At 60.5% G+C, this 112,770-nt stretch carries 104 protein-coding genes and 1 other RNA gene (1 of these 105 cut by a window edge); 61 read left to right on the forward strand and 44 right to left on the reverse strand.

Annotated features, from left to right (window positions below; all coding sequences use genetic code 11):
• Positions 1–52: 52 nt before the first annotated feature.
• Complete coding sequence (locus ACX3YD_RS00290) at positions 53–1,030, reverse strand: NADPH:quinone oxidoreductase family protein (protein WP_458959032.1); 978 nt, start codon at positions 1,028–1,030, stop codon at positions 53–55.
• A 150-nt stretch (positions 1,031–1,180) separates the two neighbouring features.
• Here ACX3YD_RS00290 and ACX3YD_RS00295 point away from each other — a divergent pair, with 150 nt between their 5' ends.
• A complete protein-coding gene (locus tag ACX3YD_RS00295) occupies positions 1,181–1,588 on the forward strand; it encodes a flagellar basal body-associated protein FliL (RefSeq protein ID WP_047534823.1) in 408 nt (135 codons plus the stop codon).
• 88 nt (positions 1,589–1,676) lie between these two features.
• Here the strand turns inward: ACX3YD_RS00295 and ACX3YD_RS00300 are convergent, their stop codons facing one another.
• From ACX3YD_RS00300 to ACX3YD_RS00315, 4 genes are all read right to left on the reverse strand, one after another.
• On the reverse strand, positions 1,677–2,795 hold the full coding sequence (locus ACX3YD_RS00300; RefSeq protein WP_103402891.1) for an ABC transporter permease: 1,119 nt from the start codon (positions 2,793–2,795) through the stop codon (positions 1,677–1,679).
• Positions 2,795–5,518: a ribosome-associated ATPase/putative transporter RbbA gene (gene rbbA / locus ACX3YD_RS00305; protein WP_103402890.1), complete on the reverse strand. Its 2,724-nt coding sequence runs from the start codon at positions 5,516–5,518 to the stop codon at positions 2,795–2,797. The genes ACX3YD_RS00300 and rbbA overlap by 1 nt, the downstream gene beginning before the upstream one ends.
• The gene (locus ACX3YD_RS00310) at positions 5,515–6,480 is read right to left on the reverse strand and encodes an HlyD family secretion protein (protein ID WP_103402889.1); all 966 of its coding nucleotides are present in this window, start codon (positions 6,478–6,480) and stop codon (positions 5,515–5,517) included. Before ACX3YD_RS00310 ends, rbbA begins: the two co-directional genes overlap by 4 nt.
• A gap of 132 nt (positions 6,481–6,612) precedes the next feature.
• Positions 6,613–7,062 carry an EVE domain-containing protein gene (locus ACX3YD_RS00315; RefSeq protein ID WP_458959033.1) on the reverse strand — a complete coding sequence of 150 codons (450 nt, stop codon included), beginning with the start codon at positions 7,060–7,062 and terminating at the stop codon, positions 6,613–6,615.
• A 196-nt stretch (positions 7,063–7,258) separates the two neighbouring features.
• Between ACX3YD_RS00315 and ACX3YD_RS00320 the strand changes: the two genes are divergently transcribed.
• Entirely contained in the window at positions 7,259–7,414 is a 156-nt protein-coding gene (locus tag ACX3YD_RS00320) for a hypothetical protein (protein WP_090466451.1), read from the forward strand.
• Positions 7,415–7,448: 34 nt separating this feature from the next.
• On the opposite strand, the gene ACX3YD_RS00325 is transcribed toward ACX3YD_RS00320, so the two are convergent.
• From ACX3YD_RS00325 to ACX3YD_RS00340, 4 genes are all read right to left on the reverse strand, one after another.
• On the reverse strand, positions 7,449–8,054 hold the full coding sequence (locus tag ACX3YD_RS00325; RefSeq protein ID WP_047539134.1) for a 5-formyltetrahydrofolate cyclo-ligase: 606 nt from the start codon (positions 8,052–8,054) through the stop codon (positions 7,449–7,451).
• Positions 8,055–8,140: 86 nt separating this feature from the next.
• A non-coding RNA gene (gene ssrS / locus ACX3YD_RS00330) (6S RNA) lies at positions 8,141–8,319 on the reverse strand.
• A 30-nt stretch (positions 8,320–8,349) separates the two neighbouring features.
• Positions 8,350–8,667, reverse strand: a complete 318-nt coding sequence (locus ACX3YD_RS00335; RefSeq protein ID WP_007899404.1) for a cell division protein ZapA — start codon at positions 8,665–8,667, stop codon at positions 8,350–8,352.
• Positions 8,664–8,873, reverse strand: a complete 210-nt coding sequence (locus ACX3YD_RS00340) for a TIGR02449 family protein (protein WP_007982902.1) — start codon at positions 8,871–8,873, stop codon at positions 8,664–8,666. Before ACX3YD_RS00340 ends, ACX3YD_RS00335 begins: the two co-directional genes overlap by 4 nt.
• Positions 8,874–9,066: 193 nt before the next feature.
• Here ACX3YD_RS00340 and ACX3YD_RS00345 point away from each other — a divergent pair, with 193 nt between their 5' ends.
• The 9 genes from ACX3YD_RS00345 (at position 9,067) to gcvH (ending at position 18,431) form a co-directional block, all read left to right on the forward strand.
• The gene (locus ACX3YD_RS00345) at positions 9,067–9,627 is read left to right on the forward strand and encodes a YecA/YgfB family protein (RefSeq protein WP_103402887.1); all 561 of its coding nucleotides are present in this window, start codon (positions 9,067–9,069) and stop codon (positions 9,625–9,627) included.
• A 26-nt stretch (positions 9,628–9,653) separates the two neighbouring features.
• Positions 9,654–10,988: a Xaa-Pro aminopeptidase gene (pepP, locus tag ACX3YD_RS00350; protein WP_458959034.1), complete on the forward strand. Its 1,335-nt coding sequence runs from the start codon at positions 9,654–9,656 to the stop codon at positions 10,986–10,988.
• Positions 10,985–12,172, forward strand: a complete 1,188-nt coding sequence (gene ubiH / locus ACX3YD_RS00355; RefSeq protein ID WP_458959035.1) for a 2-octaprenyl-6-methoxyphenyl hydroxylase — start codon at positions 10,985–10,987, stop codon at positions 12,170–12,172. Before pepP ends, ubiH begins: the two co-directional genes overlap by 4 nt.
• Positions 12,165–12,650, forward strand: coding sequence for a DUF4442 domain-containing protein (locus ACX3YD_RS00360; protein WP_458959036.1), 486 nt, complete (start codon positions 12,165–12,167; stop codon positions 12,648–12,650). The genes ubiH and ACX3YD_RS00360 overlap by 8 nt, the downstream gene beginning before the upstream one ends.
• 9 nt (positions 12,651–12,659) lie before the next feature.
• Positions 12,660–13,877 (forward strand): 2-octaprenyl-3-methyl-6-methoxy-1,4-benzoquinol hydroxylase, encoded by a 1,218-nt coding sequence (locus tag ACX3YD_RS00365; protein WP_458960380.1) that lies wholly within the window; start codon positions 12,660–12,662, stop codon positions 13,875–13,877.
• A gap of 178 nt (positions 13,878–14,055) precedes the next feature.
• Positions 14,056–15,060 (forward strand): extracellular solute-binding protein, encoded by a 1,005-nt coding sequence (locus ACX3YD_RS00370; RefSeq protein ID WP_047534780.1) that lies wholly within the window; start codon positions 14,056–14,058, stop codon positions 15,058–15,060.
• An 84-nt stretch (positions 15,061–15,144) separates the two neighbouring features.
• Positions 15,145–16,761, forward strand: a complete 1,617-nt coding sequence (locus ACX3YD_RS00375; RefSeq protein ID WP_103402883.1) for an ABC transporter permease — start codon at positions 15,145–15,147, stop codon at positions 16,759–16,761.
• A 156-nt stretch (positions 16,762–16,917) separates the two neighbouring features.
• On the forward strand, positions 16,918–18,000 hold the full coding sequence (gcvT, locus tag ACX3YD_RS00380; protein ID WP_103402882.1) for a glycine cleavage system aminomethyltransferase GcvT: 1,083 nt from the start codon (positions 16,918–16,920) through the stop codon (positions 17,998–18,000).
• A 47-nt stretch (positions 18,001–18,047) separates the two neighbouring features.
• Positions 18,048–18,431 (forward strand): glycine cleavage system protein GcvH, encoded by a 384-nt coding sequence (gene gcvH, locus ACX3YD_RS00385; RefSeq protein ID WP_103402881.1) that lies wholly within the window; start codon positions 18,048–18,050, stop codon positions 18,429–18,431.
• Positions 18,432–18,477: 46 nt separating this feature from the next.
• Here gcvH and ACX3YD_RS00390 read toward each other — a convergent pair whose 3' ends face one another.
• On the reverse strand, positions 18,478–19,617 hold the full coding sequence (locus ACX3YD_RS00390) for a DegT/DnrJ/EryC1/StrS family aminotransferase (RefSeq protein WP_458959037.1): 1,140 nt from the start codon (positions 19,615–19,617) through the stop codon (positions 18,478–18,480).
• A gap of 154 nt (positions 19,618–19,771) precedes the next feature.
• Between ACX3YD_RS00390 and gcvP the strand changes: the two genes are divergently transcribed.
• Positions 19,772–22,645 (forward strand): aminomethyl-transferring glycine dehydrogenase, encoded by a 2,874-nt coding sequence (gene gcvP, locus ACX3YD_RS00395; RefSeq protein WP_458959038.1) that lies wholly within the window; start codon positions 19,772–19,774, stop codon positions 22,643–22,645.
• Between the two features lie 89 nt (positions 22,646–22,734).
• Here the strand turns inward: gcvP and ACX3YD_RS00400 are convergent, their stop codons facing one another.
• From ACX3YD_RS00400 to ACX3YD_RS00410, 3 genes are all read right to left on the reverse strand, one after another.
• Positions 22,735–23,052, reverse strand: coding sequence for a DUF2388 domain-containing protein (locus tag ACX3YD_RS00400; protein ID WP_047534773.1), 318 nt, complete (start codon positions 23,050–23,052; stop codon positions 22,735–22,737).
• A gap of 71 nt (positions 23,053–23,123) precedes the next feature.
• A complete protein-coding gene (locus ACX3YD_RS00405) occupies positions 23,124–24,908 on the reverse strand; it encodes a GspE/PulE family protein (protein ID WP_458959039.1) in 1,785 nt (594 codons plus the stop codon).
• A 90-nt stretch (positions 24,909–24,998) separates the two neighbouring features.
• Complete coding sequence (locus ACX3YD_RS00410; RefSeq protein WP_458959040.1) at positions 24,999–25,337, reverse strand: hypothetical protein; 339 nt, start codon at positions 25,335–25,337, stop codon at positions 24,999–25,001.
• A gap of 125 nt (positions 25,338–25,462) precedes the next feature.
• Here ACX3YD_RS00410 and ACX3YD_RS00415 point away from each other — a divergent pair, with 125 nt between their 5' ends.
• On the forward strand, positions 25,463–25,927 hold the full coding sequence (locus ACX3YD_RS00415; protein WP_047534765.1) for an Lrp/AsnC family transcriptional regulator: 465 nt from the start codon (positions 25,463–25,465) through the stop codon (positions 25,925–25,927).
• A gap of 124 nt (positions 25,928–26,051) precedes the next feature.
• Here the strand turns inward: ACX3YD_RS00415 and ACX3YD_RS00420 are convergent, their stop codons facing one another.
• Positions 26,052–27,419, reverse strand: a complete 1,368-nt coding sequence (locus ACX3YD_RS00420) for a CYTH domain-containing protein (protein ID WP_090466467.1) — start codon at positions 27,417–27,419, stop codon at positions 26,052–26,054.
• Positions 27,420–27,575: 156 nt separating this feature from the next.
• Between ACX3YD_RS00420 and argE the strand changes: the two genes are divergently transcribed.
• Positions 27,576–28,736, forward strand: coding sequence for an acetylornithine deacetylase (argE, locus tag ACX3YD_RS00425; RefSeq protein WP_458959041.1), 1,161 nt, complete (start codon positions 27,576–27,578; stop codon positions 28,734–28,736).
• A gap of 245 nt (positions 28,737–28,981) precedes the next feature.
• Entirely contained in the window at positions 28,982–30,280 is a 1,299-nt protein-coding gene (gene argA / locus ACX3YD_RS00430) for an amino-acid N-acetyltransferase (protein ID WP_047534756.1), read from the forward strand.
• 109 nt (positions 30,281–30,389) lie between these two features.
• On the opposite strand, the gene tauA is transcribed toward argA, so the two are convergent.
• Positions 30,390–31,379 (reverse strand): taurine ABC transporter substrate-binding protein, encoded by a 990-nt coding sequence (gene tauA, locus ACX3YD_RS00435; protein ID WP_458959042.1) that lies wholly within the window; start codon positions 31,377–31,379, stop codon positions 30,390–30,392.
• A gap of 364 nt (positions 31,380–31,743) precedes the next feature.
• Between tauA and ACX3YD_RS00440 the strand changes: the two genes are divergently transcribed.
• On the forward strand, positions 31,744–33,105 hold the full coding sequence (locus ACX3YD_RS00440) for an OprD family outer membrane porin (RefSeq protein ID WP_458959043.1): 1,362 nt from the start codon (positions 31,744–31,746) through the stop codon (positions 33,103–33,105).
• A gap of 44 nt (positions 33,106–33,149) precedes the next feature.
• Here the strand turns inward: ACX3YD_RS00440 and ACX3YD_RS00445 are convergent, their stop codons facing one another.
• The gene (locus ACX3YD_RS00445) at positions 33,150–34,481 is read right to left on the reverse strand and encodes an IS4 family transposase (RefSeq protein ID WP_458959044.1); all 1,332 of its coding nucleotides are present in this window, start codon (positions 34,479–34,481) and stop codon (positions 33,150–33,152) included.
• Positions 34,482–34,950: 469 nt separating this feature from the next.
• Between ACX3YD_RS00445 and ACX3YD_RS00450 the strand changes: the two genes are divergently transcribed.
• From ACX3YD_RS00450 to ACX3YD_RS00485, 8 genes are all read left to right on the forward strand, one after another.
• Positions 34,951–36,318: an OprD family porin gene (locus ACX3YD_RS00450; RefSeq protein WP_458959045.1), complete on the forward strand. Its 1,368-nt coding sequence runs from the start codon at positions 34,951–34,953 to the stop codon at positions 36,316–36,318.
• Between the two features lie 366 nt (positions 36,319–36,684).
• Positions 36,685–37,323: a peroxiredoxin gene (locus tag ACX3YD_RS00455; RefSeq protein WP_103402871.1), complete on the forward strand. Its 639-nt coding sequence runs from the start codon at positions 36,685–36,687 to the stop codon at positions 37,321–37,323.
• Between the two features lie 291 nt (positions 37,324–37,614).
• A complete protein-coding gene (ssuE, locus tag ACX3YD_RS00460) occupies positions 37,615–38,208 on the forward strand; it encodes an NADPH-dependent FMN reductase (RefSeq protein ID WP_090466473.1) in 594 nt (197 codons plus the stop codon).
• Positions 38,209–38,297: 89 nt separating this feature from the next.
• Positions 38,298–39,263: a sulfonate ABC transporter substrate-binding protein gene (locus ACX3YD_RS00465; RefSeq protein WP_047534739.1), complete on the forward strand. Its 966-nt coding sequence runs from the start codon at positions 38,298–38,300 to the stop codon at positions 39,261–39,263.
• Positions 39,264–39,288: 25 nt separating this feature from the next.
• On the forward strand, positions 39,289–40,437 hold the full coding sequence (gene ssuD, locus ACX3YD_RS00470; RefSeq protein ID WP_458959046.1) for an FMNH2-dependent alkanesulfonate monooxygenase: 1,149 nt from the start codon (positions 39,289–39,291) through the stop codon (positions 40,435–40,437).
• An 8-nt stretch (positions 40,438–40,445) separates the two neighbouring features.
• On the forward strand, positions 40,446–41,228 hold the full coding sequence (gene ssuC / locus ACX3YD_RS00475; protein WP_047534732.1) for an aliphatic sulfonate ABC transporter permease SsuC: 783 nt from the start codon (positions 40,446–40,448) through the stop codon (positions 41,226–41,228).
• Positions 41,225–42,031, forward strand: coding sequence for an aliphatic sulfonates ABC transporter ATP-binding protein (gene ssuB / locus ACX3YD_RS00480; protein ID WP_103402869.1), 807 nt, complete (start codon positions 41,225–41,227; stop codon positions 42,029–42,031). Before ssuC ends, ssuB begins: the two co-directional genes overlap by 4 nt.
• Before the next feature lie 107 nt (positions 42,032–42,138).
• Positions 42,139–42,354 (forward strand): TOBE domain-containing protein, encoded by a 216-nt coding sequence (locus ACX3YD_RS00485; RefSeq protein ID WP_007967989.1) that lies wholly within the window; start codon positions 42,139–42,141, stop codon positions 42,352–42,354.
• Positions 42,355–42,451: 97 nt separating this feature from the next.
• Here ACX3YD_RS00485 and ACX3YD_RS00490 read toward each other — a convergent pair whose 3' ends face one another.
• Together ACX3YD_RS00490 and ACX3YD_RS00495 are read right to left on the reverse strand one after the other, a co-directional pair.
• The gene (locus tag ACX3YD_RS00490) at positions 42,452–43,090 is read right to left on the reverse strand and encodes a TetR/AcrR family transcriptional regulator (RefSeq protein ID WP_103402868.1); all 639 of its coding nucleotides are present in this window, start codon (positions 43,088–43,090) and stop codon (positions 42,452–42,454) included.
• A 229-nt stretch (positions 43,091–43,319) separates the two neighbouring features.
• On the reverse strand, positions 43,320–44,696 hold the full coding sequence (locus tag ACX3YD_RS00495) for a glutamine synthetase family protein (RefSeq protein WP_090466477.1): 1,377 nt from the start codon (positions 44,694–44,696) through the stop codon (positions 43,320–43,322).
• 278 nt (positions 44,697–44,974) lie between these two features.
• On the opposite strand from ACX3YD_RS00495, the gene ACX3YD_RS00500 reads away from it, so the two are divergent.
• From ACX3YD_RS00500 to ACX3YD_RS00535, 8 genes are all read left to right on the forward strand, one after another.
• A complete protein-coding gene (locus tag ACX3YD_RS00500; protein ID WP_458959047.1) occupies positions 44,975–45,304 on the forward strand; it encodes a gamma-glutamyl-gamma-aminobutyrate hydrolase family protein in 330 nt (109 codons plus the stop codon).
• A 77-nt stretch (positions 45,305–45,381) separates the two neighbouring features.
• A complete protein-coding gene (locus ACX3YD_RS00505; protein WP_103402867.1) occupies positions 45,382–46,740 on the forward strand; it encodes a glutamine synthetase family protein in 1,359 nt (452 codons plus the stop codon).
• A 61-nt stretch (positions 46,741–46,801) separates the two neighbouring features.
• A complete protein-coding gene (locus ACX3YD_RS00510; protein ID WP_458959048.1) occupies positions 46,802–48,166 on the forward strand; it encodes an aspartate aminotransferase family protein in 1,365 nt (454 codons plus the stop codon).
• A gap of 168 nt (positions 48,167–48,334) precedes the next feature.
• On the forward strand, positions 48,335–49,447 hold the full coding sequence (locus ACX3YD_RS00515; protein WP_458959049.1) for a polyamine ABC transporter substrate-binding protein: 1,113 nt from the start codon (positions 48,335–48,337) through the stop codon (positions 49,445–49,447).
• Between the two features lie 164 nt (positions 49,448–49,611).
• Positions 49,612–50,709: a polyamine ABC transporter substrate-binding protein gene (locus ACX3YD_RS00520; protein ID WP_103402865.1), complete on the forward strand. Its 1,098-nt coding sequence runs from the start codon at positions 49,612–49,614 to the stop codon at positions 50,707–50,709.
• 71 nt (positions 50,710–50,780) lie between these two features.
• The gene (locus ACX3YD_RS00525; protein ID WP_047534703.1) at positions 50,781–51,923 is read left to right on the forward strand and encodes an ABC transporter ATP-binding protein; all 1,143 of its coding nucleotides are present in this window, start codon (positions 50,781–50,783) and stop codon (positions 51,921–51,923) included.
• Positions 51,920–52,840 (forward strand): ABC transporter permease subunit, encoded by a 921-nt coding sequence (locus ACX3YD_RS00530; protein ID WP_047534701.1) that lies wholly within the window; start codon positions 51,920–51,922, stop codon positions 52,838–52,840. The genes ACX3YD_RS00525 and ACX3YD_RS00530 overlap by 4 nt, the downstream gene beginning before the upstream one ends.
• Positions 52,837–53,727: an ABC transporter permease subunit gene (locus tag ACX3YD_RS00535; protein ID WP_103402863.1), complete on the forward strand. Its 891-nt coding sequence runs from the start codon at positions 52,837–52,839 to the stop codon at positions 53,725–53,727. The genes ACX3YD_RS00530 and ACX3YD_RS00535 overlap by 4 nt, the downstream gene beginning before the upstream one ends.
• A gap of 143 nt (positions 53,728–53,870) precedes the next feature.
• On the opposite strand, the gene ACX3YD_RS00540 is transcribed toward ACX3YD_RS00535, so the two are convergent.
• On the reverse strand, positions 53,871–54,512 hold the full coding sequence (locus tag ACX3YD_RS00540) for an HD domain-containing protein (protein WP_458959050.1): 642 nt from the start codon (positions 54,510–54,512) through the stop codon (positions 53,871–53,873).
• Positions 54,513–54,817: 305 nt separating this feature from the next.
• Here ACX3YD_RS00540 and ACX3YD_RS00545 point away from each other — a divergent pair, with 305 nt between their 5' ends.
• The gene (locus tag ACX3YD_RS00545; protein WP_458959051.1) at positions 54,818–55,783 is read left to right on the forward strand and encodes a GlxA family transcriptional regulator; all 966 of its coding nucleotides are present in this window, start codon (positions 54,818–54,820) and stop codon (positions 55,781–55,783) included.
• Between the two features lie 126 nt (positions 55,784–55,909).
• Here the strand turns inward: ACX3YD_RS00545 and ACX3YD_RS00550 are convergent, their stop codons facing one another.
• Complete coding sequence (locus ACX3YD_RS00550; RefSeq protein ID WP_458959052.1) at positions 55,910–58,321, reverse strand: penicillin acylase family protein; 2,412 nt, start codon at positions 58,319–58,321, stop codon at positions 55,910–55,912.
• 112 nt (positions 58,322–58,433) lie between these two features.
• Entirely contained in the window at positions 58,434–59,015 is a 582-nt protein-coding gene (locus tag ACX3YD_RS00555; protein WP_103402859.1) for a DUF6436 domain-containing protein, read from the reverse strand.
• 96 nt (positions 59,016–59,111) lie between these two features.
• On the opposite strand from ACX3YD_RS00555, the gene bipL reads away from it, so the two are divergent.
• Positions 59,112–60,062 (forward strand): phospholipase BipL, encoded by a 951-nt coding sequence (bipL, locus tag ACX3YD_RS00560; RefSeq protein WP_458959053.1) that lies wholly within the window; start codon positions 59,112–59,114, stop codon positions 60,060–60,062.
• Between the two features lie 117 nt (positions 60,063–60,179).
• On the opposite strand, the gene ACX3YD_RS00565 is transcribed toward bipL, so the two are convergent.
• Entirely contained in the window at positions 60,180–60,932 is a 753-nt protein-coding gene (locus tag ACX3YD_RS00565; RefSeq protein ID WP_047534682.1) for a DUF2059 domain-containing protein, read from the reverse strand.
• Between the two features lie 108 nt (positions 60,933–61,040).
• Here ACX3YD_RS00565 and ACX3YD_RS00570 point away from each other — a divergent pair, with 108 nt between their 5' ends.
• A complete protein-coding gene (locus ACX3YD_RS00570) occupies positions 61,041–61,673 on the forward strand; it encodes a 2OG-Fe(II) oxygenase (protein ID WP_103402857.1) in 633 nt (210 codons plus the stop codon).
• Between the two features lie 2 nt (positions 61,674–61,675).
• Complete coding sequence (locus tag ACX3YD_RS00575) at positions 61,676–62,170, forward strand: 2-thiouracil desulfurase family protein (RefSeq protein ID WP_103402856.1); 495 nt, start codon at positions 61,676–61,678, stop codon at positions 62,168–62,170.
• 113 nt (positions 62,171–62,283) lie between these two features.
• Here ACX3YD_RS00575 and ACX3YD_RS00580 read toward each other — a convergent pair whose 3' ends face one another.
• Positions 62,284–62,868 carry a transporter substrate-binding domain-containing protein gene (locus ACX3YD_RS00580; protein ID WP_458959054.1) on the reverse strand — a complete coding sequence of 195 codons (585 nt, stop codon included), beginning with the start codon at positions 62,866–62,868 and terminating at the stop codon, positions 62,284–62,286.
• Positions 62,869–63,003: 135 nt separating this feature from the next.
• On the opposite strand from ACX3YD_RS00580, the gene ACX3YD_RS00585 reads away from it, so the two are divergent.
• A complete protein-coding gene (locus tag ACX3YD_RS00585; protein WP_047534675.1) occupies positions 63,004–63,429 on the forward strand; it encodes a DUF4399 domain-containing protein in 426 nt (141 codons plus the stop codon).
• 123 nt (positions 63,430–63,552) lie between these two features.
• On the opposite strand, the gene serA is transcribed toward ACX3YD_RS00585, so the two are convergent.
• Positions 63,553–64,782, reverse strand: coding sequence for a phosphoglycerate dehydrogenase (gene serA / locus ACX3YD_RS00590; protein ID WP_047534672.1), 1,230 nt, complete (start codon positions 64,780–64,782; stop codon positions 63,553–63,555).
• Positions 64,783–64,986: 204 nt separating this feature from the next.
• Here serA and ACX3YD_RS00595 point away from each other — a divergent pair, with 204 nt between their 5' ends.
• From ACX3YD_RS00595 to ACX3YD_RS00610, 4 genes are all read left to right on the forward strand, one after another.
• Positions 64,987–66,381 (forward strand): FAD-binding oxidoreductase, encoded by a 1,395-nt coding sequence (locus tag ACX3YD_RS00595; protein WP_103402854.1) that lies wholly within the window; start codon positions 64,987–64,989, stop codon positions 66,379–66,381.
• 37 nt (positions 66,382–66,418) lie between these two features.
• Entirely contained in the window at positions 66,419–67,084 is a 666-nt protein-coding gene (locus ACX3YD_RS00600) for a fumarylacetoacetate hydrolase family protein (protein WP_458959055.1), read from the forward strand.
• A gap of 168 nt (positions 67,085–67,252) precedes the next feature.
• Positions 67,253–68,179: an SdiA-regulated domain-containing protein gene (locus ACX3YD_RS00605; protein WP_458959056.1), complete on the forward strand. Its 927-nt coding sequence runs from the start codon at positions 67,253–67,255 to the stop codon at positions 68,177–68,179.
• A gap of 103 nt (positions 68,180–68,282) precedes the next feature.
• The gene (locus tag ACX3YD_RS00610) at positions 68,283–69,200 is read left to right on the forward strand and encodes an SdiA-regulated domain-containing protein (RefSeq protein WP_103402852.1); all 918 of its coding nucleotides are present in this window, start codon (positions 68,283–68,285) and stop codon (positions 69,198–69,200) included.
• Positions 69,201–69,323: 123 nt separating this feature from the next.
• Here ACX3YD_RS00610 and rpiA read toward each other — a convergent pair whose 3' ends face one another.
• The gene (rpiA, locus tag ACX3YD_RS00615) at positions 69,324–69,998 is read right to left on the reverse strand and encodes a ribose-5-phosphate isomerase RpiA (protein WP_103402850.1); all 675 of its coding nucleotides are present in this window, start codon (positions 69,996–69,998) and stop codon (positions 69,324–69,326) included.
• 316 nt (positions 69,999–70,314) lie between these two features.
• On the opposite strand from rpiA, the gene ilvA reads away from it, so the two are divergent.
• Together ilvA and ACX3YD_RS00625 are read left to right on the forward strand one after the other, a co-directional pair.
• Entirely contained in the window at positions 70,315–71,829 is a 1,515-nt protein-coding gene (gene ilvA, locus ACX3YD_RS00620) for a threonine ammonia-lyase, biosynthetic (RefSeq protein ID WP_090466510.1), read from the forward strand.
• 39 nt (positions 71,830–71,868) lie between these two features.
• Complete coding sequence (locus ACX3YD_RS00625) at positions 71,869–72,294, forward strand: DUF2269 domain-containing protein (RefSeq protein ID WP_458959057.1); 426 nt, start codon at positions 71,869–71,871, stop codon at positions 72,292–72,294.
• Between the two features lie 94 nt (positions 72,295–72,388).
• On the opposite strand, the gene ACX3YD_RS00630 is transcribed toward ACX3YD_RS00625, so the two are convergent.
• Positions 72,389–73,045 carry a histidinol-phosphatase gene (locus tag ACX3YD_RS00630; RefSeq protein WP_458959058.1) on the reverse strand — a complete coding sequence of 219 codons (657 nt, stop codon included), beginning with the start codon at positions 73,043–73,045 and terminating at the stop codon, positions 72,389–72,391.
• Between the two features lie 143 nt (positions 73,046–73,188).
• Between ACX3YD_RS00630 and ACX3YD_RS00635 the strand changes: the two genes are divergently transcribed.
• Complete coding sequence (locus ACX3YD_RS00635) at positions 73,189–73,668, forward strand: RNA pyrophosphohydrolase (protein WP_007897732.1); 480 nt, start codon at positions 73,189–73,191, stop codon at positions 73,666–73,668.
• A 22-nt stretch (positions 73,669–73,690) separates the two neighbouring features.
• On the forward strand, positions 73,691–75,970 hold the full coding sequence (ptsP, locus tag ACX3YD_RS00640) for a phosphoenolpyruvate--protein phosphotransferase (RefSeq protein ID WP_103402847.1): 2,280 nt from the start codon (positions 73,691–73,693) through the stop codon (positions 75,968–75,970).
• Between the two features lie 114 nt (positions 75,971–76,084).
• On the opposite strand, the gene ACX3YD_RS00645 is transcribed toward ptsP, so the two are convergent.
• Positions 76,085–76,831, reverse strand: coding sequence for an NRDE family protein (locus ACX3YD_RS00645; RefSeq protein ID WP_458959059.1), 747 nt, complete (start codon positions 76,829–76,831; stop codon positions 76,085–76,087).
• A gap of 132 nt (positions 76,832–76,963) precedes the next feature.
• On the opposite strand from ACX3YD_RS00645, the gene ACX3YD_RS00650 reads away from it, so the two are divergent.
• The 3 genes from ACX3YD_RS00650 (at position 76,964) to ACX3YD_RS00660 (ending at position 79,679) form a co-directional block, all read left to right on the forward strand.
• Complete coding sequence (locus ACX3YD_RS00650; protein ID WP_103402845.1) at positions 76,964–77,746, forward strand: sulfite exporter TauE/SafE family protein; 783 nt, start codon at positions 76,964–76,966, stop codon at positions 77,744–77,746.
• Positions 77,747–77,829: 83 nt separating this feature from the next.
• Positions 77,830–78,645, forward strand: coding sequence for a prolipoprotein diacylglyceryl transferase (lgt, locus tag ACX3YD_RS00655; RefSeq protein WP_458959060.1), 816 nt, complete (start codon positions 77,830–77,832; stop codon positions 78,643–78,645).
• 62 nt (positions 78,646–78,707) lie between these two features.
• Complete coding sequence (locus tag ACX3YD_RS00660) at positions 78,708–79,679, forward strand: thymidylate synthase (protein WP_458959061.1); 972 nt, start codon at positions 78,708–78,710, stop codon at positions 79,677–79,679.
• Positions 79,680–79,812: 133 nt separating this feature from the next.
• Here ACX3YD_RS00660 and cadR read toward each other — a convergent pair whose 3' ends face one another.
• A complete protein-coding gene (gene cadR / locus ACX3YD_RS00665) occupies positions 79,813–80,262 on the reverse strand; it encodes a Cd(II)/Pb(II)-responsive transcriptional regulator (RefSeq protein ID WP_458959062.1) in 450 nt (149 codons plus the stop codon).
• Between the two features lie 85 nt (positions 80,263–80,347).
• On the opposite strand from cadR, the gene ACX3YD_RS00670 reads away from it, so the two are divergent.
• The 7 genes from ACX3YD_RS00670 (at position 80,348) to ACX3YD_RS00700 (ending at position 89,477) form a co-directional block, all read left to right on the forward strand.
• On the forward strand, positions 80,348–82,675 hold the full coding sequence (locus ACX3YD_RS00670) for a heavy metal translocating P-type ATPase (protein WP_458959063.1): 2,328 nt from the start codon (positions 80,348–80,350) through the stop codon (positions 82,673–82,675).
• A 16-nt stretch (positions 82,676–82,691) separates the two neighbouring features.
• Complete coding sequence (locus tag ACX3YD_RS00675; RefSeq protein WP_458959064.1) at positions 82,692–83,555, forward strand: LysR family transcriptional regulator; 864 nt, start codon at positions 82,692–82,694, stop codon at positions 83,553–83,555.
• 255 nt (positions 83,556–83,810) lie between these two features.
• Complete coding sequence (locus ACX3YD_RS00680) at positions 83,811–84,887, forward strand: putative 2-aminoethylphosphonate ABC transporter ATP-binding protein (protein WP_458959065.1); 1,077 nt, start codon at positions 83,811–83,813, stop codon at positions 84,885–84,887.
• Positions 84,887–86,611, forward strand: coding sequence for a putative 2-aminoethylphosphonate ABC transporter permease subunit (locus ACX3YD_RS00685; protein WP_458959066.1), 1,725 nt, complete (start codon positions 84,887–84,889; stop codon positions 86,609–86,611). Before ACX3YD_RS00680 ends, ACX3YD_RS00685 begins: the two co-directional genes overlap by 1 nt.
• Before the next feature lie 39 nt (positions 86,612–86,650).
• Positions 86,651–87,676: a putative 2-aminoethylphosphonate ABC transporter substrate-binding protein gene (locus ACX3YD_RS00690; protein WP_458959067.1), complete on the forward strand. Its 1,026-nt coding sequence runs from the start codon at positions 86,651–86,653 to the stop codon at positions 87,674–87,676.
• A gap of 110 nt (positions 87,677–87,786) precedes the next feature.
• Entirely contained in the window at positions 87,787–88,920 is a 1,134-nt protein-coding gene (locus tag ACX3YD_RS00695) for a TIGR03364 family FAD-dependent oxidoreductase (RefSeq protein ID WP_458959068.1), read from the forward strand.
• The gene (locus ACX3YD_RS00700; protein ID WP_458959069.1) at positions 88,920–89,477 is read left to right on the forward strand and encodes a phosphonate degradation HD-domain oxygenase; all 558 of its coding nucleotides are present in this window, start codon (positions 88,920–88,922) and stop codon (positions 89,475–89,477) included. The genes ACX3YD_RS00695 and ACX3YD_RS00700 overlap by 1 nt, the downstream gene beginning before the upstream one ends.
• Before the next feature lie 42 nt (positions 89,478–89,519).
• Here ACX3YD_RS00700 and ACX3YD_RS00705 read toward each other — a convergent pair whose 3' ends face one another.
• Together ACX3YD_RS00705 and ACX3YD_RS00710 are read right to left on the reverse strand one after the other, a co-directional pair.
• On the reverse strand, positions 89,520–90,884 hold the full coding sequence (locus ACX3YD_RS00705) for a GTPase/DUF3482 domain-containing protein (protein WP_458959070.1): 1,365 nt from the start codon (positions 90,882–90,884) through the stop codon (positions 89,520–89,522).
• Complete coding sequence (locus ACX3YD_RS00710) at positions 90,877–92,247, reverse strand: DUF2868 domain-containing protein (protein WP_458959071.1); 1,371 nt, start codon at positions 92,245–92,247, stop codon at positions 90,877–90,879. Before ACX3YD_RS00710 ends, ACX3YD_RS00705 begins: the two co-directional genes overlap by 8 nt.
• 101 nt (positions 92,248–92,348) lie before the next feature.
• Between ACX3YD_RS00710 and ACX3YD_RS00715 the strand changes: the two genes are divergently transcribed.
• Positions 92,349–92,861 carry a dihydrofolate reductase gene (locus ACX3YD_RS00715; RefSeq protein WP_103402833.1) on the forward strand — a complete coding sequence of 171 codons (513 nt, stop codon included), beginning with the start codon at positions 92,349–92,351 and terminating at the stop codon, positions 92,859–92,861.
• A gap of 115 nt (positions 92,862–92,976) precedes the next feature.
• Here ACX3YD_RS00715 and ACX3YD_RS00720 read toward each other — a convergent pair whose 3' ends face one another.
• The gene (locus tag ACX3YD_RS00720) at positions 92,977–94,368 is read right to left on the reverse strand and encodes an L-cystine transporter (RefSeq protein WP_458959072.1); all 1,392 of its coding nucleotides are present in this window, start codon (positions 94,366–94,368) and stop codon (positions 92,977–92,979) included.
• Positions 94,369–94,608: 240 nt separating this feature from the next.
• On the opposite strand from ACX3YD_RS00720, the gene ACX3YD_RS00725 reads away from it, so the two are divergent.
• The gene (locus ACX3YD_RS00725) at positions 94,609–95,664 is read left to right on the forward strand and encodes an HAD family hydrolase (RefSeq protein WP_103402831.1); all 1,056 of its coding nucleotides are present in this window, start codon (positions 94,609–94,611) and stop codon (positions 95,662–95,664) included.
• Between the two features lie 190 nt (positions 95,665–95,854).
• Here ACX3YD_RS00725 and ilvD read toward each other — a convergent pair whose 3' ends face one another.
• From ilvD to ACX3YD_RS00745, 4 genes are all read right to left on the reverse strand, one after another.
• Entirely contained in the window at positions 95,855–97,696 is a 1,842-nt protein-coding gene (gene ilvD / locus ACX3YD_RS00730; protein ID WP_047534601.1) for a dihydroxy-acid dehydratase, read from the reverse strand.
• Between the two features lie 259 nt (positions 97,697–97,955).
• A complete protein-coding gene (locus ACX3YD_RS00735) occupies positions 97,956–99,158 on the reverse strand; it encodes an MFS transporter (protein WP_458959073.1) in 1,203 nt (400 codons plus the stop codon).
• A gap of 206 nt (positions 99,159–99,364) precedes the next feature.
• Positions 99,365–99,823: an REP-associated tyrosine transposase gene (locus tag ACX3YD_RS00740; protein ID WP_458959074.1), complete on the reverse strand. Its 459-nt coding sequence runs from the start codon at positions 99,821–99,823 to the stop codon at positions 99,365–99,367.
• Between the two features lie 202 nt (positions 99,824–100,025).
• Entirely contained in the window at positions 100,026–101,222 is a 1,197-nt protein-coding gene (locus ACX3YD_RS00745; RefSeq protein ID WP_458959075.1) for a class I SAM-dependent rRNA methyltransferase, read from the reverse strand.
• Between the two features lie 228 nt (positions 101,223–101,450).
• Between ACX3YD_RS00745 and ACX3YD_RS00750 the strand changes: the two genes are divergently transcribed.
• Complete coding sequence (locus tag ACX3YD_RS00750) at positions 101,451–102,266, forward strand: HDOD domain-containing protein (protein ID WP_189340380.1); 816 nt, start codon at positions 101,451–101,453, stop codon at positions 102,264–102,266.
• Between the two features lie 43 nt (positions 102,267–102,309).
• On the forward strand, positions 102,310–103,122 hold the full coding sequence (gene mutM / locus ACX3YD_RS00755; RefSeq protein ID WP_047534590.1) for a bifunctional DNA-formamidopyrimidine glycosylase/DNA-(apurinic or apyrimidinic site) lyase: 813 nt from the start codon (positions 102,310–102,312) through the stop codon (positions 103,120–103,122).
• Positions 103,123–103,207: 85 nt separating this feature from the next.
• Here mutM and ACX3YD_RS00760 read toward each other — a convergent pair whose 3' ends face one another.
• The 5 genes from ACX3YD_RS00760 to ACX3YD_RS00780 form a co-directional block, all read right to left on the reverse strand.
• The gene (locus ACX3YD_RS00760) at positions 103,208–103,459 is read right to left on the reverse strand and encodes a YfhL family 4Fe-4S dicluster ferredoxin (protein WP_003176712.1); all 252 of its coding nucleotides are present in this window, start codon (positions 103,457–103,459) and stop codon (positions 103,208–103,210) included.
• 220 nt (positions 103,460–103,679) lie between these two features.
• Entirely contained in the window at positions 103,680–104,159 is a 480-nt protein-coding gene (coaD, locus tag ACX3YD_RS00765) for a pantetheine-phosphate adenylyltransferase (RefSeq protein WP_007939322.1), read from the reverse strand.
• 115 nt (positions 104,160–104,274) lie between these two features.
• On the reverse strand, positions 104,275–105,870 hold the full coding sequence (locus ACX3YD_RS00770; protein WP_458959076.1) for a GMC family oxidoreductase: 1,596 nt from the start codon (positions 105,868–105,870) through the stop codon (positions 104,275–104,277).
• 69 nt (positions 105,871–105,939) lie between these two features.
• On the reverse strand, positions 105,940–106,485 hold the full coding sequence (locus ACX3YD_RS00775; RefSeq protein WP_103402825.1) for a twin-arginine translocation pathway signal protein: 546 nt from the start codon (positions 106,483–106,485) through the stop codon (positions 105,940–105,942).
• A gap of 28 nt (positions 106,486–106,513) precedes the next feature.
• Positions 106,514–107,944, reverse strand: a complete 1,431-nt coding sequence (locus tag ACX3YD_RS00780) for a coniferyl aldehyde dehydrogenase (protein ID WP_103402824.1) — start codon at positions 107,942–107,944, stop codon at positions 106,514–106,516.
• A 146-nt stretch (positions 107,945–108,090) separates the two neighbouring features.
• On the opposite strand from ACX3YD_RS00780, the gene ACX3YD_RS00785 reads away from it, so the two are divergent.
• Positions 108,091–108,759: a TetR/AcrR family transcriptional regulator gene (locus ACX3YD_RS00785; RefSeq protein ID WP_047534581.1), complete on the forward strand. Its 669-nt coding sequence runs from the start codon at positions 108,091–108,093 to the stop codon at positions 108,757–108,759.
• A 50-nt stretch (positions 108,760–108,809) separates the two neighbouring features.
• A complete protein-coding gene (locus ACX3YD_RS00790) occupies positions 108,810–109,664 on the forward strand; it encodes a sulfurtransferase (protein ID WP_458959077.1) in 855 nt (284 codons plus the stop codon).
• A 61-nt stretch (positions 109,665–109,725) separates the two neighbouring features.
• Here the strand turns inward: ACX3YD_RS00790 and ACX3YD_RS00795 are convergent, their stop codons facing one another.
• The 4 genes from ACX3YD_RS00795 to ACX3YD_RS00810 form a co-directional block, all read right to left on the reverse strand.
• Entirely contained in the window at positions 109,726–110,556 is an 831-nt protein-coding gene (locus ACX3YD_RS00795) for an AraC family transcriptional regulator (RefSeq protein WP_458959078.1), read from the reverse strand.
• Positions 110,557–110,559: 3 nt separating this feature from the next.
• Complete coding sequence (locus tag ACX3YD_RS00800) at positions 110,560–111,558, reverse strand: hydrolase (protein ID WP_458959079.1); 999 nt, start codon at positions 111,556–111,558, stop codon at positions 110,560–110,562.
• Between the two features lie 63 nt (positions 111,559–111,621).
• Positions 111,622–112,236 (reverse strand): 16S rRNA (guanine(966)-N(2))-methyltransferase RsmD, encoded by a 615-nt coding sequence (rsmD, locus tag ACX3YD_RS00805; RefSeq protein WP_458959080.1) that lies wholly within the window; start codon positions 112,234–112,236, stop codon positions 111,622–111,624.
• Positions 112,236–112,770: the final stretch of a M16 family metallopeptidase gene (locus ACX3YD_RS00810; protein ID WP_103402819.1), read on the reverse strand. 956 nt of this gene lie beyond the right edge of the window; only the last 535 of its 1,491 coding nucleotides appear in the window; the start codon falls outside the window, past its right edge; the stop codon is at positions 112,236–112,238. The genes rsmD and ACX3YD_RS00810 overlap by 1 nt, the downstream gene beginning before the upstream one ends.

Below are 112,770 nucleotides of genomic sequence, written 5' to 3' on the forward strand. Positions count from 1 at the left end.
GGCCAGAACAACCTCGTCAGTTGTTCTGGCCTTTTTTGTGTCCGGTGAAGGCTCAGCGAACCTGCACCACCACTTTCCCGACCGCCTTGCGCTGGCCGAGGTCATTGATGGCCTGTGCGGCGTTGCTCAGCGGGTAGATCTGCGATACCAGTGGCTTCAACTTGCCTTCGGCGAACCAGCCGAACAATTGCTGAAAGTTCGCCGCGTTGTCCTGTGGCTGACGCTGGGCAAATGAGCCCCAGAACACGCCGACCACGGCGGCACCTTTAAGCAGGGCGAGGTTTACCGGCAGTTCGGGGATGCGTCCGCTGGCGAAGCCCACCACCAGCAGGCGACCATTCCAGGCGATAGCGCGGATGGCCTGGTCGAACAGGTCGCCGCCCACCGGATCGTAGATCACGTCGGCGCCCTGGCCATCGGTCAGGCGTTTGATTTCGTCCTTGAGGCTGGTTTCGCTGTAGTTGATCAGTTCATCGGCGCCGGCGGCCTTGGCCACGGCGAGTTTTTCGGCGCTGCTGGCGGCGGCGATGACCCGGGCGCCCATGGCTTTGCCGATTTCCACGGCGGCCAGACCGACACCGCCGGAGGCGCCGAGTACCAGCAGGGTTTCACCCGGTTGCAGGTTGCCCCGTTGCTTGAGCGCATGCATCGAAGTGCCGTAGGTCATGCTGAAGGCGGCGGCAGTGTTGAAGTCCATGGAAGGCGGGATGGGCAGTACGTTGTAGCCCGGTACCGCGACCTGTTCGGCGAAGCTGCCCCAACCGGTCAGGGCCATGACCCGGTCACCGACCTTCAGGTGGCTGATCTTTTCGCCCACCGCGCTCACCACGCCAGCGGCCTCGCCCCCGGGGGAAAACGGGAAGGGCGGTTTGAACTGGTATTTGCCCTCGATGATCAGCGTGTCCGGGAAATTCACCCCGGCGGCGTGCACGTCCAGCAGGATTTCGTTCTTCTTCGCGACAGGACTGGCGACGTCTTCCAGCACCAGCGATTCGGCAGGGCCGAAGGCTTTGCACAGCACGGCTTTCATCAGGGCTATTCCTTTGGGAGTGATGGCCGATAAGTGTAGGTGTGTGAGTCGAGGGGTCAACGAGCATGCCCGGCCCTGATAGTCAGCCATAAGCTTGTGCTTGAGCGGCGGGTCGTTATGCTAGGCCGCAAACCGGATAAGGAGTGAATTGTGAAAGCGTGGATCGTGTTGATGCTGGCCCTGTCTCTGCCTGTGGCAGCGGTGGCCGAAGAGGCAAAAGAAGGTGAGGCTCCGAAGGTCAACTACATCACCCTCAGCCCGCCATTCGTGGGCAACTATGGGTTGGACGGTACGCCGAAGCTCAAGGTCTACAAGGCCGACGTGGCATTGCGCGTGACCGGTGACGAGGCCACCAAAGCGGTGAAAGCCAATGAACCGCTGATCCGCAATCAACTGGTGGCGCTGTTCGCCCAGCAGACCACCGAGACGATGAATAACGTCGAAGCCAAGGAAAAATTGCGTCAGGAAGCCCTGAAGCAAACCCAGCAGGTCATGACTGACGAAACCGGCAAACCGGTGGTCGAGGATCTGTTGTTCAACAACCTGATCATCCAGTAACGCCGGATCTACAGGCGCTGGGTTACTGGTGATCGCGCCTTCGGGCGCGCGATCACCAGCCAGCCATGGGGCTGGCAGGAGCATCGTTTCAGGACGCCAGGCTCTTTCGAAACCGCATCAGCGCGATCGCAAAGAACAGCAGGCCGATGGCGGTCAGCGCGAGCAAGTCCGGCCACACCACGCTCAGCCCCGCATCGCGAAACAGGATCGCGGCGCTAAGGCTGACGAAGTGTGTCGACGGTGAACCTTGCATCACCCACTGCAACCACTGCGGCATGCTGTCGAGCGGCGTACTGCCGCCGGACAGCAGCAGCATGGGAATGATGACCGGAATGGCCAGCAGACCGAACTGCGGTGTCGAGCGGGCCAGGGTCGCGAGAAAAATCCCCAGTGCCGTACTGGCGAACAGATAAACGGCCGTCACCATCAAAAACAGGCTCATGGAACCGGCCAGCGGTACGCCGAGCGCGCCTTTGACGATCACTTCCAGTGAAATCCAGGTGCACACCACGACGACGAGCATGTTGCTCCAGATTTTTGCCAGCATGATCTCCAGCGCCGTCAGCGGCAGCACCAGTAAATGGTCGAGGGTGCCGTGTTCGCGCTCACGCAGCAGAGCCGTGCCGGTGAGGACGATGGCGAGGATGGTGATGTTGTTGACGATCTGAATCACGGCCAGGAACCAGCCACCTTCCAGATTCGTATTGAACAGCGAACGGGTGGTCAGCAGGATGGGGGTCTGGCTGGCGGGATCGCTCTGACCACTGTAGGTCACCAATTCACGCTGGAATATCCGCCCGATGTAGCCGGCCCCCATGAACGCCTGGCTCATGGCCGTGGCATCGACATTCACTTGCACCGCAGGCTGGCGACCGGCCAGCAAATCCGTCTGAAAATTCGCCGGCACGTTGATCACAAAGGTGTACCGGCCACTGTCCAGGACTTGATCGAGTTGCCCATAAGGCAGCGCTACAGGGTGTTGAAACTCGGGTGGTTGCAGGGCCTGGGCCAGTTGTCGTGACAGCATACTGTGATCTTCGTCCACCATCGCTACGCTGGCGTTGTGCACGCCAATCACCGAGCCGGCCGCCGGCATGTAGATCGCCACGGTGAAGGCGTAGAACAGAAAGACCAGCAACACGCTGTCGTGCCGCAGGCTGGTCAGCTCCTTGATGCCCAGACGCAAGATGTGAGCGAGCTTGTGCATCAGGCCTCCTGCTTTTTCAGCATGATCAGGCTCAGCCCGGTGAACCCGAGAAAGAACCCGAACAGCGCCAGGCATTGCGGCCACAGCTGCCGCAGGTCCAGCGCTTTGGTAAACGTGCCGACGGTGATATCGAGGAAATAACCGGCCGGAAACAATATCCCCATCACCGCCGCCGCACCCTCAAGGGAGGAGCGCGGCACGATCAGCCCGGAGAACTGGATGGTCGGCAGACTGGTGATGATCATGGTGCCGAGGATCGCGGCGATCTGGGTGCGGGTGAATGCCGAGATCAACAGGCCCATGCTGGTCGTCGCCAGTACGTACAGCAGTCCGCCGAAGGCCAGGGTGAGCCCGCTGCCCTTGAAGGGGACGCCGAACAGCCAGCGGTTCATCGCCGTCAGCACGGCCAGATTGATCAGGCTGATCGCCAGATACGGCGCCTGTTTGCCCAACAGGAACTCCAGTCGGGTCAGTGGCGTGGCATAGAAATTGGTGATCGATCCCAGCTCTTTCTCCCGCACGATCCCCAGGGCCGTCAGCATGGCCGGGATGAACGCGAGGATCAGCGCCATCACCCCGGGGCCGATGGCGTTGACGCTGACCACGTCCTGGTTGTAGCGGAATCGGGTTTCCAGTTTGGCCGCTGCGGGCGCATTCCGTGCGCGACTGCTCTGTTCGGCCAGTCGTTCCAGGACTGACTGGTGCACCGCTTCCACGTAGTTACGGCTGGTCTCGGCACGAAACGGCATGCCCCCATCCAGCCAGGCGGCTACGGCGGGCTGGCGTCCGGCGTACAGGTCGCGACCAAACCCCGGCGGGATCTCCAGCGCGAGTTTGATTTCCGAGCGTTGAAGGCGTCGGTGCAGTTCTTTCGTGTCGTGGATGGGGGATTGTTCGGCAAAGTAGCGAGAGCTGCGAAACGCCTCCAGATAGGTGCGACTTTGCGGCGTCTGGTCTTGATCGAATACGGCGAACGCGAGTTTTTCCACGTCCAGCGAAATGCCATAGCCGAAGATCACCATCATGAAAATGGCCCCGAGCATGGCAAAGGCCATTCGCACTTTGTCGCGCAGCAACTCCTTGCCTTCGCGGGTGGCCACGGCCACCAGGCGCCCGACACTGAAACGGCGCTCCTTCATCGGCTTGGCCGGTGTGACAGGTGCAGGGTCCGGGGTGGGCGCAGCTGGTGTTTCGGTTGCTCCCTGAGCCTGTTCCAGGCAGGTGACAAACGCTGCTTCCAGCGTTTCGCCGTTGAACTGTTGTTGCAGCGCCGCCGGGGTGTCGCAGGCCAGCACCTTGCCAGCGTGCATCAGCGAGATACGGTCGCAGCGCTGGGCCTCGTTCATGAAGTGGGTAGAGAGGAAAATCGTCACGCCTTGCTCGCGGGACAGTTCGATCAGCAGTCGCCAAAAGTCGTCTCGCGCGGCCGGGTCGACACCGGAAGTGGGTTCGTCGAGGATCAGGACTTCCGGACGATGCAGCACCGCGACGGCCAGCGACAGCCGCTGGCGCAAGCCCAAGGGCAAAGCGCCGGATTGTTGGTCGGCCACGCCGCCCAGGTTGAAGCGCTGGATCAGTTCGTCGATGCGCTGGACGCTATCGGCCTTGGGCAAATCGAACAGGCGGGCGTGCAAGTCGAGGTTTTGTCGCACGCTGAGCTCGCCATACAACGAGAAGCTCTGGGACATGAAGCCGACCCGTTTTCGCGTGGCCAGGTCCTTGGCGTTCACCGGATTGCCCAGCAACGTGGCGCTGCCTTCGCTGGCCGGCATCAGTCCGGTGAGGACTTTCATGGTGGTGGTTTTGCCGCAGCCGTTGGAGCCGAGGAAACCGAAAATTTCGCCGCGACCGATGGCGAAGCTGACTTTGTCCACGGCAGTAAAATCGCCGAAGCGCAGGGTCAGGTCGTGAGCCTCGATGGCAATGTCGGTGGTGGAGCCGGGCCGGGGGGGAATCACCAGTGGCTGGTTATCGTGGCCACTGTCGCCCTGGAAATGGGTGAACGCCTCGTCGAGTTTGCCGCCGGGCGTGACGGCCGCCAATTCGCTGCTCAGGCCCGTGGCGATCAAACGACCGCCGTCGAGCATCAGGCAATGTTCGAATTGCTCGGCCTCTTCCATGTACGCGGTAGCCACCAGCAGCGTCAGTTGCGGGCGTTGACGCCGTACATCGTCCACCAGTTCCCAGAAGCGCCGCCGGGACAAGGGATCGACGCCTGTGGTCGGTTCGTCGAGGATCAGCAGGTCCGGCTCGTGGATCAGCGCGCAGCAGAGGCCAAGCTTCTGCTTCATGCCGCCAGACAGTTTGCCGGCCGGGCGATCGGCGAAGCGCAACAGATCGGTGGCCAACAGCAAGCTGCGCCTGCGCTGGTCGCATTCGGCTTTTGACAGGCCGAACAGTGTGGCGAAAAATTGAATGTTCTCGCTGATCGACAGCTCGGGGTACAGGTTGCCGCCCAGGCCTTGAGGCATGAAGGCGATACGCGGGTAGAGGCTATTGCGATGGCGACGGTCCTGGATCGAGCCGCCGAGCACCTCCAATTGCCCTTGTTGCAGGGTTTTAACGCCCGCGATCAAACCCAGCAAACTCGACTTGCCTGCACCGTCCGGTCCGATCAGGCCGCAGCGTGTGCCGGTCGGCAGACTGAAGCTGATGTCGGTCAGGGCCTGCTGTTTGCCATACAGGTGGTTGATGCCGGTGGCCTGCAGCGCCAGGCCGTTCATTGCAGTTTGGCCGGCCAATCAATCGGTGCGGTGCGCACATAACCGGCACCGGGCATGCCCGGCTTGGCCTGGGGCAGGGCGCCTGGATCGGTCAGGCGCAGTTTGACGCGGAACACCAGTTTTTGCCGTTCGTCACGGGTTTCGACTTCCTTGGGAGTGAATTGCGACTTGGCGGCGACGAAATTGATTTTGGCCGGCAGCGGGCGGTCGGGCAGGGCATCGAGCAGGATTCGCGCATCATCGCCAACCGCCAGGCGCCCGGTAACGGAGGCAGGAAGGTAGAGGTTCATGTACTGGTCGCTGGGGTCTATCAGCAACAGCACGCGCCCGCCGGCACCCAGCACCTCGCCGGGTTCGGCCATGCGCAACTGGACGACCCCGTCAATGGGTGCGCGCAGGCTGGCGTCATCAATTTCGCTGGTCAACATCGCCACTTGAGCCTGGGCCGCACCAATTGTCGCACCGACCGCCGAGACCTGGGCTTTGGACGCGGCGACTGCAGCGACGCCGGTGTCCAGGCGCGCCTGTTGTTGATCGACGATCTGGCCACTCACGAAACCGTGTTTGATCAATTCCTGAGAGCGCTTGAGCTCCTGTTGAGCCAGCAGTTGTTCGCTCTGGCGCAGTTGCACGTTGGCCTGGGCGGCGGAAAGGTTTTCCCGGGCACGCAACACCTCGGCTTCAGCCTGGTTGCGCTGTGCTTCGAGGGTGCGGGTATCCATGCGGGCCAACAGTTGGCCCTTGGTGACCTTGTCGCCTTCATCGACGAGCACCTCTGCCAGTCGCCCGGGTGTTTTGCTGGCGATCTGTACTTCAGTGGCTTCGAGGCGGCCATTGCCGACGTACAAGCCTTCAGGCAAGCGGTCATGCATTGACTTCCAGTAACCGAAGCCTCCGGCGGCCATCAGCAAAACCATCAACGAGCTGGCGAAGAAAATCGAAGAGCGACTGTGTGTTGACATGCGGGCATCCTGCGACTGTTGCGTCCTAGTCTGACTGATCGAGCACCGAGGCGATTTGATACCCGTCAACTGAGGGACAAGACTAATCTGATTGGCCAGGCAAATGGGGGCTATCGGCGCTTTCTGCTTTATTTAACGTAAATCGAGCACTGCCGCCCATTGCTCGGCAGTCACCGGCATCACGGATAACCGACTGCCTTTCTGCACGAGTGGCAGTTGCGCCAATGCGGTTTGCTGTTTCAGGTAATCGAGTTTCAACACCCTGGAGAACGTCTCGACATGGGCGACATCGATTGCGCTCCAGGCGTTTTTCTCCGCGGTTGCCTTTGGATCGTAATAATGACTTTCAGGCTCTAGTGCCGTGGGGTCCGGATACGCCGCTTCGACAATCTGGCCAATCCCGGCAATCCCCGGCTCGGGGCAGCTGGAGTGGTAGAAGAAGAACTCGTCCCCTACCGCCATGGCCCGCAGGAAATTACGCGCCTGATAGTTGCGAACCCCGTCCCAGCGCGCTTTGCCGAGCTTCTCCAGACCTTTGATCGAGAGTTCGTCGGGCTCGGATTTCATCAGCCAATAGGCCATGTTTTTTGCTCCTTGCGAGGTGAGTGGACAGGTGGTCCGGCCATTTTATGACAAACCGACAGTCGGTTGACGTCAGCGTTTGCGTGCCGGTTCACGTTGTCGCAAAATGCCGGCCTTTAAAGCTTGACGCTGCTGCACGGCCAACAAACGGAAACCGCTGCTGTCATCGTGTTGATGTGCCTTTGGGGGGCAATCGATGAAACGCAAACCGGATTTACTATGGATTTTGGTTATTTTGTTCGGCCTTGGGGTCGTGACCACCGGTTATGCCCAAAGCCTTTGGACCAACAAGACCGATGCACCGGTCGAGGTCGCACCGTTGCAACAACAGTCGACCGCTTTCAAACGCTGAACCTGTCTTTCGACGCCGCTGATCCCGGTGGCGTCTAGCCTGCGTAATACCAGGCCTTGTCCGTCACCGTGCCCTGCAACGGCACATCCCAGCTTGCCTGAGCCAGGCGCTCGACCTTCTGACATTCGTGGGCCAGTCCCAGTAGCGTCGGCTTGCGCCAGTCATGACGGCGGGCCAGATAAGCCAGGCTGCGATCATAGAAGCCGCCGCCCATGCCCAGGCGTCCGCCAACATCGTCAAACCCCACCAACGGCAGCAGCACCAGGTCCAGCGCCCAGACTTTGCGTTGTCGGGCGAGGTTATGCCTGGGTTCGAGAATCCGGAAGCGATTGGGTTTGAGTTTTTCGCCGGGGCGAATGCGCTGGAACACCATTTTGGTTCGCGGCCAGGCGCTGAGCACCGGCAGATAGGTGGCCTTGCCCCGACGCTGGGCGGCACGCAGCAGCAGGCGCGGATCGATTTCACCGTCGGTGGGCAGGTATAGAGAGATGTGTCTGGCGCGGCGAAACAGCGGTTGCTGGGCCAATTGCTTGTACAGCCCGCGAGCGGCCTGGCGCTGCTGACTGGCTGTCAGTGCGCGGCGGGCCTTGCGCAGCATGCGTCGAAGTTGCGGGCGGGGAAGCAGCGCAGGTTCGGTCATGGATTCGGGCTTCAGCAGATCGGATACGTGAAGCGTACCCGTAAAAACGCCGATGCCGGTATTAAAACCGGCATCGGACTGCAATCAGGCTCCCCGGGTGAACCGCTGTCGACTTAGCCCTTGAACCCGAAAGTTCAAGGTGGAAGATGCAGTAGGCTTTAAGGCTTTCCGTCTAGCGGACATGCACACCAGCCCAACGTGCAACCTCCAGGGTATAGCAAATCGGCTCAGGGACATCGCCAACTGGCAAGCACCCCAGGGAGTGTTGGGAGTATAACGCAAGCGTTGGCGCGAATCAGCCTTTGGTGACGTCCGGATCGGTCGACAGCACCAAATCGACACGATCGAGCAGGTCTCGCACCTGTTCGCGGGTCGAGCCGCTGGCCTGAACATCCGGGCGTTCTTCCTTGTGCAGCAGGTCGTGTGTGATGTTCAACGCGGCCATGACGGCAATGCGATCGGCGCCGATGACTTTGCCGCTGCTGCGGATTTCACGCATCTTGCCGTCCAGGTAGCGAGCGGCGCTCACCAGGTTGCTGCGTTCTTCCTGGGGGCAGATGATCGAATATTCTTTGTCGAGGATCTGCACGGTGACGCTATTGCTTGAACTCATGAGTCTTGCTCCAGGGCCTTGAGGCGCGAAATCATCGATTCGACCTTACGCCGGGCGATTTCGTTTTTTTCAATGAGGTGAGCGCGTTCCTCGCGCCAGGTCTTTTCCTGAGCTAGTAAGAGTCCGTTTTGGCTCTTTAGTTGCTCGACGCGGGTAATCAGCAGTTCGAGTCTGGCCATCAGCGCTTGCAGGTCGGTGTCTTCCATTGTCTTCACTGTCTGATGGGGGGCGAACTGTAGGAGCGAGCCTGCACGCGATGGTCGCCAGCGTTACCACCGGGGCCCTGACACCCTATGGCGTTCTCGGGTTCATCGCGAGCAAGCTCGCTCCTACAGAGGAGTCGATGTAGGATACAAGGCCTTCATTCTAGACATAGCGCCGTCTGGCGCCTAGCTACCCATGCCCATTCAGAATTCCCCGTACCAAGCTTTCGCCACCCTGCTGACATCCAGCGGTCATAACGTCTCGCCTGCCGAATTGCACGGCTTGCTGCTCGGCCGCAGTTGCGCCGGTGCCGGTTTTGATGTCGAAGGCTGGCTGATCGATGCCGCCGAGCTGCTGGAAACCGAGCCACAGGACAACGTCCGCAATGCCTTGATCGGCCTGCAAGAGATGGTCAAGGGCGAACTCACCGGCGACGACGTGACCGTCGTTCTGCTGCTGCCAACCGATGAGACCCCGCTCACCGAACGTGCCGCGGCGCTGGGTCAGTGGTGTCAGGGTTTCCTCAGCGGTTTCGGCCTGAACTGCCGCGACAGCAGCATGCTGAGCACTGAGGCGACCGAGGTGCTGCAGGATCTGGCGGCGATTTCCCAAGTGCAGGATGCTCTGGAAGAATCCGACGACGGTGAAAACGACTACATGGAAGTCATGGAGTACCTGCGCGTCGCGCCGCTGCTGCTGTTTTCCGAAACCAGGAAGCCGGACGCGCCTGCTGCCGCCAAACCGTCGCTGCACTGATCAACGCCAGGGAACGCCATCTGCCCATGATCCATATCCCGAAATCGGAATACAGCCGTCGCCGCAAGGCCTTGATGGCGCAGATGGAACCCAACAGCATCGCCATCCTGCCCGCCGCCGCAGTGGCCATTCGCAACCGCGATGTCGAGCACGTTTACCGCCAGGACAGCGATTTCCAGTACCTCAGCGGTTTTCCAGAGCCTCAGGCCGTGCTGGTATTGATGCCGGGGCGATTGCACGGTGAGTACATCCTGTTCTGCCGCGAACGCAACGCCGAACGCGAGTTGTGGGACGGCCTGCGTGCCGGGCAGGAAGGCGCGATTCGCGACTTCGGCGCCGACGATGCTTTTCCGATCACTGACATCGACGACATCCTGCCAGGCCTGATCGAGGGTCGTGACCGGGTGTATTCGGCCATGGGCAGCAACCCGGAATTCGACCGGCATCTGATGGAGTGGATCAACGTGATTCGCTCCAAAGCCAATCTTGGCGCCCAGCCGCCGAACGAATACGTTGCCCTGGATCATTTGCTTCACGACATGCGCCTGTATAAATCAGCGGCAGAAGTGAAAGTGATGCGCGAAGCTGCGCGGATTTCCGCCCAGGCCCACGTGCGTGCGATGCAGGCCAGCCGTGCCGGGTTGCACGAATTCAGCCTGGAAGCCGAGCTTGATTACGAATTCCGCAAGGGCGGGGCGAAGATGCCGGCCTACGGTTCGATCGTTGCGGCGGGGCGCAACAGTTGCATCCTGCATTACCAACAGAATGACGCGGTACTCAAGGACGGCGATCTGGTGTTGATCGACGCCGGGTGCGAAATCGACTGCTATGCCAGCGATATCACGCGCACCTGGCCGGTCAACGGCAAATATTCCGCGGAACAGAAGGCCATCTACGAATTGGTGCTGGCGGCGCAGGAAGCGGCGATTGCCGAGATCGCCCCGAACAAACACTGGAATCAGGCCCACGAGGCCACGGTCCGGGTGATTACTGCCGGTCTGGTCGAGTTGGGGCTGCTGCAGGGCGATGTCGACGAGCTGATCGCCAGCGAAGTCTACAAGGCGTTTTACATGCACCGTGCCGGGCACTGGCTGGGCATGGATGTGCATGACGTCGGCGAATACAAAGTCGGCGGCGAATGGCGCGTGCTGGAGGTCGGCATGGCGCTGACCGTGGAGCCGGGGATTTACATCGCCCCGGATAACCAGAGCGTGGCAAAGAAATGGCGGGGCATTGGCGTGCGCATCGAGGACGACGTGGTGGTGACCAGAAGCGGCTGTGAAATCCTGACCAAAGGCGTGCCGAAAACGGTCGCCGAGATCGAGGCCCTGATGGCCGAAGCACGGACACAAGCGGCATGAGTCGAGTCAATCTGGCGATTATCGGTGGTGGCCTGGTCGGTGCCAGCCTGGCGTTGGCCTTGCAGGCCGGGGCCAAGGCCCGTGGCTGGAAGATCCTGTTGATCGAGCCTTTCGCTCCCGGTCACACCTGGCAACCCAGCTACGACGCGCGCTCCACGGCGTTGTCCTTCGGCGCCCGGCAGATTTATCAGCGGTTGGGCGTGTGGCAGGAGATTTCCCGTCGCGCCGAGCCGATCAAGCAGATTCACGTCTCCGACCGTGGGCGCTTTTCCACGGCGCGGCTGTCGGCGATGGAAGAGGGCGTTCCCGCGCTGGGTTACGTGGTGGAAAACGCCTGGCTCGGGCAATGCCTGTGGCAAGGCCTGGACAAGGACGTGATCAGTTGGCGCTGCCCGGCGGAAGTCACGCGCATGGAGCCGCTGACCGATGGCTATCGCCTGACCCTCAATGACGAAACCACTCTGGAGTGCGACCTGGCTGTGCTCGCTGACGGCGGCCGTTCCGGGCTGCGCGAGCAGTTGGGCATCGGCGTCAAGAAACGCCCGTACAACCAGAGCGCGCTGATCGCCAACATTACGCCGAGCGAAGCCCATAACGGCATGGCATTCGAGCGCTTCACCGACGATGGACCGATGGCGCTGCTGCCGCTGCAGGATAACCGTTGTGCGCTGGTGTGGACTCGCCAGGGCATGGACGCGCAAAGGCTGGCCGCCCTCGATGAACGCAGTTTTCTCAGTGAATTGCAGGGTGTGTTCGGCTATCGCCTCGGCACCCTGAAGCAGGTCGGCGCCCGGCATCTGTATCCGCTGTCGCTGGTGGAGGCCGAAGAGCAGGTGCGCCCGCATCTGGCGATTCTCGGCAACGCCGCTCACAGCCTGCATCCGATTGCCGGCCAGGGTTTCAACCTGTCTCTGCGCGATGCCCAGGCGTTGGCCGATGCGTTGCTCGCCAGCGAACAGGCGCTGGGGGATTTCGCGACCTTGCAGGCCTACCGCGAACGCCAGCGCCTGGATCAGAACCTCACCGTGGGCTTCTCCGATCAGGTCACGCGCTTGTTCGGCAGCACTCAGCCGTTGGTTTCCATGGGCCGTAACCTGGGCCTGCTGGGCCTCGATCTCTTGCCACCGGCCAAGCGCTGGTTCGCCCGGCAGGCCATGGGCCTGGGTACGCGTCCCGATGTTTAAGTGGCTGACCCAACAATTCGGCAAGGCGCGGCTGATGCGCTGGTTCATGGGCCTCTATCCGCCGTACCTCGGTGCCGGGGTTCGAGTGCGGCACATCAGCGATGACTTTCGCGACATCCAGGTGTCCATGGGATTGAACTGGTACAACCGCAATTACGTCGGCACCCAGTTCGGTGGCAGCCTGTATTCCATGGTTGACCCATTCTTCATGTTGATGCTCATGGAAAACCTCGGGCGCGACTACATCGTCTGGGACAAGGCCGCCGACATCGATTTCATCGCGCCGGGCAAAGGCACGGTGTATGCCCGTTTCAACATCGACGACACCTTGCTCGACGAGATCCGTCGGCAGACCGCGGGTGGCGAAAAGTACCTGCCGCAATTGCAGGTCGATATTCACGACGGTGCTGGCCATCTGGTAGCGCGCGTTGGAAAAACCCTTTACGTGCGGCTCAAGCCGCAAGCGAGACAGGCTTAAAGCATGGAAATGCGCGCAGATCTGCTGATTGTCGGAGCCGGAATGGTCGGCAGCGCCCTGGCGCTGGCGTTGCAGGACAGCGGGCTGGAAGTCCTGTTGCTGGACGGCAGCCCTCTGAGTGTCAAACCCTTTGACGTCCAGGCACCGTTCGAACCGCGAGTCAGCGCCTTGTCTGCCGCCAGTCAGCGGATTCTCGAGCGGCTGGGTGTGTGGGACGGCATCGTCAGCCGCCGCAGCAGTCCTTACAGCGACATGCAGGTCTGGGATGGCAGTGGCACCGGGCAAATCCACTTCTCGGCCGCCAGCGTGCATGCCGAGGTACTGGGCCATATCGTCGAGAACCGCGTGGTTCAGGACGCCTTGCTTGACCGTTTGCACGACTGCGACCTGGGCATGCTGGCCAACGCTCGTCTGGAACAAATGCGCCGCTCTGGCGACGACTGGCTGCTGACCCTGGCCGATGGCCGCACCCTGCGCGCGCCTTTGGTGATCGCAGCGGATGGCGCCAATTCGGCGGTGCGGCGCCTGACCGGTGTCGCGACGCGCGAGTGGGATTATATGCACCATGCGATCGTCACCAGTGTGCGCAGCTCAAAACCTCATCAAACGACCGCCTGGCAGCGCTTTACCGACAATGGCCCGTTGGCGTTCCTGCCGCTGGAACGGGACGGTCAGCAGGATTGGTGTTCGATCGTCTGGTCGACCACGCCGAGCGAAGCCGAACAGCTGATGGCGCTGGATGACGAAGGCTTTTGTCGCGCGCTGGAGCGGGCCTTTGAGGGCCGGCTCGGCACCGTGCTCAGTGCCGACCCGCGCCTGTGCGTCCCCCTGCGTCAGCGCCATGCCAAGCGATACGTCGCTGAGGGCCTGGCGTTGATCGGCGACGCGGCCCATACCATCCACCCGTTGGCCGGGCAGGGCGTGAACCTCGGGTTTCTCGATGCCGCCGTGCTGGCCGAAGTGCTGCTGCAAGCGTCGAGCCGGGGTGAGCGCCTGGCGGATGTGAAAGTGCTGAGTCGTTACGAGCGCCGGCGAATGCCTCACAACCTGGCGCTGATGGCGGCGATGGAAGGGTTTGAGCGCTTGTTCCAGGCCGATCCGTTGCCTGTGCGCTGGTTGCGTAATGCCGGGTTGAAAATGGTCGAGCAGATGCCTGAGGCCAAGGCGTTGTTCGTGCGCGAGGCCCTTGGGTTGACCGGGGACTTGCCGGCGCTGGCCAAGGCCTGAGATTTTTACCGAGGCTAATGGCCCCATCGCGAGCAAGCTGGCGATGGGGGGCCGGAACATCCACCGTGGATTTCCTGCGGTGCAACATCTGGTAACTCCTCCGCGAACTGTTCGATTGAGAAGCTAAATGTGAGTCCTTATCATTTGCCCTCACTTTTCCAATCGAGAGACTGCTCCCATGTTGGCACCAAAGCGTCTATTGACCGCACTGGCCCTGACCCTGATAGGCAGCACCGCCGCCCAGGCTGCCGACGAGGTGGTGGTCTACTCCTCGCGTATCGATGAGCTGATCAAACCGGTGTTCGATGCCTACACCGCGAAAACCGGGGTCAAGGTGAAGTTCATCACCGACAAGGAAGCACCGCTGATGCAGCGGATCAAGGCCGAGGGCGAGAACGCCACCGCCGACCTGCTGCTGACCGTCGACGCCGGCAACCTCTGGCAAGCCGAGCAGATGGGCATCCTCCAGCCGTTCACCTCGAAAACCATCGACGCAAACATCCCGCCTCAGTACCGCGCATCGTCACACGCCTGGACCGGCCTGAGCCTGCGGGCGCGGACCATCGCCTATTCCACCGAGCGGGTGAAGCCGGGTGAATTGACCACCTACGAAGCCCTGGCCGACAAGAACTGGGAAGGTCGCCTGTGCCTGCGCACGGCGAAGAAGGTCTACAACCAGTCCCTGACCGCCACCCTGATCGAAGTCCACGGCGCCGAGAAAACCGAGAAGATCCTCAAGGGCTGGGTCAACAACCTGTCCACCGACGTGTTCTCCGACGATGTCGCGGTGCTGGAGGCCATCAACGCCGGTCAGTGCGACGTCGGCATCGTCAACACCTACTACTACGGACGTCTGCACAAACAGAAACCTGATCTGCCGGTAAAACTGTTCTGGCCGAACCAGGCGGATCGAGGCGTGCACGTCAATCTGTCCGGCATCGGTCTGACCAGGCATGCCCCGCATCCGGAAGCCGCCAAGGCGCTGGTGGAGTGGATGACCACGCCTGAGGCGCAGAAAATCTTCGCCGACGTCAACCAGGAGTTTCCGGCAAACCCTGCCGTACAGCCATCGGCTGAAGTCGCTGCCTGGGGTCAGTTCGTGGCCGATACCTTGCCGGTGGAAGTCGCCGGCAAGCGTCAGGCCGAAGCGATTCGCATGATGGATCGCGCTGGCTGGAACTGAGTTGTGGCGAGGGGCCAGCTCCCTCGACACAGATTGACGCCACTGTCGACTGACGGTGGCTTCACACTATTCTAGAGATCTTCCTTGGCCCACCCCGCCCAACGCCGCTGGTACCCGCTGGTCTTCGCCATCGCTGCGCTGGTCCTGCTGCCCCTGAGCGTCTTGCTGCTTTCCTGGCAAACCATCGACCAGCAGATCTGGTCCCACCTGTGGGACACGCAGATGTCACGCTTGCTGGGCAACACGGTGACGCTGGTGCTTGGCGTCGGTATCGGCGTCACGTTGCTGGGCGTGAGCCTGGCCTGGCTCACCAGCCTCTGCGAATTCCCCGGCCGGCGTTGGCTGGACTGGGCGCTGATGCTGCCGTTTGCGATTCCGGCCTATGTGCTGGCGTTCGTTTTCGTCGGGCTGCTGGATTTCGCCGGCCCCGTGCAAACCCTGCTGCGCGAGTGGTTCGGAACGGGCATGCGCTTGCCTCGGGTGCGTTCCACGGGCGGGGTGATTCTGGTTTTGGTGCTGGTCTTTTATCCCTACGTTTATCTGCTGGCACGTACGGCGTTCCTGGCTCAGGGCAAGGGCTTGATGGAAGCGGCACGCGTCCTCGGGCAATCGCCCTGGCAGGCATTCTGGCGGGTGGCGTTGCCCATGGCGCGACCGGCCATCGGCGCGGGCGTGGCATTGGCACTGATGGAAACACTGGCGGATTTCGGCGCGGTGTCAGTGTTCAACTTCGACACCTTCACCACGGCGATCTACAAGACCTGGTACGGGTTTTTCAGCCTCTCCACCGCCACGCAACTGGCCAGCCTGTTGCTGTTGGTGGTCATGGTGGTGCTGTACGGCGAGCGTCGCGCGCGGGGCGCCAACCGGGCGAGCAATGAACGGCCACGGGTCAAGGCCTTGTATCACCTGCGAGGTTTCAAAGCGCTGCTGGCCATGAGCTGGTGTGGGCTGGTCTTTGCCTGTGCCTTCGTCATTCCGATGCTGCAATTGCTGGTGTGGTTCTGGCAGCGTGGGCGCTTCGATCTGGATGAGCGGTACGCCGGGCTGATCGTCCACACCTTGTACCTGGGCGCCATGGCAGCGCTGATCACCGTCAGTGTCGCTCTGGTGTTGGCATTCGCCCGGCGCCTGGCGCCCACCCAAGGGATCCGTGCCGGGGTCAGTCTGGCCAACCTGGGCTACGCCTTGCCCGGCTCGGTGCTGGCGGTGTCGATCATGCTGGCGTTCAGTTACCTGGACCGCGAGTTGGTGATTCCGCTGTCCGCATGGCTGGGTGGGGCTGGCAAGCCGCTGCTGCTGGGCAGTCTGTCGGCGTTGTTGCTGGCTTATCTGGTGCGCTTCATCGCCGTGGCCTATGGGCCGCTGGAAAACAGCCTGGCGCGTATACGGCCTTCTTTGCCCGAAGCGGCACGTAGCCTTGGCGTCAGTGGGCCACGACTGTTTTTCAAAGTGTATCTGCCGCTGTTGCTGCCCGGCTCATTGAGCGCGGCGCTGCTGGTATTCGTCGACGTGCTCAAGGAAATGCCCGCGACCCTGCTGATGCGCCCGTTTGGCTGGGATACGCTGGCGGTGCGGATCTTTGAAATGACCAGCGAGGGTGAGTGGGCGAGGGCATCTTTGCCGGCGTTGACCCTGGTATTGGTAGGGCTGCTACCGGTCATCGGATTGATTCGACGTTCGGCACATCGAAACAGCTAGGTGTCAGTCCTACACCTTGCAGCTACAATGCGCGGCATTCGGTGCGGTCCGTCTGACAGACAAGGTAGTGAAAATCGGCTGGAAGCCTTTTATTTCAAGGTTTTCACTCAAATAGACACTCAACCGCGCCTTCGCCACGCCCGGAAGGAGAAACCCATGGGACAGCGTACGCCTCTGTATGACCTTCATCTCGCTCTCGGCGCGAAGATGGTCGATTTTGGCGGTTGGGATATGCCTCTTCATTATGGATCGCAGGTCGAGGAACACCACCAGGTGCGCCGCGACTGCGGTGTGTTCGATGTATCCCACATGACCGTGATCGATGTCGGCGGCTCCCAGGCCAAGGCCTGGCTTCAGCATCTGCTGACCAATGACGTCGAACGTTTGCACAGCTCGGGCCGTGCCTTGTACAGCGCCATGCTCAACGAGCAAGGTGGCATCGTCGACGACATGATCGTGTATCGCCTCGACGACGGTTATCGCCTGGTGGTCAATGCCTCTACCCGCAATCAGGATCTGGCGTGGATGCAGGCCCATCTCGACGGCTTCGATGTAACGCTCAGCGAACGTTCCGAAATGGCGATGCTGGCCATTCAAGGTCCCCACGCCAGGCACAAAGTGGCCGAGCTGGTGACCCAGTCCCGTGGCAACCTCATCCAGCTACTCAAACCCTTCGAAGGGCACCCCGACGGTGACTGGTTCATCGCGCGCACCGGTTATACCGGTGAAGACGGCCTGGAGATCATCTTGCCAGCCAATCAGGCGCCAGGATTTTTCAATGATCTGGTCGGCGCGGGCATTTCCCCGATTGGCCTTGGCGCTCGGGATACCTTGCGGGTCGAGGCCGGGATGAATCTTTACGGGCAGGACATCGATCTGGCGGTTTCGCCGCTGACGTCCAACATGGCCTGGAGCATCGCCTGGGAACCGGTCAGTCGCCAATTCATCGGTCGCACGGCTTTGGAAGCCGAGCAGAGCGGCGGCATACAGCACAAACTGGTCGGTCTGGTGCTCGAGGAGCGCGGGGTTTTACGCGCTCATCAAGTCGTTCGTATCGCTGATGTTGGCGAAGGGGAGATCACCAGTGGTAGTTTCTCTCCTACGCTTAGCAAGTCGATTGCACTGGCGCGCGTGCCGATGGCAACTGCCGACCGCGCAGAAGTGGAAATCCGTGGCAAGTGGTACCCGGTCCGAGTGGTCAAACCGACCTTCGTACGCCATGGCAAAACCTTGATTTAACCTATTCTGGCGGCATCGACCGCTGACAATTCCTGAGGATACAGAACATGAGCGATATCCCTGCCGACCTGCGTTTTGCCGAAAGTCACGAATGGGCACGCCTGGAAGCCGATGGCACCGTCACCGTGGGCATCAGCGATCACGCGCAGGAAGCGCTGGGTGATGTGGTGTTCGTCGAGCTGACCGAAATCGGAAAAGTCTTTGCTGCCGGTGATCAATCCGGTGTGGTGGAATCGGTAAAAGCCGCGTCCGACATCTACTCCCCGGTTGCCGGTGAAGTGATCGCGATCAACGAAGAGCTGAGCGCCTCGCCAGAGCTGCTGAACTCCGACCCGTACGGCGCATGGATCTTCAAACTCAAGCCAGGCAACGCCGCTGACCTGGACAAGCTACTCGACGCAGCGGGCTACAAAGCCGCCATCGGCGAGTAAGGTACACCCCGCAGGAGCCGGCAACCCGGCTCCTGCGGGGGTGGACTCAAGGCTTGAGCACGGCTTTGACCGCTGCCACCGAGCGTTCGACGTCCGCTTTGGTCATTGCCGTAAACATCGGCAGCGAGACAATCAAGCGTCCCACCCGTTCGGCTGTCGGGAACATCCCCTCCTTGAAACCGCGCTCGCGGTAAAGACTCAGCAAGTGAATCGGCGGGTAGTGATAGCCGATACCGATACCCAATGCCTGCATCTGTTCCATGAAAGTGGCTCGGGCCGGTTTGCCATCCTGGCGTTCAGGCAATACCAGCTGGAACAAATGCCAGTTGCTGTTCTCGAAGTCCGCCGGAGGGAGTTGCGCCCCGTACTGCGCTTCGAAATCTTCGCCAAAACAACTGAAGTAGTGTTTGGCCAGTTCCCGTCGATGTGCGGTGATCGCTTCGAGATGGGCAAATTGCCCCAGGCCAATGGCCGCTGCGACATCGGTCATGTTGAACTTGCCGCCCAGCACATCGACATCCAGGCCATCAAAGCCGCTGCGCGTAACGCCCTGCAAACGGTACTTTTCCGCCAGCTTCACTTCTTCGGCATTGTTCAGCACCAGGCAGCCGCCCTCCGACGAGGTGACGTTCTTGTTTGCCTGAAAGCTGAAAGAAACGAAATCGCCGGTCGAGCCGATGCGCTGGCCGTTCCAGCTTGAGCCCAACGCTTGCGCCGCGTCTTCGATGATCCGCAGGCCATGCTTGTGTGCCAGGGCGTACAGGCGAGTCATGTCCACGGGCAAGCCGGCCAAATACACCGGGATGATGGCTTTGGTGCGTGGGGTGATCGCGGCTTCCACCTGATCCAGATCGATATTACGGGTCACCGGGTCGATATCGGCGAACACCGGTGTGGCGCCGACTTCCAGAATGACGTTGGCGGTGGCGACCCAGGAAATCGGGGTGGTGATCACTTCGTCACCCGCTCCGATGCCGGCGATGCGCAAGGCGATTTCCATGGTGCAGGTGCCGGAGTTGAACGTGCGCACCGGGCGTCCGCCAAAGTACTCCGACAGTTGCGCTTCAAAGGCCTGAACCTTGGGGCCGCTGGTAATCCAGCCCGAACGCAGGACTTCACCGACGGCCGCGATGGTGGCTTCGTCGATAGTGGGTTTGGAGAAGGGCAGGAAAGGCAGTTGGCTCATAAAAACAGGGACCTCATCAGCGGATATTGGGTACGCGACGAGCATGATGATCCGTAATGCCCGGCGGCGCCATGCTCTCCGTGTCGGCGCTGGCTGCTATGCTGGTTTGACCGTGTTGCATCGACGCTGAGCGCCAGTCCAGAGAGAGCCCGTCATGTCCCAGTTGCCGTCCCTGAGTCAGTTACGCGATCCCAATGCCTTCCTTCGCCGTCACCTCGGGCCGGATGCCGCCGAGCAACAGGCGATGCTCGACAGCCTCGGCCTCGGCAGCCGGGTCGAGCTGATCGAGCAAACGGTGCCGCCGGGTATTCGCCTGAACCGGATGCTGGACCTGCCGCCGGCCCTCGATGAAGAGGCCGCGCTGGCCAAGCTGCGGGGCTACGCTGAGCAGAACCAGGTCTGGACCAGCCTGATTGGAATGGGCTATCACGGCACGCTCACACCCACCGTCATTCTGCGCAACGTGCTGGAAAATCCCGGCTGGTACACCGCGTACACGCCTTATCAGCCGGAAATTGCCCAGGGACGTCTCGAAGCGTTGTTGAATTTCCAGCAACTGACCATCGACCTCACGAGCCTTGAGCTGGCCAATGCCTCGTTACTCGACGAAGCCACGGCGGCAGCGGAAGCCATGGCCTTGGCCAAACGGGTGGCCAAGTCCAAGAGCAATGTGTTCTTCGTCGACGAAAACTGTCATCCGCAGACCATTTCCGTGGTGCAGACCCGCGCCGAGGGTTTTGGATTCGAGCTGGTCATCGGCCCTGTGGATAACTTGAAACAGCACCAGGTGTTCGGTGCGCTGTTGCAATATCCCGATACTCACGGCGAGATTCGCGATCTGCGACCCTTGATTGATCACCTGCATGCCCAGCACGCATTGGCGTGTGTTGCTGCCGATCTGTTGAGTCTGTTGTTGCTGACCCCGCCGGGGGAGCTGGGCGCGGACGTGGTGTTCGGCTCGTCCCAGCGTTTCGGCGTGCCCATGGGCTACGGCGGGCCTCACGCCGCTTTTTTTGCCAGCCGCGACGAATACAAACGTGCGATACCCGGGCGGATCATCGGTGTGTCGAAGGACGCGCGTGGCAACGTGGCCCTGCGCATGGCGCTGCAGACCCGTGAGCAACATATCCGCCGGGAGAAGGCCAACTCGAACATCTGCACGGCCCAGGTGCTGCTGGCCAATATCGCCAGTTTCTACGCGGTCTATCATGGCCCTGAAGGGCTGAAGCGGATTGCCCAGCGCGTGCACCGCCTGACCTGCATCCTCGCCGCCGGCCTTGAGCGCAAGGGCCTGACCCGGGTCAATCAGCACTTCTTCGACACCCTGACCCTGGACGTCGGCGGGACCCAGACTGCAATCATCGAAAGCGCCCAGGCTGCGCAGATCAATTTGCGCATTCTGGGGCGCGGGCGATTGGGCCTAAGTCTGGACGAAACCTCTGACGAAGCCACGGTGGAGAAACTGTTCGATGTGTTCCTGGGCGTCGATCATGGGTTAAACGTCGAAGAACTGGACGCCGAAACCCTGAGCCCCGGCATTCCGGGGGCGCTGGCGCGCACCTCGCCTTATCTGCGCCATCCGGTATTCAACGCCCATCACAGCGAAACCGAGATGCTGCGCTACCTCAAGCAGCTGGAAAACAAAGACCTGGCGCTCAATCAATCGATGATCCCGTTGGGCTCCTGCACCATGAAACTCAATGCCACCAGCGAGATGATCCCGATTACCTGGCCGCAATTCGCCAATCTGCATCCGTTCGCACCGAAAGAGCAGGCAGCCGGTTATTCGCTGATGATCGAAGAACTGGAGCGTTGGCTGTGCGCGATCACCGGTTTCGATGCGATCTGCATGCAACCCAACTCCGGTGCACAGGGCGAGTACGCCGGGTTGCTGGCCATCCGCAAATACCACGAGAGCCGGCATCAGGGGGCTCGGGACATCTGCCTGATTCCGTCTTCCGCTCATGGCACTAACCCGGCTTCGGCGCAGATGGCCGGGATGCGTGTGGTCATTGTCGAGTGCGACGAGGCGGGCAACGTTGATCTGGATGACTTGAAAGACAAAGCGGCGCAGGCCGGGGACAAACTTGCCTGTCTGATGGCGACTTATCCTTCGACCCATGGTGTGTACGAGGAAGGCATCAGCGAGATCTGTGAAGTGATCCACAGCCATGGCGGCCAGGTCTACATGGACGGCGCCAACCTCAATGCCCAGGTCGGGCTGGCCCGTCCGGCGGACATTGGTGCGGATGTGTCACACATGAACTTGCACAAAACCTTCTGCATTCCCCACGGCGGCGGCGGGCCCGGCATGGGGCCGATTGGCGTGCGCGCGCATCTGGCACCCTTTGTGGCCAATCACCCGGTGGTGCCGATCGACGGGCCGCTGCCGCAGAACGGTGCCGTCAGTGCCGCACCCTGGGGCAGCGCGAGCATTCTGCCGATCAGTTGGATGTACATCGCCATGATGGGGCCGCAACTGGCGGACGCCAGTGAAGTGGCGATCCTCGCCGCGAATTACCTGGCGCAACACCTGTCCGGGGCGTTCCCGGTGCTCTACACCGGGCGCAACGAGCGGGTGGCCCACGAATGCATTCTTGACCTGCGCCCCCTCAAGGCGCTGACCGGTATCAGCGAAGAGGACGTGGCCAAGCGCCTGATGGACTATGGCTTCCATGCGCCGACCATGTCCTTCCCGGTGCCGGGGACCTTGATGGTCGAACCCACCGAAAGTGAATCGAAGGCAGAACTGGACCGCTTTATCGGAGCAATGCTGAGCATTCGCGCGGAAATTACCGAGGTGCAGAACGGCAACTGGCCGGCCGATGACAACCCGTTGAAACGTGCGCCGCATACCCTGGCCGACATCACCGGTGTCTGGGAGCGGCCTTACAGCATCGAACAGGCGGTTACACCGGACGCCCACACCAAGGCCCACAAGTATTGGCCGGTGGTGAATCGGGTGGACAATGTCTACGGCGACCGAAACCTGTTTTGTGCCTGTGTGCCGCTGGATGAGTACCGTTGAAATACCGGTCACTCCTGACCCCTCAGGGTTTTGCAATGAACAAAAAAATGCCGCTCCATTTGAGCGGCATTTTTGTTCAACCTGAGAGCTTATTCCGAAGCCACGGCATTCTTCGCCAGGATCGCATTCGCCAGTTCCATGTCTGTCGCCTGCAGGCCAGGGTTGTCGGCGCGGACTTTCTGCATGGCGGCTTCCAGGTACGGGCCGCGGATGCCGCCGTCGCTGGCGACGAAGCTGCCGGCATCGTCCTGGGCGGCGACGATCAGTTTGTGATCCTTGAACGTCAGGTAAGTCGAACCGGTGGTGGCACCGGAGGACAGGACGTTACGCCAAAAGCTATCGGCCATCGCCGAACCGACAGGCAGGGACAACAGGGCAATGGTAGCGACAGCAAGTTTGAGACGCATAAAAGTGACTCCACAGGGTTAACTCCGGTGTTTGATAGCGATTCCCCCAATCGAGTTCCATGGCGGCCAATCTACTTTTGCTCACTCTGCGGCGTCACTCGCAGCACCTCCTCAATCGTCGTCAAACCGGCCGCCACTTTCTGTGCGCCGGACAATCGCAGACTGCGCATGCCTTCCTTGAAGGCCTGACGCCGCACGGCGAGCAAGTCCGTGTCGGGGTTGATCAGCGCCTTGAGGCCATCGCTCAGTTGCATGATTTCGTAGACCCCGGCGCGGCCGTGGTAGCCGGTGTCGCGGCATTCCAGGCAGCCGATGGCGCGTTGGGCATGGGTGGGGAGCGGTGCTTGCCAGGGTCGGGTCAGGGTCTGCCAGTCTTCTTCGCCCAGGGCTTGCGGGGCTTTGCAGTGCGGGCACAAGGTGCGCACCAGTCGTTGGGCCATGACGCCCAGCAGCGTGGCCTTGATCAAGTAATGCGGTACGCCAAGTTCCAGCAGGCGACTGATGGCGCCGGGCGCGTCGTTGGTGTGCAGGGTCGACAGCACCAGGTGCCCGGTGAGCGCCGCCTGAATGGCCATTTCTGCGGTTTCGAGGTCGCGGATCTCGCCGATCATGATGATGTCCGGGTCTTGCCGCATCAGGGCGCGCACGCCGGCGGCGAAGGTCAGGTCGATGTTGTGCTGGACCTGCATCTGGTTGAACGCCGGCTCGACCATTTCGATCGGGTCTTCGATGGTGCAGAGGTTGACCTGCGGCGTCGCCAGCTTTTTCAGCGTGGTGTAGAGCGTGGTGGTCTTGCCGGACCCGGTCGGCCCGGTCACCAGAATGATGCCGTTGGGCTGGCGCGTCATGTCCTGCCAGCGCCGCAGGTCGTCGGCTGAAAAACCGAGCTGATCGAAGTCCTTGAGCAGCACCTCGGGGTCGAAGATCCGCATGACCATTTTTTCGCCGAAGGCGGTCGGCAGTGTCGACAGCCGCAACTCGACTTCGCCGCCTTCCGGAGTCTTGGTCTTCACCCGCCCGTCCTGGGGTTTGCGTTTCTCTGCAACATTCATTCGCCCCAGGCTTTTCAGGCGGCTGACGATGGCCATGGTGACCTGTGGCGGGAATTGGTAGACGTTGTGCAGCACGCCGTCGATGCGAAAACGCACGGTGCCCTGTTCGCGCCGGGGTTCGATGTGGATATCGCTGGCGCGTTGCTGGAACGCGTACTGGAACAGCCAGTCGACGATGTTGACGATGTGCGCGTCGTTGGCGTCCGGCTCCTGGTCGCTGGCGCCGAGGTTGAGCAACTGTTCGAAGTTGCCCAGGGTGTTGAATGGCTGATCGGCGTTATTCGCGCCGCTGACCGACTTGGCCAGGCGAAAGAACTCCACGCTGAAGCGCTGAATGTCCACCGGATTGGCCACCACCCGCTTGATGGGCAGCTTCAGCACATGGGTCAGGTCGGCCTCCCAGCCGGTGACGTAGGGTTGGGCGCTGGCCACAGTCACCGCATCGCGATCGATGGCTACCGCGAGAATCTTGTGGCGCTGGGCGAAGGCGTAGGACATCAGTGGCGTGACGGCCGCGACGTTGATTTTCAGCGGGTCGATACGCAGGTAAGGCTGGCCGGCCTGTTGGGATAGCCACAATGTGAGGCTTTCGAGGTCGAGGTGCTTGCCGGGCCGACTGAGGTCTTCCAGCTGTTGGCTGGCGATGAACTCCAGTGGGTGCATCTGGCCATTGGCGACGTGGCGGCAGCGGGCATTGAGCGCGTGTTCGGCCGAATCCTGGCTGATAAAGCCCTGGGCGACCAGTTCACGCAGCAAATCACTGAGATCCAGCCAGCGGTCCTGAAGGGCGAGTTGAACGGACATGCGGGCTCCTTGTGAACAACCGTTCGCAAAGGATAGTCGTGACCCCACCGACCGTTGGGCCACTACCCGACGAAGCCGTATCGACTTTTTTCAGCCGGCCGCCTGAGCCGTATCGCCCCAGGCAGCATCCGCCAATTGCAGCTCGACCGAGCAGACGCTGACCAGATTACGCAGTTTTTCTGCAATCACTTGGGCGCGGTGCCAGCTCAATCCGTCGATGACGACATCGATGTCCAGCAGCTCTTCCTGGCGCTGCACGTTGACCTGTTCCGGCGTAAGAAACTGCAGGGCGAACAGATTCAGTGCGCGGCAAAGCAGATCGGGCTCGGCTTCGGCCAGCAACTGATAGCGAACGCGGCAATGGGTGTTACTGATGTTCCAGACATCGGCGCGGGTGGGCGGGGTGTTCACGGCTTCCAGGTGTGGCATGGTCGATCTCCAAATCACTGGAGAAATTTTTACATTCGTGGCCGGGTATTTCTTATCTATGATGGGGCGTATTACGGTTGTATCGAATCGTTTAATTCAGAGTATCGGTAATCAAGGGTTTTTTTATGCACAGCGAGCTGGATGGCTACGACCGCAAGATTCTCGCGCTGCTGCAAGAGGACGCTTCGCTCTCCAGCGCGCAGATCGCGGAGCAGGTGGGACTGTCGCAGTCGCCGTGTTGGCGGCGAATTCAGCGGATGAAGGAGGAGGGGATCATTCGTGGCCAGGTGACGCTGCTCGACCGCAAGAAAATCGGCCTCAACACGCAGATATTCGCGCAGGTCAAACTCAACGCCCACGGACGTTCGAATTTCACCGAATTCACCGAGGCCATTCGCGGCTTTCCGGAAGTGCTGGAGTGTTATGTCTTGATGGGGGCGGTGGATTTCATGCTGCGGATCGTCGCGGCAGACATCGAGGCGTATGAGCGGTTCTTCTTCGAGAAGCTGTCGCTGGTGCCGGGGATTCAGGAGGTCAACTCGGTGGTGGCGTTGTCGGAAATCAAATCCACCACCAGTTTACCTGTCTGAAGTGTTGTGGTGACTGTGCTGGCCTAATCGCTGGCAAGCCAGCTCCCACAGGGATTAACAGTCGCACACAAATTTTGTGTTTGCCAACGGTCCTGTGGGAGCGGGCTTGCCCGCGATGGCGGTATTACAGACGCAGAAGCATCTTCCACGCACGATTCTGATAAACCGCAATCGCCTGCTGCTTGCGCGCATCCAGGGTTTCGTCGGTGATCGGCTCGTTGGCCAGTTGCGCCAGCTTGTTCAGCTCGCCATACAGGCGATCCATTTCCGGGATGTCCAGCACGTGGCGCGCGTGGTGCAGCCAGGCCTGGATACGCTCGATGCGCGGCAATTGTTCCGCGAGGTCTTCCGGTTGCTGCTGGTAACGCTGCAATTGCAGCGAGTTGGCTTCTTCGCCCAACAGGCGCGGCAACCAGCTGCCCAGTTGCGCGGCGCCCTGGCGATTGCCACGGGTGTTGCGGTCGGCGGTCCAGGTGCGAGCGAGCAACCAGCGCGAGGTGTTCAGGGAGAACAGGCCCCAGCGCGGGTCTTCGAGTTCTTCGAGGAACTGCTCCGGCGCGGCTTTGCGTACGTCCTCGTCATCCAGGCCAGCCTGGACCAGCGGACGCCAGTCTTCGAGCAGGGCATCGAGTGCGACGCGCAGGTCGTGGGTCGATTGACGCGGCGCGGCCTGGCCGAGGCTGCTGACCAGTGCGCGCAATTCGGCGAGGTTTTCCACCCAGTCCTGCAGCAGGCGCCAGTGGCCATTGAAACGATATTGCTCGGCCAGACGCTGGCTGCTGCCCAACAAGTGCCAGCTCAAAGCGGCGAAGGCGTCGTCCAGCGGCGTTTCGGCGCTGATCTGCGGTGCCGGCAGGCTCAGCGAATAGCTGTTGGCGTCGTACAGGCGATAGCCGCGTTCAGCCTTGCTGATGTCACAAGGCATCAGGGCCAGGGTCGCGGCCAGCTCGGCGGCCAGTTCCAGCAACGCGGCCGGTTCGCCTTCGCGCAGTTCCAGTTCCAGCTCGCAGATTTCTTCTTTCTGTTTGCCCACCACCACGTGGCCGAGGTCCAGCGCGGCTTCGATGACCACTTTGGTCTTGCCGCGGCCCCAGGCGATTTCGGCGCGTTCGCGGACAAAATCGGTGGTGAAGATCGGTTTCAGGGTTTTCTTGTCCAGTTCGGCCAGTGCTTCGGGCCAGCATTCGCCGTCGAGTTTCTTCACGTCGAGCTTGGCCTTGGGCAGGTGCCAGTCGTACTCGTTACGCTCGGACAGGCCGGCGACGCTCTGGCCGCGGGTCTTGAGCGTTTGAATGACTTCTTCGCCATCCTTGCGCAGGCGCAGGGCCACCTTGGCGCGGGCCAGGTCGCGCTCAGGCGTGTCGAAGTACTGGTTCATCAACTCACGGCGTTCCCAGCCACTTTTGTTGCGTTTTTTCAGTAGCGGGTGCTCGCGCAGGGCAGCGAGGGTTTCGCGGCTGACGCGGAGTTTGATTTCGGTTTCTTTCTGCATGGCCGGAAAATCCAGGATCGGGAGCGCAGCCGGGGGAATGTGTGGCTGCCAAGGTCGTGCAGTGTACAGGACTCGTCCTTGCTCCGCCCTGCGACGGTTTATTCCTGTCGCCGGATGGTTCTATGATGGACTTCAATTCGCGAGTCGGAGCCAGCGATGCCTTTGCCATCCATGAAAGATCAATTCGCTGCATTGATCGCTGCACCGTCGGTCAGTTGCACCCAAGCGAGCCTCGATCAATCCAATCGCCCGGTGATCGACCTGCTGGCCGCCTGGCTCGGCGATCTGGGTTTTGCCTGCGATATCCAGCAGGTCAGTCCCGGCAAATTCAACCTGTTGGCCAGTTTTGGCTCCGGTCCCGGCGGCCTGGTGCTGGCCGGCCACAGTGACACCGTGCCATTCGATGGCGCGCTGTGGCAGACCGACCCGCTGAAGCTGACTGAAGTCGACGGCCGCTGGGTCGGCCTGGGCAGTTGCGACATGAAGGGCTTTTTCGCCCTGGCCATCGAGGCGGTCAAGCCGCTGCTCGATCAGCCGTTCAAGCAACCGCTGCTGATCCTGGCCACCTGCGATGAAGAGAGTTCGATGTCTGGCGCCCGGGCCCTCGCGCAAGCCGGACGGCCATTGGGGCGAGCAGCTGTCATCGGCGAGCCGACCGGGCTCAAGCCGATCCGCATGCACAAAGGCGTCATGATGGAGCGCATCGACATCCTCGGGCAGAGCGGCCACTCCTCGGACCCGCGCCTGGGTCACAGCGCTCTGGAGGCCATGCACGATGCCATTGGCGAATTGCGTGGCCTGCGCCTGTTGTGGCAGCGTGAGTACCGTAATCCGCAGTTCAGCGTGCCGCAGCCGACGATGAATTTCGGCTGCATCCATGGCGGCGATAACCCCAACCGGATTTGCGGACAGTGTTCGCTGGAATTCGACCTGCGGCCGTTGCCGGGCATGGACCCCAAAGCCCTGCGCGCGGCGATTTTGCAGAAACTCAACCCGATTGCCGAACGGCATCAGGTCAAGATCGATTACGCGCCGCTGTTCCCCGCAGTGCCGCCGTTCGAGCAGGCCGAAGACGCGGAACTGGTACGGATCGCTGAAAAGCTCACCGGCCATGCTGCCGAAGCAGTGGCGTTCGGCACTGAAGCGCCTTATCTTCAGCAACTTGGCTGCGAAACACTGGTGCTCGGCCCTGGCGATATCGCCTGCGCCCACCAACCGGGGGAATACCTCGAAATGTCACGTTTGCAGCCTACGGTGCATCTATTACGTCAGTTGATTGAACATTACTGCCTGACACCGGCAAACAACCCCCTGTAGGCGCGAGCCTGCTCGCGATGGACGTAAACGATGACGAGGGCTGCCTGGAGGAACGCGGTAGCTCTACTACCATCGCGAGCAAGCTCGCGCCTTCTGGTGTTTGCGGTTAAATTGCCGGTACCCAAACCCGTATTCATGAGGAGAGTTCGCGTGTCGCCAAGCCTGTTCCGACGATAACCATCAGCCCGCTGTGCGTTTTCTGTTTCGCCCTTTCTTCGGCTGCTATTTATTACAGGCCCAGGTTCATGCCCGAATACGTCAATTGGCTTCGTCACGCTTCGCCTTACATCAACGCCCACCGCGATTGCACCTTTGTCGTCATGCTGCCCGGCGACGGCGTTGAACACCCCAACTTCGGCAATATCGTCCACGACCTGGTGCTGTTGCACAGCCTGGGCGTGCGGCTGGTGCTGGTTCACGGTTCGCGTCCGCAAATCGAAGCGCGCCTCGCTGCCCGTGGCCTGACCCCGCATTACCACCACGGCATGCGCATCACCGATGCCGCGACGCTTGAGTGCGTGATCGATGCCGTCGGCCAATTGCGCATCGCCATCGAAGCGCGGCTGTCGATGGACATGGCCTCGTCGCCCATGCAGGGCTCGCGCTTGCGCGTGGCCAGCGGCAACCTCGTGACAGCCCGGCCGATCGGCGTGCTCGAAGGCGTCGACTATCACCACACCGGCGAAGTCCGCCGGGTCGATCGCAAGGGTATCAATCGCCTGCTGGACGAGCGCTCCATCGTGCTGTTGTCGCCATTGGGTTACTCGCCGACCGGTGAAATTTTCAATCTCGCCTGCGAAGACGTCGCCACCCGTGCAGCCATTGATCTGGGCGCGGACAAACTGCTGTTGTTTGGCGCCGAGCTTGGCTTGATCGATGAACATGGCCGTCTGGTTCGTGAATTGCGTCCGCAACAGGTGCCCGCGCACTTGCAGCGTCTGGGCAGCAATTATCAGGCGGAACTGCTGGATGCCGCCGCTGAAGCCTGCCGTGGCGGCGTAGCGCGCAGTCATATCGTCAGCTATGCCGAAAACGGTGCTCTGCTGACCGAGCTGTTCACCCGCGACGGTGGCGGCACGCTGGTCGCCCAGGAACAATTCGAAGTGGTGCGTGAAGCGGCCATCGAAGACGTTGGTGGTCTGCTGGATTTGATCAGCCCGCTGGAAGAGCAGGGGATTCTGGTGCGGCGTTCCCGCGAGGTGCTGGAGCGTGAGATCGAGCAGTTCAGTGTGGTCGAGCGCGAAGGCATGATCATCGCCTGCGCGGCGCTGTATCAGATTGCCGATTCCGATGCCGGTGAGCTGGCCTGCCTGGCGGTGAACCCGGAATACCGTCATGGCGGTCGCGGGGATGAGCTGCTGGAGCGCATTGAAACCCGCGCCCGGGCGCAAGGGCTCAAGACGCTGTTCGTACTGACGACCCGCACTGCGCACTGGTTCCGCGAGCGTGGCTTCGAGCCGAGCAGCGTCGAACGCCTGCCGTCGGCGCGGGCGTCGTTGTACAACTATCAGCGTAATTCGAAGATCTTCGAAAAGACCCTTTGACCGTGGTGGTCCTATCGCGAGCAAGCTCGCTCCCACAAGTTCTGCGGACAACAGAGAACCCTGTGGGAGCGAGCTTGCTCGCGATGGGCTGAACAGCCCTGTTCAGCAGTTACTCGGTGACAAACTTCGCGCTCACATACGGCGAATAATCCGGCAGTACCGTTTCGACCTTCCCTTGCTCCTTCAAGAACTTCGCCGTTTCGCCAATCGCCTTGGCCGTGCCACCGTCCAGCAACGCGCTGGACTGTTGGGCCTTGGCATCCGGAAACGCGGACCCGGCCAGTAGCTCCGGTACATCAGCGGCGTTGGCACCGGTCAATTTGGCGATTTTCTGCACCGGTAACGAGTGCTCAGTCCAGCTGTCCTTATGCGCTGCATAGTCGGCAAAAGAGTCCAGCGTGACCTTGGCGAATTTGGCCACGACCTCCGGGTGTTTCTCGGCGTAATCCTTGCGCGCCACCCAGACTTCAAACGTCGGCGCACCCCATTGGCCGACTTGGGCGGCATCGGTCAAGGTCTTGCCCGTCTTGCGAATCTCACCCAGGGCCGGCGACCAGACGAACGCGCCGTCGATGTCCCCACGTTTCCACGCGGCGGCGATCTCCGCCGGTTGCAGGTTCACCACTTTGACTTTTGAAGCGTCCAGGCCCCAATGCTTCAGGGCGCCCAACAGACTGTAGTGAGACGTCGATACGAACGGCGTGGCGATGGTTTTTCCGATCAGATCTTCCGGTTTATCGATGCCGCTGCCATTGCGCACCACCAAGGCTTCGGCGGCATTGATTTGCGCGGACACAATGAACGCGACAATCGGCAGATTGCGCGAGGCGGCCGCAGCCAGAGGACTGGAGCCAAGATTGCCGATCTGTACGTCGCCGGACGCAATTGCGGTGACCACTTCCGGGCCGCTATTGAAGCGACGCCAGTCGATTTTTTCGCCGATGGTTTTGTCGTAAACGCCGTCCGCCTGGGGGACTTTGCTGGGGTCGATACCGGTCTGGTAGCCGACTGTGAGGTTCGTCGCATGGGCGGAAAAAGAAAGGGCGAGCGATACACAAACTGTAACAATTGGTCGGGATAGTGCGCGTTTGATCATCATGGCGTTGTTCCTTTCGACAGGTTTTGTTTCAGAATTGCTTCTAAACCTAATCGAACTAAAAAACGCAAAATAAATAACATTTATGAATTAGCTTATGAGCAACCCGCTCTATTCTGGGGGGGTGCGCGAAGGCGGGCTTAATTTCTAAATGGAATGAGAAAGGAGTCCAGTCATTCTTTTCAGGTTTGTGACAAGCACATGACCCTGAGTAAGCCAAAAAAAGTGGGATTAGACTATGGTCGTAGACACACAATGTTACGATTGACTTGTGAGTCACGCTACGGCGCTAATCGCGCATCTTAGGATTCCGAGCATTCGATTCGGGACCAGGAATACAAGAATTAGAAACGAGAGGAGCTAAACAATGAACAAGTCCACCTTGGCCCTGGCCGTGGCCGTAGGGGTTTTGGCGCAGCAGGCAGGCGCCGCCGGTTTCATCGAAGACAGCAAAGCTTCGGTTAGTTCGCGTACTTATTATTTCGACGCCGATAACCGTGAAAATGCTGCCGGCACCACTAACAGTACTCCTTCAAACAGACAGCGCGAGACCGCTGAAGGTCTGAAGTTCGATTATCAGTCGGGCTTCACTCAGGGGGTCGTAGGTTTCGGTATCGACGCCCAGGCGTTGGTCGGTATCCACCTGGACGGTGGCAAGGGCCATCACCCGGCAAGCAACTCCTTCAGCCCTAGCGACACCGATGGCTCGGCAGTGGACGAGTGGAGTCGTGCGGCGGCTAACGTCAAGGCACGTTTCTCGAAGACCGAGGCTCACGTCGGTGGCGCTCTGCAGCCAAACATGCCGATTTTGATTGCGAACGACAGCCGCGTGCTGCCGCAAACCTTTGAAGGTGGCACCATCACCTCGAAGGAAATCGACAATGTGACTTTCAACGTAGGTCAGTTGGAGCACGCGACTGGTCGCGCATCGAGCAACAGCACCGGCCTCGCCGTGAATGGTGGTACTCATGACAGCAACCAATTCCGCTACGCTGGTGCTGACTGGAAAGTCACCAAAGACCTGATGCTGCAGTACTACTACGCAAACCTGCAAGACTACTACAAGCAGAACTTCCTCGGTCTGGTGCACGTTTACCCGATCGCTCCGAACCAGTCGTTCAAGACTGATCTTCGTTATTTCGACAGCAGCTCTGACGGTAAGAACGGCAACGGCACGGCTGGCTACCAGTTCAACAACAACGGTGGTTTCGCCAAGAACAAGGGCGAGGTCGATAACAAGACCTGGAGCGCCACGTTCACCTACACCCTGGGTGGCAGTGCATTCCTGCTCGGGCATCAGCGCGTCAACGATGACGGCGGCTTTGTTTTCCTGAACCAGGGTAGCGTTGTTGATGGCAATGGTCACAATGAAGGTGCCGGCGGCGCCAGCTTCTACTCCTTCACCGATGCCACTGTTGGCAGCTTTATTCGGGCCGGTGAAAACACCACGTACGGTCAGTACTCCTATGACTTCGCCTCGTTGGGCGTACCTGGTCTTAAAGCTTCGATTGCTTACCTGAGTGGTAAGGACATCAAAGCCACCAGCGGTAGTGGTCCAGACCTGAGCGAGCATGAGACCGACGCACGTATCGATTACGTGATTCAAACTGGCGCGCTCAAAGGCTTTGGTACAACCCTGCGTCACGGTACTTACCGTGGCGACGGTACCGGCCTTGTTGATCAAGACCAAACCCGCCTGATCTTCAACTACACCTACAGCTTCATGTAATACGCGCTACCCCAAAAAAACCTCGCCCATTGGCGTAATGCTGTTCACTTAAGTGGAGCAGCCTTACGGTCTACTGGAAATCGGGTTTTTGAGATCTTCACCGTCCTTGGCCTCGAAGGCCTTGGACGGTGATCCAGAAACAATCCTCCAATACCTGCCCTTAACTCTGCCAAGCGTCTCCCTGTGGCTGAAATCGGGTTGGCCGCTGCCATCACAATCAATTGCACCGCGATGTACTGACAAGCCGGTTTGAAACGGATGTCCGAGGGCGCTCGGCCAAACGCCACCGCTGCCTGACTGGCTTCCCGACGAATTACGTTGTAAGCCAGCAAAAGTCCCCACACCTCCTGATAAATCAGCTCGACTTTTTTGCTGCGCAAGGTCATGGCGTTCTGTTGCATCGAACTCTTGATGTCTCTGAAGCCCAGCTCGATCTCCCAGCGTTCCTGATAAAGCTTGGCCACGGCTTTGGCGTTGTAGGTGTCAACCGGCAAGGACGTCATGACGGTCTTCACCTTGCCTTGAATTTCATAGCTGACTTCACGTACCTCCCAGTGCGATGGAAGGGCCGGATTTCGCTTTCTGGCCTGCGGCGAGACTTTCATGCGCACCAAACGATCATGCTGGCTGTAGCGGCTCACTTCTTCGCAGACCAGTCCTTTTTTTGCCGGGATCAACCAGTGACGGTTGCTACCCGCGCTGCTCAGACTCGACAGCAGCTCGGCGCCCCAGAATCCTTTGTCGAACAGCGTCACCGAGTGGTCGGGAATCTGCTGCAAAAACTCGTCGGCCAAGCGCATTTCACTGCGTCGGTAAGGGCTCAATTGCGCATCCAGGATCACATGCGAACGCACATTCATCAGCGCCACAAGGCGCAGCATGGGAAACGGTGTCTGGCGCTCACTCGGAGTATTTCCCGACCCGAAGTGGTCCCGAAGCTCGGGCGTATCCGGGGTGCGTAAAAGTGCACCGTCCACCGCGAATACCTGCAGGTCGTGCCAGGCATCATCGTCGTAGCGCTCTGCCCCCCATTGAGTACCGGTCTTGCGAAACAGCCACTCAACAGGATCGGCACCGAGCCGCTTTCGCGCCTCGGTCACACCGCTGCGGGCCAACAAGTGGTCAGAAGCCAGACCTTGGGCGCAGATATTCAGGCGTCTGGCCACTTCGTGAACGGGCTCATCTCGAAATAGCGCCATCCCCAAGACCAACCAAAGCACTTGATCAGCGGGCAGACGACGCCGGCGAATGGTCGCCTGACTCGACAAATCCAGTGCAGACGCTATCCATTCAAGGGGAATGTTTTGAGTAAAAGTGCTCAGGTCGCAGAAGTTGAAAAGGTCGCCGAGGTCGAGCAGGTCCTGTTGAACAGACATAAAAAATCCGATGCCAGAGGTCTGGCATCGGATTTTCGATGAAGCCCGGTTGGGACTCAAATGCTTAAGTGAACAGCATTACGCCCATTGGCGAGGTTTTTTTGCGTTGCTTTTTATATTCCATAAACAATGCACATGATGATTTTTTATTCTTTTTAGCTTTTTCCCTAAGCGCATAAAGTAGGCACATCCGACTCGCGCTGCGTCCCGGATTTGGCGATTTCACCCCTCGACAAACCAACCGTCAAGGAATTGGCCTGTCAGCCGATACCTCTGTTTCGTGCTGAGGATGTATATAGCCAAATGGCATTAAAAGGAATTAGATAATTCTTTTAAGGTTTGTGTCGAGGTATCCTGTAGCTATGAAAACCCCGATTTAGAGCGGTTGACGCGATTGGCGCGTCTGCGGATCCAGGGCGTACGACCCAGGACCAGCAACAGAAGAATTAGAACCAATAGGAGCGAAACAATGAACAAGTCCACCTTGGCCCTGGCTGTGGCCGTAGGGGTTTTGGCGCAGCAGGCAAGCGCCGCCGGTTTCATCGATGACAGCAAGGCCACCTTGGGCCTGCGTAACTTCTACATCAACACCGACAACCGCGATGGCCAGCCATCGGCGACGTCCAACACCCGTAGCAAGAACGCCGAATGGGGCCAGGGCTTCGATCTGCGCTTCATCTCCGGTTACACCCAGGGCACCGTCCAGTTCGGTGTTGATGCAATCGGCCTGTACGGCGTGCGTCTGGACTCCAGCCGTGCAGACCACGGTAATTACACCGGCACTGCTTCGGGCGGCACCGTTTTCCCAAGCGATGGCAACGAAGCTGTGAATGATTTCGCCAGCCTGGGCGTGACCGGCAAGGCCAAGATCTCCCAGACCGAGCTGAAAATTGGCACCCTGCAACCCAACAACCCGGTCATCAAATACAACGATGGTCGCCTGTTGCCACAAACCTTCCAGGGCGGCGCGATCACCTCGAACGAGATCAAGGACCTGACCCTGACCGCCGGGCAAATCGAGCACGCCAAAGGCCGTAACTCCAGCAACAATGAAGGCTTGTCCATCGCGGGTGCCAACGGCAGCTCGAACTATGACGCCGGTAAATTCGTCAACAAGTTCTACTACGGCGGTGCTGACTACAAAATCACCAAAGACCTGACTGCTTCGTACTACTACGGCAATCTGGAAGATTTCTACAAGCAACACTTCCTGGGTCTGGTGCACAACTGGGCGATCGGCCCGGGTGTGTTGAAGTCTGACTTGCGTTATTTCCACAGCTCCGACGACGGTGCCAACGGCAGCAATCCGCTTTACTACAGCTCTGGCAACTACAGCGGCGTGGCTAACGGTAAAGGCAAGGTCGACAACAACCTCTACAGTGGCCTGTTCCTGTACAGCGTTGCGGGTCACACTTTCGGTGGCGGTTACCAGGTCAGCAACGGCAGCAGTGACTTCCCGTGGCTGAACCAGGGCGACGGTTCGTCTAACTACACCATCACCGACTCGCAAATCCAGAAGTTCAGCCGTGCCGGCGAACGCACCTGGCAAGCACGTTACTCGTATGACTTCGCCACGGTCGGCGTGCCTGGCCTGACGGCGGGTGTGGTTTATCTGCATGGCGATAACATCGACACCGTTAACGCACGCGGTGGCGAAGCAGCTAGCGGCGCTACCGAGTGGGAGCGCGACCTGAGCCTTGGTTACGTGGTCCAGTCTGGCGCTCTGAAGAACCTGGGCGTGGCGTGGAAAAACGCCACATGGCGTACCGACTTGCCGAGCACCCGTTCGCAGGACGAGAACCGTCTGATCGTCAGCTACTCGATCCCGCTGTTGTAATAGCGTGGGAGCGAGCCTGCTCGCGAAGGCATCGTGTCAGCCCCAATGGTGCTGGATGACACAACGCTTTCGCGAGTAAGCCGTGATGAACCAAAAAAAAGCCCCGCCCGGCATCTCGCCGGGCGGGGCTTTTGCGTTTCAAAGGCGGGCTCACCCCCGCAAACCCGCCTTGAAACTCCCCTTTTTTGCAGCAACTCAAGGCCTTCTCGAACCTTGGTGGCGATGTTCGGCGGGATGCACAGGCGCGTCCAGTGAACAGATCTTTAATATTCCTTATGGATCTAAATAAATCGATATTTATTCTTTTTAATAGATAAAAAACACAGGCACAGTTGAGCTCATCAAGCACTCACAAGGAGCAGCACCATGAGCCTCAGACTCGGCGATATCGCCCCCGATTTCGAACAGGATTCCAGCGCCGGCACCATCCGGTTCCACCAATGGTTGGGCGAGAGCTGGGGCGTGCTGTTTTCCCATCCGGCGGACTTCACGCCGGTGTGCACCACCGAACTGGGCTTCACGGCCAAGCTCAAAGATGAATTCGACAAGCGTGGGGTCAAGGCCATTGCGCTGTCCGTCGACCCGGTGGATTCGCATCACAGATGGATCGAAGACATCAACGAAACCCAGAACACCGTTGTCACCTTTCCGATCCTTGACGATGCCGACCGCAAGGTTTCGGACCTGTACGACCTGATCCACCCCAACGCCAACGACACCCTCACGGTACGCTCACTGTTCGTGATTGACCCGAACAAAAAGGTCCGGCTGACCATCACCTACCCGGCGAGCACCGGCCGCAACTTCCATGAAATCCTGCGGGTCATCGACTCGCTGCAACTCACCGATAACTACAAGGTGGCCACCCCGGCCAACTGGCAGGACGGTGATGAGGTGGTGATCGTGCCTTCGCTCAAGGATGAAGATGAAATCAAGCAACGCTTTCCCAAGGGCTACCGCGCGGTGAAGCCATACTTGCGCCTGACACCGCAGCCCAATCGCTAATCGCTTTTGTAGGCGCTGGCTTGCTGGCGATTGAAGCGACGCGGTCTGTCAGTCAAACCGCCATCGCTGGCAAGCCAACGCCCACAGGGGTTTGTGCAGATCCACAAAGCAGGGGATTTCAGGCCGTTTCGACGGCCTTTTTTTTCGCCTGGAAGAAGTGAATTTTCTTATCTCCAAATCGAATAACCAAATGAATAAATATGATTTATGGATATATGAATCAACTGTTAAGGTCTCTCCATCGAAGCGAGATCGCAAACCGCGAATCGCCCCCACTCAGGAATTGTCTGAATGCTGGTCGTCTCACTCGGTGGCAGTCCCAGCCAACGCTCCCGTTCCGGGGTACTGCTGGACCGCTCCCAGCGTTGGTTACAAGAGCAGGGCGTGGAAGTGGTGAGTTACCAGGTACGGGACTTCCCGGCCGAAGACTTGCTGCATGCACGCTTCGACAGCCCGAAGGTGATCGACCTGCTGCAACAGATTGAAAACGCCGACGGCCTGCTGATCGCCACTCCGGTGTACAAGGCGTCGTTCTCTGGCGCGTTGAAAACGGTACTGGATCTGCTGCCCGAGCGCGCGTTGAGCCACAAGGTGGTTCTGCCAATGGCAACCGGTGGCAGCATCGCCCACATGCTGGCGGTGGATTACGCACTCAAACCGGTGTTGTCGGCCCTCAAGGCCCAGGAAATGCTCCATGGCATTTTCGCGGTGGACAGCCAGATCGCGTACGGCGAAGGCAGCGCGCTGGCGCAGTTGGCGCCGGAGCTGGAGCAACGACTGAATGAATCGCTGGAGCTGTTTTTCAGCGCCATGGCCCGACGGCCCAAGCCGCTCGATCCGAACCTGTTGAATGAACGTTTGTTGAGTGCTCGCTGGAGCATTTAAGCCCTATCCCAAATTGATGTACTGGCCTTACTCGCCCGCTAACGGGCAAGCAGGTGCAGCCAAAACCCAACTGCAAAAAGGAGAGCGCCATGCGCCCTGTTATTTTGCGTCGTGGTCTGGTCGCTCTGTTTGCAGCGGCTGTAGCCTTCGGCGCCATTACTCAAGCCCAAGCTGAAACGTTACGAATCGGCTATCAGAAATACGGCACCCTGGTGCTGCTCAAAGCCAAAGGCACTCTGGAAAAACGCCTCGCCGCCCAAGGCGTGGACGTGCAATGGACTGAATTCCCCGGCGGCCCGCAACTGCTCGAAGGCCTGAACGTCGGTTCCATCGACTTCGGCGTTACCGGCGAAACCCCGCCCGTGTTCGCTCAAGCGGCGGGTGCTGATTTGCTTTACGTCGCCTACGAACCTCCAGCCCCTCACAGTGAAGCGATCCTGGTGCCGAAGGACTCGGCGATCAAATCGGTGGCGGACCTCAAGGGCAAGAAAGTCGTCCTGAACAAAGGCTCCAACGTGCACTACCTGCTGGTCCGCGCACTGGAAGACGCCGGCCTCAAGTACACCGATATCCAGACCGTGTTCCTGCCGCCGGCCGATGCCCGCGCCGCGTTCGAACGTGGCAGCGTCGATGCCTGGGTGATCTGGGACCCGTACCAGGCAGCCGCCGAACAGCAACTGCAGGCGCGCACCCTGCGCGATGGCCAAGGCATCGTCGACAACCATCAGTTCTACCTGGCGACCAAGCCTTACGCACAGAAAAACCCTGAGGTGATCAAGACCCTGGTGGAAGAAGTGCGTGCCGTCGGTGAGTGGTCCAAGGCCAATCCACAAGAGGTGACGCAACAAGTGTCGCCACTGCTCGGCCTGCCGGCGGACATCACCCTGACCTCGGTGAAACGCCAGGGCTACGGCGCCTTGTTCCTGACCCCGGACGTGGTCGCTGCGCAACAGAAAATCGCCGACAGCTTCTACCAGCTCAAGTTGATTCCGAAACCGTTGAGCATCAAAGACGTGATCTGGACGCCACCGGCAGCCGTTGCCAAAGCACAGTAATTCAATTCCCCAAGGAGACCACTCCATGAGCCTCAATATCTTCTGGTTCCTGCCTACCCACGGCGACGGCCATTACCTTGGCACCGCCGAAGGCGCTCGCGCCGTTGACCACGGTTACTTGCAACAAGTCGCGCAAGCGGCGGATCGTCTGGGCTTCGGCGGGGTGCTGATCCCCACCGGTCGCTCCTGCGAAGACTCGTGGCTGGTGGCGGCGTCGCTGATCCCGGTCACCCAGCGTTTGAAATTCCTGGTCGCCCTGCGCCCCGGGATCATTTCCCCGACGGTGGCCGCGCGTCAGGCTGCGACTCTGGATCGCCTGTCCGGCGGTCGTGCGCTGTTCAACCTGGTGACGGGTGGTGATCCGGAAGAGTTGGCCGGCGATGGTCTGTTCCTCAGCCATGACGAGCGCTACCAGGCTTCGGTGGAGTTCACTCGCATCTGGCGCCGCGTGCTGGAAGGCGAAACCGTTGATTACGACGGTCAGCACATCAGCGTGAAGGGTGCCAAATTGCTGTATCCGCCGATTCAGCAACCGCGTCCGCCGTTGTATTTCGGTGGTTCCTCGGAAGCGGCGCAGGACCTGGCGGCAGAGCAGGTTGAAATGGTTCTGACCTGGGGCGAACCACCCGCCGCCGTTGCCGAGAAGATTGAACAAGTCCGCGCCAAGGCCGCGAAGCTCGGTCGTACCGTACGTTTTGGCATTCGTCTGCATGTGATCGTGCGCGAAACCAACGCCGAGGCCTGGCAAGCGGCGGACCGCCTGATTTCGCACCTGGACGAAGACACCATCGCTCGCGCCCAGGCTTCCCTGGCGCGCTTCGATTCGGTGGGTCAGCAACGCATGGCTGCGCTGCACGGCGGCAGTCGCGACAACCTGGAAGTCAGCCCCAACTTGTGGGCCGGTGTTGGCCTGGTGCGCGGCGGTGCCGGTACGGCGCTGGTGGGCGATGGTCCGACCGTGGCCGCTCGCGTGAAAGAGTACGCGGACCTGGGCATCGACACCTTCATCTTCTCCGGTTATCCACACCTGGAAGAGTCGTATCGCGTTGCCGAGTTGCTGTTCCCGCACCTCGATATCGAACGTCCTGAACTGCCGAAAAGCACCGGTTACGTCAGCCCGTTCGGTGAGATGGTGGCCAACGACATTCTTCCCAAAGCCGCGTCCCAGAGCTGAGGCGCGCCATGAAGAAAATCATCCACAGCCTCGCGCCCTGGGCGTTGCCGGTATTGTTGCTGGCGGTGTGGCAGTTGTCGGTGTCGGCGGGCTGGTTGTCGACACGGATTCTGCCGGCACCGATCGCCGTGATCGAAGCCGGTGTGAGCCTGGTGCGCAGCGGCGAGATCTGGACGCATCTGGCGATCAGCGGTTGGCGTGCTGCCCTGGGTTTCACCATCGGTGGCAGCATCGGCCTGACTTTGGGCTTTATCACCGGCCTGTCGAAATGGGGTGAACGCCTGCTCGACAGCTCGGTGCAGATGATCCGCAACGTGCCGCACCTGGCGCTCATTCCGCTGGTGATCCTGTGGTTCGGCATCGACGAGTCGGCGAAGATTTTCCTGGTGGCGCTGGGCACGTTGTTTCCGATCTACCTCAACACCTACCACGGTATCCGCAACGTCGATCCGGCGTTGGTGGAGATGTCGCGCAGTTATGGTTTGTCCGGTTTCAGCCTGTTCCGTCAGGTGATCCTGCCGGGGGCGCTGCCTTCGATCCTGGTCGGTGTGCGCTTCGCACTGGGCTTCATGTGGTTGACGCTGATCGTCGCCGAGACCATTTCCGCCAGTTCCGGCATTGGCTACCTGGCGATGAACGCCCGGGAGTTTCTGCAGACCGACGTGGTGGTGCTAGCGATTCTGCTGTACGCGGTGCTCGGCAAGCTGGCCGACCTCGCCGCCCGTGGGCTCGAACGTGTGTGGCTGCGTTGGCATCCGGCCTATCAAGTCGCCAAGGGAGGTGCTGCATGACGGCTCAACAACCTCCACGCCTGCTGCGCGGGATTCCGCTGGTGGTGCGCAATCTGCAAAAAACCTTCGGTTCGCGGCAAGTGTTGCGCGAGATCGACCTGCACATTCCGGCAGGCCAGTTTGTCGCGGTGGTCGGTCGTAGCGGCTGCGGCAAGAGCACCTTGTTGCGCTTGCTCGCCGGTCTCGATCAGCCTACCGGCGGCGAATTGCTGGCCGGCGCCGCGCCGCTCAGTGAGGCACGGGAAGACACCCGCTTGATGTTCCAGGAAGCGCGTCTGCTGCCATGGAAAAAGATCATCGATAACGTCGGCCTCGGGCTCAAGGGCAATTGGCGGCCGCAAGCGCTGGAAGCCCTGGAAGCGGTTGGTTTGGCCGATCGCGCCAATGAGTGGCCAGCCGCGCTGTCCGGTGGGCAGAAGCAACGCGTGGCCCTGGCCCGCGCGCTGATCCATCAACCGCGTCTGCTCTTGCTCGACGAACCATTGGGCGCGCTGGATGCGCTGACCCGAATCGAAATGCAGCAACTGATCGAACGGCTCTGGCAACAGCACGGTTTCACTGTGTTGCTGGTGACCCACGACGTCAGTGAAGCGGTGGCGATTGCCGATCGGGTGATCCTGATCGAAGACGGCGAAGTCGGCCTCGACCTGCATGTGGAGTTACCGCGCCCTCGGGTCCGCGGTTCCCATCGACTGGCGGCGCTGGAAACCGAAGTCCTCAACCGTGTGCTGTCACTGCCCGGCCAACCGCCGGAGCCGGAACCTGTTTCACCCTTGCCTACGCAGTTGCGTTGGGCGCAGTAAGGCAGCTGCGAGCTTTGAGCTTCAAGCTGCGAGAAGAAGCACAGCGCTTTGACTTGCAGCTTGTGGCTTGCCGCTTACAGCTCATTTCGACCTCAGGAGAAATCAATATGACCATCAAAGCCATCAACGTTCGCAACCAGTTCAAAGGCTCCATCAAGGAAATCGTGCTCGGCGACGTGCTGTCGGAAATCGACGTGCAAACCGCTTCCGGCATCGTCACTTCGGTGATCACCACGCGTTCGGTGAAAGAGCTGGAGCTGGCCGTGGGCAGCGAAGTGATTGCATTTGTGAAATCCACCGAGGTGTCGATCGCCAAGTTGTAAGCCGTGCGCGTAAACGACAACCCCGGAGGGTTTTAGCCCTTCGGGGTTTTTTATGCGTGCCTTGAGCCGACGATGGGGCCTGCGAGGCCGATAAAAATCAGGCCGGTACAGCTCGCTTGGGCAGGTAGGGTGGCAAATACAGCCCAAGATAGGCGTCAAACACCCGCATCCCTTCTTCAGCCATGCGCGGTGTGATCTGTCCATGCTGTTGCACCGAGCGCGCATAGACCCGATCACCCAGCTCCATGGCCAGCGCAAACACATCGACATCGCTCGGCAGCTTCGGCAGCTCGAAGTGGTGGTCGAACAGTTTGTGCATCAGGTCGCCCAGTTCGATGTCGTGCTGACGATCGGCCTGGGTGACTTCGGTCAGGCCGTGTTGGGCGAGGATCAGTTGGCGGGCGGCGGCGTCTTCGCTGTAGATCTCGAGCATGCGTTGCTCCACCAGGCGCGACAGATCCCGCCAGCCGGTGAGGGCTTGGTGGTCGATGGGTGCTTGCAGGCAGGCGCGGAAGGCGGCGTGGACGTCGGCGGTCAGGGCTTCGAGCAGGGCCGGAACGCTGGCGAAGAAGTGGTAGACGGAGGAGGGCGGGATCTCCGCGCGCTCGGCCACGCTGTAGATCGACAGGCTGGCCACGCCCTCGGCGGCCAGCAGTGTGCGGGCCGCATCGAGTATCGAATCGATTCGGGCCTGGCTGCGTGCGCGGGGTTTGCGGGGGGTGGCTACGCGTGTCATTGAAGTCTCCTGCGGGGCAGCGGGCATTGTACGAGCGGGGTTGCGTGTTGTCTCGTCGGCCGCCATCGCGGGCAAGCCAGCGCCCACAGAAATTTCTGGTGTACACGGAATTTATGTTCACTGGAGATCAACTGTGGGAGCTAGCCCTGCTGGCGATCCGCCGCAGGCGTCCATAAAAAAACGCCGCAGGCTTCAGCAGCCAACGGCGTTCCTTTTTTACTGCAACCGCTTACACGGTATGCAGGTACCAGTTGTACTCGAGGTCGGAGATGGAGTGTTCGAACTCTTCCAGCTCGCTCTCTTTACAGGCCACGAAGATATCGATGTATTTCGGATCGATGTACTTGGCCATGACTTCGCTGTCGTCCAGCTCGCGCAGTGCATCGCGCAGGTTGTTCGGCAGGCTCTGCTCGTTCTGCTCGTAGCTGTTGCCTTCCACTGGAGCGCCCGGTTCGATCTTGTTGACCAGACCGTGGTGCACGCCTGCCAGGACCGAAGCCATCAGCAGGTAGGGGTTGGCGTCGGCACCGGCCACGCGGTGTTCCAGGCGGACCGCGTCGGCGGAACCGGTCGGCACGCGCAGGGCGACAGTGCGGTTGTCCAGGCCCCAGCACGGCGAGTTCGGCACGTAGAACTGTGCGCCGAAACGACGGTAGGAGTTGACGTTCGGGCAGAGGAACGCCATCTGCGCCGGTAGGGTCTCGAGCACACCGCCGATCGCGTGACGCAGTGCGGCGTTCTGCTCGGGATCCTCACTGGCAAAAATGTTTTTGCCGTCTTTATCGAGAATCGAGATGTGGACATGCAGACCATTGCCCGCCTGGCCCGGATAAGGCTTGGCCATGAAGGTGGTGTCCATTTCATGGTCGTAGGCGATGTTCTTGATCAGGCGCTTGAGCAGGACCGCGTAGTCGCAAGCCTTGATCGGGTCGGCCACGTGGTGCAGGTTCACTTCGAACTGCGCCGGGGCACTTTCCTTGACGATGGCGTCGGCCGGGATGCCTTGCTCTTTCGCACCTTCCAGAATGTCCTGGAGGCAGTCGACGTATTCGTCGAGGTCGTCGATCAGGTAAACCTGTGTCGAGTGCGGGCGTTTGCCGGAAATCGGCGAGCGCGGTGGTTGTGGGCGGCCGTTCACGTTCTCCTGGTCGATCAGGTAGAACTCCAGTTCGAACGCGGCGCAGATGGTCAGGCCCATCTCATCGAACTTGGTTACGACTTGTCGCAGCACTTCGCGCGGGTCGGCGAAGAAAGGATCACCTTCGAGTTCGTGCATGGTCATCAACAGTTGCGCGGTCGGGCGCTTCTGCCATGGCTCGTTGCACAGGGTGTCGGGAATTGGATAGCAGATTCGGTCAGCATCGCCGATGTCCAGGCCCAGGCCGGTGCTTTCCACCGTCGAACCATTGATATCCAGAGCAAATAGAGAGGCCGGCAGGTTGATGCCTTTCTCGTAAACCTTGTGGAGGCTGGTGCGTTCGATGCGCTTGCCGCGCACCACACCATTCATATCCGCAATCAGAAGGTCAACGTACAGAACCTCAGGATGTTCCTTAAGGAACGCGTTCGCTTCGTTAAGCTGAACGGCACGCGGGGGTACCGACATGATGCAACACCTTTGTTGTTAAAAATATCAATCATTGATCTCTTCGGATTCCAGTCAACCCGAACGGCATGCCGAAGTCAAGCGAGGCCGTTTTTGCCCCAAAAAAGCGCTCGTGCGGCTTTTTTGAGGCACTTTGGGGCGTTTTTATGCCCCTGAACGCTATGCCGTCTGCATGCTTGAGCGGGCCGTGTTGTATTTTTTACGGGGGTGTTGTGTAAAAAAATGAACAAGGCTAAGCTCGAATCAAACCCATAACAGCAATAATACCGGGGTGCTACATGTCTCGCCTGTCGTTAATCGGCATCACCGACTGCGGTCAGCAGAACGGTCTGCATGCTTATCACATCAGTGGCGATATTCACGTCAGCGTCGCAGCCTTCGCGGCTCCCGGCGTGCCGGTGATCTTTCCGTCCCTGGCGAATCGACCCTTTGCGTCCGATATTCTGGACGGCCTTGATGGCACCCCCATTACGGTTACTCCATTCAATATAGAACCGATTCACAATAATAGTGGCGCCTCCATTGCCTTGGGCGCCGCTTGCGATTCTGCACGCCTGGCATTTTGCGGCGTGGTGCAAAAAAAACACGATAGCCTTTCGCACACCTGAATTCCAACGCGGCGCCGATGCGTCAAACATTGCCCGACTCCTGCAAGAGTCAGGAAACTCAAAGCCTAGAGGCATTTATGAGTAACAACCTCGACCAGCTCACCGATTGGTTGAAAGACCACAAGATCACAGAAGTCGAATGCATGATCGCCGACTTGACCGGTATCACCCGGGGCAAGATTTCGCCGACCAACAAATTCATCGCCGAAAAGGGCATGCGCCTGCCAGAGAGCGTGCTGCTGCAGACCGTGACCGGCGATTACGTCGAAGATGACATCTACTACGAGCTGCTCGACCCGGCCGACATCGACATGATCTGCCGTCCCGACCAGAGCGCGGTGTACATGGTGCCTTGGGCCATCGAGCCCACCGCCATCGTCATTCACGACACCTACGACAAGCAAGGCAACCCGATCGAGCTGTCGCCGCGCAACGTGCTGAAAAAAGTCCTGAAACTCTATGCCGACAAGGGCTGGCAGCCGATTGTTGCGCCGGAAATGGAGTTCTACCTGACCAAGCGCAGCGATGACCCGGATTACCCGTTGCAGCCGCCGATCGGCCGTTCCGGGCGCCCTGAAACCGGTCGCCAATCGTTTTCCATTGAAGCGGCCAACGAATTCGATCCGCTGTTCGAAGACGTCTACGACTGGTGTGAATTGCAGGAGCTGGACCTCGACACGCTGATCCACGAGGACGGCACGGCGCAGATGGAAATCAACTTCCGTCACGGCGATGCCTTGTCCCTGGCCGACCAGATCCTGGTGTTCAAACGCACCATGCGCGAGGCCGCGCTCAAGCACAACGTGGCGGCGACCTTCATGGCCAAGCCCATGACCGGCGAGCCCGGCAGTGCCATGCACTTGCACCAGAGCATCATCGACATCGAAACCGGCAAGAACATCTTCTCCAATGAAGACGGGACCATGAGCCAGCTGTTCCTGCACCACATCGGTGGCTTGCAGAAACTCATTCCCGAGCTGTTGCCGCTGTTTGCGCCCAACGTCAATTCGTTCCGCCGTTTCCTGCCGGACACCTCGGCACCGGTAAACGTGGAGTGGGGCGAAGAAAACCGCACCGTGGGCCTGCGGGTTCCGGATGCCGGGCCGCAAAACCGTCGGGTGGAAAACCGCCTGCCGGGCGCCGATGCCAACCCGTACCTGGCGATTGCCGCGAGCCTGCTCTGCGGTTACATCGGCATGGTCGAAGGACTGAACCCGAGTGCGCCGGTCGTGGGCCGTGGCTATGAACGCCGTAACCTGCGCCTGCCACTGACCATCGAAGATGCGCTGGAACGCATGGAAAACAGCGCGACCATCGAGAAGTACCTGGGCAAAAATTTCATTACTGGCTACGTGGCGGTCAAGCGGGCCGAGCATGAAAACTTCAAGCGCGTGATCAGTTCGTGGGAACGGGAGTTCCTGCTTTTTGCCGTCTGACACGCCGGGCGTCCGTTGTCGCCAGACGGCGCCTCCACCTGATTTTCTTTAGGAGATTGGTATGACCAGCAACAACCCGCAAACCCGTGAATGGCAAGCCCTGAGCAATGATCACCACCTGGCCCCGTTCAGCGACTTCAAGCAGTTGAAAGAGAAAGGCCCACGGATCATCACCAACGCCAAGGGCGTTTACCTGTGGGACAGCGAAGGCAACAAGATTCTCGATGGTATGGCTGGCCTGTGGTGTGTGGCCATCGGTTACGGTCGCGATGAACTGGCCGATGCCGCCAGCAAACAAATGCGCGAACTGCCTTACTACAACCTGTTCTTCCAGACCGCTCACCCGCCGGTGCTGGAGTTGGCCAAAGCGATCGCCGACATCGCGCCTGAAGGCATGAACCATGTGTTCTTCACCGGTTCCGGCTCCGAAGGCAACGACACCATGCTGCGCATGGTTCGTCACTACTGGGCGATCAAGGGCCAGCCGAACAAGAAAGTCATCATCAGCCGCAAGAACGGCTATCACGGTTCCACCGTGGCCGGCGCGAGCCTGGGCGGCATGACTTACATGCATGAACAAGGCGACTTGCCGATCCCGGGCATCGTCCACATCGCCCAGCCGTACTGGTACGCCGAAGGCGGTGACATGACACCGGAGGAGTTCGGTGTCTGGGCTGCCAACCAGCTCGAAGAGAAGATTCTGGAGATCGGCGTCGACAACGTGGGCGCCTTTATTGCCGAACCGATCCAGGGCGCCGGCGGCGTAATCATTCCGCCAGACACCTACTGGCCGCGCATCAAGGAAATCCTCGCCAAGTACGACATCCTGTTCGTGGCGGACGAAGTGATCTGTGGTTTCGGCCGCACCGGTGAGTGGTTCGGCTCCGACTTCTACGGCCTCAAGCCTGACATGATGACCATCGCCAAAGGCCTGACTTCCGGCTACATCCCTATGGGTGGCCTGATCGTGCGTGACGAAGTGGTGGCGGTGCTCAACGAAGGTGGCGATTTCAACCATGGCTTCACCTACTCCGGGCACCCGGTGGCGGCTGCGGTGGCGCTGGAAAACATCCGCATCATGCGCGAAGAAAAAATTATCGAGCGCGTGCACAACGAAACGGCACCGTATTTGCAGAAACGTCTGCGGGAACTGAACGATCACCCATTGGTGGGCGAAGTTCGCGGGGTAGGTCTGTTGGGGGCTATCGAGTTGGTGCAGGACAAGGCCACTCGCAAGCGTTACGAAGGCAAGGGCGTCGGCATGATCTGCCGGCAGTTCTGCTTCGATAACGGCCTGATCATGCGCGCCGTGGGCGACACCATGATCATCGCGCCACCCCTGGTGATTACACTGGCGGAAATCGATGAGTTGGTGACCAAGGCACGCAAGTGCCTGGACCTGACCCTCAGTGCATTGCAGGGCTAAGTGCTAGGCTCTGAGCGGGAGTATGAAACTTTCGCTCGGCACAGCCATAAGAGGCGGCCTTTTGTTGAAAGACCGCCTCGGATCTTGCCAGACTAGCCGCGGTTCCAGTTGCCCGGGTTCGGCCGCTGAACATAGTGGTTCAAAAGAGAAAAATTTGGAGCATCACGCATGAAGGCATTAGGCAAAATGTTTGCTGGCAAGACTCTTCTCGCCATGTCCCTGATGGGCATTATGGCGAGCGCGGTTCAGGCGGACGACAAGGTGTTGCACGTCTATAACTGGTCCGACTACATCGCTCCGGACACGATCAAGAAGTTTGAAGACGAGTCGGGTATCAAAGTCGTCTACGACGTCTTCGACAGTAACGAAACCCTCGAGGCCAAGTTGCTGGCCGGCAAGTCCGGCTACGACATCGTCGTACCGTCGAACAATTTCCTGGCCAAGCAGATCAAGGCCGGTGTTTACCAGAAGCTGGACAAGTCCAAGCTGCCTAACTGGAAAAACCTGAACCCGGACCTGCTCAAGGCCGTATCGGTCAGCGACCCTGGCAACGAGCACGCCTTCCCTTACATGTGGGGTTCGATCGGTATCGGCTTCAACGCCGAGAAGGTCAAGGCCGCACTGGGTGCCGATGCTCCGACCAACTCCTGGGACCTGATCTTCAAGCCTGAAAACGCCGCCAAGCTGAAGTCGTGCGGTATCAGCCTGCTCGATTCCCCAACCGAGATGATTCCGGTGGCGCTGCACTACCTGGGCCTGCCAACCGACAGCCAGAAGAAAGAAGACATCGACAAGGCTGAAGCGCTGATCATGAAGGTTCGTCCTTCGATCGCTTATTTCCACTCTTCCAAGTACATCTCCGACCTGGCCAACGGCAACATCTGCGTGGCCGTGGGTTACTCGGGCGACATCTACCAGGCCAAGTCCCGCGCGGCTGAAGCCGGTGACAAGGTGAAAGTCAGCTACAACATTCCGAAAGAAGGTGCGGGCAGCTTCTACGACATGGTCGCCATCCCTAAAGATGCCGAAAACGTCGAAGGCGCCTACAAGTTCATGACCTACCTGCAGAAGCCGGAAGTCATGGCTGCAATCACCAATGCCGTGCGTTTCCCGAACGGTAACGCGGCTGCCACGCCACTGGTGGATAAAGACATCACCAGCGATCCAGGCATCTACCCGCCGGCGGACGTACTGGCCAAGCTGTACGCGATTGCCGACTTGCCGGCCGCGACCCAGCGAATCCTGACTCGCAGCTGGACCAAGATCAAATCCGGTAAGTAAGTAACAACTCCTGTAGGAGCGAGCTCGCTCCTACAGGGATTTTCATAAAGTTTGCTGGAACGGTTTTTCGAGGGTAAGTTGCGCGCCGGTTTTGTTGCCAGGCAGCCATGGCTGTCATGTAACGCGGGGCAACTTGGGCCCAACTAATTTTAGAGGACCTCCACTTGCCTATTTTTTCTTTGTTGCGCAATGCCATGCTGGCCGCAGCCGGGTTGACGCTTGCCGTCAGTGTCCAGGCCGCCGGCACCGTGCATGTTTATAATTGGTCGGATTACATCGGGCAGACCACCCTGGCGGACTTTCAGAAAGAGACCGGCATCAAACCGGTCTATGACGTCTTCGATTCCAACGAAACCCTGGAAGGCAAGTTGCTGGCCGGGCGCACCGGTTACGACGTGGTCGTGCCGTCCAACCATTTCCTTGGCAAGCAGATCAAGGCCGGCGCTTTCCAGAAGCTCGACAAGAAACTGCTGACCAACTACGGCAACCTTGATCCGGTCCTGCTTAAACGCCTGGAGCAGAACGATCCGGGTAACCAGTACGCCGTGCCATACCTCTGGGGCACCAACGGCATCGGCTACAACGTCGACAAGATCAAGGCCGTGCTGGGCGTCGATTCGATCGATTCCTGGGCGGTGTTGTTCGAGCCGGAAAACATCAAGAAGCTGCACAGCTGCGGTGTAGCCTTCCTCGATTCCGCTGACGAAATGATGCCCACCGTTCTCAACTACCTGGGCCTGAACGCCAACAGCACCAACCCTGAAGATTACAAAAAGGCCGAAGCCAAGTTACTGGCGGTGCGGCCTTACGTGACGTACTTCCATTCGTCCAAATACATCACCGACCTGGCCAATGGCGATATCTGCATCGCCGTCGGGTTCTCCGGCGACATGTTCCAGGCACGCAACCGTGCCGAAGAAGCCAAGAAAGGCGTGAAGATCGCCTACACCATTCCCAAGGAAGGTGGCGCACTATGGTTCGACATGCTGGCGATTCCGAAAGATTCGGCCAACGTCAAAGAGGCCCACGCGTTCATCAACTATTTGCTGAAACCTGAGGTTATCGCTCAGGTCAGTGATTACGTCGGCTACGCCAACCCTAACCCGGGGTCGGACAAACTGATGGAACAATCCATTCGCACCGACGAAGCGGTTTATCCACCGCAAGCCGTGCTCGACAAGACTTACGTGTCCATCGAGTTACCGCCAAACATTCAACGTTTGATGACCCGCAGCTGGACCAAGGTCAAGTCGGGTAAATAGCTTCAAGACTCAAACTATCCAAGGTTGGCTCACCTTGAGCGAACTGCACTCTTTTTCTGGGAGTTTCGTAAATGGCAGTTGCCTCCGGCGCCTATAAGAAAGCCCTCGAGGGCGACCAATTACCTAAAGAGGTGTTGGTCAAAATCGACCGGGTCACGAAGAAGTTCGACGAGACGATTGCCGTGGACGATGTGTCCCTGGAAATCAAGAAAGGCGAGATTTTCGCCCTGCTCGGCGGTTCGGGATCGGGCAAATCCACTTTGCTGCGCATGCTCGCAGGATTCGAGCGTCCGACCGAAGGGCGCATCTTCCTCGATGGCGTAGACATCACCGATATGCCGCCGTACGAGCGGCCGATCAACATGATGTTCCAGTCCTACGCCTTGTTCCCGCACATGACCGTGGCGCAGAACATCGCCTTCGGCCTCAAGCAGGACAAACTGCCCGCCGCTGAAATCGATGCGCGCGTGGCTGACATGCTCAAGCTGGTGCAGATGAGCCAGTACGCCAAGCGCAAGCCGCATCAGTTGTCCGGCGGTCAGCGTCAGCGCGTGGCCCTGGCTCGTTCCCTGGCCAAGCGGCCGAAGCTGCTGCTGCTCGACGAACCGATGGGGGCACTGGACAAAAAACTGCGTTCGCAAATGCAGCTGGAGCTGGTGGAGATCATCGAGCGCGTCGGCGTAACCTGCGTCATGGTGACCCACGACCAGGAAGAGGCCATGACCATGGCCGAGCGCATCGCGATCATGCACCTGGGCTGGATCGCCCAGATCGGCAGCCCGATCGACATCTACGAAACCCCGACCAGCCGCCTGGTCTGCGAATTCATCGGCAACGTCAACATCTTCGACGGTGAAGTGATCGATGACGCCGAAGGCCACGCGACCATCACCTGCAAGGACCTGGATCGCCAGATCTATGTCGGCCACGGCATCAGCACCTCGGTGCAAGACAAGTCCGTGACCTACGCGATCCGCCCGGAAAAACTGCTCGTGACCCCAACCATGCCGACCTGCGAATACAACTGGTCCAGCGGCAAGGTGCACGACATCGCCTACCTCGGCGGTCACTCGGTGTTCTACGTCGAACTGCCGAGCGGCAAGATCGTCCAGTCGTTTGTCGCCAACGCCGAGCGCCGTGGCCAGCGGCCGACCTGGGGTGATCAGGTCTACGTGTACTGGGAAGACGACAGCGGCGTGGTGCTTCGCTCATGAACATGCGCAAATTCAAACGCCGCCTCAATCGAATAATTCCCGGTGGCCGTCAGTTGGTCATCGGGGTTCCTTTCATCTGGCTGTTCCTGTTCTTCATGCTGCCGTTCTTCATCGTCCTGAAGATCAGCTTCGCCGAAGCCGACGTGGCCATTCCGCCGTACACCGAGATCTACAGCTACGCCGAGCAGAAGCTGCAGGTGCTGTTGAACCTGGGCAACTACGCGACGCTGGCCGGCGACGAGCTGTACATCGCCGCCTACCTCGGCTCGTTGAAGATGGCGCTGATCAGCACCATCCTCTGCCTGCTGATCGGCTACCCGATGGCCTACGCCATCGCCAGTGCCCGCAAAGAGCTGCAAACGGTGCTGGTCCTGCTGATCATGATGCCGACCTGGACCGCGATCCTGATCCGCGTGTATGCGTGGATGGGGATCCTCAGCAACAACGGTCTGCTCAACGGTTTCCTGATGAGCATGGGCTGGATCAACGAACCGCTGCAGATCCTCAATACCAACCTGGCGGTCTACATCGGCGTGGTTTATTCCTACCTGCCATTCATGATCCTGCCGCTCTACGCCAACCTGGTGAAGCACGACCATAGCCTGCTGGAAGCCGCGTCCGACCTGGGTTCGAGTACGTTCAACAGCTTCTGGAAGATCACCATTCCATTGTCCAAAAACGGCATCGTCGCCGGCTGCATGCTGGTGTTCATTCCGGTGGTGGGCGAGTTCGTGATCCCGGAACTGCTCGGCGGTCCGGAAACCCTGATGATCGGTAAAGTGCTCTGGCAAGAATTCTTCAACAACCGTGACTGGCCGGTGGCGTCTGCCCTGGCGGTGGTGATGCTGGCGATCCTGATTGTGCCGATCATCCTGTTCAACCGCAGTCAGGCCAAGGAAATGGAGGGTAAAGAATGAAGCGCTTCCGTTTCTCCAGCCTGATGCTGGTATTGGGTCTGCTGTTCATTTATGCGCCGATGCTGATCCTGGTGATCTACTCGTTCAACGCCTCGAAACTGGTGACGGTGTGGGGCGGCTGGTCGATCAAGTGGTACGTCGGTCTGCTCGACAACACCCAACTGATGGGCTCGGTGGTGCGCTCGCTGGAAATCGCCTGCTACACGGCGGTAGCGGCGGTGGCACTGGGAACACTGGCGGCGTTCGTCCTGACCCGTATCACCCACTTCAAGGGTCGTACCCTGTTCGGCGGCCTGGTGACCGCGCCGCTGGTCATGCCCGAGGTGATCACCGGTCTGTCGCTGTTGCTGCTGTTCGTGGCCATGGCGCAGATGATCGGCTGGCCGCAGGAACGTGGCATCGTCACCATCTGGATCGCTCACACCACGTTCTGTGCGGCGTATGTGGCGGTGGTGGTCTCGGCGCGGTTGCGTGAGCTGGACCTGTCCATCGAAGAAGCGGCCATGGACCTCGGCGCACGGCCGTGGAAGGTGTTCTTCCTGATCACCATCCCGATGATCGCGCCATCCCTGGGGGCTGGCGGCATGATGTCCTTCGCCCTGTCCCTGGATGACCTGGTGTTGGCGAGCTTCGTGTCGGGTCCGGGTTCCACCACCCTGCCGATGGAAGTGTTCTCGGCGGTACGCCTGGGCGTGAAGCCGGAGATCAACGCCGTGGCCAGTCTGATTCTGCTGGCGGTGTCGCTGATGACCTTCCTGGTGTGGTTCTTCAGCCGCCGCGCCGAAGAAAGCCGCAAGCGGGCGATTCAACAGGCCATCGAAGAAAGCGCTGCCGATTCGTGGAAGCAACCGGATGTGCGTCGCGCGCAGGCACCGGAAGCGGCTTGAGCTTGATGTGGGGTTGGCCACAATTTCGTGGCTGACCCTGATCCACTGTAGGAGCGAGCCTGCTCGCGATGGACTCCCAGTCGACATCATCGTTGACTGACACTCCTTCGCGAGCGGGCTCGCTCTCACAGGTGGTTTGGAAATCAGGCAACCCAGGGAGATTTGCGGATGGCCTCGACAAAGTTCATCGGTCTGAACCCAGGCTCCTGATCCACCAACACATCCGTCTTCACGTTGCCGAACGTGGTCTGTGGACGATGGCGCAAGCCGTCGGCAAAGGCGCAGATGATGCACTCCTTGAACCCTTCGCCTCGTGGATGCGCATGCACCACGGCTTCGCGCTGCACGGGGTTAAAGGCCGCATAGTCCATCCCCAGCACGTCCATTTCTACACCGGCGGTCACCAGCGCGACGGTTGGCCGCAAATGTTGGGGCACGCCGGGTGTGGTGTGCAGGGCGATCGACAACCAGACTTGCTCGATATCGTCATCGCTGAGCCCGTAGAGCTTGAGGAACGCGGCCGCCGCATTGGCACCATCGACTTCGAAGCGTTCGTTGTCACTGCGGTAGCCTTCCACCAGGCCGAGGTCGTGGAACATCGCGCCGACGTACAACAGCTCAGGGTTGTAGGCCAGTCGCTTGCGTTCGCCGCTTAGCGCACCAAACAGAAACACCCGGCGCGAGTGGTGGTAGAGCAGGTCTGATTCGATGTCGCGGATGTATTCGGTGGTGGCTTTGGCCAAGGCGCTGTCAGGGATTTTGATGCCGGCAATGGTGGTGCTCATGGGAGTTCCCTCGTGATGAACGCCGTGGCGGCGCTGAGGGTTTCAGTCTGTTCGTCCACCCCGGAGCGAACAATCGATCCATGGCTGCGATCCCGGCCAATGAGCGTGCATATCGCGCCAACCTCGCTTGTTGGGTGTGGATTGGCTAAGTTTGCACACAGCCTCTGTAGGAGCGAGCTTGCTCGCGATGGACGTCAACGATGACGCGGGCTGTCTGGATAAACACAGCGCCCTCACGGCCATCGCGAGCAGGCTCGCTCCTACAGGAGACGGTGTGATCCGATCCATAGAAGGCAATTCACGTCATGAGTAAATCCGTTGCCATCGTGGTATTCGCCGGCGTGCAATCGCTGGACGTCACCGGTCCTATGGACGTGTTTTCCGAAGCCAATCGATTTCTCGCCCCTGAGGATCACTATCAGCTGCAAGTGATAGGCGTCGAGCGCGGCGCGATGGCGTGCTCCAACGGCCTGTCACTCAACGCCCATCGACATTTCAGCGAAGCATTGCAGGCCTGCGACTTGCTGTTGGTGGCGGGTGGACCTCAGTTGCCGTTCACGGATTTCGGTGCGGCCTTCAATGCCTGGCTGCACGATGCCTGCGGCCGGGCGCAACGTTTTGGCTCGATCTGCAATGGTGCATTCATGCTCGCCCGGGCGGGTTTGCTGGAGGGGCGGACCGTGACCACGCATTGGAGTGATGCCGCTGCGTTGGCGGCGCTTTGCCCAACGACTCGGGTCGAAGCCGATCGCTTGTACGTGCAGGATGCCGAGCTCTACACCTCGGCTGGCGTCACGGCGGGGATCGACTTGTCGTTGTACCTGCTGGGTCGCGACCATGGGCCGGAAGTGGCCTTGAGCGTGGCCAAACGACTGGTGGTGTTCACCCAGCGCTCGGGCGGCCAGTCGCAGTTCAGCCCGTTCCTGACGCCCCACGCCGAACCGACTTCGGCAGTGGCGATGGTGCAGCACTACGTGCTGGCCAACCTGACCGGCGACCTGACCATCGCCGATCTGGCCAATGCCGCCAACATGAGCGCGCGCAACTTTTCCAGGGTGTTTGCCAGGGAAGCGAAAATCACTCCGGCCGAATTCGTCGAGCGGGCCAGGGTAGACGCGGCGCGGGTGATGCTGGAAAGCACGGGTGCGCCGCTCAAGACAGTGGCCTATCAATGCGGCTTCCGCGATGCCCAGCACATGCGCAGTGTGTTCAACCGCAGGCTGGGGGTGACGCCGCAACAGTTCAGGCTGAACTTCGCGGCGATGGTTTGAGCCAGGATTTGCGCTCTTCTCGCGGGCCTCATCGCTAGCAGGCTAGCTCCCACAATGGATCTGCGTACACCGGACCAATGTGGGAGCTAGCCTGCTAGTGATGGGGCCAGTCCAGCCAAAACAAATTTACTGAGCACCCCGCGCCGGCAACAGCTTCAATGTACTGCGCGTATTGGCTGTCACCTCTTCATCATTGAGGTGCGCCTGGTAGTAAACCCCTTCGATATACGCCTCGGCCTGATCGTCATAGTGACGGTCGAACGGCACGCCGCTTTGGCCGACCGGGTTGACGGTCAGGCTGTGGGCCGGGTCGGCGAAGTCGATCAGGCGCCGGGTCGACGGGCCATAAGTCACCGGCCAGGGCGCCGGGCCGATCCTGGCCGACAGGTTGTTTGGCACTTCATGGCTGCCGGGGGCCGCGAACGGGCCGACATTGAAAATCAGGTCCAATGGTTTTTGCTGCCCCAACGGGTGGCCATGGGTCAGCGTATGAGCCTTGCCCCACTGCCATTGCGCGAAGTCCGGACCGAGGGTGGTCTTGAGGTGGGCGATGCTGGCCTGCCACGCAGCCTTGACGGTATCGGCCCGGGTTTCCTTGCCAAGCGTGTTGCGATTGTCCCACCAGGGTGAGTCGGGGCTGGCGGCCAGGCGTGGTAGCGCGGCGTCGATCACGCGGGTCGAAAGCAGTGTTTCGAAGAAGTCGTTGCCCAATTCATCGTGCATCGTCGCGTCAGCCAGATTGAACAGGAACTGGTTGAACAGCGTGGCGCTGGTGGATTCCAGCGGGTAGTCGCCCTTCCACTGGGCCAGTTGCTCCACCAGTTTCAGTTCGGCGGGATCGCTCACCACGGTGCGCAATACCGGCAGCAATGGCGCCAGGAGGCGAGGGCCGTAGGCGGTGGTGGTGCCCAGTTGCAGCTTCTGGCTGGATTCCAGGTCCCACTTGATGCCCTTGTCGCTGAGCTGTTGATTAAGCTGCTGACCACGGTCGGCGAGGTTGTAATAACCGGGAATCTCCATACCCGTCGGTGACACCGGCTGGAAGTTGGCCGAGACGATGTAGCCCCGCGCCGGATTCTCTTCCTGCGGGTTGGCGCTGAAGGGATAGAAACCGTCCTTGTCAGCATCAGCGGTGCTGCCGTCGAGGATAAAGCCGGGGCGCACACCTGCAGGGCGCTTGGGTAGCTGTGCGGCGGCCCACCAGCCGATGTCACCCTTGGCGTTGGCCCAGACGATGTTCAGGCCGGGTGCCTGGACCTTGGCGGCAGCGCTGCGGGCCTTGGCCAGGGTGTCGGCGCGATTGAGCTGATAGAAGCCCTCGAGGATCGGGTTCTGGCTTTCGAGAAAACCCCACCACATGGCGATCGGCGTCTTGCCCACGCCGCTGCCCAGCGCATCGTTGACGATCGGGCCGTGGGGCGACTGGCGCAACACCAGTGTGACCGGTGCCTGACCCTTGACCGCGATTTGCTGTTCGGTGGTCACCATGTCCACCCATTTGCCGCGATACCAGACCTGGTTGGGGTTATCCGGATTAACCTTCTCGGCAATCAGGTCGAGGTCATCGTTCTGGAACATGGTAATGCTCCAGCCGAAGTCACGGTTCATGCCCAGCGAGGCGAAGGGCATCAACGCCTGATAGTGGCCGTAGAGTTCGAAACCCGGCGCCGAGAGTTGCGCTTCGTACCACACCGATGGTGCGGAAAAGCGGATATGCGGGTCACCTGCCAGCAGCGGTTTGCCACTTTTGGTTCGGCTGCCGGCGACGACCCAGGCGTTGCTGCCTTCGAACTGCGGCAGGCCATTGTCGGCCAGTGCCTGTTCGCTGAGGCGGGCGAGGGCGTTCAGGTCTTTCCAGTCTGTACTGGCCAGCGACAGCGCCGTGCCATTGTGACGCTTCGCCAATACGCCCTTGGGCTGCCAGTCGAGATCGAAAATGTTCAGGTAGTCGGCGCCCAGTTGATCGCGCACGTAGGTCAGCAGGGGTTCGGTGCGAAACGCCGCGGCAAAACTGTAGGCCATGTAACCGGCGATGCTGATGGTGTCCAGGGCCGTGAACGGGCGCTTGGGGATGCCCAGTACATCGAACTCCACGGGTTTTGCGTGAGTGTCCTGATACTGGTTGATGCCATCCAGATAGGCCTGCATGGCGATGAAAGCGGGGGATTGTTTATCCAGGTTCGCGAGGTAGGTTTCGGCGCGCTCGCGAATGCGCAGGCTACGCATCAACTTGTCAGTGTCGAGCAGTTTCGGCCCCAGCACTTCGGCCAGCTCGCCACGGGCCAGGCGACGCAGGATTTCCATCTGGAACAGCCGGTCCTGGGCATGGACGTAGCCGAGGGCGCGGTACAGATCGGATTCATTTTCGGCGCGGATGTGCGGGATGCCACGTTCGTCGTAGCGCACCGTGACCGAACCTTGCAGGTGTTGCAGTTCCACCATGCCCTGGCGTGACGGCTGTTTGCTGTAGACGTACCAGCCGGCTCCAGCGGCAAGCACGACGATCAGCAAACCGAGTGCGGTCAGGCTACGTTTCATGGTGTCTCCTTGTTGTCATGTGTGAACAGCGATTCCCAGGTGCCACTGTTTAACATGGCAGGCCGGTTTGGCCCATCGCTCGTAGGAGGGATTCGTCTGGCCCTGTGTTTCCCTACTTTGCGGTATCGACGGGCCAGGGGCAGTAACAGCCCACCGCGAGCGTGTGCGTGGCACTCACTTCACGACCTTCGTTCAGTGCTTGCAGAATCGGTTCGATAAAGCTGTTGCTCGAGTTGCAGGTCAGGCCCTCGCTGTAGGGGCCGAAATACGCCAGTTTGCCGCTGCGATCCCAGATCGCCACGGCCGGGCTGGCAGGGATTTGCTCGGCACCGGGCAAAACCTCGATGCTTTTCAGGCGGCTCAAGGTGCCGGGTAGCTGGCCATGGCTGCCGGGCTTTTGAACCGAAAAAAACTCCACCCCCTGCGGTACGTAGCGCTCGACCAGTTCGGTCAGGTGTTGTTGATTGCCGACGTTGCACGGACAGGACGGGTCCCAGAAATGCACCAGGCGGATGGCGCCAGGGCCGGCGAGGTCAGCGGGAAGGCGCAGCGGATCACCGGAGAACAAGGCGGTGTGATCGCTGAACGCACGCAGGTAACGCCCCTGAAACCAGTCGTAAGCAGCCCACAGCACCCCGGCACACACGAGCGCTAGCAGGCTGACAAACAGGGTGGCGCGGACGGGCGAGCGCATGGGTTCACTCCTTGAAAGTCGGCTAGCTTGCCATGCTTGCTGCGACAGATGAATATCGCAGATCCATAAAGTCCGTTTCACGCTCTGGAATCATTCATGCCGGCCACCTTCGACCCTGATCACCTGCGCGCCAGCCTGCGTCCATTGGCCGAGAGGCAGCCGTTGTCAGCAGAGGCACAGGCTTATCAGCGGTTTTACGGGCTGGATTTTTCTACGCGCAATGTACGCAGCGGACTGGGGCGTTTTCAGGTCGATGGCTATGAAGTCGTCAGCCAGTTCTGGTGGCCCGAACGGGCGAAGGCGACGCTGTTTGTGTTTCATGGCTTTTATGACCACACCGGGCTTTATCGGCACGTGATCGAGTGGGCGCTGGATCAGGGGTTTGCCGTGATTGCCTGCGATTTGCCGGGGCATGGGTTGTCCAGCGGCGAGCGGGCGAGCATCAGGGATTTCGCCGAATACCAGGACACCCTGCAAGGGCTGTTCAACGAGGCGCAATCCCTGGAGCTGCCGCAACCTTGGCATTTGTGCGGGCAAAGCACCGGCGGCGCCATCGTGATCGATCATGTGCTGAATGCGGGGGCGAGCAGCCCGGCGCAGGGCCAGGTGATTCTGCTGGCACCGCTGGTGCGGCCGCGGGCGTGGGGTTGGTCGAAATTCAGCTATTACCTGCTCAAGCCTTTCGTCAAAGGCATTGCCCGACGCTTCAGCGAAAACTCCAACGACCCGGAATTTTTGCCCTTCCTGCAGGCCGATCCTTTGCAGCCACTGCGTCTGCCGACGGCTTGGGTGGGCGCGCTGGCACGCTGGATCAAACGCGTCGAAGCCGCACCGGCGAGCCCCCGGCGACCACTGATTGTGCAAGGCCAGGCGGACATGACCGTGGATTGGGAACATAACCTTGAGGTGTTGCGAGGCAAGTTTGATCGGCCGCAGGTGCTGATGCTGCCTGAGGCAAGGCATCATCTGGCGAATGAAGTGCCGGCGTTGCGAGGGGAGTACTTCGGGTTCTTGACCAGGCGGATCAAGGGCCGGAATGGTCAGTGACCATGCGTGCCCCATCGCGGGCAAGACCGATCCCACAGGAGTTGTGCCCTTTCAAAATGGACGAATGAGCTGTGGGAGCGAGCCTGCTCGCGATGGCGATGATCGGGCTCCCAAACATTACTGGGCCAGGTTCGACGTACTTTGCCCCACCGCCAGCCCCGCCCGAATCGCCGCCAGGGCCGCCTGGTAATAAGCCTTGCCCTCTGCCGACTCGGCAAATGTGGCGAACTCTTCCAGTTCTTCATCCGACAGGTCGCGGTAGACATACAGCAGGGTGTTGTTCAGGTCGCTGCCGATCTGCTCCATCAAGCGCTGGCGCTGTCCGTTCAACATGCCTTGCGCCTGGCCGGCGCCGAGCAGGCCGGGGATCATCGCGCTCAGGCTGTCGGCCGCGACACCGGCAATCGCCAGGCTGACTTCCGCACCGGCCTCGCGAGCGGGCAGGGCCTGGGCCAGGTGACCGATGATCAACAGGCGGCTGTCGCTGGCCTGCATCTTCGGCAAGCCCTTGGCGTTTTTCGCCAGTTGATCGCGGCGGGTCGCCAGCAATTCGGCGGCCACGATCTTCTTGCCCAGGGGCGACTGGAAGAAGTTCAGTGCCGGTTTCGGATCGGCGAGGTTCTTGCGCAGTTGCGATTCGGCGCGCTGGTCCACGGCTTTGGGGTCAAAGCGCTGATTGCTGTTGTTGACCAGTGCCTGGAACACGGCGGGAGGCAGGCTGCTCTGGTAGCGCTGCTGGGCGGCTGAAAGGGCATCGTTGAAATGCGCGCGTTGTTCTGGCCAGCCGGCGACCTTGTACAACTGGTCATGGCCGTCTGCCCAAGCGGGCAAAACGCAGAACATCAGCAGGGAGAAAAGCAAACGGCGCATAGGGACTCCTGTCAGCAGGCGACTATTCTCCGTGTGGCATACGGACTTGTCGAGAATTCGTATCAACCCGCTGCGTGGCTCTGTCGGATTTTCAGGCGCAGGAATACTATGCGCGCCATGCAAATACCTTCTGATCACCCGTTGCTGTTACGAATCGTCGATGACCTGGCCGCCAATGGCTGGTCGCAGCAGAATATTTTCCTGCCTCTGGATCTGACCCGAGCACTGGCGGCCGAGTGCCGTAAACGTGCTGCCGAGGGTGAACTGGCCCCGGCTGCGGTAGGGCGCGGGCCCACCTCGGAGATTCGCGAGGGCATTCGCGGCGATCATATCCAGTGGATCGAGCCCGGTCAGGCCGAGGCTTGCGACAGCTATCTGGGATTGATGGACAGCCTGCGCGAGGCCATGAACCGCGATCTGTTCCTGGGCCTGGAAGATTTCGAAAGCCATTTCGCGATGTACCCGCCGGGGGCGTTCTACCTCCAGCACGTCGACCGGTTTCGCGATGACGACCGACGCATGGTCTCGGCGGTGGTCTACCTCAACGACGCCTGGCTGCCTGAACACGGTGGTCAGTTGCGCATGTACCTGGATGAAGGTGCGGCATACGATGTGATACCGACCGGGGGCTGCCTGGTGGTCTTCCTGTCGGGCGAAGTTCCCCATGAAGTGTTGCCTGCGACCCGCGAGCGCCTGTCGCTGACCGGATGGTTCCGGCGTCGCGGCAACGAGCCTTTCTGATCATGCAGAAAATTCTGGTAAGCCGCTGTCTGCTGGGGCATCGCGTTCGTTACGACGGCGGGGCCAGCGGGCCGTTCGATCCGCTTCAGGCATGGCTCGACGAAGGCCGCGTCGTGCCGTTGTGCCCGGAGGTCGCCGGAGGATTGCCGACGCCACGGGCCGCTGCCGAAATTCCCGGTGGGCAGGGTGGTGAGGTGCTGGATGGCCAGGCATCGGTGCTGACGACCGAGGGTGAGGACGTCAGCGCTCAGTTCCTGAGTGGTGCCCGTCAGGCACTGGAACTGGTGCAACAGCACGGCATCCGCATTGCCATCCTCAAGGCCAACAGCCCGTCCTGCGGCAATCTGCTGACCTATGACGGCACGTTCAGTGGGGTGAAGGTCAGTGGCGAAGGCGTGACGGCTGCACTGCTCAAGCGCCACGGCGTGCAAGTCTTCAGCGAGCTGGAGCTGGCTGAAGCGGCGGCAGCCCTCGCGGCGCTGAACCGACCCCTGTAGGAACTGGCCTGTCGGATCGCCGCATCGCAGCGATGGTCGTCAACGATAACGCGTGTGAGCTGGGTAAACGCGGCGCACTGGAGTCCTTCGCGCGCAAGCTCGCTCCTGCAGAGTCATTGTTTCAGCGTTGCACCCGCATCTGCCCCAAACCACTTCTCCTCCAGCGCCTGAAGCCGGCCATCGGCCTTGATCCGCTGCAATGCGTTTTCCAGGCTGGCATGAAATGCCGGATTGCCCTTCTGAAACGGAATCGCCAGGTTCACGGGCGAACGGGTTTTCGGCTTCTCTTCTGTCAGTGATTGCACCAGCAGCATTGAGCGTGGCTCGTCCTTCTGCGCGATCAATTGTGCATCGGCGCGACTGTAAGGTTCGCTGAAGTCGAAACGTTCCTTGAGCGCCGGGGTCTCTGTTATGTGATTGATGGCGATGTCGTACTTGCCGCTTTCGACACCGGTCAGCAAATCGCTGCCGTCGGTGACGACGAAGTCAGCCCGAACATCCAGTTCGTCGGCGAGCAGTTGACCCAATTCAACTTCGAAGCCCTCAAGCTTGTCGTCTTTCTTGAAATTGAAAAGGGGTGTATTAGCTTCAAGGGCTATGCGCAGTTCACCGCGGTCGTTTACGTCATCAATCAGTTCGGCATGAGCCAAAGGGCTCAGAAGGGGTAGCAGGCAGATCAGGCCAGGCAGAAAGCGCATGGTCACTCCTTTGAATTTTTTATGGCGACCCTCTGATTCAGGCTCGCTTTGCTATGGTTGTCGAGTGCCTTCGACAACGATTGACCATGAAGTTGTGATGGTCATGCGGATTTTACGGAAAAACTGGAGAAGAGAATGAAAACCTTTATGTCACGTGCTGCTTTGGCTGGCCTGCTGATGGGCGTTTCTGTGCTGGCCAGCGCGGCCACAATGGCACCCGAGGGTGCAGTAGTGTCCATTGTTTCTCCCGCGGACGGTGCCACGGTTCCGCAAACTGTCGTTGTCAAATTCGCTGTCGAGAACATCGCGCTGGCGCCAGCAGGCGATACCACCAAGAACACGGGCCACCATCACTTGTTGATCGATGTCGACAAACTGCCGGCGGCGGGCGCGCCGATTCCCAACGATGCCAACCACCTGCACTTCGGCAAGGCACAGACCCAGGCTGAAATAACCCTGACACCGGGCAAACACACTCTTCAGCTGGAATTGGGCGACAGCGGCCATATGCCGTTCGACCCGCCGATCGTCTCGAAGAAGATCACCGTCAATGTGAAATAAAAAAAGGGAGCCCGCTTCGCTGGGGCTCCCTTTTTTATAGCTGCAAGCTTCAAGCTATAAGCCTCAAGTAAAAGCAGAGGCGAACGCTACTTGCCGCTTGAAGCTTACAGGTTGTAGCTGCCGTTAGAACAACACGCGGCTACGGATGGTGCCGTTGACGTGTTGAAGCTTCTCTTGCGCCAGTTCCGAGTACTCGGCGTCTACGTCGATAACCACGTAGCCGACTTTCTCGTTGGTCTGCAGGAACTGACCGGAAATGTTGATGCCGTTTTCGGCGAAGACCTTGTTGATCTCGCTCATCACACCCGGAATGTTCTCGTGGATGTGCAACAGGCGGTGCTTGCCAGGGTGAGCCGGCAGGGCCACTTCCGGGAAGTTCACGGACGATACCGAGGTGCCGTTGTCGCTGTACTTGACCAGTTTTTCTGCCACTTCCAGACCGATGTTGGCTTGCGCCTCGGCGGTGGAACCACCGATGTGCGGGGTCAGGATCACGTTGTCCAGGCCACGCAGCGGGCTTTCGAACTCTTCGTCGTTGGAGCGTGGCTCCACCGGGAATACGTCGATGGCAGCGCCGATCAGGTGCTTGTCCTTGATGGCGGCGGCCAGGTGGTCCAGTTCGACCACGGTGCCGCGCGCGGCGTTGATCAGGATGCCGCCCTTCTTGATGGCGCGGATTTCCTTCTCGCCGATCATCCACTGGGTCGCAGCGGTTTCCGGCACGTGCAGGGTCACGATGTCGGACATGCCCAGCAGCTCGTTCAGGCTGCCGACCTGGGTGGCGTTACCCAATGGCAGCTTGGTCACGGTGTCGTAGAAGTACACCTGCATGCCCAGGCCTTCAGCCAGGACCGACAGTTGAGTACCGATCGAGCCGTAGCCGACGATGCCCAGCTTCTTGCCACGGATTTCGAAGGAGTTGGCCGCGCTCTTGATCCAGCCGCCACGGTGGCAGGAAGCGTTCTTCTCAGGGATACCGCGCAGTAACAGGATCGCCTCGGCCAGCACCAGCTCGGCAACGGAACGCGTGTTGGAGTACGGTGCGTTGAACACAGCGATACCGCGCTCGCGGGCCGCGTCCAGGTCGACCTGGTTGGTGCCGATGCAGAAACACCCTACAGCCACGAGCTTTTTCGCGTGATCGAAGATCTCTTCGGTCAGTTGAGTGCGCGAGCGAATGCCGATGAAGTGAGCATCTGCGATCTTTTCCTTGAGCTGGGCTTCCGGCAGAGAACCTGTGAGGTACTCGATGCTGGTGTAGCCCGCCGCCTTGAGGACGTCGACAGCCGATTGGTGGACGCCTTCGAGAAGAAGGAACTTGATCTTGCTCTTATCGAGAGAAGTCTTGCTCATCTGCGTAAACCTGTATCCCGGAGATAAATGGCAGGAGATAGCCAGCAGACGCTGACCCGGACGGCAGGAAAGCCGTCGCCGCAGAACAGCCGTTGGGCACTATGCTGCGGGGTCGGTATGCTAGCATATGCGCCCCGCTAAACACTCATTCCTGCGACGTGAAGCGTTCTCAGGATGACCATGAATTGTTCGAGAGTTCTGTCGATGACCAATCCTGCCCTGATTGATGAGCTGAAGACCCTGGTTGAGCCCGGCAAGGTGCTGACCGATGCCGACTCCCTGAATGCTTACGGTAAGGATTGGACCAAGCATTTTGCCCCGGCCCCGACCGCCATCGTGTTCCCGAAGACCACCGAACAGGTCCAGGCCATTGTCCTGTGGGCCAATAAACACAAGGTGGCACTGGTGCCATCCGGTGGCCGTACCGGGCTTTCCGCCGCCGCCGTGGCCGCTAATGGCGAAGTGGTCGTGTCATTCGACTACATGAACCAGATTCTCGATGTGAACCTCACCGACCGCACCGCCGTGTGTCAGCCGGGCGTGGTGACCGAGCATTTGCAGAACGTGGCCGAAGAAAACGGCCTGTATTACCCGGTGGACTTCGCTTCAGCAGGTTCGAGTCAGATTGGCGGCAATATCGGCACCAATGCCGGCGGGATCAAGGTGATTCGCTACGGCATGACCCGTAACTGGGTGGCCGGCATGAAAGTGGTCACCGGCAAGGGCGACGTGCTGGAGCTCAACCGCGACCTGATCAAGAACGCCACCGGCTACGACATGCGTCAGCTGTTCATCGGCGCCGAGGGCACCCTCGGATTTGTGGTCGAAGCGACCATGCGTCTGGATCGGGCACCTAAAAATCTCACCGCGATGGTCCTCGGCACAGCCGATTTCGACTCGATCATGCCGGTGCTGCACGCGTTCCAGAGCAAGCTCGACCTGACCGCCTTCGAATTCTTCTCCGATAAAGCCCTGGCCAAAGTCATGGCCCGTGGCGACGTGCCGGCGCCGTTCGAATCCGATTGCCCGTTCTACGCACTGCTCGAATTTGAAGCGACGACCGAAGAAGTGGCCAATCACGCGCTGGAAACCTTCGAACACTGCGTCGAGCAGGGCTGGGTGCTGGACGGCGTGATGAGCCAAAGCGAAACCCAGCTGCAGAATTTGTGGAAACTGCGCGAATACATCTCCGAAACCATTTCCCACTGGACGCCATACAAAAACGACATTTCGGTCACTGTGTCGAAAGTCCCGGCGTTCCTGAAGGAAATTGACGCGATCGTCGGCGAACACTACCCGGATTTCGAAATCGTCTGGTTCGGTCACATCGGTGACGGCAACCTGCACCTGAATATCCTGAAGCCGGACAACCTGAGCAAGGACGAGTTCTTCGCCAAGTGCGCGACCGTCAACAAGTGGGTATTCGAAACCGTCGAGAAGTACAACGGTTCGATCTCTGCCGAACACGGTGTTGGCATGACCAAGCGCGATTACTTGACCTACAGCCGTTCCCCGGTTGAGATCGAGTACATGAAAGCCGTCAAAGCGGTGTTCGACCCGAACGGCATCATGAACCCGGGCAAGATTTTCGCTGTTTGATTTTCGAATTCAAGCGCTACGAACCAGGAGTCGGTCCATGAGCTATCAGCACCAGTATGTCGACGGTACGCGTATTCATTTCCCGCTGGGGAAAGTGGTGTGCATCGGCCGTAACTACGCGGAACACGCCAAGGAACTGGATAACCCGGTCCCGACCGAGCCATTGCTGTTCATCAAACCGGGCAGTTGCGTGGTGCCTCTGGAAGGTGGTTTCAGCATTCCGGCCGATCGTGGTTCGGTGCATTACGAGGCGGAAATCGCGGTGTTGATCGGCAAGCCATTGTCGACCAAGCCAAGCCGTGAAGAAGTGCTCGACGCCATCTCCGGTTTCGCCCCGGCCCTGGACCTGACCCTGCGCGACAAGCAGGCCGAGCTGAAATCCAAGGGCCTGCCCTGGGAAATCGCCAAGTCCTTCGATGGCGCGGCGGTGATTGCGCCGTTCGTATCCGGCAGCACCTTCGCTGATCTCACCGACATCGGTATTCGCCTGACCATCAACGGCGAAGTTCGTCAGGATGGCAACAGCAGTGCGATGCTCAACCCGATCGTGCCGATGATCCAGCACATGGCTGGCTGCTTCTCGCTGCAGGCCGGTGATGTGATCCTCACTGGCACGCCAGTGGGCGTGGGGCCGTTGAATGTCGGCGATGAGATTGTCCTGGAGCTGCCGGGCGCGAGCCGCTTCACCAGCAACGTTCGTTAGTCGAGACACCGCTGAACCCTGTGGGGGCGAGCTTGCTTGCTCCCACAGGGCGTTCCCGCCATTTCCCGTTTTTTTCACATTCTGTCTGGATAATTCCAGGGTTTCGGCGTTTGAGCCGATCCCAACTGTGCTATTACCCATAGCCTGAATTTCTGGATGCATTCTCCGATGGCTACCCAACCGCTGCTCACGCCGAAACCTGCCCGTCGTTCGCGCTTCGCCATGCGTTGGTATTCCTGGCTTTTGCTGGTCGTCGTCGCCGCTTACGGCCTCGCGTTTGCCATGCATTGGGACAATCGTGGCGTGTTGTGGGTGCGCGAGCAGTTCAAGAGCCCGGCCGAGCGCCAGGCGAGCGTCTGGCTGCCGGATTATCGCGCGGTGATCGACGCCAAGCCCCTGCCGGGTATGGAAAAGGACGAAGCGTCGGACCTGGCCTACGATCCGCAGACCAAAACCCTGTTTTCGGTCATGGGCAAAAACCCGTTTCTGGTCGAGTTGACGTTGCAGGGCGATGTGTTGCGCAAAATGCCGCTGGTGGGCTGGAGCAATCCGGAAGGCGTCACGGTGCTGGGTAACGGCTTGCTGGCCATTGTTGATGAGCGCTCGCACCTGATAACCATCGTCAAGGTCGATGCCGACACCCGCGAGCTGAACATCGCCAACTTCCCGAAATACGACCTCGGGCCGTCGAAAGACCAGAACAAGGCGTTCGAAGGGGTCACCTGGGACTCGCGCAATCAGCAATTGATGCTGGGCGAAGAGCGCCCGCCAGCATTGTTTACCTGGAAAGGCGACGGCAAGGTGCTGACCGGAGACAAGGTCAAGCTTGCCAGTCATGCACTGGACATGCGCAATCTCTCGGCCCTGGCCATCGATCCACGGACCGGGCACATGCTGGTACTGTCCGCCGATTCCCACCTGTTGCTGGAGCTGGATAAAAAGGGCGCGCAGGTCAGCTTCATTGCCCTGCTGGGTGGTTTCAATGGCCTGAAAAACACCATTCCCCGCGCTGAAGGCGTGACCATGGACGAGGCCGGCACGCTGTACATGGTGAGTGAGCCCAACCTGTTTTACCGCTTCGAAAAACAACGCTGATCAATGGCTGTCCCTGCATTGTTTTTCAGCGCTTATGACCTTTAAGCTTGAATTCAGACAGGCGTGATATTTCATCCGCCTGTTTTGATTTCGAGCTGCCTGAATGCGTCGACTTGCCCGCCCCAAACCATTGATAGTGATGCTCTCGGTGATTGTGCTGATCGTGTTGTCTGCGATTGGCCAGTACCTGCGCCTGTTCGAGCGCGCCTGGTTCAACCTGAACACGCTTTGGCAGCCGATGAATGCGCAATCCATTGGCCTGGAGCGCTATCAGGTGGTGCTGGAGGGGCAAGTCATCGAAGGCCTGGATGACGATGTTTCGGCGTTGACCTTCGACCCGGTACGCAAAAGCCTGTTCACCGTGACCAATAAAAACGCCGAGCTGATCGAGCTGTCCCTGGACGGCAAAATTTTGCGTCGCGTGGCATTGATCGGCTTCGGCGATCCGGAGGCCGTTGAGTTCATCAGCGCCGACACCTACGTGATCACTGACGAACGCCAGCAGCGCCTGATCAAGATTCACCTGGAGCAGGGCGCTACCTTCCTCGATGCGGCGGACGCCGAACAGATGACGCTTGGCGTGCACATGAGCGGCAACAAGGGGTTTGAAGGGTTGGCATACGACTCGGTGGGCAAGCGCCTGTTTGTCGCCAAGGAGCGCGACCCGATGTTGATCTACGAAGTGCACGGGTTTCCGCATTTCAACCCGGAAAAATCCTACGCGGTGCATGTCATCAACAATCCCAGGCGTGATGCCGGGATGTTCGTGCGGGACCTGTCGAGCCTGCAATATGACGAGCGCAGTGGCCACCTGTTGGCGCTGTCCGACGAGTCGAGGCTGATTCTTGAGCTGGATGTGGACGGTCGACCGCTGAGCACCCTGTCGCTGAACAAGGGTCGGCAGGGGTTGCAAAAGACCGTTCCGCAAGCGGAGGGGATCGCCATGGACGACGACGGCACGATGTATCTGGTGAGCGAGCCGAACTTGTTCTACGTCTTCAAGAAGCCGCCGCAGCCTTGACCAGCACTGCAAAATCAATGTGGGAGCGAGCCTGCTCGCGATTTCGGTCCATCATTCAACATCTGAGTCGACTGATCAGGCCTGATCGCGAGCAGGCTCGCTCACACAGTTTTTGTGTCTGGCTTACTCGGCGCGCAGGGTCTTCACGCCTTCACTGGTCCCCAGCAACAGCAAATCCGCAGGGCGCGCAGCGAACAGGCCATTGGTGACCACACCGACAATCGCGTTGATCTGCTTTTCCAGTTCCACCGGGTTGGTGATCTGCATGTTGTAGACGTCGAGGATGATATTGCCGTTGTCGGTCAGTACGCCTTCACGATAGACCGGGTCGCCGCCGAGCTTCACCAGTTCACGGGCCACGTGGCTGCGGGCCATCGGGATCACTTCCACTGGCAGTGGGAAGTTGCCCAGAACCGGCACCAGCTTGCTGGCATCGGCGATGCAGATGAAGGTCTTGGCCACGGCCGCGACGATCTTCTCGCGGGTCAAGGCTGCGCCACCGCCCTTGATCAGGTGCAGGTGTTCATCGCTTTCATCGGCGCCGTCGACGTAGAACTCCAGGTCGCTGACGGTATTGAGCTCGTACACCGGAATGCCATGACCCTTGAGACGGGCGGCCGTGGCTTCGGAGCTGGCAACCGCGCCGTCGAATGCGCCCTTGTGCTGGGCCAGGGCGTCGATGAAGCAGTTGGCGGTGGAGCCGGTGCCGACCCCGACGATGCTCTTGTCATCGAGTTTCGGAAGGATGAAGTCGACGGCGGCCTGAGCCACTGCCTGTTTGAGTTGATCCTGGGTCATGCGGGCTCCGAGGTGCCGAAGAGGGGAAACGAAAGGCCAGCATTATAGGCCTTGGGAGCGGGGCAGGTCATTGCCCGATTGGCGGGTCAGATGCGCGCCCAATTACTGCAGGAGCGAGCTTGCTCGCGATGGTCGTGAACGATAACGCGTAAAACCTGATGCCCCGCGGTGCCGTTGGTTTTTTCGCGAGCAAGCTCGCTCCTACGGGGAGTGATCTCTTTCGGGTGACTTAAAACCACCGGTTTAGTGTGGTCGTCTGCCCAAAAGCCGGGTTAGACTCCGTGGTCCTGCCCAACCCGCTCAGTGATGCTTTCCGATGCTTGAACAGTACGTCAAAAAGATCCTCACCTCGCGCGTTTATGACGTTGCCGTAGAAACTCCATTGCAGACTGCCCGTCAGCTCTCCGAGCGGCTGGGCAACAGTATTTTGCTCAAGCGCGAAGACTTGCAGCCGGTGTTCTCGTTCAAGATTCGCGGCGCTTACAACAAGCTGACCCAATTGAGCGATGAAGAGCGCGCCCGTGGCGTGGTCACCGCTTCGGCGGGCAACCATGCGCAAGGCTTGGCCCTGGCGGCCAAGGTGTTGGGCGTGAAAGCGACCATCGTGATGCCCAAGACCACTCCCGAGATCAAGGTCGAAGGCGTGCGCTCCCGTGGCGGCAAAGTGGTGCTGCACGGCGATTCGTTCCCGGAAGCCCTGGCCTATTCGCTGAAACTGGTCGATGAAAAAGGCTACGTCTATATCCACCCTTACGACGATCCCCACACCATTGCCGGGCAGGGCACGGTGGCCATGGAGATTCTGCGCCAGCATCCAGGGCGCCTGGACGCGATTTTCGTCCCGGTGGGCGGTGGCGGGCTGATCGCCGGTATCGCGGCTTACGTGAAATACCTGCGTCCCGAAATCAAGATCATCGGCGTCGAGCCGGACGACTCCAACTGCCTGCAGGCCGCCATGGCGGCCGGTGAGCGCGTTGTGCTGCCGACCGTGGGCATCTTCGCCGACGGCGTCGCGGTGGCCCAGATCGGCCAGTACACCTTTGATATCTGCAAAGACCATGTCGATGAAGTGATTACCGTCAGCACCGACGAAATCTGCGCCGCGATCAAGGATATCTACGACGATACCCGCTCGATCACCGAACCTGCCGGCGCCTTGGGCGTGGCGGGGATCAAGAAGTACGTCGAGCAGCACGGCGTCACCGGGCACACCTTCGTGGCCATCGATTCCGGCGCCAACGTCAACTTCGATCGTTTGCGCCACGTGGCCGAGCGCGCCGAGCTGGGTGAGGGTCGCGAAGCCATCATCGCCGTGACCATTCCCGAAAAGCCGGGCAGCTTCAAGGCGTTCTGCGAAGCCATCGGCAAGCGCCAGATCACCGAATTCAACTACCGCTACAACACCGGCAGCGAGGCGCACATCTTCGTTGGCGTGCAGACGCACCCGGAAACCGACCCGCGCAGTGCGCTGATTGCCAGCCTCAGCGAGCAAGGCTTCCCGGTGATCGACCTGACCGACAACGAACTGGCCAAGTTGCACATTCGCCACATGGTCGGCGGCCGCGCGGCCCAGGTGGTCGATGAAGTGATCCTGCGCTTCGAATTCCCTGAGCGTCCGGGTGCATTGTTCAACTTCCTCAGCAAGCTCGGCGGGCGCTGGAACATTTCGATGTTCCACTACCGCAACCATGGCGCGGCGGACGGCCGTGTGGTTGCCGGGCTGCAGGTGCCTCACGATGAGCGTCATCTGGTGCCTGCGGCGCTTGAGGAAATCGGCTACCCGTACTGGGACGAAAGTGACAACCCGGCCTATAAGCTGTTTCTCGGCTGAACGGCTACGCTGATGGGCAAGTCATAAGGAAATCGAGCCATGGAAACGTTGACTGCCCTGAAAGCGGCGCACTTGGTGGCGACAGTCGTGTTGCTGCTGGGTGCATTGGGCTTGGGGATCTGGGTCTGGCGGGCCCGGCGCAACGGTGATGCGACGGCGGCAAGTCGCACCCTGCAAAGGCCGCGGGTGTTTGTCTGGCTGTTGATGGGGCTGGCGCTACTGAGCATGCCGTTTACCGGCTGGTGGATGGTCCACCTGGTGGGCTGGCCGCTGGGGCAAACCTGGCTGCTGGCGTCGAGCGTGCTCTACACCGTGGCGGCGCTGGCGTGGTTCTGGCTGCTGGCGCGCCTGAACAGGCTGCGCAAGACGCCGGGTGGCGTAGGGAAATTCACCTTTGCCCTGGCATTGTTCAGTTTTGTCTGTTTTATCGCCATTGCCGGATTGATGGGCGCCAAGCCAGTGTAGGGGCGAGCCTGCTCGCGAAAACGGGGCATCAGGTGCCCCGCGTTTTCGTTAACGACCATCGCGAGCAGGCTCGCTCCTACAGTGGGGTCATCAGTCAGTCGCGCAGACTGATGACCGGCCAGCCACGCTTTTGGGCTTCAGCATGGAGGTTGGGGTCCGGATCGACGGCCACCGGATTCGCCACCTGCTCCAGCAACGCCAGATCATTCATCGAGTCGCTATAGAAGTAGCTGTCTTCCAGCGAATGCCCAGTCTCCTCCAGCCAACGATTCAATCGCGTCACCTTGCCTTCACGGAAGCACGGCACGTCTGTGCTGCGTCCGGTGTAACGGCCGTCGACCATCTCGCACTCGGTGGCGATCAGGGTTTCCACGCCCAGGCGTGCGGCAATCGGTCCGGTCACGAAGCGATTGGTGGCGGTGATGATCACCAACTTGTCGCCGGCTTCGCGGTGCCTGCCCAGCAGTTCAATCGCCTTGGGCAGTACGATCGGCTCGATGCAATCGCGCATGTAGTCGTTGTGCCATTGATCCAGCGTGGCCATTTCGGTGCGGCCGAGGACCTCGAGACAGAAATTCAGGTAGGCGTCGTTATCCAGCTTGCCAGCCAGATAATCCTGATAGAACTCGTCGTTGCGTGTCTTGTAGGCCACGGCGTCGAGGAAGCCGCGCTCACACAGGTAATCGCCCCACGCGTGGTCGCTGTCGCCGCCCAGAAGGGTGTTGTCCAAGTCGAATAAAGCCAGCCGCATTGCAGTTACTCGCTGAAAAGTCTGTAGAAAGGCGTCCAGAATACGGACTTTTCACAAGAGTGCACATAAGGTAGGCCGGCGCGTTGCTGCCTTCACGACCTTTGTGGAACAATGCGACGACATGCGTTTGCGAGGTTGTTGCCGTGATCGACCCCGATGGTTTCCGTCCTAATGTCGGGATCATTCTCACGAATGATGCCGGACAGGTGCTATGGGCTCGCCGTATCAATCAAGATGCCTGGCAGTTTCCCCAAGGTGGAATCAACCCCCAGGAGACGCCGGAAGACGCCTTGTACCGCGAGTTGAACGAAGAAGTGGGCCTGGAGCGCGAAGATGTTGAAATTCTCGCCTGCACCCGGGGCTGGTTGCGCTATCGTTTGCCGCAACGTCTGGTCAGGACCCACAGCCAACCGCTGTGCATCGGCCAGAAGCAGAAATGGTTTCTCCTGCGCCTGATCTCCAACGAGCAGCGGGTGCGGATGGATTTGACCGGTAAACCGGAGTTCGATGGCTGGCGCTGGGTCAGCTATTGGTATCCGTTGGGCCAGGTTGTGACATTCAAGCGCGAGGTGTATCGACGCGCCCTCAAAGAGCTTGCCCCGCGCCTTTTAGCGCGCGACTGACGACGGAGTTCGACCCCGAGCCATGCTCAATACGCTGCGCAAGATCGTCCAGGAAGTTAACTCCGCCAAGGATCTCAAGGCGGCGTTGGGGATTATTGTGTTGCGCGTCAAAGAGGCCATGGGCAGCCAGGTCTGCTCGGTCTACCTGCTTGACCCCGAGACCAACCGTTTCGTGCTGATGGCCACCGAGGGCTTGAACAAGCGCTCGATCGGCAAGGTCAGCATGGCGCCCAATGAAGGTCTGGTCGGCCTGGTCGGCACGCGTGAAGAACCCCTGAACCTCGAAAATGCCGCGGATCACCCGCGCTATCGCTATTTCGCCGAAACCGGCGAAGAGCGCTACGCCTCGTTCCTCGGGGCGCCGATCATCCACCACCGTCGCGTCGTCGGCGTGTTGGTCATTCAGCAAAAAGAACGCCGCCAGTTCGATGAGGGTGAAGAAGCCTTCCTCGTGACCATGAGTGCGCAGCTCGCCGGTGTTATCGCCCACGCCGAGGCCACCGGTTCGATCCGTGGCCTGGGCCGTCAGGGCAAAGGCATTCAGGAAGCCAAGTTCGTCGGCGTACCGGGTTCGCCGGGCGCGGCGGTCGGTACGGCAGTGGTCATGCTGCCTCCGGCCGATCTGGATGTGGTGCCCGACAAAACCATCATCGACATCGACGCCGAGCTGGGGCTTTTCAAGACCGCGATCGAAGGTGTGCGCGCCGACATGCGCGCATTGTCCGCCAAGCTCGCCACCCAGTTGCGTCCCGAAGAGCGCGCCCTGTTCGACGTCTACCTGATGATGCTCGACGACGCGGCGCTCGGCAGTGAAGTGACCACCGTGATCAAGACCGGTCAGTGGGCCCAGGGCGCGTTGCGTCAGGTGGTCACCGATCACGTCAACCGTTTCGAGTTGATGGACGACGCCTACCTGCGTGAGCGCGCCTCGGACGTCAAGGACCTGGGCCGGCGCTTGCTCGCTTACCTGCAGGAAGAGCGTCAGCAAACCCTGGTCTACCCCGACAACACCATTCTGGTCAGCGAAGAACTGACGCCGGCCATGCTCGGCGAGGTGCCGGAAGGCAAGCTGGCGGGTCTGGTCTCGGTACTCGGTTCGGGTAACTCCCACGTGGCGATCCTGGCGCGCGCCATGGGTATCCCGACGGTGATGGGCCTGGTCGACCTGCCGTACTCCAAGGTCGACGGCATCCAGATGATCGTCGACGGCTACCACGGCGAGGTCTACACCAACCCGAGCGACGTGCTGCGCAAGCAGTTCGCCGATGTGGTCGAGGAAGAGAAACAACTGGCACTGGGCCTCGATGCCCTGCGCGATCTGCCGTGCGTGACGGTTGATGGCCACCGCATGCCGCTGTGGGTCAACACCGGCCTGCTGGCCGATGTGGCGCGAGCACAGAAGCGCGGGGCCGAAGGCGTTGGCCTGTACCGCACCGAAGTGCCGTTCATGATCAACCAGCGCTTCCCCAGCGAAAAAGAACAACTGGCGATCTACCGCGAGCAACTCGCTGCGTTCCATCCGCAACCGGTGACCATGCGCAGCCTCGACATCGGCGGCGACAAGGCGCTGTCGTACTTCCCGATCAAGGAAGACAACCCGTTCCTCGGCTGGCGCGGCATTCGCGTGACGCTCGACCACCCGGAAATCTTCCTGGTCCAGACCCGCGCCATGCTCAAGGCCAGCGAAGGCTTGAACAACCTGCGAATTCTGCTGCCGATGATCTCCGGCACCCATGAACTCGAAGAAGCCCTTCACCTGATTCACCGGGCCTGGGGTGAAGTGCGCGACGAAGGCACCGACGTGCCGATGCCGCCCATTGGCGTGATGATCGAGATACCCGCGGCGGTCTACCAGACCAGGGAACTGGCGCGGCAGGTGGACTTCCTGTCTGTCGGCTCCAACGACCTGACCCAGTACCTGCTGGCCGTGGACCGTAACAACCCACGGGTGGCCGATCTCTACGACTACCTGCACCCGGCGGTACTGCAAGCACTGCAAAACGTGGTGCGCGATGCCCATGCCGAAGGCAAGCCTGTGAGTATCTGCGGTGAGATGGCCGGTGACCCGGCGGCGGCGGTGCTGTTGATGGCCATGGGTTTCGACAGCCTGTCGATGAACGCCACCAACTTGCCGAAAGTGAAGTGGATGCTGCGCCAGATCAACCTGAGCAAGGCCAAGGAATTGCTGGCCGAGCTGATGACCATCGACAACCCGCAAGTGATCCACAGCTCGCTGCAACTGGCGCTGAAGAACCTTGGGTTGTCGCGGATGATCAATCCGGCGTCGGTCAAAACCCTCTGAAACACTGACCGCCCCATCGCGAGCAAGCTCGCTCCCACACTGGATCTGCGAACGACGCAAATCCCTTGTGGGAGCGAGCTTGCTCGCGATGGGGCCTGTCCATGCAATACAAAATTAAAGCCTGATCTCTATCTCGCCCAAATGTCCGCCATAGGGCCCGAAACTCCTTTCGACCAAATGCCGCGAACCGTCCGCGTGCACAATCAGCGCCGTACTCGCCCGAGTGCCGTAACTCTGGCTGGCAATGAACACGCTCGACAGCAACGTCTCGGTGGCCAGTCCCACCCCGGTATCCGGCAGCTCGGCAAAGGGCGCCGTTTGCGGATCGCTCAACAAGTTCAACAATGCTTGAGGCTGGGGATCATCCAGTACTTTGCCCAGGGCCGCTTTCGCCTTGATCAGCTTCGGCCACGGTGTATCCAGACTGGCATTCGACACCCCGTAGATTCCCGGTTGCAGCAGGACGGCTTCCGACTCTCGGGCATTGAAATGCCACAGCTCGTGCAGGTTGCCCACCAGCAGGTTAAAGCCGCCATATTCCGGCGAACGTGCGACAACGTCGTCTAAATAGTCATCAATCGGCAGTTCGCCGGTGAGAAAGCGCGCCACCAGTTCACCGCGGGATCGGCGGCCGGGTGGTCGATGCGGATCGCGGATATTGGTCAGCGCGGCAAAGCGCCCGTTGGCGCCAATGCCGAGCCAGGTTCCACCCGCCTCCAGGTCACGTCCGGCGTGAACCTGCGGTGTTTCGGACCACTGCGCCAGCGGCAGGCTGGGGCGGGCGTAAAATTCGTCGCGGTTGGCCGCCACGATCAATGGCTGGGCATGACCCGGGCGCCAGGCGAAAACAATCAGGCACATAAGGTGGTCCTTGTGTGTTTTTTGCTCACTCTACGCAGTCATCGTGCGGGTATCCATCGCCATCCAGTGGAGCCGGGGGCCATGCATCCGTTACCATGCCGCTCCGGTTTTGGGGTTGGGTGGTGAAGCACCATGGAATTTCTGCTCTATCTGGCGCTTGGCGCCTGTGCCGGCGTGCTGGCCGGGCTGTTTGGCGTCGGCGGCGGGATCATTATCGTCCCGGTGCTGGTCTTTAGTTTCAAGGCGCAAGGGTTCGATCCGTCGATCCTCACGCACCTGGCAGTCGGCACGTCCCTGGCGACCATCATTTTTACTTCGGTCAACGCCATTCGCGAGCATCACCGACGTGGCGCCGTGCGTTGGCCGATTTTCGTCTGGCTGACCGTTGGCATCCTGATCGGCGCCGGTTTCGGCGCAGTGACCGCCGAAGCGATCTCCGGGCCAAACCTGCAAAAGATCATTGGCGTGTTCGCCCTGGTCATCGCTGCGCAACTGGCGCTTGACCTCAAACCCAAGGCCAGCCGAACGGTGCCGGGTAAATTCGGTCTGACCGTGGCCGGCAGTGTGATCGGCTGGGCGTCAGCGATTTTCGGGATTGGCGGCGGTTCGCTGACCGTGCCGTTCCTGACCTGGCGCAGTGTACCGATGCAGCAAGCGGTGGCCACGTCATCGGCCTGCGGCTTGCCGATTGCGTTGTCCAGTGCATTATTTTTCATGATTCTGGGCTGGCACGATCCATTGCTGCCGGCCCATAGTCTCGGTTTTGTTTATTTGCCGGCGTTGTTGGGCATTGCCCTGACCAGCATGTTCTTCGCCCGTATCGGCGCGCGATTGGCCCACAAGCTGTCGCCCAAGTTGCTGAAAAGGCTGTTTGCCGCTTTGCTGTTCTGCGTCGGCCTGAACTTCTTGCTCTGACACCCGGCGCAATCCTGGCTTAATCCTGAGGTGGCAGCGTCGCCCGGGAATTTTTGAGATTTGAACTCTAACGAGGAGTCGCAATGCTGCCTTACCCGCAGATCGACCCGGTGGCCCTGGCCATCGGTCCGCTGAAAATCCACTGGTACGGTCTGATGTACCTGATCGGCATCGGCGGTGCCTGGCTGCTGGCGTCCCGCCGGTTGAACCGCTTCGACCCGACCTGGACCAAGGAAAAACTCTCCGACATGGTGTTCTGGATGTCGATGGGGGTGATCGTCGGCGGCCGCCTCGGTTACGTGCTGTTCTACGATCTGAGTGCGTACCTGGCCAACCCGACGCTGATTTTCGAGGTGTGGAAGGGCGGCATGTCGTTCCACGGCGGCTTCATCGGGGTGATGCTGGCGGCCTTGTGGTTCGGTAAAAAGAACAACAAGTCGTTCTTCCAGTTGATGGACTTCGTCGCCCCCATGGTGCCGATCGGCCTGGGTGCCGGGCGCATCGGCAACTTCATCAATGCCGAGCTGTGGGGCAAGCCGACCGACGTGCCGTGGGCGATGATCTTCCCGCCGTTCAGCGATCCCGACCAATTGCCCCGTCATCCTTCACAGCTGTATCAGTTCGCTCTCGAAGGTGTGGCGTTATTCGTCATTCTTTGGTTGTTCTCACGTAAGCCACGGCCGACCATGGCGGTGTCCGGAATGTTCTCGCTGTTCTACGGGATTTTCCGTTTTATCGTCGAGTTCGTCCGAGTCCCAGATAAGCAACTCAAGTATCTCGCTTGGGACTGGCTGACTATGGGTCAATTACTTTGCGTGCCGATGATCATCGGCGGCCTATTCCTGCTCTGGTTGGCATACCACCGCGCTCCGGCAGCCCCGGTCACTCCGGCGTCTTGAGTGCTGCGCTACAAATTCGAACCCCGCAGCGACGGCTGCGGGTTCAAGGACACAGGTAACTCATGAAGCAATATCTCGAACTGGTCGCCCACGTCATCAAGAACGGCACCAAACAGGCCAACCGCACGGGCGTGAACACCATCAGCTTTCCTGGCGCGATGCTGCGTTATGACCTCAAGGAAGGTTTCCCGGCGATCACCACGCGCAAGATGGCCTTCAAATCCGCCATCGGCGAGATGTGTGGCTTCCTGCGTGGCGTGAACAACGCGGCAGAATTCCGCGCCCTGGGCTGCAAGGTCTGGGACCAGAACGCCAACGAAAACGCCCAGTGGCTGGCCAACCCGTTCCGTCAGGGCGAAGACGACCTCGGCGAGATCTATGGCGTGCAATGGCGCAAGTGGCCGGCGTACAAACAGATCCCGGTCAACAACCAGGCGGCCATCGAGCAGACCCTGAAACAAGGCTACCGCCAGATCGCCGAAGGCGAAGAAGACGGCCAGGCCTATGTGGTGCTGTACAAAGCCATCGACCAGATTCGTCAATGCGTCGACACCATCATCAAGGACCCGGGCAGCCGCCGCATCCTGTTCCACGGCTGGAACGTCGCCCAACTCGATGAAATGGCCCTGCCGCCGTGCCACCTGCTGTACCAGTTCCACCCGAATGTCGAGACCAAAGAGATTTCCTTGACCCTCTACATCCGCTCCAACGATCTGGGCCTGGGCACGCCGTTCAACCTCACCGAAGGCGCCGCGCTGCTGAGCCTGATCGGTCGCCTGACCGGCTACACGCCGCGTTGGTTCACCTATTTCATCGGTGACGCCCACGTCTACGAAAACCACCTGGACATGCTCAACGAGCAGCTCAAGCGCGAGCCGTTCCCGATGCCGAAACTGGTGATCAGTGATCGTGTGCCGGCGTTTGCCAAGACGGGTGTCTACCAGCCGGAGTGGCTGGAGTTGGTCGAGCCGAGCGATTTCTCGCTGGAAGGCTACGAGCACCATCCGCCGATGACGGCGCCGATGGCGGTCTGAAGCCGTACGCTGTACCCCTGTAGGAGCGAGCCTGCTCGCGATGAACTCAATGACGACGCATTTTTTCAGGCAATACGCGTTATCGTTCACGTCTATCGCGAGCAGGCTCGCTCCTACAGGATCAGCGGTGTTTTCAGTGGCCGTGACTACGGCCCACATGTGAATGCTCAAGCTCCGTCGCCACCACCCCGCCACTCACTTCCAGCCGCTGCAAAATCCCGCACTGATCGATATCCGGCCCTTCGCCGCAGCGTTGGCGCAGGTCGAGCAGTTGTGCCTGTAGCGCGAGCAGCCCGTCGATCCGCGCCTTGACGTGGTGGATGTGTTCGTCGATCAGCGCATTCACGTTTTCACACTGATCCTGCGGGCTGTCGCGCAAAGCCAGCAGGCTGCGGATTTCTTCGAGGGTCATGTCGAGGGTGCGGCAATTGCGGATGAAGGTCAGGCGCTCGGCGTGAGCCTGGGTGTAGACGCGGTAGTTGCCGTCGCTGCGGGCCGGCTCCGGCAGCAGGTTTTCGCGCTCGTAGTAGCGGATGGTCTCCACGGCGCAGTCGGTGAGTTTGGCCAGTTCTCCGATCTTCATGACGGCAATCTCCAAATGGGTGCTTGACCCTATAGTGGCTACAGGGTCTTTACTTGGCAACAGGCACCTTCATGGACGCGACCCAATGAGCGATTCCCTTCACACCCACAAACCCGAGACTGATCACGATCACGATCACGATCACGATCACGATCACGATCACGATCACGATCACGATCACGATCACGATCACGATCACAGCCACAAGCTGCAGCCTGTGCAGAAGCATGAGCATGGTGGTCACGGCGATTCCTGCTGTTCGGCCAAAGTGGCGGCACCGTCGCTGGTCAAGTTGAGCGAAACGCCGACGGCTGGCGCGCGGCTGAGCAGTTTCCGCATTGAAGCGATGGACTGCCCGACCGAGCAAACACTGATCCAGAACAAGCTCGGCAAGCTGGCGGGTGTGCAGCAGCTGGAATTCAACCTGATCAACCGGGTGTTGGGCGTGACCCACGACCTGCCGAACACCGCACCGATCATCGATGCCATCAAGTCCCTCGGCATGCAGGCCGAGCCGCTGGAGCAGGGCGTTGAAGCGCCAGCCCCGGCCGTCGAGAAAAAGCCCTGGTGGCCCTTGGCGCTGTCTGGCGTGGGCGCATTGCTGGCCGAAGTCATTCATTTCACCGGCGCCGCGCCGAACTGGGTGGTAGCGATCATTGCGCTGGTGTCGATCCTCAGCGGCGGGCTGGGCACTTATAAAAAGGGCTGGATCGCCCTGAAGAACCTCAACCTGAACATCAACGCGTTGATGAGTATCGCGGTGACCGGCGCGATCCTCATCGGGCAGTGGCCGGAAGCGGCCATGGTGATGTTCCTGTTCACCGTGGCCGAGTTGATCGAAGCCAAGTCCCTCGACCGCGCGCGCAACGCCATCGGCGGCTTGATGCAGATGACCCCGGAGCGGGCCACGGTGCAGCAGGCCGACGGCGCCTGGGTCGAACAGGACGTCAAAACCATCGAGCTCGGTGCACGGGTGCGCGTACGCCCCGGCGAGCGCATCGGCCTGGACGGCGAGGTGCTGTCCGGCACGTCGACCATCGATCAGGCGCCGATCACCGGCGAAAGTCTGCCGGTGGAGAAAACCGTCGGCGATAAAGTGTTCGCTGGCACCATCAACCAGGCCGGCTCCCTGGAGTACGCCGTGACGGCCGCCGCGAACAATTCGACCCTGGCGCGGATCATCCACGCCGTCGAACAGGCCCAAGGCGCGCGGGCACCGACCCAACGATTCGTTGACCAGTTTTCGAAAATCTACACCCCGGCCGTGTTCATTCTGGCCCTGGCGGTGGCGGTCATCCCGCCGTTGTTCATGGGCGCGCTATGGTTCGACTGGATCTACCGCGCACTGGTGTTGCTGGTGGTGGCCTGCCCGTGCGCCCTGGTGATCTCAACCCCGGTGACCATCGTCAGCGGCCTCGCGGCGGCGGCGCGCAAAGGCATTCTGGTGAAGGGTGGCGTTTATCTGGAGGGTGGTCACAAGCTCGATTACCTGGCCCTCGACAAGACCGGCACCATCACCCATGGCAAACCGGTGCAGACCGATTACCTGTCACTCGATCCCGTTGCCGCAACGTTGGCCCCGGCTCTTGCCGCGGCGCTGGCCGGTCGCTCGGATCACCCGGTGTCTCTGGCCATCGCCAACGCGGCTGTGGATAAACAGCTCGCGCCGCTGACTGTGGATAACTTCGAGGCCTTGGCCGGTCGTGGGGTGCGCGGCGAGGTGGGCGGACAGGTCTATTACCTGGGTAACCACCGCCTGGTGGAAGAGCTGAATCTCTGCTCGCCTGAATTGGAAGAGAAACTCTTCGCGCTGGAAAAACAGGGCAAATCCGTGGTGCTGTTACTCGACCAGTCCGGCCCCCTGGCCCTGTTCGCCGTGGCCGACACAGTGAAAGACTCCAGCCGTGAAGCGATCCGGCAACTGCATGAGCTGGGCATCAAAACCCTGATGCTCACGGGCGACAACGTGCACACCGCCCAGGCCATTGCGGCTCAAGTCGGTATCGACGAAGCCAAAGGCGACCTGTTGCCGACCGACAAACTGCAAGCCATCGAAGCGCTTTATGCACAGGGCCATCGCGTCGCAATGGTCGGCGACGGAATCAACGATGCGCCGGCACTGGCCCGGGCGGAAATCGGCTTCGCCATGGCTGCCGCCGGCACCGACACCGCCATCGAGACGGCCGATGTCGCCCTGATGGACGACGATCTGCGCAAAATCCCGGCCTTCATTCGCCTGTCACGGCAAACCTCGAGCATCCTCAAACAGAACATCGCGTTGGCATTGGTCATCAAAGCGGTCTTTCTTGGGGTAACCTTCGCCGGGCTCGCCACCATGTGGATGGCGGTGTTCGCCGACATGGGCGTGAGCCTGTTGGTGGTGTTCAACGGTTTGCGCCTGTTGCGCAAGTAGAAGGAGAGGGGCGGGTGTGCTGAGTGCCGAGCTTAAGGCTTTTTATATGGTGGCCCGCCTGGGCAGCATTACCCTGGCGGCGAAAAAGCTCGGCCTGAGCCAACCGACGGTGACGACGCAGATTCGCAACCTCGAGAGTCAGTACTCGGTAGAACTGTTCTACCGTGGCGGCCGCCGCCTCAGCGTCAGCGACGAGGGCGCGCGGCTGTTGCCGATGGTCAAGGCGCTGATGCAGCAGGAAGCCGACATCGAGTTTTTCCTGCGCAACAGCGGCCAGGTTCAAGGCACGCTGCGCATCGCGGCCACGGCGCCTTACTACATCCTCGATCTGGTGAAGACCTTTCGTGAGCGTTTGCCGCAAGTGGAAGTGTCAGTGGAAATCGGCAACTCGCAACAAGTACTGGAAGCGCTTGAGGAGTACCGGGTCGATGTCGCGGCCTCCTCGCAACTGCTGGAGGATGCGCGGTTGATTCGCCGGGTGCTTGGCAGTGATCCGCTGGTGTTGGCGGTGCATCGAAGTCATCCGCTGGCGGTGCACGATCATGTACCGCTCATTGCACTGGCGGGGCACACTTTGCTGATGCGAGAACCAGGCTCGACCACCCGTCGACTGACCGAAGAGCTGCTGGCTGGCGCGGGCGTGTCCTTTGGGCCGTTGCTGGAGATTGGCAGTCGCGAGTCGATCCGTGAGGCGGTGCTGCGCAACATCGGCATCAGCATCATTGCCCGCCAGGAAGTGCCCCATGATCCGCAATTGCGGGTGCTGACCATCGAGAACGCACCGCAGATCCCCGAGTATTTGTACTGCCTTAAAGAGCGGAAAAGCGCGCGGTTGCCGGCGGCATTTCTGGGGCTGGCGCAGGAAATGGCTCCCGCCTGAGAGTTGTGTTGCCTGTGCTGGCCTCTTCGCTGGTAAGCCAGCTCCCACAGGTGTCGTTGGTGTTCATAAGATTTGTGTTCACTGGAGAACCCTGTGGGAGCGGGCTTGCCCGCGAAGGCGTCAGTCCAGACACCACCTGCCTTGAAGGCCCAACCCAAATCCCTGAATACCACTATCAGCCGTTTTGGCCTCACTGCCACATGACGGACGCATTACATCCCTAGGATGAGCTTCATCTGCTTGATGAGGCCTGTCATGAACCACTCGATCGCAACTGCCCTGACCAACCCGGGCGCGCCCATGAAAGTGCGTGGTGTCCAGAAACGCTTTGGTGCGTTCACTGCGCTGGATAACGTTTCCCTCGACGTGGCGGCCGGTGAGCTGGTGTGTTTGCTCGGCCCGTCGGGCTGTGGCAAAACCACCTTGCTGCGCTGCATTGCCGGTCTGGAAAAGCAGGACAGCGGCGAGTTGTACCTGGGTGATCGCGACGTTTCCCACCTGGCGCCCCAAGCCCGGGACTACGGCATTCTGTTTCAGTCCTACGCGTTGTTTCCCAATCTGACGGTTGAAGCGAACATTGCCTACGGCCTCGCCGGCAGTGGTCGCGATGAAGTGCGCCGCCGGGTCGGTCAGATGCTGGAACTGGTCGGCCTGAGCGGCAGTGAGAAAAAGTACCCAGGCCAGTTGTCCGGTGGTCAGCAGCAACGCGTTGCCCTGGCTCGTGCCCTGGCGCCGGCACCTTCACTGTTGCTGCTGGATGAGCCGATGTCGGCCCTCGATGCTCGAGTCCGCGAGCATCTGTGCACGGAGCTGCGCCAACTGCAACGCAACCTCGGCATCACCACCCTGATGGTCACCCACAATCAGGATGAGGCCATGCTGATGGCTGACCGCATTGCCGTGATGAACAACGGCAAGGTCGAGCAATACGCCACGCCACAGGAAATCTACAACCGCCCGGCCACGCCGTTCGTGGCGGAGTTTGTCGGCCAGGGTAACTGGCTGCCATTCCATCGCAGCAGCGACAGTCACGCCCAGGTCGGCGGCATGAACATGCGCCTGGCCGACGGCAGCGCCAAAAGCGCATCGGGCCGCCTGTTCTGCCGCCCCGAAGCGATCAACGTCAACCCGCCGGTGCACGAAGAAAACCTGTTCCCGGCCAAGGTTCGCGAAATCACCTTCCTCGGTAATCGCTGCCGCATGAGCTTCGAGCTCGATCAGCTGCCGGGGCACGCGCTGCTGGCCGAACTGGCGCCGGAAGCCATGCCGCGTCTGGGCTCGCAACAGATCATGGTCGCCTTGCCACCGCGCAGCCTGCAGGTCTTCGCCTGATGAGCGCCAATATCGCGCTGCCTCTGCCACACAAGCAGGTGCGGCAGACCTCCCGTGCCGAGATCGGCGATCGGTTGTTTGTGGTCGGCGGCAAAGTCCTTCTGTTGGTGTTGCTGGGCGTCGCGGTGTTGATGCCGTTGCTGGCGATTTTCTGGCGCGGGTTCAGTGCTGAAGCCGGGCAGGGCGGTGGTTGGGTCGCTGCCAGGGAGTTGGTGACCAGCGACAATTTCCACTGGTTGTTGGGCAATAGCCTGAAAGTTTCCCTCAGCGTTGCGGCCATTGTCGTACCGCTGGCCTACCTGTTTGCCTACGCCCTGCAACGCACCTTGATCCCGGCCAAAGGCATCTGGCGCGCCATTTCCCTGCTGCCCTTGATGGCGCCGTCGATGCTGCCGGGGATCGCGCTGGTTTACCTGTTCGGCAATCAAGGCCTGTTGCGTAGCCTGCTCTCGGACAACATCTATGGCTTCTGGGGCATCGTGCTGGGTGAGGTGATCTACACCTTCCCACACGCGCTGATGATTTTGCTGTCGGCCTTGTCCCTGGCGGATGCGCGGCTGTTCGATGCCGCTTCCAGCATGGGCGCGAGCCCGGCAAAAGCCTTTCGCAGCATCACCTGGCCGGCGACGCGTCAGGCCGTGTTCGCCGCGTTCTGCCTGGTGTTCACCCTGACCATCACCGACTTCGGCGTGCCCGTGGTGGTCGGTGGCGACTATCAAGTGCTGGCGCTGGAAGCCTACAAGGCCGTCGTCGGCCAGCAGCAGTTCGGACGCGGTGCGCTGATTGGCATGGTGTTGCTGCTGCCGGCGCTGTTCAGTTTCGGTGTCGATGCCTGGTTGCGCCGTCGTCACGGCGACGCCATGAGCGGGCGGGCCCAGGTGTTCAAGCCGGCGCCATCGAAGCGGCGCGACGGTTGCTACCTGGCCATCGTCCTGCTGATCAGCGCTGCGCTGTTGCTGGTGTTCGGCATGGCGGTGTTCTCGTCGCTGGTGAAATTCTGGCCATACAACCTGTCGCTGTCGCTCAATCATTACCAGTTCAACGAAACCGCCGGCGGTGGCTGGCTGGCCTATGGCAACAGCCTGAAGATGGCCCTGGGCACCGCGTTGATCGGCAGCCTGCTGATCTTCACCGGCGCGTACCTGATGGAAAAAACCAAGGGCCAGCGCGGCCTGAACCTGACCCTGCGCATGCTCAGTTTCGTGCCGATGGCGGTGCCGGGCCTGGTGCTGGGGTTGGGGTATGTCTTCTTCTTCAACCTCACCGGCAACCCGCTGCATGTGCTCTACGGAACCATGACGCTGCTGATCGTCTGCACCATTGCTCACTATTTGACCACCGCGCAGATGACCGCCACCACCGCGTTGCGCCAACTCGATGCCGAGTTCGAAGCCGCCGCGCTGTCGCTCAAGGCGCCGCTGTACCGGCACTACTTGCGCGTCACCGTGCCGATCTGCCTGCCGGCGCTGCTGGACATCGTGCGCTACCTGTTCGTCTCGGCCATGACCACCGTCTCGGCGGCGATCTTCCTCTACAGCCCCGACACCATCCTCGCGGCGGTGGCGGTGCTGAACATGGACGACGCCGGCAACGTCGGCGGCGCAGCGGCGATGTCGACCCTGATTCTGTTCACCTCGGCGGGCGTGTCCCTGCTCCTGGCCTGGGCTTCGCGCGGCTTGCTGCGCCGTTCCCAGGCCTGGCGGCAGACCGCGCCCGGTCACTGATTGCGTACAACCCCCTCAACTCAAAAACAGGAAAAGATCATGTTCAAGCCTATGGCCCTGGCCGCTGCTGTCCTCACCGCTTTCAGCCTGAACGCCTTCGCGGCGAAAACCGAGTTGACGGTGTACACCGCCCTCGAAGCCGAACAGTTGACCGCTTACAAGGCCGCTTTCGAAAAAGCCAACCCGGAAGTCGAAATCAAGTGGGTGCGTGACTCCACCGGGATCATCACCGCCAAACTGCTCGCCGAAAAAGCTCGCCCACAGGCCGATGCCGTGTGGGGTCTGGCCGCTTCGAGCCTGGCGATCCTCGACCAGCAAGGCATGCTGCAAAGCTACGCGCCAAAGGACCTGGGCAAGATCGGCGGCAACTACCGCGACGCCGCCAACCCGCCAGCCTGGGTCGGCATGGACGTCTGGGCCGCGACCATTTGCTTCAACACCGTCGAAGCCGAGAAGCAGGGCCTGAGCAAACCAGTGAGCTGGCAGGACCTGACCAAGCCTGAGTACAAGGGCAAGATCGTCATGCCGAACCCGGCGTCGTCCGGCACCGGTTTCCTTGACGTCAGCGCCTGGTTGCAAACCTTCGGCGAGAAGCAGGGCTGGGCCTACATGGATGGCCTGCACCAGAACATCGGCCAGTACGTTCACTCCGGCTCCAAGCCTTGCAAACTGGCGGCCGCCGGTGAATTCCCGATCGGTATTTCCTTCGAATACCCGGCCGTACAGCTCAAGCGTCAAGGCGCGCCGCTGGACATCATCCTGCCGAAAGAAGGCCTGGGCTGGGAAATTGAAGCCACCGCTGTGATCAAGGGCACGCCACACGAAGACGCGGCGAAGAAACTCGCGGACTTCTCCGCCAGCCCGGAGGCCATGGAGCTCTACAAAGAGAACTTCGCCGTCCTCGCACAACCGGGCATCGCCAAGCCGCAGACTGAACTGCCAGCGGATTACGAACAGCGCCTGATCAAGAACGACTTCGCCTGGGCTTCGAAAAATCGCGACGAGATCCTGACCGAATGGCGCAAGCGTTATGACGGCAAGTCCGAGAAAGTCGTGGCCAAGTAATCTTCATCGGCTGACAGGGCCTCTTCGCTGGCAAGCCAGCTCCTACAGGGTTCGCGTGTTCTTGTAGGAGCTGGCCGGCGAAGGCGGTCTTGAGTTCAGGACAAGACTCCATGACACAACACAACGACATGCTGATCGTCGGCGCTGGCATCCTGGGTTTGTCCCACGCCTACGCCGCCGCCAAACGCGGTCTCAAGGTCACCGTTTTTGAGCGCAGCGAAACGCCGGTCGGTGCTTCGGTGCGTAACTTCGGCCAGGCCCTGGTCACCGGCCAACCGCCGGGTCCGATGCTGGAGCTGGCTCGCGCCAGTCGCGGCATCTGGGGTGACTGGGCGCAACTCGCCGGCCTGCAACTCAAGCGCAATGGCTCGTACCTGTTCGCCCGCACCGAGGCGGAAGAACAGTTGCTTGAAGCCTTCTGCGAGGGCCGCGCCGTTGAACACGGCTACCGCGTCGACTTGCTGCGCGGTGCTGCATTGCGTGATCTGTACGGCGGCCAATTTCGCCACCACCGCGCCGCGTTGCACGGCATGGACGACCAGCAACTGTATTCGCGCGAGGCGATTCCGGCGCTGATCGATTTCCTGCGCCGCGACCTGGGCGTCGAGTTCCACTTTTCCACGCTGGTGCGTGATATCGAGCCGGGGCGCTTGTACAGCACCGCCGGCAGCTTCAGTGCCGAGCAGATCATTGTCTGTTCCGGCCACGATTATCAGACCTTGCTGGCCGAGCAGATCGCCGAACTCGATCCGCAAATCTGCCGCCTGCAAATGCTCCGCGCCCGACCGCAAATCAACCTGAACCTGCAACACGCCTTGCTCACCGGTTTGAGTGGCGTGCATTACGGCGCCTTCTCCGACCTGCCGGAAGCCGCGGCGGTGCGGGCGGAGATCCTGCGGGACGCACCGCATCTGCACGAAAACGGCATTCACCTGCTGATCAGCCCGACGCCTTATGGCGAACTGATCATCGGCGATTCCCATCATTACGGCCGCGATCCCTCGCCCTTCAATGCCGAGCAGGTCGACGACTGGATGATCGACCTGGCTGAGCAGACACTGGGTTGCAAGGTGCAAGTGGTTGAGCGCTGGCAGGGTGTCTATGGTTCACGGGGGCCGGGGCCGTTTTCGTTCCTGCGCCCGGCTGATGGTCTGAGTGTGGTGTTGATGCACACCGGCGTCGGCATGAGCGTCGGGCCCGCGATGGCCGAGCGCAACGTGGCCACTGTTCTGGGAGAAATCTGATGGCGCGTCATGAGCAAGTGATCGCTGAAGTGTTCGGGTTGTACGAGCGCTTTGGCGACAGCGATTACATCGGCGAGCCGGTGTCGCAGATCGAGCACATGTCCCAGGCCGCGCAGTGTGCGCTGGCCGAAGGCTTCGATGACGAAGTGGTGCTGGCGGCGTTCTTTCACGATATCGGGCATATCTGCGCGAAAGGTGCTCAGAACATGGGCGGCTTCGGCGTGGTCAGCCATGAACGGTTGGGCGCCGATTACTTGCGCAGTGCTGGCTTCAGCGAACGCATGGCGCGCCTGGTGGAGTATCACGTTCAGGCCAAGCGTTATCTGACGCTCAAGGAGCCGGGGTACTACGAGCGCTTGAGCGAAGCCAGTCGCCGGACCCTGGAATATCAGGGCGGGGTAATGACGCAGACCGAGGCTGAGGCGTTCGAAAAAGACCCGTTGTGCGCGGTCAGTCTGCGCATGCGCCACTGGGATGAACAGGCCAAGGAGAGGCATGTGCCGGTCATTGATCTGGCGGTATTGAAGGACAAGGCATTGAGGCTGTTGGCGGCGTAAACCGTTGGCACCGAGTCGCGGCCATCGCGAGCAGACCAGACGCTATAAATCTTTTGCCAAGACTTCGATCTGCTCCTGCCGCTCCGCCTGATTCAACTTCCCATGGGGATTGAGCGACGACCACTGCGGATACGCCCGGGCCTTGCTCAAGGCTTCCGGCAGTTTGCCCTCGCGCCAGGTCTTGTCCTGGGGCGTGGCCACTTGAATGCTGTCCATCGCCGCATGCCCTCGTGCGTCCAGCGCTTGCAGCAGCTGCCGTTGGCGTAGCGCCAATAATCGCAGCACGCTGTCATCGACAGTCAGTTCGCGCTGCCCCTTGATCTTGCCCAACAACCGGCTGCCGTAACTGCGGGCGGTTTGCAGGGCGCCGCCAGCGATGGCCCCGGCCAGTGCCGCTGCGCCAAGGGTCAGGCCGCCGACCAGCAAATCGACCCCAGCTCCAGCGGCGGCGCCGGCTGCGATTCCACCGCCGACCCGCACGCCCAATTGCTTGAGGGTTTCGGGGTTGAACAGGTCATCGCCCCAGCGACCATCGAGCAGCGGCAGATCACTGGCCGCCGCATCCTGTGGGCGGAAAGCGTAGAGCTTGAGCAAGGCTTCGACGCAGCGCTGTTCCCGTTGACGCACGGCTTTGCGCAATTCGCCGATGGCTTGTTGTTCCTGTTCGGCATCACTGGCCACGCTGCGTCGGCACGCAGCGCAGTCGATCAACAACTCGGCGATCAAGCGCACCGCACTCTGCTGGCGTGCCCGGCGTTGAGCCTGTTGATCGGCAATCAAGCGCTCCAGCTGCGGGCGGGCGTGTTCGAGAAACAGCGCGAGGCTTTCATAGAGTCGGCGTTCGCCATCCTCGGGCGGTGCGACGCTGTCGAAACGCACCAGCGCATGCAGGCCGAGGCGTGCCAGGGCTTCGCGCCAGGCTGGTTCGCGGTGGTTGGCGCTGCTGACAAAATTCAGCACTGGCAGCAGCGGTTTGCCACAACCGGCCAGCACTTCCAGTTCGTCGCGGTACTTGGCCAGCACCGGCTCGCGGGCATCGATCACATAGAGGCCGGCGTCGCAGGCCAGCAATTGCCGCAGCACCTTGGCTTCCTGTTCGAAACGCTGTCGTGCTTCGCTGCCCTCGAGGAAGCGAGCCAGCCGGGCCGGGCCGTCGAGGCGTTCGCCGGGGCGCTCCAGGCGTTCGAGGTAATCGAGCAGGGCGATGGCGTCTTCCAGGCCAGGAGTATCGTAGAGGTCGAGCAAGGGCTCGCCGTCGACCGACAAGCGCGCGCCTTCGACGTGTCGCGTGGTGCTGGGGCGATGGGACACTTCACCAAAGCCGACGTCACGGGTCAGGGTGCGCAGCAATGAGGTCTTGCCGACATTGGTGTGGCCGACGACGGCGAGCTTCAGCGGTTTAGTCATGACCCGTCTCCAGCCAATTGAGCGGTGCGCAATCGGCAAACGGCAGCTCCAGTTGTTGCAACGCGACGTGCCAGTCGCCAAGGCGCTCGGCGTCCAGCGCCTCACCGGGCGGTGCTTGCAGCAACCAGACGCGCGTGGCGCTGGCACTGCGGGCCAGTTCGGCGATCAGCGCCAGACTGCCGCGATCCGGCGAACGCCGTGGATCACAGGCGATGGCCAGGCGCGCAGGCGGGAAACGGCCGAGTTGTTCGAGGAGTTTGTGCCGCGATTCGCGACTGTCGAGGATGCCGGCGTTACTCACATTCTTCGGCAGTGGCGGCGGCCACGGACGTTGGTCGTCCAGTTCGATGGCCACCAACAGCGCGCCATCGCTTTGCTGGTCGCTGACACCGCTTTCGACCCGATGAAGTTGCTCGGGCGCGGCATCGCTGATGCCCAGGCGTTCGCTGGTCGGCATCAAGCGTTCGCGCAACTGCGCATAGCCGGGCAGATTCAAATCCAGGTGCAAGGACGCCTGGCCGGTTTTCCAGCGCCACAGACAAAACCCGGCGAGCAGCAGGCGCGGCACAACGCCGTAGACCAGCAGCACGCCCACCAGCCAGGCGGCCCAGGCCTGGCGGGCGCTTTCGATGTTCAATGCGGCATCGCCACTGGCGCGGATCATTTCCACGGTCGGCACGCTGAACCCGAGCAAGGACGGCAGCGCACCGAGGGCCTGGGTCACGGTGATGAAGGTGTCGGCGCCGAGAATGGTGGTCTCCCAGACGAAGCCATAGCGCCGGGTCGCCAACAGCGTCAGCAGAATCACCAGCGCGCTGAGCATCGCCAGCAACCACAAGCTGTTGACCAGGACGCCGATGGCCCAGCGATTGAGTTTGTGTCGTTGCAACATCAGGATCAGGGCCGGTGCCAGTTGCGCGGCTTTGGCGTCGCGGGCGAGCTTTTCGCTGAGCCACAGCCACAAACGCCCGAGGCTGGCGCCATGTTCGCCGGCAAACACCAGGCCCAACGCCCAGCTCAGCAGCAGGATCAGGTTCAGTCCGAGCAAACTGCCCAAGGCCCAGAACACATTGACCGGCATCTGGCCGTCACCCAGGGCGGCAAACGCCAGACCGGCGCCACTGACCACGGCCAGCACGGCCAATACAAGCAGCGCCAGCCGCGCACCTTGCAGCCAGTGTTTGAGCGCGTCGCTCAGGCCATCGCGCTCGGCCAGCCACAAGGCGCGGCGTTGAATGCGTGTCGGCAAGTCACCGCCGGCGCTGCGGGCGAGGCGATTGGCTTCCAGATCCTCCAGAGGGCCGGCGTGCGCTTCGCGCAGGCGGATGGTTTCTGTCAGCCAGAGGGTATTCAGTTCAGTCACGCGGCATCCCGTCGCTTAGATTGAGTCGTGAGCATAACCGCTGTGGCGCTTGTCGGGGGGGCTACGTTGCGAGAAGCCGAGCCTCTGGTATCCTCGCCGGCATGACTAAATCACTCCCCCTCAGCCTGATCGCAGCCCTCGGTGAAAACCGTGTGATCGGCGTCGACAACAGCATGCCCTGGCACTTGCCAGGGGATTTCAAATACTTCAAGGCCACTACCCTCGGCAAGCCGATCATCATGGGTCGCAAGACCTGGGATTCCCTCGGTCGTCCGTTGCCGGGCCGCTTGAACATCGTGGTCAGCCGTCAGGCCGATCTGGTGCTGGAAGGCGCGGAAGTCTATCCGTCGCTGGAGGCCGCTGTGGTTCGCGCCGAGGAATGGGCGAAGGCACAAGGCGTCGATGAGCTGATGCTGATTGGCGGCGCGCAGTTGTATGCGCAAGGGTTGGCGCAGGCCGATCGCCTGTACCTGACGCGTGTGGCGTTGAGCCCGGAGGGAGACGCGTGGTTTCCGGCGTTTGATTTGAACCAGTGGAAGCTGGTGTCCAATGTGCCGAACCCGGCCGAAGGCGACAAACCGGCGTACAGCTTCGAAGTCTGGGAAAAAGCCTAAAAGCATCGCTGGCAAGCCAGCTCCCACAGAGATCCATGGTGTTCACACACTATGTGTTTCACCCTGGACACTGTGGGAGCTGGCTTGCCAGCGAAGGCGATATGTCAGGCGCTGCTTATGCGTGCGCCAACTCCGAATGCTCATCCGCATCCAGCAACGCTTTATCCGTCTGTTGCATCACCTGACTGGTAATCGCCCCGGCCGTGATCGAACCGCTCACGTTCAGCGCCGTGCGCCCCATATCAATCAGCGGCTCGACCGAAATCAGCAACGCCACCAGTGACACCGGCAACCCCATCGCCGGCAACACGATCAGCGCGGCGAAGGTCGCGCCACCGCCCACCCCGGCCACCCCGGCCGAACTCAGCGTCACAATCGCCACCAGCGTTGCGATCCACAGCGGGTCCAGCGGGTTGATGCCCACAGTTGGCGCGACCATCACCGCCAACATCGCCGGGTACAGGCCGGCACAGCCGTTCTGGCCAATGGTCGCACCGAACGAGGCGGCGAAACTGGCGACGGACTGTGGAATGCCCAGGCGACGGGTCTGCGCTTCGATGCTCAGCGGGATCGTCGCCGCGCTCGAACGGCTGGTGAACGCGAACGTCAGCACCGGCCAGATTTTGCGGAAAAAGCGCAGCGGGTTGATCCCGGCCACCGACACCAGCACGCCGTGGACCACAAACATCAGGCCCAGGCCAATGTAGGACACCACCACGAAACTGCCGAGCTTGATGATGTCCTGCAGGTTGGAGCCGGCGACCACCTTGGTCATCAGCGCCAACACGCCGTACGGGGTCAACTTCATGACCAGGCGTACCAGGCGCGTCACCCAGGCTTGCAGGGTGTCGATGGCATTGATCACTTTCTGACCTTTTTCCACGTCATCCTTCTGCAGTTGTAGCGCCGCGACCCCCAGGAATGCGGCGAAGATCACCACGCTGATAATCGATGTCGGCTTGGCCCGCGCCAGATCGGCGAACGGATTTTGCGGGATGAACGACAGCAACAGCTGCGGCACATTCAGGTCGGCGACCTTGCCGGCGTAGTCGGTCTGGATGGTTTGCAGGCGGGCCAACTCCTGGGTGCCGGCAACCAGGCCTTCGGCGGTCAGGCCGAACAGGTTGGTCAGGCCGATGCCGATCAGCGCCGCGATGGCGGTGGTAAACAGCAGCGTGCCGATGGTCAGGACGCTGATTTTTCCCAGGGACGAAGCATTGTGCAGACGGGCCACGGCGCTGAGGATCGACGCGAACACCAGTGGGATCACGATCATTTGCAGCAACTGCACATAGCCGTTGCCCACCAGATCGAACCAGCCGATCGAGGCTTTGAGCACCGGGTTACCGGCACCGTAGACAGTGTGCAGGGCCACGCCGAATGCCACGCCCAGCCCTAGTGCGAGCAGGACTTTTTTCGCCAGGCTCCAGTTGGAGCGGCGGGTTTGTGCCAGGCCCAGAAGCAGGACGAGGAACACCAGCAGATTCAGAATCAGCGGCAGATTCATTGGAACTCCCATTAGACATGTGCCAACTGCCTTGCGGGGCAGCTGCGAACCGGCAAGCCTAACAGCTTGATATCTAATGAATTAATATCAAAAACATCTCGTAACTGTCGTTTTTGGAATAAGCGCGTGTCGCTCTCGGAGAAGCAACTGGCGCGATAGGTACGTTGGCGGTCGCTGACAGACGAGGACTGTCACAGTTATTTGTTAGCGTCGATGTCTTTCTATCAGGGAGAAATGCCGATGAAGTTCGCACCGAAATTTCTGGCAGCAGCACTTTGCCTGGGTCTCGCGGGCCAAGTGTTTGCAACGGATCTTAAACACTGGCCTGCCGATCAGGCCAAGGCACTGGACGCAATGATCGCGGCCAACGCCAACAAGGGTAACTACGCGGTGTTTGACATGGACAACACCAGTTACCGCTACGACCTCGAAGAGTCCTTGCTGCCGTTCATGGAAAACAAGGGCCTGATCACCCGCGAGACCCTTGATCCCTCCCTGAAACTGATGCCGTTCAAGGACACCGCCGACCACAAGGAAAGCCTGTTCAGCTACTACTATCGCCTCTGCGAAGTCGACGACATGGTTTGCTACCCATGGGTTGCCCAGGTGTTCTCGGGCTTCACGCTGCAAGAACTCAAGGGCTATGTCGACGAGATGATGGCCTCCGGCAAACCGGTACCGGCCACTTACTACGATGGCGACGTGGTCAAGAACCTCGACGTCAATCCGCCGAAAATCTTCACCGGCCAGAAAGAGCTCTACAACAAGTTGATGGAGAACGGCATCGAGGTCTACGTGATGACCGCCGCCTCCGAAGAACTGGTGCGCATGGTCGCTGCCGACCCGAAGTACGGCTACAACGTCAAGCCGCAGAACGTGATCGGCGTGACCACGCTGCTCAAGGACCGCAAGACCGGCGAACTGACCACCGCGCGCAAGCAGATCACCGCCGGCAAGTATGACGAGAAAGCCAACCTCGGCCTCGAACTGACCCCGTACCTGTGGACACCTGCGACCTGGATGGCCGGCAAGCACGCGGCGATCCTGACCTACATCGACGAGTGGAAAAAACCGGTGCTGGTCGGCGGTGACACTCCGACAAGTGACGGCTACATGCTGTTCCACGGGGTCGACGTGGCCAAGGGCGGCATTCACTTGTGGGTCAACCGCAAGGATAAATACATGACCCAGATCCAGGGCATGATGGCCAAAAACGCGGCGGCCCAGGCCAAGGAAGGGCTGGCGGTGACGGCGGACAAGAACTGGGTGATCGTCAAACCGGAAGAAATTCAGTAAGACCGAGCGGCTGCTATCGCTGGCAAGCCAGCTCCCACAGGGCCTGTGTGGTTCACACAATTTGTGCCCCACCTCGACACCTGTGGGAGCTGGCTTGCCAGCGATGGGGCCCTCCTGGTCACCGGCTAAACCGGCCAGACAAAAAATACCCCGCACTTGGCGGGGTATTTTTTTGTTCGACGGTTAAGCCTTACAGCCCGTCGAGCATTGCCTTGTTACGCACAGCACCCTTGTCGGCACTGGTCGCCAGCAGGGCATAGGCTTTCAAGGCCGTGGTCACTTTACGTGGACGCACTTCCACCGGCTTCCAGCCTTTCTTGTCCTGCTCGACCCGGCGCGCGGCCAGTTCTTCGTCGCTGACCAACAGGTTGATTGAGCGGTTCGGAATGTCGATCAGCACTTTGTCGCCGTCCTGCACCAGGCCGATGGCGCCACCGGCAGCTGCTTCAGGCGAAGCGTGGCCGATGGACAGGCCCGAGGTGCCGCCGGAGAAACGGCCGTCGGTGAGCAGGGCACAGGCTTTGCCCAGGCCTTTGGATTTCAGGTAGGACGTTGGGTACAGCATTTCCTGCATGCCCGGGCCGCCTTTGGGGCCTTCGTAGCGAATGATGACGATGTCGCCTTCCTTCACTTCGTCGGCGAGGATGCCGCGTACGGCGCTGTCCTGGCTTTCGAAGATCTTCGCATTGCCTTCGAAGACGTGGATCGACTCGTCGACGCCCGCAGTTTTCACCACGCAGCCATCAAGCGCGATGTTGCCGTACAGCACGGCCAGGCCGCCCTCTTTCGAGTAGGCGTGCTCGACACTGCGGATGCAGCCGTTTTCACGGTCGTCGTCCAGGGTTTCCCAACGGGTCGACTGGCTGAAGGCGGTCTGGGTCGGGATGCCTGCCGGGCCGGCCTTGAAGAAGTGGTGCACGGCTTCGTCGGTGGTCTGGGTGATGTCCCACTTGGCGATGGCTTCTTCCATGCTGCGGCTGTGCACGGTCGGCAGGTCGGTGTGCAGCAGGCCGCCACGGGCCAGCGAGCCGAGGATGCTGAAGATCCCGCCGGCACGGTGCACGTCTTCCATGTGGTACTTCTGGATGTTCGGCGCGACCTTGCACAGTTGCGGCACGTGACGGGACAGACGGTCGATGTCGCGCAGGTCGAAATCGATCTCGGCTTCCTGGGCCGCGGCCAGCAAGTGCAGGATGGTGTTGGTGGAACCGCCCATGGCGATGTCCAGGGTCATGGCGTTTTCGAACGCCTTGAAGTTGGCGATGTTGCGCGGCAATACCGACTCGTCGTTCTCGCCGTAGTAACGCTTGCACAACTCGACGATGGTGCGGCCGGCCTGCAGGAACAATTGCTCGCGGTCACTGTGGGTGGCCAGGGTCGAACCGTTGCCTGGCAGTGCCAGGCCCAGTGCTTCGACCAGGCAGTTCATCGAGTTGGCGGTGAACATGCCGGAGCACGAACCGCAGGTCGGGCAGGCGCTGCGCTCGTACTCGGCGACTTTCTCGTCAGAAGCGCTGGAGTCGGCGGCGATCACCATGGCGTCGACCAGGTCGAGGCCGTGGGAGGCGAGTTTGGTCTTGCCGGCTTCCATCGGGCCGCCGGAAACGAAGATCACCGGGATGTTCAGGCGCAGGGACGCCATCAGCATGCCAGGGGTGATCTTGTCGCAGTTGGAGATGCAGACAATCGCGTCGGCGCAGTGGGCATTGACCATGTACTCGACGGAGTCGGCGATGATCTCGCGGCTCGGCAGCGAATACAGCATGCCGTCGTGGCCCATGGCGATACCGTCATCGACGGCGATGGTGTTGAATTCTTTCGCCACACCGCCAGCGCGTTCGATTTCGCGGGCGACCAGTTGGCCCAGGTCCTTGAGGTGCACGTGGCCCGGTACGAACTGGGTGAAGGAGTTGGCGATGGCGATGATCGGCTTTTTGAAGTCGTCATCTTTCATCCCTGTTGCGCGCCACAGTGCGCGGGCGCCGGCCATGTTGCGGCCGTGGGTGGATGTTTTCGAGCGATAATCAGGCATGAAGCACTCCGGGCGGCTAAATCAGGTATCAAAAGGGAAGTGAGCTTCTATTGACGTCTGGAACACTCAGAAATGGCCGTGTGTCCGGAAGTTGCCGAAAACTTTGCGGGATCGCCGCGCGCTTCAGCTTGAGCTCATAAACCCGCCGGGGGATGACTGGCGATGAATGTCGCGATTCTACACGGCTGGCGTCAGGAGGGAATGCCGTGAAGCGTTGATCCGGCATATACGGAGCGTGCGGGATGACGACCGGCAGGTGTCATACACCATCCAGCGCCCTTTGATTCTTGTGGTTGATCAGTGCATTCAGGCCAAGGCCCGCAAGACTCAATGTCAGAAAACCAATGGCCAGTGTCGTGGTCAGGTCCCCTGGCACGAGATTGATCACCAAGCTGATGACGCCGCCACCCATGAAGATCAGCACGGCACCGACCGAAGTCGAGGTTCCGGCGTATTGCGGGTGGATGCTCATCGCCTTGTTATTGACGACTGGCCTGGTGATGGTGGTCCCGATGGTGCAGATCAGCATGGATACCAGCACGGCAGCGACAGACAGGCCGAAGTGGCGAATCAGCCACAGCATCAGCACACCCGAAACCGCGATCAGCCCCAGGCCAACAACGATCTGCGTATGCCCTCGCAGGCGTTCTTGCAAGGCGTTGGCGACTGCGCCGCCGCCCACGTACGCAACGCCGTACAGCATTAGCGTCCAGGCGTATTCATAGGGTGAGAGGGCCAGGTGTTCCATGAAAATAGTGGGTGACGTCACGATGAACGAAAAATGGCAGGCGAAGGCCAGGGCCGAAATCAGCCAGTAAGCCATGAAGCGTGCATTCGAGCAGACATGCCAGTAGGCACTGAAAAATCCGCCGTGCGAAGCGGTGCGGATACCCGAGGACTCCTTGAGCAGCCAGCAGGCGCTTGACCCTGCTGAAACGGCCAGTGCGACAAATACGTAAAAGCTGCCTTGCCAGCCAAGCTGCAATTGCAGCCAGGTCCCGAGCAACGGCGAAATCGAAATGAATACGCCACTGGCGGTCACCATCCAGATCCTCAGTCGCTGCCTTTCATGGCCTTCGAACAAATCCTGCACCAGCGCCTGTGACAGCGAGAAGGCCCCGCAGCCGATTGCCTGGACCACGCGAAAACCCAGGAACCAACGGTATTCGCTGGAAACCGCGCATCCCGCCGCGCCAATGGCCGCGATGGCGATACCGCCCAACAACAGCTTCTTGCGGCCCCACATGTCCGATAGTGGGCCAACCAGCATCACGGAGAACGCCAGGCTGACGGCGAACAGGCTGACAGACAGGGCTGCCTCGGAAGGCGAAATCCGGAAGGAGGCTGACAGGTCTGGAAAGGAGGGGAGAACCACGTCCAGCGGGAATACGCCCAGCAGGGTCATGGTCATCAGCAGCAGGACGATTAACGGCTTTTCGTTGGCGTCATTGGCGTGCGGCATACATCAACGCGCTCGTTCCGTGATAGGTGGACGAGAATTGATTTGATGAAGAAGCAAGTCAATGCGACAGGGCGTGGGCCCTTTCTGAGTTTGTTGTAGGAGCGAGCCTGCTCGCGATGAACGTCAACGATAACGCGGTGTGTCTGGCTATCCGCAGTGTCTTTGCGTTTTTCGCGAGCAGGCTCGCTCCTACAGAGGTGGGGGTATTAAAGCCAGATGGCGTCCCAGAGTGGATAGTTGCCGATATGGTCGACAAGTCCTGCGCGAAGCGGGTTGGCGATGATGTATCGAGCCGTGGCTTTCAGATCTTCTTCACGACGCAGGGCTCGGTCGAAGTAGCCCTTTTGCCATACAGGAGCACATAGATCCCGTTTCTGATTGATGAGGCGTGTGCAGCGAGATTTGGTGGCTTGCACCAGTTTCGGCAAATCACCGTTGTGCAGTTCAATCAGCCAGTGGAAGTGATCCGGCATGACTACCCAGGCAATAGACGTTGCATAGCCGGATTCCTGGGCCCTCCTGAACTCGTGCACCAGAAATCGGCCAGTGCGCCAATCCTGGAAGAAAGGCTGTCGCTCATGGGTGACGGCGGTCAGGTGATAGATGCGACCGGATTGCGAGTGCCGACCTGTGCGTAATCGATGGGCTTTTGGCGTGTTGGACATTCCGTTGTCCTCTTCAATGGAGGGAAGAGAAAACGGTAGGCGTGGGGCGGGTGGTTGTCGTATCGACAGTGGATCAGGATATGTCCTGCACCTGTAGGAGCGAGCCTGCTCGCGATGAACGTCAACGATAACGCGGTGTGTCTGGTTGCCCGCGGTGTCTTTGCGTTTTTCGCGAGCAGGCTCGCTCCTACAGGGGGTGTTGTCAGCTGTTTGGCAGCAGGCGGCAGGTGATGCTCTTGATGTAGCGGGTTTCGGCAATGGCCGGGTGTACCGGGTGATCCGGACCCTGGCCGCCGCGCTCGAGCATCTGGATGTTGCGATCCAGGTGGCGGGCGCTGGTCAGCAGGATGTTCTGCAGGTCATCTTCGGGCAGGTGCATCGAGCACGAAGCGCTGACCAGGATGCCGTCCTTGCTGAGCAGGCGCATGGCTTGCTCGTTCAGGCGACGGTAGGCGCCTTCGCCGTTCTTCATGTCTTTCTTGCGTTTGATGAACGCCGGCGGGTCGGCCACGATCACGTCGAAACGTTCTTCGCTGGCTTTCAGCTCTTTCAGGGCTTCGAAGACTTCGCCTTCGATACAGGTCATTTTGTCGGCGAAACCGTTCAGCGCGGCGTTGCGCTCGACGCCGTCGAGGGCGAAGGCCGACGCATCGACGCAGAACACTTCACTGGCGCCGAAGGCTGCAGCCTGTACGCCCCAGCCGCCGATGTAGCTGTAGAGGTCCAGTACGCGCTTGCCCTTGGTATAAGGCGCCAGGCGTGCGCGGTTCATGCGGTGGTCGTAGAACCAGCCGGTTTTCTGGCCCTGGATGACCGGCGCTTCGAATTTCACGCCGTTCTCTTCCAGTGCAACCCACTCCGGCACCAGGCCGAAGACGGTTTCGACATAGCGATTGAGGCCTTCGGCATCACGGGCAGCGGAGTCGTTCTTGAACAGAATGCCGCTTGGCTTGAGCACTTGGGTCAGGGCCGCGATCACGTCGTCTTTATGGGCTTCCATGGTCGCCGAGGCGATCTGTACGACCAGGATGTCGCCAAAACGATCGACCACCAGACCTGGCAGCAAGTCGGAGTCGCCGTAGACCAGGCGATAGAAAGGCTTGTCGAACAGGCGATCACGCAGCGACAGGGCGACGTTCAGGCGATGCACCAGCAGGGACTTGTCCAGCGGCAGCTTGATGTCGCGCGACAGCAGGCGGGCGCAGATCAGGTTGTTCGGGCTCATGGCCACGATACCCAGGGGCTTGCCACCTGCGGCTTCGAGGATCGCCTGGTCGCCGGCCTTGAAACCGTGCAAAGGGGTCGCCGCTACATCGATTTCGTTGCTATAGACCCACAAATGACCGTTGCGCAGACGACGGTCGGCGTTGGCTTTGAGGCGCAGGCTAGGCAGGGACATGACGTCGCTCCAGAAAAAAGAGCGGGAGTATAGCGTGTTGGGACGGATGCAGGGTCAGCGGTAGACATGCGGCGAGGGGGCTGTCCGCTCGCGATAAAGCCCTGTCTCTCGATTTGTCATGTCGAATCCCGCTTTTAGACGCTAGAATCTGCGCCTGACCCTGAGTGTGTACTTATGTCCCAAGAGCTGACTCCCGAACAGATCCAACAGTCCCTGCAAGGCATAAGCGTGCCCGCTCAACCGCAGATCATGGTGGATTTGCAGATGGAGCAGTACATGCCGGACCCGGATCTGGAGGTGATCGCGAAGCTGATTTCCCAGGACCCAGGCCTCTCCGGCTCGTTGCTGAAAATCGTCAACTCGCCTTATTACGGCCTGACGAACAAGATCGCCTCGATCCAGCGCGCGGTGAATCTGCTGGGCAGCCGTTCGATCATCAACCTGATCAACGCCCAGTCGATCAAGGGTGAGATGAACGATGAAACCATCGTCACCTTGAACCGTTTCTGGGATACGGCCCAGGACGTGGCGATGACTTGCCTGACCCTGGCCAAGCGCACCGGCACCCAGGCTGGCGATGAAGCCTATGCCCTGGGCTTGTTCCACGACTGTGGCGTACCGCTGATGCTCCAGCGCTTCCCCGACTACATGAGCGTTCTGGAACAGGCCTATGCCAATGCCGGCCCCGAGTGCCGGGTGGTGGATACCGAGAACAAAGCGTTCAACACCAATCACGCGGTGGTCGGTTACTACACGGCCAAGTCCTGGCGCCTGCCGGAACATGTGACGGCCGCGATTGCCAACCATCACAATGCCCTGGCGATCTTCAGCGATGAATCGTCGCGCAACAGCACGTTGAAAAACCTGCTGGCGATCCTGAAGATGGCCGAGCACATTTGTGCGTCCTACCGCGTGCTGGGCAACCAGACCGAAGACCACGAATGGAACAGCATCGGGCATCTGGTGCTCGATTACGTCGGTTTGTCGGACTACGACTTCGAAACCCTCAAGCAGACCATTCGCGATCTCGGCACTCACCGCTGAGTGTCGGACCTTCTTCTTATCGAGCGCCCGATTCGAGAGCACCATGCCTGAACTGCCAGAAGTCGAAACCACCCGTCGAGGCATTGCACCGCACCTGGAAGGCCAGCGTGTCAGTCGGGTAATCGTGCGCGATCGTCGGCTGCGCTGGCCAATTCCCGAAGACCTCGATGTGCGGTTGTCCGGGCAGCGTATCGTGCTGGTTGAACGGCGCGCCAAGTACCTGCTGATCAACGCCGAAGTCGGTACGTTGATCAGTCATCTGGGCATGTCGGGCAATCTGCGGCTGGTGGAGGTCGGCACGCCGGCGGCCAAGCATGAACACGTGGATATCGAGCTCGAATCGGGCCTGGCCCTGCGCTACACCGACCCGCGACGGTTTGGTGCGATGTTGTGGAGCCTCGACCCGCTCAACCACGAATTGTTGATTCGCCTGGGGCCGGAGCCGCTGACCGACCTGTTTGATGGCGAGCGGTTGTTCCAGCAGTCCCGCGGGCGTTCGATGGCGGTCAAGCCGTTCATCATGGACAACGCGGTGGTGGTCGGCGTCGGCAACATCTACGCGACCGAAGCGCTGTTCGCCGCCGGGATCGACCCGCGTCGCGAGGCCAAGAGCATTTCCCGGGCGCGCTATCTGAAGCTGGCGATAGAAATCAAACGCATCCTGGCCGCCGCCATCGAGCGCGGAGGTACCACGTTGCGGGACTTTATCGGTGGTGATGGTCAGCCGGGCTACTTCCAGCAGGAACTGTTCGTGTACGGCCGTGGTGCTGAACCGTGCAAAGTCTGTGGGACAGAGCTGCGGGAAGTGAAGCTCGGGCAGCGCGCCAGCGTCTTTTGCCCACGCTGTCAGCGCTGAAATGCCTGCGGGCTCCCACAGGGTCTAAGCGATCCTTGTCGGAGCGGGCTTGCCCGCGATGGCGTTCGAACCGATATCGAAAGACTCAAGCCTTGCCGGTAATTTTCCGGTACTTCTCCATCAACTGCTCTTGCGTTTCCGGATGGGCTTCGTCCAGGGGAATGCAATCGACCGGGCAGACCTGTTGGCACTGAGGTTCGTCGTAGTGGCCGACGCACTGGGTGCACAGGTTCGGGTCGATCACGTAGATCTCTTCGCCTTGGGAAATGGCGGCGTTCGGGCACTCGGGTTCGCAGACGTCGCAGTTGATGCAATCGTCGGTGATGATCAGGGACATGCTAACTCCAGCCAGGGCGACAGGCCCGGGCGCAATAAATCAATGCGCGTAATTGTGCCGCATTGGCGCCTGCGTTGCACGCAGGTGCGACGTACTGTAGGAGCGAGCTTGCTCGCGAAAAACGCAAAAGCAACGCGGGCAACCAGATACACCGCGTCATCGTTGACGTCCATCGTCGGAACGCCGCCCGGAGCAGGCTCGCTCCCACAGCTTGCGGGGGTTATTTCTTGAAGCGCTCGGTCAGGGCGTCCGCCACCACAGGGTGCACGAACTTGGTGATATCGCCGCCCAGGGCTGCAATTTCACGGACCAGCGTCGAGGAAATGAACGAATAACGCTCGGACGGGGTGAGGAACAGGCTCTCCACATCCGGAGCCAGCTGACGGTTCATGTTGGCCAGCTGGAATTCGTACTCGAAATCCGACACTGCGCGCAGACCACGCAGGAACACATTGGCATTCTGCTCTTTGGCAAAGTGCGCCAGCAGCGTCGAGAAGCCGACGACTTCAACGTTCGGCAGATGTTTGGTGACCTCGCGTGCCAGCTCCACGCGCTGTTCCAGAGGAAACAACGGGTTTTTCTTCGGGCTGGCGGCGACGGCAATGATCACGTGATCGAACAGGCGCGAGGCGCGTTCGACCAGATCGCCATGGCCCTTGGTAATAGGGTCGAAGGTACCTGGGTACAACACTCGGTTCATCGCGTCGTCCTGGCGGGAGTGCGTTGGGGAGTCGGATGGTATCGCAGCCTAACCGGTCGGCCAAGTCGCCTGTTGGGTAAGGAAGCACTATAGACGATGGGAATATTCGTCGTTTTCATGAGTTTTTCAAACGTTCGGCCAGGGAAGTCGCCAGTTGCGCGGTCAGCCCGTAGACCGACAACTGCGGATTTGCGCCAATGCTGGTGGGGAACAGCGAGCCGTCGTGTATCGACAGATTGGTCAGCTGATGATGTCGACCGAGGCTGTCGGTCACGGCGGCTTTCGGGTCTTCGCCCATGGCACAACCGCCCATTACATGGGCGCTGCCCAGCCGGGTGCGGTACAGCTCCAGGCTCAAGCCATCGATCAGCGTGCGTGCTTCGCCCAGGGTTTTCACATAACGGGCATCGGCGTGCATTGGCATAACCGCCTTGGCGCCACCGGCGAACTGAATCTCGGCCATGCTGTGGAACGCACGGCGCAAGCCTTCCCACGCATAAGGCGTCACTGGGTAATCGAGCACCGGCGTGCCATCACCGCGCAATTCGACGGCACCGCCCGGGCTGTCTGGGTGAAAACCGTCCCGCAGCAACGCGAGCATGGCGTGAGTGTGGGGAAGGTTGGCCATGTGCTGTGCGTTTTCCTGGCCAAAACCGCCGAGTAGCGTGGTTGCCAATGCGGGGTGCAGTGGCGGGACTTCCAGTTTGTAGGCCATCCTGCCCGTGGTGCCGTCCAGCCATTGGAAATGGTCTGAATAAATCGACTGCGGTGCCCCGTAAAACGGATTGATCACTTCATCGAACAGCCCGGCGGACATGTTCACCACATGCAGGAAAGTCCGTTTGCCCAGCCGTTTGTGCGGATCAGGCGCGTCGGAACGCAGCAACAGCGCCGGGCTGTTGATTCCGCCGCCCGCCAGTACGTAATGCCGCGCCTTGACCGTGATGCGGCGCCCTGTGGGTTCGACACAGCACTCGTCCATCGCCACGCATTGCAGGCCCGTGACCTTGTCGCCCGCCAGAATGAGCTTTTCAGCGCGGGCCAGGAACAGCAGCTCGCCACCCTTTTCCAGCGTGGCCGGAATGGTCGTGACCATCATCGATTGCTTGGCGTTGGTCGGGCAGCCCATGCCGCAGTAGCCGAGGTTCCAGCAGCCGCGCACGTTGCGCGGGATCACGTGCCAGCTGTATCCGAGCTTTTCGCAGCCTTTGCGGATCACGTCGTTGTTGGCGTTGGGCGGAACCCTCCACGGGGCCACACCCAGACGCTGTTCCATTTTCTCGAACCACGGCGCCATTTCAGCCGGCGAGTGGCCCTTGACGTTGTGCTCCCTGGCCCAGTGTTCCAGGGTCGGTTCCGGGGTGCGGAAGCTGGAGGTCCAGTTGATTAGCGTGGTCCCGCCCACCGCGCGGCCCTGGAGGATGGTGATCGCACCGTCCTTGCTCATGCGGCCGATGCCTTCCTGATAGAGGCTGGCGTAGGCCTGGTCTTCAAGCAGCTTGAAGTCGCTGCTGGTCTTGAGCGGACCCTCCTCGATCAGCAGTACTTTGTAACCGGCTGCGCTGAGGATTTCGGCCGTGGTTCCACCGCCGGCGCCACTGCCAATGATCGCCACATCCGCTTCGAGGGTCAGGTCCTGGGTCAGTTGTGAGCCGTTGTAGGTTTTCCAGCCACGGGCCATGCCTTCGCGGAACGGATCGGGTACGGGCATCTTCGGGGTCTCGTCTTGTTTTTTAATGATGTGCTGAGGCGGCTTGCCCGCGACAGGGTCGACTCGATTTCAAACCGTGGGCGGCCCTGGATACCCACAGTGCGCCCACGATTCCTTGCGGCCGTACCAGGCCATCATCACCAGTTGCAGTAACGAGCTGTGCCCCATGCGCAACAGGCCCAAGGAGCTGTTCTCCCAGCGATCGAGAAAGTGCCGGATCTCAGCGCCGCTGGCGTTCTCCCAACTGCCCCAGATGCCGGTCAGTGGCCCGCGGGTCACGGCCATGCCCAGCACGTCGAACAGTTGCCGGGTCAGCTTGAGCATTTCCGGCGACAGGTGATCAAGGTTGTAATCCAGGCTTTTCAGGGTGCCTTCGACGGCGTCGGACATACCTTCGACGGCCACGGCGCCATCGAGCATGACCGGCACCAGTGCCCGCAGAAAAAGCAGGTCGCCACTGCGCAAAGACGAAAATCCGCTGGCCGGGATGCTCGACGAGCACCCGCTCAGGCTGGCTCCCAGTCCGGCCGTGGCAAGAAAGGCACTGGCGCCAAGGCTGAACTTGAGCAGGCCGCGCCGTGACAGCGCGGGTGTATCGGACAGGCTTGGGCTCATTGTTGTTATTACCCGACGGTGACGATCGTTAGCGGATGAACAGCTTCTGGATCAGTTTCTGAATGGATTTTCCGTACGGCGGGTAGATCAGTTTCGCCGCGTTGAATCGCTGTTTGATCAGCACACCCTTGGCCTTGCTGAAGGTCAGGAAACCTTCGTGGCCGTGGTAATGACCCATGCCCGAGGCGCCAATGCCGCCGAAGGGCATGTCGTCCTGGGCAACGTGCAGCAGGGTGTCGTTCAGGCACACGCCGCCGGAATGGGTTTCATGAAGCACGCGGTTTTGCTCGCGTTTGTCGTAGCCGAAGTAGTACAGCGCCAGTGGGCGAGGGCGCTGGTTGATGTAGGCAAACGCCTGATCCAGATCCTTGTACGGCACGATCGGCAGCAGCGGACCAAAGATTTCGTCCTGCATCACCGTCATGTCGTCGCTGACGTTGAGCAGCAAACTGTGGCCCATACGGCGTCCCTGGCCCTGTTCAAACAGCGGTATCAGCAGCGCGCCTTTGCTGGTGGCATCGCTGATATAGCCATTGAGTCGCGCCAGTTGGCGATCATTGATGATCGCGGTGTAGTCCGGGTTGTTGGCCAGGGTCGGAAAAAACCCGCGAACCGCCTGGCGATAGGCTTCGACGAAAGAGCCAACGCGGTCTTCGGGCACCAGCACGTAGTCCGGCGCCACGCAGGTTTGTCCGGCGTTGAGGGTCTTGCCGAAAGCGATGCGTTCGGCGGCGTCCTTCAGAGGCACGTCGTGGGACACGATGGCTGGGGATTTGCCGCCCAATTCGAGGGTAACGGGCGTCAGGTTCTCCGCAGCGGCCCGCATCACGTGTTTTCCGATGCTGGTGGCGCCGGTGAACAACAAATGATCGAAACGCAGTTGTGAAAACGCGACCCCGATATCGGCCTCGCCCAGTACCACGCAGACCAGGTCGTCGGGAAAGATTCGTCCCAGCAGGTCCTTGAGCAGCAAACCGGTAGCAGGCGTGGACTCGCTGAGCTTGAGCATCACCCGATTACCCGCCGCCAACGCGCCGACCAGAGGCCCGATGGCCAGGTACAACGGGTAGTTCCACGGCACGATCACCCCAACCACGCCCAGCGGCTGGTAAACCACTTTGGCCGAGGCAGGCTGGAAGGCCACGCCGACCTTGCGGCGCGACGCTCGCATCCAGCCTTTGAGGTGGCGGCTGGCGTAATGAATGCCATGCAGGCTGGGCATCAATTCGGCGAGCAGGGTTTCATCGGGGCTGCGGTGGCTGAAGTCCTGGCTGATGGCATCAATCAGGGGTTCGCGTTCAGCGCTCAACAGGTCGCGCAATGCCTTGAGCCACTGCTGGCGCTGGGCTGCGGGTGGCATCGGGTTGGCGGCGTAGGCGGCGCGTTGCGCGTTGAAGAGGTTGTGGAGTTCTTCCAGAGGCTGCTGCAGGTCTTGCAGGTAGGAAATTCCAGCGGTCATGGTTGGCTCCGGATTTATTGTAATGAGGCTCGTTTTAGAGTCTATGCTCTAGAAAGTCAAATGGCATCCTGCCGCAGCTTTGTTTTATCCCTGTCCGGTTAGGTCGTAAGATGCTCATCAACGCACTCTGAATTAAAGCTCAAGCCATGGCCCCAAGGATCAAAACCAGCGAGCGCATCGTGCAGAACAGCCTCGAGCTGTTCAATCAGCAGGGCGAGCGCAGCATCAGCACCAATCACATCGCTGCTCACATGGAGATTTCTCCGGGCAACCTGTACTACCACTTCCCCAACAAGCAGGCGATCATCGCTGTGCTGTTCAGTGAGTACGAAAGCCTGGTGGACAGTTTCCTGCGCCCGCCCCAGGGCCGCGCCGCCACGGTGGAAGACAAGCGCTTCTACCTCAAGGAGCTGCTGTCGGCGATGTGGCGCTACCGGTTTCTGCATCGCGACCTCGAACACTTGCTCGACAGCGATGCAGACCTGGCCGGGCGCTATCGGCGCTTTTCCCAGCGCTGCCTGATCCAGGGCACGCACATCTACGAAGGCTTCGTCGAGGCGGGCATCCTGAAGATGGATCGGGTGCAGATCGAATCCCTGACCCTCAATGCCTGGATCATCCTCACGTCCTGGGTGCGCTTTCTGTGCACCACGCGGGAAAATTCCAGCCACCTCAGCGAGCAAGCGATCAAGCGCGGGGTCTATCAAGTGCTGGTGCTGGAGGCCGGCTTTGTCACGGATCAGGCGCGCGATGCGGTCAACGCCTTGTTCGAGGAGTTTTATGTGCCGTTGGCCCAGGCGCTGGAAGAGCTGTGAAGCGCAAAGTGCAGTAGGATCGTCATTCGACAACCTCACAGGAGCCCGTTATGCCCATTGCGCAACTGATCAGCCCGCAAGCGCTGGACCTGAAGAAGGACCAGCCGGGGTTGGTGATTCTGGATTGTCGTTTTGCCCTCGAAGACCCGGATTACGGTCAGCGCAGCTATGCCGAAGGGCACATTGCCGGGTCGAGCTTCGCCGATCTCGAGCGCGATCTCAGCGGCAAAGTGGTCAAGGGTGTGACCGGGCGTCATCCATTGCCTGAGCCGGCTGACCTGATCGAACGTCTGCAAGCCTGGGGCATCAATGCCGACAGCGAAGTGGTTTTGTATGACGACGGTCCGGGAGCCTACGCGGCGCGGGCCTGGTGGCTGCTGGCCTGGCTGGGCAAGCGTGAGGGCGTGTTCATCCTCGATGGTGGGCTCAAAGCCTGGCACGGCGCAGGGTTGCCGTTGAGTCTGGATGCGCCGTCCATCTCGCGCGGCACCTTTAGCGGGAGCCCTGACGGTTCGCTCTTGCTCAGCGCAGAACAGCTGCAAAAACGCCTCGGCCAACCCACGCTGACCTTGCTCGATGCCCGCGCCCTGCCGCGCTTCAAGGGCGAAGTTGAACCGATCGATCCGATTGCCGGGCACATCCCCGGCGCTCAGTGTGCGGCGTTCACCGATAATCTGGGCAGCGACGGGTGTTTCCTGCCGGCCGATCAGCTCAAGCAGCGTTTTGCGGCGAAGCTGCAAGGCCGTTCGCCGACCGAACTGGTGGCGTATTGCGGGTCCGGTGTGACGGCTTGCCATAACCTGTTCGCGTTGTGCCTGGCGGGTTATCCGTTGGGCTCGTTGTATGCCGGCTCTTGGAGCGAGTGGATCAACGAGCCTGCTCGGGGCATCGCCACCGGCGAATAAACACCGCAGACCCTTGTGGGAGCGAGCTTGCTCCCACAAGGGGGAGGGTGGATTTCAGATATCAAGACAGGCGCGCACTGCGATACGCCCCTGGCCCCACCCCATACACCTGCTTGAATTGCCGACTCAGATGACTCTGGTCGGCAAACCCCAATTGCGTCGCGACTTCCAGTGGCAAACAACCGTCCTGCAACAGTGCCCGTGCCCGAGCGATGCGTTGTTGCATGAGCCAGGTGTGCGGCGGCATGCCGGTGGCGCGGCGGAACACCCGGGCAAAGTGAAAGGGCGACAGGTTCACCGCCGCTGCCAGTTCTTCCAGCGAGGGCGGTGCCGCCAGTTGCGTTTGCAACAAGTCCTTGGCCAATGTCACCGCCCGGTGTTCCTTGCCCGGTTTTCCGGCATCCGGAACCGCTGCGTGACGCTGCAGCAATGAAAGCATCAGTTCACGCCAGGCGGTCTGTTGTTGCAGTGCGGTGGCCGGGCTTTCCAGCAAGCGGTGCAATTGGCAGAAGCCATTCACCAGATCCGGATCGCGGTACAGCGTGGCGCCGAACGCCGGCAGGTTGCGGGTGGGCAATTCGAGTTCGGCCAGCAGCGACAGGATCTGCCCGCTATCGGGATAAAACGCCCGGTACAGCCAGCCATCCTCCGTACCCTTGTGGCCGGTGTGCAGTTCATCCGGGTTGATCAGCACCAGCGTGCCGCTGCCTGCCAGATGCTCGGCGCCGCGATACCGGTAGCGCTGGGCGCCTGCCATGATCATGCCGATCACGTAGCCGTCATGTACATGGGGGGCGAAACGCTGCTGGATGTAGCGCGCCGACAATAACTCGACCCCAGGCAGTGGCGCGGACTGCCAGAAGTGGATGGATTCGCCCTGATGGTTATTCACGGTCTACTTGCGAGCCAAGGTGGCCAGCCATTGTGGGATACGCCGTTCCAGGTAGTACCCCGGTTGCCGGAACGAACCGTCGACAAATCCGACGTGCCCACCCTTGGCCTGCAACTCGAATTGCGTACAGGCCGATAACTCTTGTGCCTGGGGCAGGCTGTGGGAAAACACGAAGGGGTCATCGGCTGCCTGAATGAGCAAGGTTGGCGTGCGGATTTCGCCCAGGAAGTAGCGGCTCGATGCACGGCGATAGTAGTCCTCGGCATCGGTGAAGCCATTGAGCGGTGCGGTGACCCGGCCATCGAAATCCCAGAACGTGCGCATGTTTTCCAGCGAGCCCAGCGCGGCGAGCGCTGCCAGGCCATCCTCGCGCCCGTCGTGCTGGAACTGCCGCTGCTTGTTCTTGATGTAGGCCAGCATTTCGCGCATGAAGTGCGCCTGATAAACCTTGGAAAAACCCTGGCCGATGCGGTCGGCGCACTGGTCCAGGCGAAACGGCACCGACACCGCCACCGCGCCGAACAGGCCGCTGGCGCTGCCGGTTTCGCCCAGATGCTTGAGCAACACATTGCCGCCCAGGGAATAACCGACGGCGTACAGCGGAGCGAGAGGGCGCTTGGCCCGCAGGTGCCTGATGGTTTCGGCGAGGTCTTCACTGGCGCCGGAATGGTAGCTGCGCGGCAGCAGGTTGGGTTCGCCAGAGCAGCCGCGCCAGTTCAGTGCGACGCTGGCCCAGCCCCGGTCGCCCAGCGCTTTTTGAATCCCGGCCACGTAAGGCGAATTCGACGAACCGGTCAGTCCGTGCAACACCAGTACCAGGGGCGCGTCGACGCTGTGCGGGCCGTGCCAGTCGAGGTCGAGGAAGTCGCCATCCTCGAGCCACAGGCGTTCACGCTCGCGCTCGATGTGTGTGGTTTTGCGCCACAGCGGCCCCCACAAGGTTTGCAAGTGCGGGTTGCCGAGGCCGAAGGCGGGGATGAAGCGTTCTGACGGATGGGACACGATTGTTCTCGAAGCAGCGGCGCGTGCCTTGAAGGAGGCACGCACCTTGTTCAGGCCGATCGATTAGCCGGCAATCTCTGCCATACGTTGCCACAACGAATAATAGACCCGCCCGGACTTTTGCTCCCGGTGCAGACGCCAGTTGCCTGGCAGGCCCAGGGTCGAGGGTGCGCTTTCGCTTTCGGTATAGACCCAGGCGTCGTCTGCCAGCCACTGACGCTCTTCAAGCAACGCGCAAACGGCAGGCAGCAGGTTCTGATTGAACGGCGGGTCGAGGAACACCAGGTCGTAGGCCGTTGCAGTCTGGGTTTCCAGGTAACGCAGGGCGTCGGCGGTCTGGACCTGTCCGTTGGTGCAACGCAGCGTACCCAAGTGCTCTTTCAGGCTGGAGACCGCGATACTGCTGGCATCCAGAGCCTGGCCCATGGCTGCGCCACGGGACAAGGCTTCGAGAAACAGCGCGCCGCTGCCCGTGAACGGATCGAGCACCTTGGCGCCAGGGACGTAAGGTGCCAGCCAGTTGAACAGGGTTTCACGCACCCGGTCCGGCGTCGGGCGCAGACCTGGAGCGTCAGGGAAACTCAGCTTTCGGCTGCGCCATTCGCCGCCGATGATGCGCAGTTGGTTCACGCCGTTATGCACGTTGTGAACCGGTTTTTTAGGACGGGAAGTGGCCATTAATGCTCCGGAACCCCGAGCGGTTGCTCGGCAGGTTTATCAGTAGGGGCCGGTAACGGCTTTTGTGGCACGGTCGGGCCAGCGCTGACGATGACCATTTTGTCCGTGCTCAGGTGTTTGTTCAGTGCGGCTCGGACTTGCTCGACAGTCAGGTTCTGCGACTGTTGCATGAAGTCCTCAAGATGACTCAGCGGCAGGTTATAGAAGCCGATGGCGCCTAGTTGGCCGACAATATCGGCGTTGCTGGCGGTCGACAGCGGGAAGCTGCCGGACAGTTCGCGCTTGGCGTCGTCGAGTTCTTTTTCGGTCGGGCCGGTTTTAAGGTAGTCGGCGAGCACGTCCTGCACCAGCTTCAGGGTGCCTTCGCTCATCTCGGCGCGGGTCTGCAGGTTGATCATGAACGGGCCGCGCGCCTGCATCGGGGTGAAGCCCGAATACACGCCGTAAGACAGGCCACGCTTCTCGCGGACTTCGCTCATCAGGCGAGTGCCGAAACCGCCACCGCCGAGAATCTGGTTACCCATGGACAGGGCC

It is taken from the genome of Pseudomonas fluorescens group sp. PF-1, assembly GCF_054481335.1.

What these genes read in the sequence shown, in the direction of transcription:
- ACX3YD_RS00420 (WP_090466467.1), bottom strand. Translation starts at nt 27,419, where the DNA reads ATGCAGAAAGAAACCGAAATCAAACTCCGCGTCAGCCGCGAAACCCTC.
- ACX3YD_RS00320 (WP_090466451.1), top strand. Translation starts at nt 7,259, where the DNA reads ATGAAACGCAAACCGGATTTACTATGGATTTTGGTTATTTTGTTCGGC.
- ACX3YD_RS00540 (WP_458959050.1), bottom strand. Translation starts at nt 54,512, where the DNA reads ATGAGCACCACCATTGCCGGCATCAAAATCCCTGACAGCGCCTTGGCC.
- ACX3YD_RS00440 (WP_458959043.1), top strand. Translation starts at nt 31,744, where the DNA reads ATGAACAAGTCCACCTTGGCCCTGGCCGTGGCCGTAGGGGTTTTGGCG.
- lgt (WP_458959060.1), top strand. Translation starts at nt 77,830, where the DNA reads ATGCTGCCTTACCCGCAGATCGACCCGGTGGCCCTGGCCATCGGTCCG.
- ACX3YD_RS00680 (WP_458959065.1), top strand. Translation starts at nt 83,811, where the DNA reads ATGAACCACTCGATCGCAACTGCCCTGACCAACCCGGGCGCGCCCATG.
- ACX3YD_RS00550 (WP_458959052.1), bottom strand. Translation starts at nt 58,321, where the DNA reads ATGAAACGTAGCCTGACCGCACTCGGTTTGCTGATCGTCGTGCTTGCC.
- ACX3YD_RS00300 (WP_103402891.1), bottom strand. Translation starts at nt 2,795, where the DNA reads ATGCACAAGCTCGCTCACATCTTGCGTCTGGGCATCAAGGAGCTGACC.
- rpiA (WP_103402850.1), bottom strand. Translation starts at nt 69,998, where the DNA reads ATGACCCAGGATCAACTCAAACAGGCAGTGGCTCAGGCCGCCGTCGAC.
- gcvP (WP_458959038.1), top strand. Translation starts at nt 19,772, where the DNA reads ATGTCCCAGTTGCCGTCCCTGAGTCAGTTACGCGATCCCAATGCCTTC.
- ACX3YD_RS00515 (WP_458959049.1), top strand. Translation starts at nt 48,335, where the DNA reads ATGAAGGCATTAGGCAAAATGTTTGCTGGCAAGACTCTTCTCGCCATG.
- pepP (WP_458959034.1), top strand. Translation starts at nt 9,654, where the DNA reads ATGATCCATATCCCGAAATCGGAATACAGCCGTCGCCGCAAGGCCTTG.
- ACX3YD_RS00315 (WP_458959033.1), bottom strand. Translation starts at nt 7,062, where the DNA reads ATGGCCTATTGGCTGATGAAATCCGAGCCCGACGAACTCTCGATCAAA.
- ACX3YD_RS00310 (WP_103402889.1), bottom strand. Translation starts at nt 6,480, where the DNA reads ATGTCAACACACAGTCGCTCTTCGATTTTCTTCGCCAGCTCGTTGATG.
- ssuD (WP_458959046.1), top strand. Translation starts at nt 39,289, where the DNA reads ATGAGCCTCAATATCTTCTGGTTCCTGCCTACCCACGGCGACGGCCAT.
- ACX3YD_RS00790 (WP_458959077.1), top strand. Translation starts at nt 108,810, where the DNA reads ATGCCCATTGCGCAACTGATCAGCCCGCAAGCGCTGGACCTGAAGAAG.
- ACX3YD_RS00705 (WP_458959070.1), bottom strand. Translation starts at nt 90,884, where the DNA reads ATGACTAAACCGCTGAAGCTCGCCGTCGTCGGCCACACCAATGTCGGC.
- ilvD (WP_047534601.1), bottom strand. Translation starts at nt 97,696, where the DNA reads ATGCCTGATTATCGCTCGAAAACATCCACCCACGGCCGCAACATGGCC.
- ACX3YD_RS00605 (WP_458959056.1), top strand. Translation starts at nt 67,253, where the DNA reads ATGGCTACCCAACCGCTGCTCACGCCGAAACCTGCCCGTCGTTCGCGC.
- ACX3YD_RS00670 (WP_458959063.1), top strand. Translation starts at nt 80,348, where the DNA reads ATGAGCGATTCCCTTCACACCCACAAACCCGAGACTGATCACGATCAC.
- ACX3YD_RS00630 (WP_458959058.1), bottom strand. Translation starts at nt 73,045, where the DNA reads ATGCGGCTGGCTTTATTCGACTTGGACAACACCCTTCTGGGCGGCGAC.
- ACX3YD_RS00735 (WP_458959073.1), bottom strand. Translation starts at nt 99,158, where the DNA reads ATGCCGCACGCCAATGACGCCAACGAAAAGCCGTTAATCGTCCTGCTG.
- ACX3YD_RS00360 (WP_458959036.1), top strand. Translation starts at nt 12,165, where the DNA reads ATGTTTAAGTGGCTGACCCAACAATTCGGCAAGGCGCGGCTGATGCGC.
- rsmD (WP_458959080.1), bottom strand. Translation starts at nt 112,236, where the DNA reads ATGGCCACTTCCCGTCCTAAAAAACCGGTTCACAACGTGCATAACGGC.
- gcvH (WP_103402881.1), top strand. Translation starts at nt 18,048, where the DNA reads ATGAGCGATATCCCTGCCGACCTGCGTTTTGCCGAAAGTCACGAATGG.
- ACX3YD_RS00740 (WP_458959074.1), bottom strand. Translation starts at nt 99,823, where the DNA reads ATGTCCAACACGCCAAAAGCCCATCGATTACGCACAGGTCGGCACTCG.
- ssuB (WP_103402869.1), top strand. Translation starts at nt 41,225, where the DNA reads ATGACGGCTCAACAACCTCCACGCCTGCTGCGCGGGATTCCGCTGGTG.
- ACX3YD_RS00660 (WP_458959061.1), top strand. Translation starts at nt 78,708, where the DNA reads ATGAAGCAATATCTCGAACTGGTCGCCCACGTCATCAAGAACGGCACC.
- ACX3YD_RS00685 (WP_458959066.1), top strand. Translation starts at nt 84,887, where the DNA reads ATGAGCGCCAATATCGCGCTGCCTCTGCCACACAAGCAGGTGCGGCAG.
- ACX3YD_RS00545 (WP_458959051.1), top strand. Translation starts at nt 54,818, where the DNA reads ATGAGTAAATCCGTTGCCATCGTGGTATTCGCCGGCGTGCAATCGCTG.
- ACX3YD_RS00700 (WP_458959069.1), top strand. Translation starts at nt 88,920, where the DNA reads ATGGCGCGTCATGAGCAAGTGATCGCTGAAGTGTTCGGGTTGTACGAG.
- ACX3YD_RS00695 (WP_458959068.1), top strand. Translation starts at nt 87,787, where the DNA reads ATGACACAACACAACGACATGCTGATCGTCGGCGCTGGCATCCTGGGT.
- gcvT (WP_103402882.1), top strand. Translation starts at nt 16,918, where the DNA reads ATGGGACAGCGTACGCCTCTGTATGACCTTCATCTCGCTCTCGGCGCG.
- ACX3YD_RS00465 (WP_047534739.1), top strand. Translation starts at nt 38,298, where the DNA reads ATGCGCCCTGTTATTTTGCGTCGTGGTCTGGTCGCTCTGTTTGCAGCG.
- ACX3YD_RS00780 (WP_103402824.1), bottom strand. Translation starts at nt 107,944, where the DNA reads ATGACCGCTGGAATTTCCTACCTGCAAGACCTGCAGCAGCCTCTGGAA.
- ACX3YD_RS00450 (WP_458959045.1), top strand. Translation starts at nt 34,951, where the DNA reads ATGAACAAGTCCACCTTGGCCCTGGCTGTGGCCGTAGGGGTTTTGGCG.
- rbbA (WP_103402890.1), bottom strand. Translation starts at nt 5,518, where the DNA reads ATGAACGGCCTGGCGCTGCAGGCCACCGGCATCAACCACCTGTATGGC.
- argE (WP_458959041.1), top strand. Translation starts at nt 27,576, where the DNA reads ATGCCTTTGCCATCCATGAAAGATCAATTCGCTGCATTGATCGCTGCA.
- ACX3YD_RS00585 (WP_047534675.1), top strand. Translation starts at nt 63,004, where the DNA reads ATGAAAACCTTTATGTCACGTGCTGCTTTGGCTGGCCTGCTGATGGGC.
- ACX3YD_RS00650 (WP_103402845.1), top strand. Translation starts at nt 76,964, where the DNA reads ATGGAATTTCTGCTCTATCTGGCGCTTGGCGCCTGTGCCGGCGTGCTG.
- ACX3YD_RS00580 (WP_458959054.1), bottom strand. Translation starts at nt 62,868, where the DNA reads ATGCGCTTTCTGCCTGGCCTGATCTGCCTGCTACCCCTTCTGAGCCCT.
- ACX3YD_RS00405 (WP_458959039.1), bottom strand. Translation starts at nt 24,908, where the DNA reads ATGTCCGTTCAACTCGCCCTTCAGGACCGCTGGCTGGATCTCAGTGAT.
- mutM (WP_047534590.1), top strand. Translation starts at nt 102,310, where the DNA reads ATGCCTGAACTGCCAGAAGTCGAAACCACCCGTCGAGGCATTGCACCG.
- ACX3YD_RS00495 (WP_090466477.1), bottom strand. Translation starts at nt 44,696, where the DNA reads ATGTCGGTACCCCCGCGTGCCGTTCAGCTTAACGAAGCGAACGCGTTC.
- ACX3YD_RS00570 (WP_103402857.1), top strand. Translation starts at nt 61,041, where the DNA reads ATGCGCGCCATGCAAATACCTTCTGATCACCCGTTGCTGTTACGAATC.
- ACX3YD_RS00290 (WP_458959032.1), bottom strand. Translation starts at nt 1,030, where the DNA reads ATGAAAGCCGTGCTGTGCAAAGCCTTCGGCCCTGCCGAATCGCTGGTG.
- argA (WP_047534756.1), top strand. Translation starts at nt 28,982, where the DNA reads ATGCCCGAATACGTCAATTGGCTTCGTCACGCTTCGCCTTACATCAAC.
- ACX3YD_RS00785 (WP_047534581.1), top strand. Translation starts at nt 108,091, where the DNA reads ATGGCCCCAAGGATCAAAACCAGCGAGCGCATCGTGCAGAACAGCCTC.
- ssuC (WP_047534732.1), top strand. Translation starts at nt 40,446, where the DNA reads ATGAAGAAAATCATCCACAGCCTCGCGCCCTGGGCGTTGCCGGTATTG.
- ACX3YD_RS00595 (WP_103402854.1), top strand. Translation starts at nt 64,987, where the DNA reads ATGACCAATCCTGCCCTGATTGATGAGCTGAAGACCCTGGTTGAGCCC.
- ACX3YD_RS00455 (WP_103402871.1), top strand. Translation starts at nt 36,685, where the DNA reads ATGAGCCTCAGACTCGGCGATATCGCCCCCGATTTCGAACAGGATTCC.
- ACX3YD_RS00490 (WP_103402868.1), bottom strand. Translation starts at nt 43,090, where the DNA reads ATGACACGCGTAGCCACCCCCCGCAAACCCCGCGCACGCAGCCAGGCC.
- ACX3YD_RS00410 (WP_458959040.1), bottom strand. Translation starts at nt 25,337, where the DNA reads ATGCCACACCTGGAAGCCGTGAACACCCCGCCCACCCGCGCCGATGTC.
- ACX3YD_RS00340 (WP_007982902.1), bottom strand. Translation starts at nt 8,873, where the DNA reads ATGGAAGACACCGACCTGCAAGCGCTGATGGCCAGACTCGAACTGCTG.
- ACX3YD_RS00770 (WP_458959076.1), bottom strand. Translation starts at nt 105,870, where the DNA reads ATGCCCGTACCCGATCCGTTCCGCGAAGGCATGGCCCGTGGCTGGAAA.
- ACX3YD_RS00370 (WP_047534780.1), top strand. Translation starts at nt 14,056, where the DNA reads ATGTTGGCACCAAAGCGTCTATTGACCGCACTGGCCCTGACCCTGATA.
- ACX3YD_RS00365 (WP_458960380.1), top strand. Translation starts at nt 12,660, where the DNA reads ATGCGCGCAGATCTGCTGATTGTCGGAGCCGGAATGGTCGGCAGCGCC.
- ubiH (WP_458959035.1), top strand. Translation starts at nt 10,985, where the DNA reads ATGAGTCGAGTCAATCTGGCGATTATCGGTGGTGGCCTGGTCGGTGCC.
- ACX3YD_RS00400 (WP_047534773.1), bottom strand. Translation starts at nt 23,052, where the DNA reads ATGCGTCTCAAACTTGCTGTCGCTACCATTGCCCTGTTGTCCCTGCCT.
- coaD (WP_007939322.1), bottom strand. Translation starts at nt 104,159, where the DNA reads ATGAACCGAGTGTTGTACCCAGGTACCTTCGACCCTATTACCAAGGGC.
- cadR (WP_458959062.1), bottom strand. Translation starts at nt 80,262, where the DNA reads ATGAAGATCGGAGAACTGGCCAAACTCACCGACTGCGCCGTGGAGACC.
- ptsP (WP_103402847.1), top strand. Translation starts at nt 73,691, where the DNA reads ATGCTCAATACGCTGCGCAAGATCGTCCAGGAAGTTAACTCCGCCAAG.
- ACX3YD_RS00725 (WP_103402831.1), top strand. Translation starts at nt 94,609, where the DNA reads ATGAAGTTCGCACCGAAATTTCTGGCAGCAGCACTTTGCCTGGGTCTC.
- ACX3YD_RS00600 (WP_458959055.1), top strand. Translation starts at nt 66,419, where the DNA reads ATGAGCTATCAGCACCAGTATGTCGACGGTACGCGTATTCATTTCCCG.
- ACX3YD_RS00575 (WP_103402856.1), top strand. Translation starts at nt 61,676, where the DNA reads ATGCAGAAAATTCTGGTAAGCCGCTGTCTGCTGGGGCATCGCGTTCGT.
- ilvA (WP_090466510.1), top strand. Translation starts at nt 70,315, where the DNA reads ATGCTTGAACAGTACGTCAAAAAGATCCTCACCTCGCGCGTTTATGAC.
- ACX3YD_RS00415 (WP_047534765.1), top strand. Translation starts at nt 25,463, where the DNA reads ATGCACAGCGAGCTGGATGGCTACGACCGCAAGATTCTCGCGCTGCTG.
- bipL (WP_458959053.1), top strand. Translation starts at nt 59,112, where the DNA reads ATGCCGGCCACCTTCGACCCTGATCACCTGCGCGCCAGCCTGCGTCCA.
- ACX3YD_RS00565 (WP_047534682.1), bottom strand. Translation starts at nt 60,932, where the DNA reads ATGCGCCGTTTGCTTTTCTCCCTGCTGATGTTCTGCGTTTTGCCCGCT.
- ACX3YD_RS00535 (WP_103402863.1), top strand. Translation starts at nt 52,837, where the DNA reads ATGAAGCGCTTCCGTTTCTCCAGCCTGATGCTGGTATTGGGTCTGCTG.
- ACX3YD_RS00445 (WP_458959044.1), bottom strand. Translation starts at nt 34,481, where the DNA reads ATGTCTGTTCAACAGGACCTGCTCGACCTCGGCGACCTTTTCAACTTC.
- ACX3YD_RS00485 (WP_007967989.1), top strand. Translation starts at nt 42,139, where the DNA reads ATGACCATCAAAGCCATCAACGTTCGCAACCAGTTCAAAGGCTCCATC.
- ACX3YD_RS00325 (WP_047539134.1), bottom strand. Translation starts at nt 8,054, where the DNA reads ATGACCGAACCTGCGCTGCTTCCCCGCCCGCAACTTCGACGCATGCTG.
- ACX3YD_RS00555 (WP_103402859.1), bottom strand. Translation starts at nt 59,015, where the DNA reads ATGCGCTCGCCCGTCCGCGCCACCCTGTTTGTCAGCCTGCTAGCGCTC.
- ACX3YD_RS00510 (WP_458959048.1), top strand. Translation starts at nt 46,802, where the DNA reads ATGACCAGCAACAACCCGCAAACCCGTGAATGGCAAGCCCTGAGCAAT.
- ACX3YD_RS00525 (WP_047534703.1), top strand. Translation starts at nt 50,781, where the DNA reads ATGGCAGTTGCCTCCGGCGCCTATAAGAAAGCCCTCGAGGGCGACCAA.
- ACX3YD_RS00625 (WP_458959057.1), top strand. Translation starts at nt 71,869, where the DNA reads ATGGAAACGTTGACTGCCCTGAAAGCGGCGCACTTGGTGGCGACAGTC.
- ACX3YD_RS00715 (WP_103402833.1), top strand. Translation starts at nt 92,349, where the DNA reads ATGACTAAATCACTCCCCCTCAGCCTGATCGCAGCCCTCGGTGAAAAC.
- ACX3YD_RS00530 (WP_047534701.1), top strand. Translation starts at nt 51,920, where the DNA reads ATGAACATGCGCAAATTCAAACGCCGCCTCAATCGAATAATTCCCGGT.
- ssuE (WP_090466473.1), top strand. Translation starts at nt 37,615, where the DNA reads ATGCTGGTCGTCTCACTCGGTGGCAGTCCCAGCCAACGCTCCCGTTCC.
- ACX3YD_RS00745 (WP_458959075.1), bottom strand. Translation starts at nt 101,222, where the DNA reads ATGTCCCTGCCTAGCCTGCGCCTCAAAGCCAACGCCGACCGTCGTCTG.
- ACX3YD_RS00720 (WP_458959072.1), bottom strand. Translation starts at nt 94,368, where the DNA reads ATGAATCTGCCGCTGATTCTGAATCTGCTGGTGTTCCTCGTCCTGCTT.
- ACX3YD_RS00645 (WP_458959059.1), bottom strand. Translation starts at nt 76,831, where the DNA reads ATGTGCCTGATTGTTTTCGCCTGGCGCCCGGGTCATGCCCAGCCATTG.
- ACX3YD_RS00335 (WP_007899404.1), bottom strand. Translation starts at nt 8,667, where the DNA reads ATGAGTTCAAGCAATAGCGTCACCGTGCAGATCCTCGACAAAGAATAT.
- ACX3YD_RS00690 (WP_458959067.1), top strand. Translation starts at nt 86,651, where the DNA reads ATGTTCAAGCCTATGGCCCTGGCCGCTGCTGTCCTCACCGCTTTCAGC.
- ACX3YD_RS00505 (WP_103402867.1), top strand. Translation starts at nt 45,382, where the DNA reads ATGAGTAACAACCTCGACCAGCTCACCGATTGGTTGAAAGACCACAAG.
- ACX3YD_RS00760 (WP_003176712.1), bottom strand. Translation starts at nt 103,459, where the DNA reads ATGTCCCTGATCATCACCGACGATTGCATCAACTGCGACGTCTGCGAA.
- ACX3YD_RS00345 (WP_103402887.1), top strand. Translation starts at nt 9,067, where the DNA reads ATGCCCATTCAGAATTCCCCGTACCAAGCTTTCGCCACCCTGCTGACA.
- ACX3YD_RS00500 (WP_458959047.1), top strand. Translation starts at nt 44,975, where the DNA reads ATGTCTCGCCTGTCGTTAATCGGCATCACCGACTGCGGTCAGCAGAAC.
- ACX3YD_RS00610 (WP_103402852.1), top strand. Translation starts at nt 68,283, where the DNA reads ATGCGTCGACTTGCCCGCCCCAAACCATTGATAGTGATGCTCTCGGTG.
- serA (WP_047534672.1), bottom strand. Translation starts at nt 64,782, where the DNA reads ATGAGCAAGACTTCTCTCGATAAGAGCAAGATCAAGTTCCTTCTTCTC.
- tauA (WP_458959042.1), bottom strand. Translation starts at nt 31,379, where the DNA reads ATGATGATCAAACGCGCACTATCCCGACCAATTGTTACAGTTTGTGTA.
- ACX3YD_RS00390 (WP_458959037.1), bottom strand. Translation starts at nt 19,617, where the DNA reads ATGAGCCAACTGCCTTTCCTGCCCTTCTCCAAACCCACTATCGACGAA.
- ACX3YD_RS00775 (WP_103402825.1), bottom strand. Translation starts at nt 106,485, where the DNA reads ATGAGCCCAAGCCTGTCCGATACACCCGCGCTGTCACGGCGCGGCCTG.